The sequence below is a fragment of the Marinifilum fragile JCM 15579 genome (assembly GCF_001310955.1).
Classification (GTDB): domain Bacteria; phylum Bacteroidota; class Bacteroidia; order Bacteroidales; family Marinifilaceae; genus Marinifilum; species Marinifilum fragile.
Genome location: NZ_BAZX01000012.1, coordinates 1 through 115343, shown reverse-complemented (window position 1 = coordinate 115343; position 115343 = coordinate 1). Strand labels below are relative to the sequence as shown.

79 protein-coding genes (1 of these 79 running past the window's edge) are annotated in these 115343 nt (G+C 36.8%); 35 read left to right on the top strand and 44 right to left on the bottom strand.

The genetic code is table 11. From position 1 onward, the window contains the following. The 10 genes from JCM15579_RS10790 to JCM15579_RS10755 all read right to left on the bottom strand — a co-directional run. Positions 1-385: the 5' end (the start) of an alpha-amylase family glycosyl hydrolase gene (locus JCM15579_RS10790; protein ID WP_054719821.1), read on the bottom strand. It extends 992 nt beyond the left edge of the window; only the first 385 of its 1377 coding nucleotides appear in the window; it begins with the start codon at positions 383-385; its stop codon lies beyond the left edge, outside the window. Between the two features lie 34 nt (positions 386-419). Beyond that, positions 420-2072 (bottom strand): alpha-amylase family glycosyl hydrolase, encoded by a 1653-nt coding sequence (locus JCM15579_RS10785; protein WP_218186139.1) that lies wholly within the window; start codon positions 2070-2072, stop codon positions 420-422. After that, positions 2072-4480 (bottom strand): glycoside hydrolase family 31 protein, encoded by a 2409-nt coding sequence (locus JCM15579_RS10780; protein WP_054719884.1) that lies wholly within the window; start codon positions 4478-4480, stop codon positions 2072-2074. Before JCM15579_RS10780 ends, JCM15579_RS10785 begins: the two co-directional genes overlap by 1 nt. 33 nt (positions 4481-4513) lie before the next feature. Beyond that, positions 4514-5284, bottom strand: a complete 771-nt coding sequence (locus tag JCM15579_RS21930) for a cyclomaltodextrinase C-terminal domain-containing protein (RefSeq protein WP_218186138.1) — start codon at positions 5282-5284, stop codon at positions 4514-4516. Beyond that, the gene (locus JCM15579_RS21925; protein WP_218186137.1) at positions 5236-5475 is read right to left on the bottom strand and encodes an alpha-amylase family glycosyl hydrolase; all 240 of its coding nucleotides are present in this window, start codon (positions 5473-5475) and stop codon (positions 5236-5238) included. The genes JCM15579_RS21930 and JCM15579_RS21925 overlap by 49 nt, the downstream gene beginning before the upstream one ends. Beyond that, on the bottom strand, positions 5463-6326 hold the full coding sequence (locus JCM15579_RS21920) for an alpha-amylase family glycosyl hydrolase (protein WP_218186136.1): 864 nt from the start codon (positions 6324-6326) through the stop codon (positions 5463-5465). Before JCM15579_RS21920 ends, JCM15579_RS21925 begins: the two co-directional genes overlap by 13 nt. A 118-nt stretch (positions 6327-6444) precedes the next feature. Next, a complete protein-coding gene (locus tag JCM15579_RS10770; RefSeq protein ID WP_054719818.1) occupies positions 6445-8757 on the bottom strand; it encodes a glycoside hydrolase family 65 protein in 2313 nt (770 codons plus the stop codon). A gap of 74 nt (positions 8758-8831) precedes the next feature. After that, positions 8832-9479, bottom strand: a complete 648-nt coding sequence (pgmB, locus tag JCM15579_RS10765; RefSeq protein WP_054719815.1) for a beta-phosphoglucomutase — start codon at positions 9477-9479, stop codon at positions 8832-8834. A gap of 22 nt (positions 9480-9501) precedes the next feature. Next, a complete protein-coding gene (locus tag JCM15579_RS10760) occupies positions 9502-10845 on the bottom strand; it encodes an MFS transporter (RefSeq protein ID WP_054719811.1) in 1344 nt (447 codons plus the stop codon). A 496-nt stretch (positions 10846-11341) separates the two neighbouring features. After that, on the bottom strand, positions 11342-12358 hold the full coding sequence (locus tag JCM15579_RS10755; protein WP_054719808.1) for a LacI family DNA-binding transcriptional regulator: 1017 nt from the start codon (positions 12356-12358) through the stop codon (positions 11342-11344). 423 nt (positions 12359-12781) lie between these two features. On the opposite strand from JCM15579_RS10755, the gene JCM15579_RS10750 reads away from it, so the two are divergent. The 5 genes from JCM15579_RS10750 to JCM15579_RS10730 all read left to right on the top strand — a co-directional run bounded on the left by JCM15579_RS10750 (position 12782) and on the right by JCM15579_RS10730 (position 23710). Next, positions 12782-15754, top strand: a complete 2973-nt coding sequence (locus JCM15579_RS10750; protein ID WP_054719806.1) for a SusC/RagA family TonB-linked outer membrane protein — start codon at positions 12782-12784, stop codon at positions 15752-15754. A 19-nt stretch (positions 15755-15773) separates the two neighbouring features. Then, positions 15774-17336, top strand: a complete 1563-nt coding sequence (locus JCM15579_RS10745) for a RagB/SusD family nutrient uptake outer membrane protein (RefSeq protein ID WP_054719804.1) — start codon at positions 15774-15776, stop codon at positions 17334-17336. A gap of 18 nt (positions 17337-17354) precedes the next feature. Continuing rightward, the gene (locus JCM15579_RS10740) at positions 17355-18446 is read left to right on the top strand and encodes a SusF/SusE family carbohydrate-binding protein (RefSeq protein ID WP_054719801.1); all 1092 of its coding nucleotides are present in this window, start codon (positions 17355-17357) and stop codon (positions 18444-18446) included. Between the two features lie 2 nt (positions 18447-18448). Further along, entirely contained in the window at positions 18449-20188 is a 1740-nt protein-coding gene (locus JCM15579_RS10735) for a SusF/SusE family carbohydrate-binding protein (RefSeq protein WP_054719798.1), read from the top strand. A 138-nt stretch (positions 20189-20326) separates the two neighbouring features. Then, on the top strand, positions 20327-23710 hold the full coding sequence (locus JCM15579_RS10730) for an alpha-amylase family glycosyl hydrolase (protein ID WP_083464642.1): 3384 nt from the start codon (positions 20327-20329) through the stop codon (positions 23708-23710). Positions 23711-23832: 122 nt separating this feature from the next. Here JCM15579_RS10730 and JCM15579_RS10725 read toward each other — a convergent pair whose 3' ends face one another. From JCM15579_RS10725 to JCM15579_RS10715, 3 genes are all read right to left on the bottom strand, one after another. Further along, positions 23833-25272 (bottom strand): hypothetical protein, encoded by a 1440-nt coding sequence (locus tag JCM15579_RS10725; RefSeq protein ID WP_054719793.1) that lies wholly within the window; start codon positions 25270-25272, stop codon positions 23833-23835. A gap of 201 nt (positions 25273-25473) precedes the next feature. Beyond that, the gene (locus tag JCM15579_RS10720) at positions 25474-26811 is read right to left on the bottom strand and encodes a sensor histidine kinase (RefSeq protein WP_054719790.1); all 1338 of its coding nucleotides are present in this window, start codon (positions 26809-26811) and stop codon (positions 25474-25476) included. Beyond that, a complete protein-coding gene (locus JCM15579_RS10715) occupies positions 26801-28159 on the bottom strand; it encodes a sigma-54-dependent transcriptional regulator (RefSeq protein ID WP_245625874.1) in 1359 nt (452 codons plus the stop codon). The genes JCM15579_RS10720 and JCM15579_RS10715 overlap by 11 nt, the downstream gene beginning before the upstream one ends. Before the next feature lie 267 nt (positions 28160-28426). On the opposite strand from JCM15579_RS10715, the gene JCM15579_RS10705 reads away from it, so the two are divergent. Genes JCM15579_RS10705 through JCM15579_RS10695 form a run of 3 tightly spaced genes read left to right on the top strand, consistent with a single transcriptional unit; the run spans position 28427 to position 31567 of the window. Continuing rightward, on the top strand, positions 28427-29125 hold the full coding sequence (locus JCM15579_RS10705) for an ABC transporter ATP-binding protein (RefSeq protein ID WP_054719782.1): 699 nt from the start codon (positions 28427-28429) through the stop codon (positions 29123-29125). Positions 29126-29135: 10 nt separating this feature from the next. Continuing rightward, positions 29136-31130 (top strand): ABC transporter permease, encoded by a 1995-nt coding sequence (locus tag JCM15579_RS10700; RefSeq protein ID WP_157471437.1) that lies wholly within the window; start codon positions 29136-29138, stop codon positions 31128-31130. After that, complete coding sequence (locus JCM15579_RS10695) at positions 31100-31567, top strand: ABC transporter permease (protein WP_083464641.1); 468 nt, start codon at positions 31100-31102, stop codon at positions 31565-31567. The genes JCM15579_RS10700 and JCM15579_RS10695 overlap by 31 nt, the downstream gene beginning before the upstream one ends. Positions 31568-32019: 452 nt before the next feature. Here JCM15579_RS10695 and JCM15579_RS20790 read toward each other — a convergent pair whose 3' ends face one another. Next, entirely contained in the window at positions 32020-35457 is a 3438-nt protein-coding gene (locus JCM15579_RS20790) for a hydroxymethylglutaryl-CoA lyase-like TIM-barrel protein (RefSeq protein WP_218186135.1), read from the bottom strand. A gap of 600 nt (positions 35458-36057) precedes the next feature. Between JCM15579_RS20790 and JCM15579_RS10685 the strand changes: the two genes are divergently transcribed. Together JCM15579_RS10685 and JCM15579_RS10680 are read left to right on the top strand one after the other, a co-directional pair. Then, positions 36058-36894 carry a CvfB family protein gene (locus JCM15579_RS10685; protein ID WP_054719773.1) on the top strand — a complete coding sequence of 279 codons (837 nt, stop codon included), beginning with the start codon at positions 36058-36060 and terminating at the stop codon, positions 36892-36894. 44 nt (positions 36895-36938) lie between these two features. Continuing rightward, the gene (locus JCM15579_RS10680) at positions 36939-38525 is read left to right on the top strand and encodes a dipeptidase (RefSeq protein ID WP_054719882.1); all 1587 of its coding nucleotides are present in this window, start codon (positions 36939-36941) and stop codon (positions 38523-38525) included. A 194-nt stretch (positions 38526-38719) separates the two neighbouring features. Here the strand turns inward: JCM15579_RS10680 and JCM15579_RS10675 are convergent, their stop codons facing one another. The 5 genes from JCM15579_RS10675 to JCM15579_RS10655 all read right to left on the bottom strand — a co-directional run bounded on the left by JCM15579_RS10675 (position 38720) and on the right by JCM15579_RS10655 (position 45776). Further along, a complete protein-coding gene (locus JCM15579_RS10675; RefSeq protein WP_054719770.1) occupies positions 38720-40357 on the bottom strand; it encodes an ABC-F family ATP-binding cassette domain-containing protein in 1638 nt (545 codons plus the stop codon). Positions 40358-40515: 158 nt separating this feature from the next. Further along, a complete protein-coding gene (locus JCM15579_RS10670; protein WP_054719767.1) occupies positions 40516-41814 on the bottom strand; it encodes a citrate (Si)-synthase in 1299 nt (432 codons plus the stop codon). A 587-nt stretch (positions 41815-42401) separates the two neighbouring features. Then, positions 42402-43271, bottom strand: coding sequence for a Cbp1 family collagen-binding glycoprotein adhesin (locus JCM15579_RS10665; RefSeq protein ID WP_054719765.1), 870 nt, complete (start codon positions 43269-43271; stop codon positions 42402-42404). A 297-nt stretch (positions 43272-43568) separates the two neighbouring features. After that, positions 43569-44519 (bottom strand): ROK family protein, encoded by a 951-nt coding sequence (locus tag JCM15579_RS10660; protein WP_054719762.1) that lies wholly within the window; start codon positions 44517-44519, stop codon positions 43569-43571. A gap of 30 nt (positions 44520-44549) precedes the next feature. Next, the gene (locus tag JCM15579_RS10655; protein ID WP_054719759.1) at positions 44550-45776 is read right to left on the bottom strand and encodes a sugar MFS transporter; all 1227 of its coding nucleotides are present in this window, start codon (positions 45774-45776) and stop codon (positions 44550-44552) included. Positions 45777-46023: 247 nt separating this feature from the next. On the opposite strand from JCM15579_RS10655, the gene JCM15579_RS10650 reads away from it, so the two are divergent. Then, positions 46024-46887, top strand: coding sequence for an AraC family transcriptional regulator (locus tag JCM15579_RS10650; protein ID WP_054719755.1), 864 nt, complete (start codon positions 46024-46026; stop codon positions 46885-46887). Positions 46888-46943: 56 nt separating this feature from the next. Here the strand turns inward: JCM15579_RS10650 and JCM15579_RS10645 are convergent, their stop codons facing one another. After that, positions 46944-47501 (bottom strand): helix-turn-helix transcriptional regulator, encoded by a 558-nt coding sequence (locus JCM15579_RS10645; RefSeq protein WP_157471436.1) that lies wholly within the window; start codon positions 47499-47501, stop codon positions 46944-46946. Then, a complete protein-coding gene (locus JCM15579_RS10640) occupies positions 47453-49825 on the bottom strand; it encodes a triple tyrosine motif-containing protein (protein WP_054719749.1) in 2373 nt (790 codons plus the stop codon). Before JCM15579_RS10640 ends, JCM15579_RS10645 begins: the two co-directional genes overlap by 49 nt. A gap of 394 nt (positions 49826-50219) precedes the next feature. Between JCM15579_RS10640 and JCM15579_RS10635 the strand changes: the two genes are divergently transcribed. From JCM15579_RS10635 to JCM15579_RS10605, 7 genes are all read left to right on the top strand, one after another. Then, on the top strand, positions 50220-51086 hold the full coding sequence (locus tag JCM15579_RS10635) for a hypothetical protein (protein ID WP_054719746.1): 867 nt from the start codon (positions 50220-50222) through the stop codon (positions 51084-51086). 50 nt (positions 51087-51136) lie between these two features. Next, positions 51137-54103: a SusC/RagA family TonB-linked outer membrane protein gene (locus tag JCM15579_RS10630; protein ID WP_054719743.1), complete on the top strand. Its 2967-nt coding sequence runs from the start codon at positions 51137-51139 to the stop codon at positions 54101-54103. Positions 54104-54141: 38 nt separating this feature from the next. Then, positions 54142-55614, top strand: a complete 1473-nt coding sequence (locus JCM15579_RS10625; protein WP_054719879.1) for a RagB/SusD family nutrient uptake outer membrane protein — start codon at positions 54142-54144, stop codon at positions 55612-55614. 69 nt (positions 55615-55683) lie between these two features. Further along, positions 55684-57012, top strand: a complete 1329-nt coding sequence (locus JCM15579_RS10620; RefSeq protein ID WP_083464639.1) for a glucoamylase family protein — start codon at positions 55684-55686, stop codon at positions 57010-57012. A 95-nt stretch (positions 57013-57107) separates the two neighbouring features. Continuing rightward, positions 57108-58178, top strand: a complete 1071-nt coding sequence (locus tag JCM15579_RS10615) for a hypothetical protein (RefSeq protein WP_054719740.1) — start codon at positions 57108-57110, stop codon at positions 58176-58178. Between the two features lie 88 nt (positions 58179-58266). Next, positions 58267-60537 (top strand): glycoside hydrolase family 3 N-terminal domain-containing protein, encoded by a 2271-nt coding sequence (locus JCM15579_RS10610; protein WP_054719737.1) that lies wholly within the window; start codon positions 58267-58269, stop codon positions 60535-60537. A gap of 55 nt (positions 60538-60592) precedes the next feature. Further along, complete coding sequence (locus JCM15579_RS10605) at positions 60593-62602, top strand: glycoside hydrolase family 97 protein (RefSeq protein WP_083464638.1); 2010 nt, start codon at positions 60593-60595, stop codon at positions 62600-62602. Positions 62603-62668: 66 nt separating this feature from the next. Here the strand turns inward: JCM15579_RS10605 and JCM15579_RS10600 are convergent, their stop codons facing one another. Then, positions 62669-63541 (bottom strand): metallophosphoesterase family protein, encoded by an 873-nt coding sequence (locus tag JCM15579_RS10600; RefSeq protein WP_054719734.1) that lies wholly within the window; start codon positions 63539-63541, stop codon positions 62669-62671. Between the two features lie 104 nt (positions 63542-63645). Between JCM15579_RS10600 and JCM15579_RS10595 the strand changes: the two genes are divergently transcribed. From JCM15579_RS10595 to murB, 4 genes are all read left to right on the top strand, one after another. Continuing rightward, positions 63646-63975 (top strand): hypothetical protein, encoded by a 330-nt coding sequence (locus JCM15579_RS10595; protein ID WP_054719732.1) that lies wholly within the window; start codon positions 63646-63648, stop codon positions 63973-63975. 63 nt (positions 63976-64038) lie between these two features. After that, complete coding sequence (locus JCM15579_RS10590) at positions 64039-64542, top strand: hypothetical protein (protein WP_172677417.1); 504 nt, start codon at positions 64039-64041, stop codon at positions 64540-64542. Between the two features lie 110 nt (positions 64543-64652). Further along, entirely contained in the window at positions 64653-65681 is a 1029-nt protein-coding gene (locus tag JCM15579_RS10585; protein ID WP_054719727.1) for a threonine aldolase family protein, read from the top strand. A 96-nt stretch (positions 65682-65777) separates the two neighbouring features. Continuing rightward, positions 65778-66791 carry a UDP-N-acetylmuramate dehydrogenase gene (gene murB, locus JCM15579_RS10580; RefSeq protein WP_054719725.1) on the top strand — a complete coding sequence of 338 codons (1014 nt, stop codon included), beginning with the start codon at positions 65778-65780 and terminating at the stop codon, positions 66789-66791. A gap of 126 nt (positions 66792-66917) precedes the next feature. On the opposite strand, the gene mltG is transcribed toward murB, so the two are convergent. Then, on the bottom strand, positions 66918-67988 hold the full coding sequence (mltG, locus tag JCM15579_RS10575) for an endolytic transglycosylase MltG (protein ID WP_054719722.1): 1071 nt from the start codon (positions 67986-67988) through the stop codon (positions 66918-66920). Between the two features lie 330 nt (positions 67989-68318). On the opposite strand from mltG, the gene JCM15579_RS10570 reads away from it, so the two are divergent. Together JCM15579_RS10570 and JCM15579_RS10565 are read left to right on the top strand one after the other, a co-directional pair. Further along, positions 68319-69446, top strand: coding sequence for a M14 family metallopeptidase (locus JCM15579_RS10570; protein ID WP_054719719.1), 1128 nt, complete (start codon positions 68319-68321; stop codon positions 69444-69446). Positions 69447-69958: 512 nt separating this feature from the next. Further along, entirely contained in the window at positions 69959-70936 is a 978-nt protein-coding gene (locus JCM15579_RS10565; protein ID WP_054719716.1) for a transglutaminase domain-containing protein, read from the top strand. A gap of 696 nt (positions 70937-71632) precedes the next feature. On the opposite strand, the gene JCM15579_RS10560 is transcribed toward JCM15579_RS10565, so the two are convergent. The 6 genes from JCM15579_RS10560 to JCM15579_RS10535 all read right to left on the bottom strand — a co-directional run bounded on the left by JCM15579_RS10560 (position 71633) and on the right by JCM15579_RS10535 (position 82099). Next, complete coding sequence (locus tag JCM15579_RS10560) at positions 71633-72679, bottom strand: nucleoid-associated protein (RefSeq protein WP_054719714.1); 1047 nt, start codon at positions 72677-72679, stop codon at positions 71633-71635. Positions 72680-73068: 389 nt separating this feature from the next. Next, complete coding sequence (locus JCM15579_RS10555; RefSeq protein WP_054719711.1) at positions 73069-76773, bottom strand: ABC transporter permease/M1 family aminopeptidase; 3705 nt, start codon at positions 76771-76773, stop codon at positions 73069-73071. Between the two features lie 2 nt (positions 76774-76775). After that, positions 76776-77651, bottom strand: coding sequence for an ABC transporter ATP-binding protein (locus JCM15579_RS10550; protein ID WP_054719708.1), 876 nt, complete (start codon positions 77649-77651; stop codon positions 76776-76778). Positions 77652-78124: 473 nt separating this feature from the next. Beyond that, entirely contained in the window at positions 78125-79654 is a 1530-nt protein-coding gene (locus tag JCM15579_RS10545) for a PepSY domain-containing protein (RefSeq protein ID WP_083464637.1), read from the bottom strand. A 177-nt stretch (positions 79655-79831) separates the two neighbouring features. After that, entirely contained in the window at positions 79832-81478 is a 1647-nt protein-coding gene (gene hcp, locus JCM15579_RS10540) for a hydroxylamine reductase (RefSeq protein WP_054719702.1), read from the bottom strand. A 258-nt stretch (positions 81479-81736) separates the two neighbouring features. Beyond that, positions 81737-82099: a hypothetical protein gene (locus JCM15579_RS10535; RefSeq protein WP_054719700.1), complete on the bottom strand. Its 363-nt coding sequence runs from the start codon at positions 82097-82099 to the stop codon at positions 81737-81739. 320 nt (positions 82100-82419) lie between these two features. Here JCM15579_RS10535 and JCM15579_RS10530 point away from each other — a divergent pair, with 320 nt between their 5' ends. From JCM15579_RS10530 to uvrB, 3 genes are all read left to right on the top strand, one after another. Beyond that, complete coding sequence (locus JCM15579_RS10530) at positions 82420-83004, top strand: HAD family hydrolase (RefSeq protein ID WP_054719870.1); 585 nt, start codon at positions 82420-82422, stop codon at positions 83002-83004. 108 nt (positions 83005-83112) lie between these two features. Then, positions 83113-84033 carry an endonuclease/exonuclease/phosphatase family protein gene (locus JCM15579_RS10525; RefSeq protein WP_054719698.1) on the top strand — a complete coding sequence of 307 codons (921 nt, stop codon included), beginning with the start codon at positions 83113-83115 and terminating at the stop codon, positions 84031-84033. Positions 84034-84391: 358 nt separating this feature from the next. After that, positions 84392-86407 carry an excinuclease ABC subunit UvrB gene (uvrB, locus tag JCM15579_RS10520; protein WP_054719695.1) on the top strand — a complete coding sequence of 672 codons (2016 nt, stop codon included), beginning with the start codon at positions 84392-84394 and terminating at the stop codon, positions 86405-86407. Positions 86408-86462: 55 nt separating this feature from the next. Here uvrB and JCM15579_RS10515 read toward each other — a convergent pair whose 3' ends face one another. Next, entirely contained in the window at positions 86463-87323 is an 861-nt protein-coding gene (locus tag JCM15579_RS10515; RefSeq protein ID WP_054719691.1) for a sigma-70 family RNA polymerase sigma factor, read from the bottom strand. A 106-nt stretch (positions 87324-87429) separates the two neighbouring features. Then, positions 87430-88881, bottom strand: a complete 1452-nt coding sequence (locus JCM15579_RS10510; RefSeq protein ID WP_054719688.1) for a S1C family serine protease — start codon at positions 88879-88881, stop codon at positions 87430-87432. Positions 88882-89156: 275 nt separating this feature from the next. Between JCM15579_RS10510 and dapF the strand changes: the two genes are divergently transcribed. Together dapF and JCM15579_RS10500 are read left to right on the top strand one after the other, a co-directional pair. After that, the gene (gene dapF / locus JCM15579_RS10505; RefSeq protein WP_054719683.1) at positions 89157-89942 is read left to right on the top strand and encodes a diaminopimelate epimerase; all 786 of its coding nucleotides are present in this window, start codon (positions 89157-89159) and stop codon (positions 89940-89942) included. Positions 89943-89960: 18 nt separating this feature from the next. After that, a complete protein-coding gene (locus tag JCM15579_RS10500; protein ID WP_054719680.1) occupies positions 89961-92768 on the top strand; it encodes a cache domain-containing protein in 2808 nt (935 codons plus the stop codon). On the opposite strand, the gene JCM15579_RS10495 is transcribed toward JCM15579_RS10500, so the two are convergent. The 5 genes from JCM15579_RS10495 to JCM15579_RS10475 form a co-directional block, all read right to left on the bottom strand. Then, on the bottom strand, positions 92765-93331 hold the full coding sequence (locus JCM15579_RS10495; protein ID WP_054719677.1) for an LOG family protein: 567 nt from the start codon (positions 93329-93331) through the stop codon (positions 92765-92767). The two genes, JCM15579_RS10500 and JCM15579_RS10495, sit on opposite strands and share 4 nt — an antisense overlap. A gap of 83 nt (positions 93332-93414) precedes the next feature. Further along, the gene (gene gyrB / locus JCM15579_RS10490; protein WP_054719674.1) at positions 93415-95376 is read right to left on the bottom strand and encodes a DNA topoisomerase (ATP-hydrolyzing) subunit B; all 1962 of its coding nucleotides are present in this window, start codon (positions 95374-95376) and stop codon (positions 93415-93417) included. Between the two features lie 362 nt (positions 95377-95738). Beyond that, on the bottom strand, positions 95739-96239 hold the full coding sequence (locus JCM15579_RS10485; protein ID WP_054719671.1) for a hypothetical protein: 501 nt from the start codon (positions 96237-96239) through the stop codon (positions 95739-95741). A gap of 126 nt (positions 96240-96365) precedes the next feature. Beyond that, positions 96366-98108 carry a TonB-dependent receptor gene (locus JCM15579_RS10480; protein ID WP_054719668.1) on the bottom strand — a complete coding sequence of 581 codons (1743 nt, stop codon included), beginning with the start codon at positions 98106-98108 and terminating at the stop codon, positions 96366-96368. 1 nt (position 98109) lies between these two features. Then, complete coding sequence (locus tag JCM15579_RS10475; RefSeq protein WP_054719666.1) at positions 98110-101298, bottom strand: tetratricopeptide repeat protein; 3189 nt, start codon at positions 101296-101298, stop codon at positions 98110-98112. A gap of 250 nt (positions 101299-101548) precedes the next feature. Between JCM15579_RS10475 and JCM15579_RS10470 the strand changes: the two genes are divergently transcribed. Both JCM15579_RS10470 and JCM15579_RS10465 read left to right on the top strand, forming a co-directional pair. Next, entirely contained in the window at positions 101549-102274 is a 726-nt protein-coding gene (locus tag JCM15579_RS10470; protein ID WP_054719664.1) for a cell division ATP-binding protein FtsE, read from the top strand. Between the two features lie 5 nt (positions 102275-102279). After that, positions 102280-102960, top strand: a complete 681-nt coding sequence (locus JCM15579_RS10465; protein ID WP_083464636.1) for a rhomboid family intramembrane serine protease — start codon at positions 102280-102282, stop codon at positions 102958-102960. 140 nt (positions 102961-103100) lie between these two features. On the opposite strand, the gene JCM15579_RS10460 is transcribed toward JCM15579_RS10465, so the two are convergent. The 5 genes from JCM15579_RS10460 to hypD all read right to left on the bottom strand — a co-directional run bounded on the left by JCM15579_RS10460 (position 103101) and on the right by hypD (position 109503). Continuing rightward, on the bottom strand, positions 103101-103907 hold the full coding sequence (locus tag JCM15579_RS10460; protein WP_054719662.1) for a M48 family metallopeptidase: 807 nt from the start codon (positions 103905-103907) through the stop codon (positions 103101-103103). Positions 103908-103925: 18 nt separating this feature from the next. Beyond that, the gene (locus JCM15579_RS10455; protein ID WP_218186134.1) at positions 103926-106025 is read right to left on the bottom strand and encodes a thioredoxin domain-containing protein; all 2100 of its coding nucleotides are present in this window, start codon (positions 106023-106025) and stop codon (positions 103926-103928) included. A 130-nt stretch (positions 106026-106155) separates the two neighbouring features. Continuing rightward, on the bottom strand, positions 106156-106704 hold the full coding sequence (locus tag JCM15579_RS20785; RefSeq protein ID WP_262493511.1) for a radical SAM protein: 549 nt from the start codon (positions 106702-106704) through the stop codon (positions 106156-106158). 25 nt (positions 106705-106729) lie between these two features. After that, entirely contained in the window at positions 106730-107062 is a 333-nt protein-coding gene (locus JCM15579_RS20780) for a 4Fe-4S binding protein (protein ID WP_218186132.1), read from the bottom strand. After that, positions 107062-109503 carry a trans-4-hydroxy-L-proline dehydratase gene (hypD, locus tag JCM15579_RS10445; protein ID WP_245625872.1) on the bottom strand — a complete coding sequence of 814 codons (2442 nt, stop codon included), beginning with the start codon at positions 109501-109503 and terminating at the stop codon, positions 107062-107064. The genes JCM15579_RS20780 and hypD overlap by 1 nt, the downstream gene beginning before the upstream one ends. 502 nt (positions 109504-110005) lie before the next feature. Here hypD and JCM15579_RS10440 point away from each other — a divergent pair. Next, entirely contained in the window at positions 110006-110704 is a 699-nt protein-coding gene (locus tag JCM15579_RS10440) for a hypothetical protein (protein WP_172677416.1), read from the top strand. 58 nt (positions 110705-110762) lie between these two features. Further along, positions 110763-111293, top strand: coding sequence for a CIA30 family protein (locus JCM15579_RS10435; RefSeq protein WP_218186131.1), 531 nt, complete (start codon positions 110763-110765; stop codon positions 111291-111293). Between the two features lie 3 nt (positions 111294-111296). Here the strand turns inward: JCM15579_RS10435 and JCM15579_RS10430 are convergent, their stop codons facing one another. Next, a complete protein-coding gene (locus JCM15579_RS10430; RefSeq protein ID WP_054719657.1) occupies positions 111297-111722 on the bottom strand; it encodes a BLUF domain-containing protein in 426 nt (141 codons plus the stop codon). 137 nt (positions 111723-111859) lie between these two features. Here JCM15579_RS10430 and JCM15579_RS10425 point away from each other — a divergent pair, with 137 nt between their 5' ends. Then, positions 111860-112225, top strand: a complete 366-nt coding sequence (locus JCM15579_RS10425) for a cupin domain-containing protein (protein WP_054719653.1) — start codon at positions 111860-111862, stop codon at positions 112223-112225. Positions 112226-112298: 73 nt separating this feature from the next. Next, positions 112299-113045 (top strand): DMT family transporter, encoded by a 747-nt coding sequence (locus tag JCM15579_RS10420; RefSeq protein WP_054719651.1) that lies wholly within the window; start codon positions 112299-112301, stop codon positions 113043-113045. Between the two features lie 397 nt (positions 113046-113442). On the opposite strand, the gene JCM15579_RS10415 is transcribed toward JCM15579_RS10420, so the two are convergent. Then, positions 113443-114063: a CPBP family intramembrane glutamic endopeptidase gene (locus JCM15579_RS10415; protein WP_054719649.1), complete on the bottom strand. Its 621-nt coding sequence runs from the start codon at positions 114061-114063 to the stop codon at positions 113443-113445. A 260-nt stretch (positions 114064-114323) separates the two neighbouring features. Next, the gene (locus JCM15579_RS10410; RefSeq protein WP_054719648.1) at positions 114324-114686 is read right to left on the bottom strand and encodes a hypothetical protein; all 363 of its coding nucleotides are present in this window, start codon (positions 114684-114686) and stop codon (positions 114324-114326) included. Between the last annotated feature and the right edge of the window lie 657 nt (positions 114687-115343).

The window sequence follows — 115343 nt, the reverse complement described above, 5'->3', positions numbered from 1 at the left end:
TATCATGAGCTTTTTTCACAAGGTTCTGTAGGTCTTCCATTGTACCAAACTCAGGATTAACAGCACGATAATCTTTCACGGCATAATAGCTCCCCATACTTCCCTTTCGATTCTTTTCTGAAATAGGATAAACAGGCATTAACCAAAGAATATCAACGCCCATTTCTTTTAATCGTGGCATGTGCTCAGCAAAAGCATTAATGGTTCCTTCTGGAGTGTACTGACGAATGTTTACCTCGTAAATATTAGCATTTCTACTCCACTCTACAGGCTTTTCCGCCTTCTTTTCCTCTGCTACTTTATTTGATGTAGGTTTATTCTGGCATGAAGCCAAAGTTCCTGCAACCAACAATAGACTTAAAACTGTTTGAAATACTCTTCTCATTTCAATAATTTGATTAGTTAGTATGATGTTTTTTCTAAATCAACTCTAATAATAAAATATCAAACTCAGTATCAATGCTTACTTTTCCATTCTTAACCTCTGTTTCCTTACCTGAGTATGCATCTCTTAACTTTGTTCCATCTTCCAATTCAGCAATCGAAATTTCTTTTAATCCCTTATCCAAATCCAAAGCAACAAACACCTGATCTTGATATTCTCCTTTTTCGAATAATCTGCGGAACACATATGGGTTTTCTGAAATCATTTTATGAACACCAGCTCCAACAGCAGGATGATTCGCACGGAACTGTCCTAACTTTTGCCAGTGATTTAAAATCGCTTGCGTTTCAGCATTATTTTCGATTTCATCCCAATTCATCAACGATCTCAAATTGGCATCACCCACTGCTCCGTCAACCAACAATGGTCTGGCTGATTCATCACCATAATAAACTTGGGATGTACCAGGAGATAATAATAGTTTAGTTGCAGATTCGAAAGTTCTTTCTCTTTTCTGATCAAATGGAGAACCATCATCGTGCGATGTCAAATAGTTCAATACTCCATACCCTTTTAAATCACCATTAAGGATATCAGAATACATGGAGAATAATTCTTCGTAGGTTGATTGAGCATTGTACTTGAACTCAAAATTGATCAAATCAGTAAAACCATTGGCAAAATAGTTCACTTTCTTATCACCAAAATCAAAAGCAAACTTATGACTGATATTGTAATTGTAAACCTCTCCTACAGTATAGAATCCATTATCATCTAACACCTTTTCAGGATTGTTTTTCTTATAAAGCTCGAATGCATATTCACACTCTTTGCGAAAATCAGCCCAAACCGATTCTTCGGTATGTTTTACTGTATCCACACGATAACCATCAATCCCAAATTCTACGATGTAATCGCACAACCATTTGATGATATAGTTCTTTGGCGTACGCGGATATCCTGTACGAGCAAAAAACTCATCCAACTCCTTTACTTCTTGTTCATATCTTCCTTCAGCTTTCCATTTTTGAGCCAAAGTTTCGGGAATGCGTACTTCTTTATTACTTTCCGTTTTTACATCAGGAAGATTTTTTACCAATGTACACTCAATGGTATTTTTGTAGCTATCGTAAGTACATTGCGGACTTGTTCTTACCCAATCGCTTTCCCAAACAGGATCTTTCTCGGTAACTGGACCTGTATGATTGATCACAGCATCCATAACCACGCGAATTCCATTGGCATGAGCCGTTTCAACCAATTCTTTTAGATCTTCCATATTTCCAAAGTTTGGATCCAAAGCTGTCCAGTCTTTGGCCCAATAGCCATGAAAACCATATGTATTTCCTGTTCCTTCATCAACGGCTCCGTGAATTTGCTCAGTTACCGGAGTAAACCAAATGGCGTTGATTCCTAAATCGGTAAAATATCCTTCTTTAATTTTTTGAGTGATTCCCTTAAGGTCACCACCTTCAAAGCCACGTAGTTTTCCAGTTGGCAAATTTCTTTCAAAATTCACATCGTTCTCTGTAGTTCCATTGTTAAAACGATCGGTCAACAAGAAATAAAGATTAGCTCCCTCCCATACAAATGGTGTATCTTTCTTTTCTACTTTCTTATCAACTTTAGCACAGGCTGATAACAATACTAGCACACTTGCAAAAATGCTGAATAGTTTCATCTTCATTATTTAGCTAATTTTATTGTAATGGTTTGATTTTTTTCTGCTTTAAGCACTCCTGAAAAGCCAAGTGTATTTGATTTCTCATCCCAAGTGAAATCAACTCTTTTGCCATTAATGCTTACTTTCTTCGGTTGTTTCTCAATATTGTGAATGAAATGAGAAATCTTTTTATCAATGGCTTTATAATGATCTCCTGTTTCACTAATCAAATTAATGCTTAGTTTGCCCGATTTGTAAGTTGAATTAAATCTTAACATTTCATATTCACCTTTTTCGTAAGCAGCTGGAGTTTCTCCATCATCGTTGTACAATTTGCCTTCACTTTCATTAACCGATGCAGCGTGATAATAGTGCAAATCCATATTTTTAAGAGAGTAGCCAATGGTATTCTTCATGCCTTGAACCATAGGAACAAATGATCCTCCACGAACAAAAACAGGAATGCTTTCTTTTTGGGTTTTGATGGTATAAGCTTTACCTCCATCGTACTTTTTATCGGTAACAAAATCGAACCAAACCGAATTTTTAGGCATATACACCTCTTTATTTTTCAGTCCAGGATCTGTTACTGTTGATACCAAAAATGCATCACCCCACAAATAGGTATCTGAAATGTGTAGCAAATCCTGATTGTCTTCTTCCTCGAAGAACAATGGTCGCATTAATGGCAAACCTGTTTGATGATTTTCAAAAGCCATGGTATAAATGTATGGCATCAATTTGTATCTTAACTCAATCGATTTTTTCGCCAATGCTTTGGTCGCTGGCTCTCTAAATACTGGTTCCGAAGCCACATCTTCTTGAGCATGTGGACGGAATATTGGCTGAAATACACCATATTGCAACCAACGGGTGTACAATTCATCATCAAGATTAGCTCCTGCAAATCCTCCCAAATCAGAGTGCATGTATGAAATACCCTGCAAACCCATTTGCAACGAAATTTCGGTTTGTGGTTTTAAGCCATCCCAGCTTCGGCTAACATCTCCAGTCCATGGAATCATTCCATATCGTTGTGAACCTACCGCACCGGCACGCATTAAAATGAATGGTCTCTGCTCCGGAAAATCTTTTTTATATCCTTCATAAACCAATTTGGCCCAATAATGTCCATAGATATTGTGAACCTCATCAGCTGTACCATTTACGTGTAGCAATTCGGATGGATGGACTTCTGGCTCTCCAAGGTCTCCCCACCAACCGGCAACACCTTTATTGGCCAATCCTTTGTAGATATTCCAGAACCAATCGATTGCTTTTGGTTTGAATACATCAACCAATCCTGTATTTCCAAAGAAGAAATCATATTTGTATGGATTTCCCAATGAATCCAAACCTAAAACTCCTTCACGAACTGCTTCATCCCAACGGTCCGAAGTAGTCAAAATAAATGGCTCGGTAATCAAAATTGTTTTAACACCTCTATCATTCAAATCAGAAATCATTTTCTCAGGGTTTGGAAATGAATCTCTATCAAATGCAAGATTTCCCATCTCATCCTTAACGGTTTTTCCAAACCAATACAAATCCAAAATAATGGCATCAACCGGAATCGAATCTTTCAAGAAATGATCAATGGTTTCCACTGTTTCTCTTTGTGAGTGATATCCAAATCGACTCGAAAAGTTCCCAAATGCCCAACGTGGCAACATTGGCTGACGACCGGTAAGTTCTGTGAACTGGTAAGTAAAATCTTCCCATGTATCAGTAGCAACAACTTGATATACCTTTCTACCGCTAATGGTTTCGTAACGAAGTGTATTGTTCTTTTGACTATCCAAATCCAAAAAGCCAATTGGAGCATTGTCGAAATGAATTGCATATTTCTTGGATGAAATAACCACTGGCATGGTATAATTCATCAATTCTGAATGCGTACCATATCCATAATGCGCTCGGTTGTATAACTGAAGACGATTTCCTCTACGGTTCATACCCAAAACACGAGCTCCACCTCCAAACAAAACTTCCTCTTTTTCTAGATTAAAGTCAATATTCTCTGTACTGTCAGTTTTGGTATATCCTTCTTTTTCTGATATCAGATTCTTCCCTTTATACAAATATTGAATTGAAAATGGTGACTTTGATACCTCCACCACAAGTCCTTTTGACATGTATGTAATAATCCCATTTTTCTGTACAAGGCTTAGATCATCCACTTTAGGATTCATCACAACAGCATGTGAAATACCTTTCTTTTCACCACTCGGTATAAATGCAGTTTCTACAATGTTCTCATTGTAAAATTGAATTTCATATCTACCATCATTGGTTTTTATTTCTAAAACCTTTCCCCTTAATTGAGATGAAAGAAATTCTCTCGCACTATTTTGCGCAAAAACAGTTGTTGATATTGCAATTAATGCAATAAAAACGAATAATCTCAATCTTAAACCTTGTAATAATCTCATACTCTTTCTCAAAATGCCCTCAAGCTATTTTCTCTATTTTAATTCCAATACCATTGATGTGTTGCCGTTCAATCTTAATTTTCCATTTGAAAATTGAATGGTTTGTTCACTCAAAATATCATATCCTTTTGTAAAGTCTTTTATATTCTCTGAAAAACGATCCAAACTCAATTCCTGTTTTTCACTACCATTATTTAGCACTATCATAACAGTTTTCTCATTATTAAATCGAAAATAGACATACACATCATTTTCAGGAATATAATGTTTGAGTTTGCCAGTGTGAACTACAGGATTAACTTTTCTCCATTGAAGCAGTTTTTGTAAAAAATTGAATGCATCATTTTCCTTATTGGTTCTTCCATCGGTTGTAAAAGCATTTCTTCCATCTTCTTCCCAACCACCAGGGAAATCGATTCTCATTTTCCCATCTCCATCACTCTTCTTTCCTTCCATCAAAATTTCGATCCCAGCATAAATTTGAGGAATTCCCCTAGTAGTCATCAAAAAAGTGTTCATCAGTTTAAACTTATCAAGATCACCATCTAATGTAGACATAATTCTGTCGGTATCATGATTTTCTGTAAAAATCAGAATATTGTTCAAATCCTTGTATAGATAATCCGCCGCAAGGCTATTGTACAATCGAACCACTCCATTTTCCCATTGCTGAGGTTCCAGAAAAGCCTTTTCCATTACGAAAAACAATTGAAAATCCATAACACATGGCAAATAGGAATTGTAACCATCGGCATTTAATGCACCTTTTTGCCAATAGCTATGTTCGCCGCATTCTTGTACCAAGTCTCACCGACAATATTCAAATGAGGATACTCTTTCAATAGAGCCTTTCCCCATTTGGACATTTCCTGTGGATCGTTGTAGGGATGCGTGTCCATTCTAATTCCATCCAAATCGGCATATTCCACCCACCAAATACTATTCTGAATCAAGTAGGTCATCAACAGTTCATTCTGTTGATTTAAATCCGGCATGCTTTTATCGAACCAGCCATCCGAAAATTTGATTTTATCCACTTGAGAAGCATGTGGATCCAATAAGGTTGATTTACGGTGATTGGAGTTTGTGTATTCATCATGAAGATGAACCAATCTTTCTGGGGAAGATCTTTCATCCACCAGTGCGCACTTGCACAGTGATTAAAAACCATGTCTTTGATCAGCTTAATCCCCCTTTTCTTGCACTCTTTCGACAATTTAAGATAAGCCTCATTACCTCCGTATCTCGCATCAACATTGTAGTAATCGGAAATTGCATAGCTATGGTATGAGCCTCTTTTTTCATTATCTTCCAATAAAGGAGTACTCCACAATGTAGTAATTCCCAAATCTTGTAAATAGTCAAGTTTATTAATGATCCCTTGAATATCACCACCATGGCGGCCATCAAAATTGGCTCGATCTGCCTTTTCGGTCAATCCATCAACTGAATCGTTTTCGGGATTTCCATTGGCAAAACGATCTGGCATCAATAAATAAATTACATCCGAAGAATTAAAACCTTTGCGGTTTGAAGAATTCTTTCTTCTCTCCTTCAGTTCATATTGATATTTTAGTTCCTTTCCTTTGGAATTGGTTAATGTAATATCAAATTTTCCTGCTTTCGCAGATTTGTCAATTTGCAAATTAACAAAAAGGTAATTCACATTCTCAACATTTTGCACCGATTGTATAGTAACACCGGGATAATCCAATGCTGCCTTGTAATCTCCAATTTCTTGACCATAAATTAACAATTGAAGATTGGGATTCTCCATGCCAATCCACCAGAATTCTGGTTCAAGCCTTTCGATTTTTGTTTTCGCTGCTAAAGAAGTCAGACTCAAAAAAGAAAAAAATAAAATTGGGAAAAGTATTCTTTTTACAATGCTCATCATGAGAATTACTAATATTAAAATTCAGGACAGTAGATCAACTTCTATCCTGAATTGCCATAACTATTAATTAAGCGTTCTCTACTACTAGACTGCTTTCTTTTTCAACTTTGTATTCATCATCTTTAATGAAGATATTGATAGCTTCTCCTTCTTCATTAATAACTCCTACTCCCTCTTCCGAAACTCTTACATTTAACAAGTTACCTCTAAAACGCACTTTAAATGAGTAAGATTTCCAAACTTTAGGAAGCATTGGGTTAAATACCAAACTTCCATTTACAACTCTCATACCACCGAAACCTTCTACAACAGACATCCATGTTCCTGCCATACTTGTAATGTGAAGTCCTTCGTGTACCTCTTTGTTGTAATCATCCAAATCAAGTCGAGAAGTTCTTAAGTACAAATTGTAAGCTCTTTCTTCATCACCAATTTTTGCTGCCAAAATAGAGTGAATACATGGCGACAATGATGATTCATGAACTGTTCTTGGCTCATAGAAATCGTAGTTTTTACGAATTGTTTCCAAATCATATTGATCTTCGAACAAGTAGATTCCTTGCAATACATCTGCTTGTTTAATGAAACAAGAACGTAAAATTCTATCCCAAGACCAGTGTTGGTTAATCGGACGAATTGCTGGATCTAGATCTGCAGCTAAAATCTGCTCTTTGTCCATATACCCATCTTGCTGTAAGAAAACACCAGTTTCTTCATCAACAGGATAGTACATATTTTCAATAATATCATTCCACTTTGCAGTTTCAGTCTCAAAATCAAAGTTTAAATTCTTCATGATTTCTTCGAAACGAGCAGAATTGGTTTCTTTCACATGAGCCATTGCCTCTTGTGTATATTTCATACACCAGTTTGCAATAGTACTTGTATACCAGTTGTTGTTGATATTATTTTCGTATTCGTTAGGACCTGTAACTCCTAACATTACGTATTTCTTTTTCGCTTGAGAATAGGATACACGCTGACTCCAGAATCTTGAAATTCCGATCAACACATCTAATCCATATTCTTCTAAATATTTTTTATCGCCCGTGTGGCGGATATAGTTATAAATGGCAAAAGCGATTGCTCCATTACGGTGGATTTCTTCGAAAGTAATCTCCCACTCATTGTGACACTCTTCACCATTCATTGTTACCATTGGGTACAGTGCAGCACCGTTTGTGAAACCAAGTTTCTCTGCATTTTCAATGGCTTTTTGTAATTGCTTATGACGATAGATCAATAGATTTCGAGTTACTTCAGGTTTAGAAGTACTCAAATAGAAAGGAACACAGTAAGCTTCAGTATCCCAGTAGGTAGATCCACCATATTTTTCACCGGTAAAACCTTTAGGACCAATATTTAGTCTTTCATCTTCACCAGTATAAGTTTGATTCATTTGGAAAATATTGAATCGAATAGCTTGCTGAGCAGCAATATCACCTTCAATAACAATATCACTATGATCCCATTTATCAGCCCATGCATTAACATGTTCTTCCAATAAAGCACCATAGCCTTTAGCTTGAGCAGCCTCTACTACAGAAAGTGCATCTGATGCAATATCAGTTTTGCTGTGATTTAATGAGCTTAATACAGCCGCATATTTATAGATTGAAATCTCTTGATCTTGCTCAGCATCAACTTCTACTGTATTGGCAACATATTTGGCATTCTCAGTTAAAGCAGGATTTAAATCCACTTTCTGACCATCCTTTAATACCTCATATTTCATGCTCATACAAACATGAAAGTCAAGTTTTTTAGTTGCTGCAGTAATGTATGCTTCACCTCTCATTGACTTAGTCTGTAGAACATTCCAGAATTGTTCGTCGTAGTTTGAATCTTCGTTTGTAACATCTGCATCCACATATGAAGTGAAACTAATCTTCCCATCAAAATTTAATGGCGTTACAGAGTAACGAATGGCACCAACTTCAGAAGTTACGATACTTAGAAATCTTTTGGCTTCAACTTTCACCTTGTTTCCGTTAGAAAGTGTAGCTACAAAACTACGCTCTAAAACTCCTTCTTTCATGTTCAAAGTGCGCACAAAATCACTCACTTCACATTTGGCAAGGTCAAGCATTTCACCATTAATTTTCACATCGATACCAATCCAATTTGGCGCATTTAATACCTTTGCAAAATATTCAGGGTAACCGTTTTTCCACCATCCTACTCTGGTTTTATCCGGATAGTAGACTCCAGCTACATAAGTTCCTTGTAAAGTTTCGCCTGAATAATGTTCTTCGAACATGGCTCTTTGTCCCATGTTACCATTACCCAAACTAAATATACTTTCTGATGCACGGTGGTTTTCAGGATTAAAGCCTTCCTCAATTATACACCACTCATCATGCTTTAAATACTCATTCATGTTTGATTTTCTTTTAATTAGCTATTAGCAGTTAACTTTTTAAACAATTACTGCTAAACGTTAATTGTTTACCGTTAAAAGTTTAATTGAGTCATTGAAAAACCCACAAATCCAGGAACAACAATATTTGCTTTTCCCAATACATCAGGCGATCCGATACCTACGCAATTCATATTACCATTTATAGCAGCCTCAACTCCAGCTTCTGCATCTTCAAAAACAACACATTCAGATGGAGAAACACCCAACAACTCAGCACCCTTTAAGAATACTTCAGGATCTGGTTTCGCATTGCTAACATGTGTTCCATCAACAACTGCATCGAAATAATCAGTAAGTTCTAACTGATTTAAAATGGTCATAGCGTTTTTACTAGCTGAACCTAAAGCAATTTTGATTTCCTTAGCTTTAAGTTCATTAAAGAAATCCTTTACACCAGGAAGTATTTCATCTGGAGTCATTTTTAATATGTACTCCACATAGTTTTTATTCTTCTTATCAGCCAGTTCCAGTTTTGTTTGTTCATCCAATTCAACTCCCCCTATTTCCAAAAGGATATCTAATGATCTCATGCGGCTCACGCCTTTCAATCTTTCATTATCCTCCTCGGTAAAGTCGAATCCCAATTCATTTGCTAAACTCTTCCATGCGATGTAATGATACTTTGCGGTATCAACAACCACACCATCTAAATCGAAGATGCATGCACTAATCTTTCCCATCAGTTTTTATAAATTGTTTTTGTTATTTATCTGATTCTTTCACAAAGAATACAGATATCGCTCCTAAAATCATGATAATACCAGCTAGAACTAGAATGTAAATTCCATTGCCGCCAAAAAAAGTACGAAGTATTGGTCCTCCAAATACACCACTTAAAATTTGAGGTACAACTACAGTAAGGTTGAACAGCCCCATATAAACTCCCATTCGCTTAGCAGGAAGTGCTCCCGATAGAATGGTATAAGGCATAGCCAAAATACCTGCCCATGCAATACCTACACCTACCATAGAAATCAATAGTAAGTAATGGTTGTTAAACATCATAGTAGATATAAAGCCGATACCTCCCATAACTAAAGATCCTGCATAAACTGTTTTTCTGCTGGTCAAGCTAATTAGCTTAGGCATTAGAATAGAAAATAATGCTGCTACCAAACTGTAAACTGCAAAACAGATACCTACCCAGTTACCAGCTTCATTAAAAGCATCTAAAATTTGCTTATTGGTTTCTGTTTTTGCATTAAAATCGATAGGTACGCCGAAATAATGTTGAGAAATTGCAGTTGTAGAGTAAACCCATAAAAGAAATAGTGGAAACCATGAAAACAATTGCACAATAGATAATTGCTTCATGGTTTTTGGCATATTAACCAATAATTTCCAAAAACTCTCTTTTGTTTCCTTATCTTCTTCTGTAATGTTATTATAAGCCTCAAATTCTTCAGGTGGATATTCCTTTGTTTTAAATACTGTAACTAATACACTAATTAAAAGAAGGGAACCTCCAATATAAAATGACCAAATTACCGAAGGAGCAACACTACCTCCTGCTGATTCATTCGAAATTCCAGCAGCTGTCATAATAAAAGGCAATGCAGAACCAATTACAGCACCTACGTTAATTAAAAAGCTTTGCACTGAATAACCCACATTTCGTTGCTCTTCTGGAGTCATATCTGCTACCAATGCTCTAAATGGCTGGAAAGTAACATTGAAAGATCCATCCATTAATGCAAGCATTACAACACCAAAAACCAAAGCTCCACCCGCTTTTACAAACATTGGAGCGTTAGGCATTAAGAACATTGCCAGCATAGAAACGATTGCACCGAACAAAATATAAGGAGATCTTCTTCCCAAGCGGTTCCACGTTTTATCACTTGCAGCACCAACAACCGGCTGAACTATCAATCCCATAATTGGGGCCACCAACCAGAAAAATGACAATTCATGTGGATCTGCTCCTAAACTTGTTAATATTCTACTGGCATTTGCATTTTGTAATGCAAAACCAAACTGAACACCTAAAAATCCAAAGCTCAGGTTCCAGATTTGCCAAAAGCTTAAACGAGGTTGTTTCTTCATTTGATCGATATTAATTCTTCTTACTTTTTAGAAGTTTGATTTCAATTTAAACTGCCTTTAAAGTAACAGTTTATATCACAACACTAGGATAAAAGAAACAAAAGGAATTAATCATGATCCACGATATTGAAAACACAATACAGCTTAAGACCAACTAACTTTTACATCACAAATAGAAAAAATGGATTTTGATCCTATTCATTTCCTTCGATTATCCAGAAATGAGATCATATTATAAGGAAGTATATTTTATAAAGTCGGAAAAGAGGTTTCCCTCTGGGACAAAAGTAAGGAAAAGTAAGCAATCTGTCAAAAAGTTTTGCGCCTCAACCTGCCTGTAAGCCAGTAAAAACAGGCCTGAAAACCCATTTCAAACGATTGCAACAAATTTTATATTTTTTTACATTTTTTTTATTTATAAGTCGATATTCTAACTTTTAGAAACAAAAAAAGAGTTGAACTTTCTCAACTCCTTGTAATATTATAACATCGATTATCAATTTCTAGTAGATCCCCTAACAATCAAATTGGTCTTTACAACCTTGGTTACAGGCTCATAATCCATATTTCCTTCCTTAATTCTTCCAACAAGCAACTCGCTGGCTCTTAAGCCAACCTCATACCCGTGTTGTTCTAAAGTAGTTAAAGCCGGATCAGAAGTTCGTGAAACAACCCCATCTGTGAATCCTATAATAGAGATATCTTCAGGAACTTTAAACCCCGCTTTTTTAACAACCGATAATGCACCTGCTGCTGTAAGTTCATTAACAGCAAATATAGCATCAGGTGGTTGTGGAAGGCTCAACAAATCCGGAGTTTTATCTAATGCCTCCTCAAAGCTGTCGCATTTAATAATTAATTCTTCATCAATTGGAAGCTTATGTTTCAACAGGGCTTGTCTATATCCTTTCTGGCGATTTTGCCCCAAAAGCATGTGTTGTGGCGCAGATAAATGAGCGATTCTTTTACAACCCGAATTTATTAGATGTTCAACAGCTGTAAAAGCACCCGCAAAGTCATCAACAATTACATTATCAGAAGAAAGCTCATTGCAAACTCTATCAAAAAAAACAACAGGTATGCCATTATCTCTTAATTCCTTAAAATGACTAAAATCTCTTGTTTCCTTAGACATCGACACCAACACTCCATCCACTCTACTCGATAACAAGGCTTGTACATTGGCCAGTTCTCGCTCGTAAGATTCATTCGATTGAAACATCATAACATTATACCCTGCTTCATATGCAATTTTTTCAATCCCACTAATTACAGATGAGAAGAAATGATGAACAATCTCCGGAATAATGACTCCAATAACATTCGATTTACTATGTCTTAAACTAAGAGCAACTGCATTGGGTTTATAATGCCATTTCTTCGCCAATTCATTTACAGCTTCCTTGGTTTTTGCACTGATATCCGGATGATCTTTTAAGGCTCGTGATACAGTAGAGGCTGAAATGCCTAATTCCTTTGCAATATCTTTAATTGTTACTTGTCCGCTTCTCATTGATATTTAATAGAGATTTAATAAATCAAATTGATTGCACAACCCTAATATTATCAAAGCATTAGAATCACTCCAATCAAAATTGCTGTAGCATCCGTAAATATAGGAAATTTTAAACAAACCAATTGACTTATTACTTATAATTCAACTCCCAAATTCAAATATAGACATAATTACATATCAAACGTTTGCGGTAACGATTGCGATGATTTATTTACACTTAAATATCAATGGTTTAAAAACTTGATTTTGCCATTTCGTATCTTTGGTAATAGAAAAAATTAAGACTAACTTAAGATTTAGATAATTTTGAATGCTAAAAGAGGAAGCTAAAGAGTCGGAAACTTGAGTTCATATTTCTTTTAGTATTTAAAACATGTCTAATCTATTAACTAAATTCTAATTTATCTTAAATTTCTATTTATGGAACTTAACATTAGTATGCTAAGAAAACTGCTTCTCATGCTTGTTACGGTTTTTTCATTTACCGTTTTACAGGCACAAGAAAAGGCAGTTAGTGGTACTGTTACCGATGCAAACGATGGCATGGGTATACCTGGTGTTTCCGTTGTAGTAAAAGGTACCACCATTGGTACAACTACGGACATCGACGGAAATTATACGCTGAAAGTTGATGCTAATTCTACACTTGTATTTTCATTTGTAGGATACAAAACACAAGAGATTTTGGTCGGTGATCAAACTCAAATAAATGTCATTTTAAGTGTTGAAACCGAAAACCTTTCCGAAGTTGTTGTTATTGGTTATGGTCAGGTTAGAAAAGATGATGCAACAGGGGCTGTTTTTTCAGTAAACTCTGATGATTTTAATCAAGGTTCAACAAGTTCTCCACAAGACTTAATCGTAGGTAAAGTTGCTGGTGTGCAAATTGTAAGTGATGGAGGTGCTCCTGGTTCTGCTTCTACAATTCGTATTCGTGGGGGTTCTTCTATGTCTGCTAGTAACGATCCGTTAATTGTAATTGATGGTATTCCTTTGGACAACAGAGCTATTGATGGTATGAGCAATGTTTTAAGTTCATTAAACCCAAATGATATTGAAACATTTACAGTTTTAAAAGATGCTTCTGCTACAGCAATTTACGGTTCCAGAGCATCCAATGGTGTAATCCTTATCACTACCAAAAAAGGAAAAGCCGGACAAGATATTCAAGTAACTTACGATGCGAAATTTTCTTTTGGTAAGATTAAAGAAACAATTGATGTTTTAAGTGCTGATGAATTTAGAGCTTTAGTAAATGAAAGAGCGAAGACAAATTCTTCTGTAAATCCTAATTTACTTGGTAACGCTTCAACAGATTGGCAAGACGAAATTTATCGTGATGCTTCTGGTCATGAGCACAATGTAGGTATTACAGGAGCTATTAAAAACATTCCTTACCGTGCATCTATTGGTTACACTGATCAAAAAGGTATTTTGCAGACTTCAGAAATGCAAAGAACTACAGGAACTTTAAATGTAAACCCAAGCTTCTTCGATGATCATTTAAAACTTAATATGGGTCTTAAGTATATGATGATTGAAAATCAGTTTGCAGACAAAGGTGCTATCGGAAGTGCATTACGTTATGATCCAACTCAATCTGTTTTCAATAAAACAGGTATTTATGGAGGATATACAACTTGGTTGATGAGCGATGGTTCTAGAAACGTAAACGGAACACGTAACCCTGTTGCTCAATTACAACAAAAAGCAGATAAGTCAGAAGTGTCGAGAGTTATTGCTGATTTTCAAGCTGATTATAAATTACACTTCTTCCCTGATTTAAAAGCTAGTGTTAAACTTGGATATGATTATTCTGATAGTGATGGAGATATCATTACTGATTTGGATGCATCATGGGTAAGAGCTTCATCTACTGGCGTAAAAAGAGATTATACTCAGGAAAAAAAGAACGAATTATTAGATTTCTTCCTTACATACGATAAAGATCTGCCATCTTTGGATAGTAAAATTAGCGTTATGGGAGGTTACGAGTGGCAACACTTCTGGTCTAAATCTTCAGCTTTCGAAGTGGACAGAAACAATGCAACCATTGAAGATTCAAGAAATGAAACCGAGAACTATTTAGTTTCTTTCTTCGGTCGTGCCAACTATACATTTAAAAACAAGTATATCTTAACTGCTACTCTTCGTAGAGATGGCTCTTCAAGATTTCACAAAGACAACCGTTGGGGTACATTCCCTTCTGCTGCATTTGCTTGGAGAATGAGTGAAGAAGAATTCATGAAAAGTATTGATGCCATTAGTAGTGTTAAAGTTCGTTTAGGATATGGTGTGACAGGTCAGCAAGAATTAAATAGTGGTGACTACCCATATTTAGGTACTTATCGATTAAGTGACACCAGAACAAGATATCAATTTGGTGGTAATTACTACACCTTAATCAGACCTGACGGTTATGACGAAGGCTTGCAATGGGAAAAGACTACAACTTACAACGCAGGTATCGATTTTGGATTCTTCAACAACAGACTTAATGGTACAATAGATGTATACAAGCGTAAAACCGAAGACCTATTAAATACAATTCCAGTTCCAGCTGGAACCAACTTCACCGATAGACTTCTTACGAATGTAGGTGATCTTGAAAATAATGGTTTCGAATTCTCGATTAATGCCATCGCAATAGATAAAGAAGATTTGTTCTGGGAAGTAGGATTTAACCTTTCTTACAATAAGAATGAAGTTACTCGTTTGACTAACTATGACGATCCTGATTACCGAGGAGTTGAAGTTGGAGGTATTAGTGGTGTTGGTGTTGGTAATACCATTCAAATTCACTCTGTAGGTCATGCTCTAAATACTTTCTATGTATACGAGCAAGTTTATGATGCAAACGGAAAGCCAATTGAAGGACTTTATGTAGACCGAAATAATGATGGTCAAATTACAACTGCAGATAGATATTATGCAGATGATCCTGCTCAGGATGTTAATATGGGATTCTCATCTTATTTGAAATATAAAGATTTTGATTTTGGATTTAACGGTAGAATTGGACTTGGTGGACAAATTTACAACAATGTTATCGTAGGTGGTAGATACCAAGAGATGACAGTAAATGAGTATTTAACCAATATGCCTTCTGAGATTAACAAATCTCAATTTGAGACTGCACAACAATATTCTGACTATTTCCTTGAAGATGCTTCTTTCTTAAGAATTGATAATATCACTCTTGGCTATAACTTCACTAAATTGTTAAAACCTCTATTAGGTTTTGATTTTAATGCAAGAGCATATGCTTCTGTACAAAATGCATTCGTGATAACAGATTATAGCGGTTTAGATCCTGAAGTTAACGGAGGAATCGATAATGATGTATATCCAAGACCAAGAACATTCTTGTTTGGATTAAATGTTAAGTTTTAATTAGCAAATAACATTGACAATGAATAAGAAATATTATAAAACAAATTACATCCTGATAGCATTTGCATTAATATTTGCATTGGTATCATGTACGGATGATTTGGACACGACACCTCTTGATGAGGATATTAAAACTGGTGATAATGTTTTAACTGATGCTGAATCATATAAGCAACTGTTAGCAAAATGCTATGCAGGGCTTATATTAGGAGGTCAAACAGCAGTTGATAGCGATCAGGATATCAGTAGTATCAATGGTGGTTTTTCATCCTATTTAAGATTACTATGGAATCACCAGGAGCTTCCAACTGATGAAGCTATCTGTGCTTGGAATGACGGTAACTTAAGAGACCTTCATGACCAGGATTGGAACAGTTCAAATGAGTTTGTGACAGCAATGTACTACCGTATTAACCTACAAATTGCATACTGTAACAACTTAATTAAACTTACTACAGACAAACCTGAATATTCTGATTTTAGAAATGAAGCAAGAGTATTAAGAGCTCTAAGTTACTATCACATGTTGGACATGTTTGGTCGTGGGCCATTCGTAACAGAAGAAGATGAAGTGGGTTCATTTTTCTTCCCGGAAATGGCAACGCAAAAACAACTTTTTGATTATGTAGAAACTGAACTTACTACTATTGAAAATGACCTAATGGATCCAGGAACCAATGAGTATGGTAGAGCGGATAAAGGTTTAGCGTGGGCAATTCTAGCAAAAATGTATTTGAATGCAGAAGTTTACATTAATACTCCTAAGTATACTGAAGCAATTACCTATAGTAATAAAATTATAGATAGCTATTCATTAGAAGCTGATTATGAGAATTTATTCTTAGCTGATAATCACCTAAGAACCAATGAAATCATTTTCCCTATTACATCAGATGGTAATAGCACTCAAACTTGGGGAGGTATGACTTTCATCATTCACTCTACCGTTGGAGGCGACATGCCTGCAAGTGAGTCTGGTATCGATGGTGGTTGGGGTGGTAACCGAACTACATCATCTTTCGTTAGCCTTTTCCCTGATGTTGATGGAACAGATAAAAGAGGTTTAATTTGGACAGAAGGTCAAAACCTTGAAATTGCTGATATTTTCAACTTTAGAGATGGGTATGCATTACGTAAATTTAAAAACGTTACATCAACTGGTGCTGTAGGTTCAAATTTATCATTCCCTGATACCGACTTCCCATTGTACCGACTGGCAGACTTCTATCTGGTATATGCTGAAGCTGTACTTCTTGGAGGTACGGGTGGTACTAAAACTGCTGCAGTAGATTATATCAACGAACTTAGAGTAAGAGCATATGGTAATACCTCAGCAAATATTACAGAAGCTGATCTTACATTAGATTTTATTCTTGATGAAAGAGCTCGTGAACTTTATTGGGAGTGTCACCGAAGAACTGACCTTATTCGATTTGGAAAACTAACAGGCGGAACATACAATTGGCCATGGAAAGGTGCTGTTGCAGAAGGAAAATCAACTGATGCAAAATATAATGTATTTCCAATTCCATCGTCAGATATCAACGCGAATCCAAATCTGTCAAATATCTCAGGTTATTAATAGATTTAAAAATACGTTATGAAGAATATAAAATACATACTAATATTACTTCTCGCAGTAAGCTTTTTTTCTTGCGATGACGATGATATTACCAAATTAAATGATTCAAATTATGAGCCTGCTAGTAACATTACAGGTTTCGGTTCAACTTTGAACATTTCTAAGGCTATTAAAGCTGAATCAATTAAAATAACATATACTCCTGCCTCATATGGTGTGGATATTGTTACAACTCATCAGCTTCAATTTGCTGCATCAAGCGATTTTGCAAATCCTGTTACTTTTGATATTGACGCTGCAGACGATTCTTTTACTTTCACAGTAGGAGCATTAAATGAGCTTCTTACAGAATCTCTTTTATTGCCAGTAGATGTAGAAGCAAATGTTTCTGCAAGAGTTATGACTTATTCTTTATCAGGAGTTGATACTCTTTATTCTGAACCAGTTAGCTTTGCAACTACTCCATATTTGGATATTCTTTTTGCTCCTGAAACATTCTATCTATTTGGTGATGGTGTTGGACGTGTTGCACAAAACAACAAGCTTAAATTCAATAAAGTTCATAGTGAACCAGATGATTCTTGGACTATTGTTTGGATGGAAGCTAATGGTACATTCAAACTTTGCTCTGATGAAAACTACAAAGGAGTAATCGGTAAAATTGGAGATGCTGACCCAGCTACTGGAGAGTACACATTAGGTACTACTGACAATAGAGGTGAAGATATTCCTGTTCCGGGAACTGCTGGCTATTATACCGTTGGTGTTAATTTAGCAACAAACAAATTACTAATAGAACCTGCTAACATATACATTACAGGTCCTACCATTGGTAATGTATGGCCTACTAGTTCTGTTGTAGATGATAACAAGTTTAAGTTAGATGCTGAGAACAAGAAAATGTTCTTGACAAAATCTTTACAAGCTGGAGAACTTAGATTACACGTTACCCACCCATATATTGGAGACTGGTGGCATGCTGAATTCTTATTCTTTGATGGTAAGATTGTTTACAGAGAAGCTGGTGATGATCAGGAAAGAGTTAATGTTAACGGAGGAGAACAGACCATAGAGCTTGACTTTATTAATCAAACTGGTAAAATCAAATAAACATGAAAAATATAAAATATTTATTTATATCACTTTTAGCGGTTCTATTCGTTGCCTGCGACGATGATTTTGACACGCCAAATGTAACAGAACCAGTTCAAGGGACAGCACCGGTACTTAATGAACTAACGGAAGAGGTTGACCTGGTTCTTATGAAAAAGAACGAAGATGAAACCATTGTTGAACTTACTTGGTCTGAATCTACTTTCGCAGATCCTATTGGAGTGAGATATTACGTTCAGATTGATACTGTAGGTAATGAATTTGCAGATCCATTAGAATTTGATAGAATTGCAGAAACAACAACTGCAATTAAAGTAGGAGCTCTTAATGAGTTGATTTCAGGAAGATATCCTCCTGCAAAGAAAGTAGAGTTGGAAGCAAGAATTAGAGCTTTTGCAAATGAAGATCTAAATAGCTTGTACTCGAATGCAGTTTCTATGAAAGTAACTCCATACCTTGATGTACCAATTCCATCAGAATTCTACATCTACGGAACTGCTACTTCTGAATCAGATGTAACAAAAGCATTAAAAGCTTATGGTGCTAATGACGTTTTCACTAAGTATTTGAAACTAACCAAAGATGGCTTATTCAAATTTGCTGAAAAACAAGCTAGCGATGGATATGATTACAACTTTGGTAAATTCGCAACAAAATCTGATAATATCGAAGCTGCTGGAGACAATGCTGGAAACTTCAAGTTCACTGGTGAAACAGGATGGTATAAAGTTGAAGCTGATTTTGTATCAAGTGCACTTACTATTACTTCACATGTTGTAGAGTCAACTACTTATGGATTTGACTATGACAATCTTTACTTGGTAGGAGGTTACAACTCTACAGATCCTGAATGGGATCCTGCAAATGCTGTTGCAATGACTAAAGTAAGTGAAGGTGTTTTCACTATTGAAAAATCAATCAAAGATGGTGCTTTATTCAAATTTATTGGCCAACAAAGCTGGGGTGACCTGGATTGGGGTAATTTATACGGGAAAGGCAATTCTGGAATTTTAGGTCCTAAAACTGCTAATGACAATATTACTTTTGATGGTGGTGATGCTGTTTATAACATTACAGTCGATCTAAATGCTGGTACTTATACTATCGAAGCAAAGCCTGTTTTCCCAACAGAACTATACATGACTGGTAGTGGTGTTGGTCCGGATGATGAAAACTGGGATTGGATAAATAAACTTCAATTTGTACCTGTTCACAGTCATCCTGAATTGTTCTGGAAAATTGTTTGGATGAAAGGTTCAGGAGAATTCAAATGTGCACCACAACCAGAATGGGCAGGTAATGATTTTGGTAGAGAAGGTGATGCAACCAATGGAGTTTACGCAAAAGGTGGTACTAATATTCCTGTTCCTGCAACAGCTGGATATTACATGGTTGTTGTTGATTTAGCAAATAACACGATCGAAATTGCAGAGCCTAAGGTTTACGGCATGGGTAATGTATTTGGTGGATGGGAAGGTGGAGATCCTGCCGATCTTTTCACTGTTGACAATACCAATAAAGTAATTAAATTTGATGGGGTTCCTAACGATGGAGAATTAAGAATGTATGTTGATGCACCAACATTGAACTGTGATTGGTGGCAAGCTGAATTTATCGTTCTTAATGACAAAATTGAATTCAGAGGAACTGGTGGTGACCAGGAAAGAGTAAATGTTACTGCAGGTGACAATATCTCTCTTAACTTCTTAACTGGAGCTGGTTCAATCACAACTCCTTAATAAAACTATAAGCACGTAGGGTAGTCATGAGACTACCCTGCTTCAAATAATTAAATGCAATTGGTAACTATTCTGGTTGCTGATTGCATTTTTTTATACTGAAACCAAACGGAATTCAATCAATAGAAAGTTCTGATTATGAAGAAACTTTACACATATCTTACCTTTATATTCCTGCTAATGTCATTCATTAGTCAGGCACAAATCATAACTACCTCCCCTGCCTTTCCTACCGAAAGTGATGAAGTGACCATTACTTTTGACGCTACTTTAGGAACTGGAGGATTAAAGGATTACACCGGAGATGTTTATGCTCACACAGGTGTAATCACTGATAAAAGTACATCAGATACCGACTGGAAATATGCTCCTACCTGGGGAGATAATAGTGCCAAGTACAAATTGACCTCACTTGGAAGCAACAAGTGGGAATTGAAGATTACTCCAAGCATTCGTGAATACTACGGTGTTGTAGATGGAGAAAAAATATTAAAAATGGCTTTCGTATTCCGTTCTTCTGACAATTCAAAAGAAGGGAAAGACGATGGTGGCAAAGACATTTTTGCAGATATAAGTGAAGGTGGCTTAAATGTTAGCTTCTCAGCCCCTATTAACAACAAAGTCATTCAAAAAAATGAGGATTTACAGGTTACAATACAATCAAATGCGAGCACAAGTCTTACACTATATCTTGATGGAGTTGAAAATGAAACTACCACAGCAGCTGAAATTAGTAAAATCATAAATACTGATATTGCTGGTAATCATGAATTGGTAGCTGTTGCCTCAGATGGTTCAGAAGAGGTGAGAGATACAGTTAATTTCTTCGTTCGCGAAGATGTTGTGAATGAAAGTATGCCAGCCAATGTTGTTACTGGTATCAATTATATTGATGATACTTCAGTAACACTTGTTCTGTATGCTCCCAACAAGGAATATGTATATGCCATTGGAGATTTTTCGGATTGGAAACTCGATAACATGTACCAAATGAAGAAGGATGGTGACAACTTTTGGGTGACCATTAACAATCTTCAAGCTGGCAAAGAGTACATTTTCCAATATCTTATTGATGGAGACATTAAGATTGCAGATCCATATGCCGATAAAATATCAGATCCTTGGAATGACAAGTATATTACTGATGAAACCTATCTAAATCTGATTGATTATCCGGAAGGAAAAACAACAGAAATAGCCAGTGTATTCCAAACAGCACAAACTGCATTTAGCTGGACCGATAATGGATTTACCATGCCTAAAAAGGAAGATTTGGTAGTTTATGAGCTTCATGTTAGAGATTTTACTGCAGCAGGTAACATCAAAACAGTAACAGATACTCTGGATTATTTGGAAAGATTAGGTGTGAATGCAATTGAGCTGATGCCATTCAACGAATTTGAAGGAAATGATTCATGGGGTTACAATCCATCGTTCTATTTTGCGCCCGACAAAGCTTATGGAACAAAAGATGATTACAAAACTTTTATCAATGAATGCCACAAAAGAGGAATTGCCGTATTAATGGATATGGTATTGAATCACACCTACGGACAATCACCATTCTTGCGAATGTATTTCGATGGCAGTAAGCCAAGCGCTGAAAATCCTTGGTACAATCAAGAGCATAATTTCGAGAACCCCGATGCACATTGGGGCTATGATTTGAACCACGAGAGTCAAGCAACAAAAGATTTGGTAGATAGAATCAACTCATACTGGATGGAAGAATACCACATTGATGGTTTCCGTTTCGATTTTACCAAAGGATTCTCGAACACAACTCATAGTGCCTCTTCTGACCCATGGGGTAGTCAGTACGATGCAGCCAGAATTGCCAACCTAAAGCGAATGGCAACAGAAATCTGGAATGTAAAATCTGATGCTGTAGTAATCTTCGAGCATCTATCCGATAATCAAGAAGAAAAAGAACTTGCTGCTCACGGTATCCTTCTTTGGGGCAATGCTAATTATGACTATCGTGCAGCCACTATTGGTAATAGCTCTGATTTTAATTGGACTTCATGGAAAAACAGAGGTTGGGATGGACCTAAACTTGTAAGTTATATGGAAAGCCACGATGAAGAACGAATGATGTATAGTAACCTTACTGAAGGTAAATCTTTAGATGGTTACAATGTAAGAAGTTTGAATACTGGCCTTTCAAGAATAGAAACTGCGGCAGCCTTCTTCCTAACCATTCCCGGACCAAAAATGATCTGGCAATTTGGCGAACTAGGCTATGATATCTCTATCAATTACAATGATAGAACTGGAAAAAAACCAGTAAAATGGGAATATCAGGATGATCCCTATCGTAAAAAAGTATATCAGGTATTTTCTGCCTTGGCAAAGATTAAAAAGGAAGAGCCTGCTTTTGAATCAGACAATTTTAATTTAATCACTTCACAGGCCTTAAAGCGAATAGAAATCAATCATGCTGATATGGATGTTCGTATCATTGGTAATTTTGATATCAAGGAAGGTAGTATATCTGCTAATTTTAGCAAAACAGGAACATGGTACGATTATTTCTCTGGGCAAGAAGTTAATGTAACTGCTATCGATGCTAGCATTACACTTCAACCAGGAGAATATCATATCTACACCACAAAACAATTGACTCAGCCGAATGTTATCGCAGCACCTGTTGCTAGTAATGTTAGCATTGCAGGAACAGCTAAAGAAGACGAAACTCTTACTGCATCTTATTCCTACGCTGATGTAAATGGAGATACAGAAGGAGCTTCTGTTTACAGATGGTACAGAGCTGAAGATACCAATGGTAGGAATGAAATGAGTATAAGTGGTGCCACAAGTACAACTTATCAGCTTACTGGCGACGATCGCAACAAATACATTCGATTCTCAGTGACTCCTGTTGCGCAAACCGGTGAACTACTTGAGGGTAAAACAGTTTATTCTACTTATACAGAACAGGTGGTATCATTGGTAAATGCTCCTGTAGCAAGCAATGTTGAAATTACTGGAACTCTTACAGAAGGTGAAACTCTAACTGCAAGTTATGTATATAGCGACCCTGAAAATGATGCTGAAGGCTCTTCAATTTTCCAGTGGTACAGGTCAGATAATAAACAAGGTACGAATGAAAGTGAGATTTCGGGTGCAACAAGCTTAAATTACACCTTGCTTAATGCTGATGGTGGAAAATACATCCGATTTTCAGTTACACCTGTTGCCGAAACTGGAGAACTACTTACAGGAAATAAGGCATATAGCAATTATACTGATATCATAGCTTTTACGACAGGAATAGATGACATATTGGAAAAAGAGCTTAAAATGTATCCTAATCCTGTTAAAGATATTCTACACCTATCTAACTTAAAAGGCGTTAATCAGATTAAGATTTATGGTTTAAGTGGTCGCATGGTAAGAACAATTGGTAGTCCAAATAATTCGGAAGAAGTAAATCTTAGCAAGCTAGCAAGTGGCATGTATTTATTCATTTTCGAAATGGAAGATGGATCGAAACTGACAAAAAAAGTGATGAAACAATAATTAATACCAACGCAATCGCAGAATTAAAATAAAACAAGTTTTCTTTATAGTTTATAGATCAAGTAAAACTCCCGCTTTGCTACAGTGCCAAGCGGGAGTTTTTATATAATAAGATTGTGACCTTATTTAATCGTCAACTCCAATCGATATTTTATTTCCGAATCACCTGGTTGCACAATTAACTTGTATTCGCCAGGAATTAATGGTTCATCTGGCATAGACACTTTAAACACAAAAGGAGAATCAGTATAATACCCAATCTGTTCACGAACCAGTTGATCTTCTGCATTAAATATTTTCAGATTCAATTCACTATTGACAAATTGCTTTAAATGAAACTGGACAAATATATTCTCCGACTCTGAATAATAATGCTCTTGATCAGCTCCCATAAACTCTTCTCTCTCCTGCTTATTGTTTTCATTCAAATCAATAAAACCAGTAAAAAAGAAGAATCCTTCCTGACCTTTGGTGAACTCTGGAGCCAAATTCTCAACATTCTCACTAATATTCATTGCCATAACAGGAGTTTCTGGAATCTTTTCGGTTACCTCTTCCAATTCTGGTGTTTCATCAGTTTGAGCTGTCACAGCCTCATCGGTTTTAACAATATTGGCAGTAGAATCGCCAATTTGTACTAATATTCGATATTGTATTGGATCCTTCATATCCAAAGAGGCCGTAATCATATACTCTCCCTCAGGGACATTTCTTAAAACTCGTAAGAATTGATTGCCAGGATGAATCGTGTCTTCTTTCATGGTATAGTGTTGCAAACTATCCAAGCTGGAAATATTCATTGCAATCATATCATAGGTAGAATTCCAAATCTGATAAACCACTTGCTTATTATTCATTGGAAGGTTAAGTCCAACTTGAAAATCAACTTTTCCAAGCTCAAACTGCCTCTGATTCAAACCAATTACCTCTGCACTATCCATTTTCATATCTCCATCCTCATCAATCCATTCCTTAAACAGGTGAAAACTCTCGGGAAGCAGTTTCTTCCTGATTTTTGCGAAAGCATTGCCATTAGGTTCCTTTATTAAAAAGTTAATCTGATATGTTTTCCCCGATTCTGCCGGATTGATTGTCAAGATATACTCTCCCACTGGCAAAAAAGCATCGAAGTTTGAGTAGGTAAATAAAGGTTTTGAGGTATAGTTTTTACGTACTGTTCGAATTAGGTTACCACTCGTATCCCAAATTCTAAGCTTCAAGTTCGTCCCTTCTTTTATTGCCGGATCGTACAAAGAAGCACTAATAGACTCCCCCTTGGCATAAGATTGTTTCCCCAGTCCAAAAAACTCATTCTTCTCAACGATTTCATTTTCGTTTAAATCCACCCATTTGTTGTAGGCAAATAAGCCAATGGGAATGCCGTCCTTATTCTGTTTTTCTTGATTCTGAATTTGATCTGATTCATCAGCACGTACATCATCATATGGGATAGAATCTTGTATAAATTGTTCCTGTGCACTTGTAAATGTGGCCGTGCCAACCAATATGGCAAGTATCAAATAACACCTACCAATAATACATTTCATTTTTTTGTATAACATGGTATTTGGTTTAAAGCTGAATAAAAGGAATTGCTGTCTATTTAAATACGGTTTAAATAGCGTATATGTTTTAGTTTCAAACCAATAGTTTGACGAAATAAAGTATAAAATTGGTTAAAAATCCTTAATGGATCTTAATTCTAAAAGGGCATACCGATTGCTTGTAAGTTTTCCTTCTTTTTTCCTTTTATCTCAACTACTTTATTGGAAAAACAATTTGACCGTTGTTCCTTCCCCTTCCTCCGATTCTATTGAAACGTGCCCGTTGTGTAGACGCATAATTTGGCGAGTAAGACTTAATCCAATACCAGATCCTTCCTCCTTGGTAGTAAAAAATGGTATGAATATATTTTTCATATCCTCGGCAGAAATTCCACAACCATTATCAGTAATACTGATTTCGACACAAGCCTCATTTTTTCCCTCTGCTTTCAAGTGTATTTCTCCTTTGCCATAAATGGCCTGACAAGCATTCTTCACCAGATTAATTAAAACCTGTTTCACAAGAGCTTCGTCGGCATAGAAATGTAAGTCTTTTGGACGAATACTGAAATGATATTGTACTTGCTCGTTGGAATACATGTGCAACAAATCTTGCAGATGGATAAACAGTTGAGATACAACAATGTATTGCGGATTAGGCTTTGGTATTCTCGAGAGTTCACGATAAGCCTCTACAAAATACATGAGTCCCTGCCCTTGCTCCTTTATCACCTGAAGTCCGTTGCGTGTTTTTGTAAGAACTGATTCGGTAAGAACGGTTCCCACTTCTATTTGCTGATAGTTGTTCTCTAATTTTTCCGACAAACAGGTTAGCGGAGAAACTGAGTTCATAATTTCATGGGTAAGCACATTAATCAACTTCTGCCAGGATTCCAACTCATGTGCATCCATCTCATTTTTGATATTCGTAAAGGATAACAGCTTTAACTCCTTGCTTTCTTGTTTAATCGTAGTGCAATAAATTAACAGATATTTACTAACATTCTTTACCTGCAAATGATAAACGCGGGTATCGCCAGCTTTAATTTTCTCAAATAGATTAAACAAGTCTGCATCGTTTTTTTGCAAAGCCTTAATGTTATAAAGATTATGCACATCCAATAGTTCACGCCCCTTATGGTTTATGCACTCCACTACCCCATTCTCATTAAAGGAAAGCAAGCCTACTGCTGCATGCTCAATAATGGCATCACTTATCATCTCAGTTTTCTGTGCTTTTAAGCGTAAATCTCTAATGGTATGGTTCACCTCCTGCATTCCCCTGCGCAACTCATCAAAGGATTTACCAGATATATTTTTAGGAAAACTTAATGCTGAATCCTCATTCTTAACCGATAGAAAAAATTGCGATAACAAACGATTGGTTGTATTCAAATAATAAATCAATCGATAACTTAACCAAAGAATGAGCATTAACACCAATAAAGCCATATAAGGATAAGCCGTAGCCCAAAAGATCCATCCCATAAGAAAACTCAACAACAGAATACTACTGAGGCGAATTAGAACCTGAATAAAGAGGCTTTTATAAATCATACTTCCTGATTTTGTGATAAAGAGTTGGGCGGGTAACGCCAAGCTCTCGAGCCATATGTGTTAGATTTCCTTCGTGACGTTCCATAGCAGTAAGAATCATTTGTTTTTCCATATCCATAAAGCTTTGAGGTGGCAAATTGCTTGCTCTGACTCCATTCTGCTTTAATAGAAAATCTTCACATGTAATTTTATCTCCTTCCGAGAGTATTACCGCCTTTTCGACAGCATGTTGCAACTCGCGAACATTTCCCGGCCATGGGTAATTCTGCAGCTTATCAATAGCCTCATCAGTATAAGTCAACCTTCTTTTATCGTATTTCGTTGCATATTTCATTAGGAAATACTCTGCCAACAGTGCAACATCGCTAATGCGATCACGCAAAGAAGGCACCTCTATTTGAATGGTGTTGATGCGATAAAGTAAATCTTCACGAAATGTTCCTTCGGCAACCATTTCCTGAAGGTTTTTATTGGTAGCACATACCAAACGAATATCAATGCTCCTGGTTTGATGATCGCCAAGGCGAATTACCTGCCTATTTTGTAATACGGACAACAATTTGGCCTGCATGGCCAATGATAGGTTTCCAATCTCATCCAGAAAGATGGTACCGCCCGAAGCCAACTCAAACCTTCCCTGCCTGTCTTCCCGGGCATCGGTAAAAGCTCCCTTCGCATGACCAAATAATTCGCTTTCGAAAAGCGATTCGCTCATGGCTCCCATATCAACCGAAACCATAGGTTTCATGCTTCTTTGGGATTGCTGATGTATTTCTCGTGCAATCAACTCCTTTCCTGTACCATGCTCACCCAAAACCAAAACATTTGCATCGGTAACCGCTACTTTTTGCATCAGCTTTCGCAGATTCATCATCGCAGTTGATCGACCAATCATTTCGGACTTGTTCTGATTCAACTCCCGGGTTAAGTCTTGTTTATCGGTTTCCAGCTTTTGAATCTTCTTTTTCGATAGTCTCAAGCTTAAAGCCGATTTCAAAGTAGAGATCAACTTGTTGTTGTCCCATGGCTTCAATACAAAGTCAGTGGCTCCCTTTTTAACGGCTGTTACTGCCAATTCTACATCTCCGTAGGCCGTTAGTAATACAACTGCCAAATCAGGATCATATTTTAGGATTTCATTCATCCAAAACAAGCCTTCGTTTCCTGTATTCACCCCAGCAGAAAAGTTCATATCCAAAAGAACAATGTCATAAGAATTCACCTGCAACTCGCGAAGTAAACTTTTGGGATTTGAAAGTACATTAACCGTATCGAACTCATCTTGTAATAACATTTGAAGAGAAATTCTTACGCGTTTATGATCGTCTACAATTAAAATATTTCCCATTGACATATTTTCTCGGATTAGGTCTTCCAAATGTAGAGAAATGGAATCAACAACTCAACAGAATGTAAAGAAACTATACAGTAAGAATAAAGAATTTTTACAACTAGAATATCCTACTCAAACCACTATTATAACACAACTACCTCTAAACACAGCAATTAGAATCAATGGCACAACTATAGTAAGACTGTTACAGTATGAAGAACTACTATTCTTTTATGCATGACAATAATAATTATATAACTTACGAATCTTTAATAAAACAAAATGATCAAAATAGAAAACCTAAGCAAAGTATTTCGAACCGAAGAGGTTGAAACCACTGCCTTAAATAAAGTTAACCTGGAAATAAAAGAAGGAGAATTTGTAGCCATTATGGGCCCTTCGGGTTGTGGAAAATCTACCCTATTAAATATTCTAGGCATGTTAGATAGTCCTACCAGTGGCAAGTATCATTTCTACAACAATGAGGTTAGTAAACTTAAAGAAAAGCAGCGCAATAAATTTCGCAAAGGGAATATCAATTTTGTTTTTCAATCATTCAACTTGATTGATGAATTAAGTGTATACAAAAATGTGGAATTGCCATTAAAGTATTTACGATACGATTTTGGCAAGAAGAAAAAGCGTGTTCTGGAAATGCTTGACAGGATGAAGATAGGCCATAGAAAAAACCATTATCCGCAACAATTATCGGGTGGACAACAGCAAAGAGTTGCCATTGCACGTGCCATTGCACCCAACCCAAAACTTTTACTTGCCGATGAGCCAACAGGTAATTTGGATTCAAAAACCGGCCTTGAAGTAATGAATTTATTAAGTGAGCTGAATGCTGAAGGAACCACCATTGTAATGGTAACTCACTCGGAACGTGATGCTGAATTCGCACATCGAGTAATCAGATTATTTGATGGTGAAGTTACTATAGAAAATACAAAGAAAGAGTTTGCACAAATTGAATATTAATAAGGAAGCTATGAATATTTTGTCAAGAAAAAACAAATGGGCTGCAATTAATATCATTGGAATTGCAATTGCTTTTGCAAGTGTATTTTTTGCTTCATCCTACATAAAACATGAGTTGTCGTTCGACAAGTTTCATACAAAAGCAGAACAGATTTACCGCCTTAACATAGACAAGCCTGGAAAAGTTGGCTTTATGCAAACTACTGACAATGTAAACACTGCTAGTTTAAATGCCCATTACATAAAGGACTTATACGATAAATTTCCTGGAGTAGAGCAGATAGTTTTAATGGTAAAACCGTTCAATTATACCCTAAAAATAAAAGATCAGATATATCCATTGGAAAATGCATACTATACCGATCATTCCTTCTTTACATTGTTTGATTTTAAACTAATACAAGGCAATAAGGAAGGTCTATTCCAGCAACTATATGAAGTCGTAATCAGCAAAGAATCTGCACTAAAATATTTTGGCAGCACTGATGTAATAGGAAAAGAATTAACTCTTAAAGGAGAATTTGATAGTAATGGAGGAACAATTTATACAGTGAAAGGGGTATTTGATGAATTTCCATCCAATTCGCACATGAAACCAGATGTATTGCTCTCAAGCAATCTGGAAACACTCCGCAATCCCTATGGACATGCCTTCACATACTTGTTATTACACCCTGATGTAAAACCAGATCAATTGGAGGTTTCTTTAAATAAACATTGGAAAGAAAATGTTGCTGAAGCAGAGGTATCTCCGACATTTAAATTAATGAATCTTCGGGAAATTCATCTAAAAAGTCATAAAAAGGATGAGCTAGGATCAAATGGCACCATAAAAACCATTTGGGTAATAATGTCAGGTGCTATTATAATTCTTTTAATTGCAATGATTAACTATTTTAATCTGAACACAGTTCAATTGAATAGTGACTTAAACAATCTCAAAATTAAAATTATCAACGGTGCAAACCTGTTAGACCTTTCCCTTTCTCAAATTAAGAAATCATCCATCCAGATTTCACTATCCATTATTATAGGTACCATACTCACTTTTATCTTTGATCGTTTTATAGAGTTTAACTTTATGATTAAAGATGAAGGAGTATTGTTTATTTTTCTTGTTTTGTTCTTTATTGTTTTGTTTGGAGCAATTTCACTGCTTCCTTTACAAACCAAGAAGATTTCTTCAAATTTAAGCAATCAGAAAGAAGAAGGTTCTAAAAAATTCATCATCTCTTTGGTTTGCCAATTCACGCTATCCATCGTAGCTTTGGTTTTAACCATTGTTTTACATCAACAAATTTCAAAGATCCAGAATTTTCACCCTGGAAAAGATAAAGAATCCATTATTACAATTACTGAATTCCCTTATGCAGCCATCAGTAAATTTGATCTTTTCAAAGAGAAAGCTTTAAAATATCCTGAAATACAAATGATTTCGTCAACCATGATGCCTCCGGGTACAACCCCTGATTTTGTTTACCCATTTGAAATGGAAGGAATGGATAAAAGTGAAAACAATACCATCTCAATTAATTCTATCGATCATGAGTTTTTTAAGTTGTTTGATATTAAAGCATTGGCGGGCGATTTAAATCTAAAAAGCGGCTCAAGCTACATGTGGGAAAGTGCAGCCATTTCACCCAATGAAGAATCTGCTACCAAAAACATCAATAATCTTGATCCATCCTATCGTAATTTTAAGGAACAATATATCTTAAATGAATCCGCCTCCAAAAAACTGGGGTTTAAAAATCCTCAAGATGCGATAGGGAAACAATTCAAGTACAATTTCATATCTCCAACCTATTTTAAACAAGGTGAGATTGTTGCCGTAATCAAGGACTTGCATTATGCAGACATGTTCTCAGAAGAAAAAGCGGAAGTTATCGGTCTAAAACGAATTTTCAACAGTACTTTTCTAGTAAAAATTGACAAAAACAACACCTCTAAGGCGCTTCAGAATTTGCAAGAAACATGGAGTCAATTGTTTCCAGATCAACCATGAAATATGAATTTCTGAGTGATAGTTATTTCAAAATTTACCGAAACCAGTACAATGAAATGAAAGCATTGACCTTGTTTGCCATTCTTTCCATCCTATTATCAATACTTGGAATGTATGCTTTGTCTTCCTACAGTATTCAACACAAAACAAAAGAAATAGGAATTCGAAAAGCCAATGGAGCAAGTTCCTTGGAAATCATGCTGCAATTAATCACCGAGTATGTTGTATGGGTAGCTATGGCTTTCGTTATTGCATCCCCAATTGCTTTTTACGCTGCAGATGACTGGTTAAAAAGTTTTGCTTATCGAATTGATCTAAGCTGGTGGATATTTGCCTTAGCTGGTGTAATTGCTATCATTATTGCAATCATCACCGTTAGCTGGCAAACCTACAATGCCGCAAGGAAAGATCCTGTTTATGCATTGAAATATGAATAGCCAAACAATACAAACTTGATTATATTACAAAAGACTGTATCCAAACAAGGTGCAGTCTTTTTTCGTTTTCTAACTCATTATAAGATGTGAGATAAGCGCAGCCTAATCATCATTCAAGACATAGCAGGCTACATCTTTCACCTTCCTTATAAGAGTCTTTAGCGTTTCAAGCACTTGATCCGTATCGTATCAAGCCTATGAAACACACCGTATGAAGCACTTGATACGGTTCGTATCAAGCCTATGAAACGCAGCGTATCAAGTGCTTGAAACGGTATAACCCCTTAGAAGTATTGTTCGAATTACATTAGGCTTGTATCCACATAATACCGAAACAACAAGGGTGATAACAATTTAACTATCTTTTAGGCTATACATTAAAATTCAAAAAGTGCTACCCCATTCGGAATAGCACTTTTAGTTTGTGTGTTAAAAATATATTAGAAAAAACTTTATCCTAACTTTCTCTTTGGCTTTTGCTCTTGAAGCATCTTAATTGTTTTCAGGTCAAGCTTGGATTCTTTCTCTTCCGGTTGAGTAATATCCGCAGTAGCCTGTTCGGAATCACCTGCCAAGCTGTACAATCCTCGAAGTAACATTTTATATTTCTCTTCGATTGGAATTGCTGCATAAGCAGCTTTCTTCTCCTCAATGATTCTTTGCTTTTCATTCTCTTCTGCAGCTACTTTTTCGTAGTAGGCATCCGCTTTTCTGTTTTTCAGGAATGGAGTCGCTACAGTTGGGAACAATTCCAACAGCAACATTTCTTTCTCATTTTCGGCAAGCTTCACACCGCCAAACTCATCCAATACCGGATTCTCAGGAGCCTGATACTTGTTTACATCATAATCAGTAGCTTCCATCTGTCCACAGATTTTCATTCTGAATTCAGGATCGATATCAATTGGCGTTTCGCCATACTCTCCTTTTACCAGATTAAAAAATTGGTTATTTACGTTTGTATATGGAGCTTTACCGCTATTCACATCCAATACGTAGTTTACTGCCTGTACACCCACAATTTGTGAAGATGGGGTTACCAACGGAGGACAACCTGCTGCCACACGAACCTCTGGAACTTTCTCCAATACGGTTGGCAATAAATCTTCCAAACCAAGTGCTTTTAACTGAGCTAACATGTTGGTATACATACCTCCTGGAATCTCAGCAGCTTTCACCTTCTCGTTTGGTTCAGGGAAGTTAAAGTACTTCTCGATTGCGTGACAGGTTGCCAACAACTCTTCTTCTTTATCGGCTTTAGCCAATTCAATTGCTCTATCGAATAATGCATCAATCTCTTTAGGAAGATAATCAGCAGTAATATCAAACTCTAATGGGAACATTTTATAAGAATCGAACTCAGCAATTCTTTCTCGGATTCCCTTCAATTCCTTGTTAATGGCAACAACAGAATCCAAATTCACTCCCGTATCCAAACCTAATTTATCCGCGAAAAGCTGAATAATTTCGAATGATGGAGCAGCAGGACCTCCTGCAAAGTTCAGCATACAGGTATCCACCACATCTACACCATTTACAATGGCCATTAACACAGCTCCCAAACCATAACCTGGAGTACAGTGCGTATGGAAATCAATCGGAACTTTAAGTTCTTGTTTCAATCGCTTCACAATCTTACCCGATAATGATGGAGGAATCAATCCTGCCATATCCTTCACAGTAATCATATCAGCACCAAGCGATTCCATTTGCTTGGCCTTGTTCACGAAATAATCTACATCGAAAATCTTCTTCGGTAATTTCTTACCAGATAAAAGCGCATTCCATCTTTGTTTTCTGGTGAATTTTGGATCTACCGTATAACAAACCGCACAGTCGGCAATCCCTCCTGCCTCTTTCATATACTTGATGGTAGTTTCCATGTTCTTCACATCATTCAGACAGTCGAAGATACGCATGATACCTAATCCTGATTTCACAGCATTTTTGTTGAAACCTTCGATTACTGACTCAGGATAAGGAGAGTATCCAAACAGGTTTCTACCGCGTGACAATGCAGTTAAGTGCGATACATCACCAATCACTTCTTTAATCGATTCCAATCGATGCCATGGATCTTCGTTCAGGTAACGCATTACCGAATCGGGAATTGCACCGCCCCAAACCTCTAATGCGTAGAAGTTTGCATCTTTATAGAAAGGAAGAACCTTTTCAATTTCGTGTTGTGGCACACGAGTTGCGAACAGCGATTGCTGACCATCACGTAAAGTTAAGTCACGAATCTTCAGTTTTCGAGTTCTTTTGATTGCAGCTCTTTCCGCAGCAATTTTCTTACGATTTTCTACTCTTTTGGTTTCGAATTCAGCCTTACGCTTTCCTTCCAAATATCCTTTTGCTACCAATGGGAACAGTTCCAAAAGCATGTACTCTTTATCATCTACAGCCAATTTCACATTTCCGTATTGTGGTAATTTTGGATTTTCAGGAGCTTGATAATTGCTCACATCGTAATCTTCACTATCTGGCTTACCAGTGATTTTCTCACGGAATTCAGGAGCAATTTCAATTGGAGTAGTACCGTACTCTCCTTTCACAAGGCTAAAGAACTGGTTCGAAACATTTGTATAGAACGGACGACCTGAGTTTTCATCGATAACACAATTTACCGCCTGTACCCCTACAATTTGTGAAGAAGGGGTTACCAATGGCGGACATCCTGCATCCAAACGAACCACTGGCACCACTTCCAACACTCTCTCAAGCAGGGTTTCCAAACCTAAAGCCTTCAACTGGTTTAGCATGTTGGTGTACATACCACCAGGAATTTCCGCCTTCTTAACCATTTCGTTAGGAGCCGGGAAATTAAAATATTTTTCAATAGCATGACAAGCATCCAGCAACTCAGCCTCTTTATCAGCTTTAGCGTATTCTATTGCCTCATCAAATAATTTATCGATTTCAGCAGGAAGATTATCTTTCGTAATATCAAATTCAATCGGGAATTGCTTGTAGCTATCCACTTCAGCCAAAGCATTCGCACGAATCTCTTTCAAAATTTTGTTGATTTCAACCACTACCTCAGGATTTCCATCCAATTCAATGCCCAACCTCTGACAGAACAGGTAGATCAACTCGTATGCAGGAGCTGCAGATCCACCCGCAAAGTTCATGATATTGGTATCGATAATATCCACACCATTAATAATGGCAGTTAAAGCCGAAGCCAAACCATAGCCAGGTGTTGAGTGTGAGTGAAAATCAACAGGAATACTTAACTCTTCTTTAAATCGACGAATAATTTGACCTGCACGAGAAGGTGAAGCCAAACCAGCCATATCCTTCAAGGAAATCATATCAGCTCCCAGAGCTTCCAATTTCTTAGCCAGATTCACAAAGTAATCCAAGTCGAAAATCTGATCAGGAAGGTTCTTTACACTTAGTCGCTTGCGGTCTTCTTCTTTCTCAGGAAACTTAGAATCTACAGTATAGCACACTGCACAATCGGCCATACCACCAGCAGCTTTCACATACTTAATGGTCGACTTCATATTCTCGATATCGTTCAAACAATCGAAAATACGCATAATACCTAAACCTGATTTTACAGCTTGTGTATTAAACTTTTCAATTACCGATTCAGGATAAGGACTGTATCCAAAAAGATTACGTCCACGAGATAAGGCTGTAAGTTTGGAAACATCTCCAATCTCTTTTTTAATGGACTCTAAGCGATACCAAGGATCCTCATTCAAATAACGCATCACGGAATCAGGTACTGCTCCACCCCATACTTCCATCGCATAAAAGTTTGCCTTCTTATACAAGTGCAAAACTTTTTCTATCTCTGCCTGTGGCATTCTGGTCGCAAAAAGAGATTGCTGACCATCTCTTAACGTTAGATCTCTAACCAATAATTTCCTCTTGTTCATACCCTGACTTATTGAATTTTTATATCAAATTAACTCGAGAGAGAGTTATTTACTAATCTCAAAATCCATGATTTCTTGATCTCTGCATCAAAAATAAAAACTAATCTTAAATAGGGAAATTTTTCTCTATTACATAGGGTATGTTCTACAATATCAGATTTTATGGGTGTAAACACTCATGTTTAATACTGATAATTTTCCTTAATAATATCAGCGAAAATTCGAAATCGATAACGAAAATTACAATCTTGACTTTTCACTTTTGATAAAACTCAATAAAAATGCATTTCACAGGAAATTCAAGCACTAGACATATCCATTTAACTACTCACATTTACTGTTAATTAAATTAGGTAGAAAAACACCCACTCTCATTTTATGAGTTTTAACAAACATGCTCTACAACATGAATAATCTTTGAATTTGAATTAAAAACAAGAATTACATCCAGTTCAAACCAAGCATGGCATTTTTAAATTTCGGTCAATCTTCTCTTTTCAATATTGTCACGGTAAATTCATAAAAAGTTGCTTACTTTTACGCTGTTAATTATCAATTCATGATTCTATTATAGCTTGGAATCAATTAAAAATATACCTCGTGAGTATTATTGGACAATATGCAGAATTAAAAGTTGCCAAATTGGTTGACTTTGGAGTGTTTTTAGAGGGTGAAGATGAAGCTTTGATCTTGCTACCGAATCAATATGTTCCGCCAAAAACACAACTTGACGACAAAATTAAAGTATTTATATATAGAGATTCGGAAGACCGAATTATAGCCACTACTCTAAAACCAAAAGCAATTGTTGGGGAGTTTGCTGTTCTTAAAGTAAAATCGGTAACCAATGTAGGCGCATTTTTAGATTGGGGTTTGGCTAAAGATTTGCTTGTTCCGTTTAGCGAACAAAGGGATAAAATGCAAGTAGATCTTTCATACCTGGTATACATCTATTTGGATAATGCTACAGGAAGAATTGTGGCTACAGCTAAAATCGAAAGAATTCTAAGAGACAATGAAGTCTCATACACTGAAGGAGATGAAGTAGACATTTTAGTTGGAAAAAGAAGTGAATTGGGTTTTCAGGTATTGATTAATGATGATGCCTTAGGTATGATATACAAGAACGAAGTTTTTGGGCACCTAAAAATCGGAGATAAAAGAAAAGCATACATAAAAAAAGTACGTCGTGATGGAAAAATTGACGTTAGCCTTCAACAACAAGGATATGTTAACGAGGTTCCAAAATCAGGACAGCAAATACTTGATTTATTAAAAGAAGAAGAAGGATTCCTTCCTTTGAATGATAAAAGCTCACCTGAAGACATTTATTATACTCTTAAAATGAGTAAGAAAAACTTTAAGAAAGCAATTGGTCTTCTTTACAAACAAAAATTAATTACCATTGAGGATACTGGAATTTATTTGGTTCAGTAATGGGTTATCCAAAATATTCAACTAACCAACACAAATACTTAAACATGAACAGATTTTTAAATTATTACTTATTCGGACTTTGCGTTCTTATAATGGGTAGTGCAAATGCACAAGACAAATCGGATTGGCAAAATGGAGTGCCAGAAGGATGTACAACAATAACTGTAGGAAAACTGGCTACAATTGACGGATCAGTTATCACTTCACACACTGATGATAGCCACAGAACACGTGCATGGATGGATGTTACACCTTCTAAGAAACACAATAAAGGCAGCAAGTTCTCCTTATATGAAAGATCAGCTTACGACAGCCTTAGCATGCCAACTTATCAGCATGTGAAAATTGGAGAAATTGATCAGATTGAAAAGACATTCCAGTATGTAAATACAGCTTACCCTTGTATGAACGAAAAGCAGCTGGCCATTGGGGAATCCACCTTTGGAGGTCGTGAAGAATTGTTCTCAAAAGAGTGTTTAATCGATTGTCAACGCTTACAACAATTGATGCTAGAGAGATGTACAACTGCAAGAGAAGCAATTCAATTGGCTGATGAACTTTTAATGAAATATGGTTGGAGAGATTTTGGAGAATGTTTGACCATTGCTGATAAAAAAGAAGTTTGGCATTTTGAAGTTGTTGGTCCTGGAAAAGGAAAAGTTGGTGCGGTTTGGGTTGCCCAGCGTGTTCCAGACAATCACATTTCGGTTAATGCAAATGCAAGTACCATTAAAGAAATCAACCTAAAAGATAAAGAGCACTTTATGGCATCGAAAAACATTTATTCGGTTGCCAAAGAAAATGGCTGGTGGAAAGAAGGTGAAGTTTTTAAGTGGAACTACGCTTATGCTCCTAAAAGCAGACTATCATTGGCTTCTCGCAGAAGAGAGTGGAGAGTTCTTTCAATGGCTGCTCCTTCTTTAAAACTAGATGCCAATGATAAAGATTATCCATTCTCGGTTCAACCTGATGAAAAAATCACAATGGACAAGTTGGTTGAAATCTTTAAAGATTACTATGAGGGAACTCCATATAACTTCGTTAAAAACATTAAACAAGCAGATAAGGATGGTAAAGAAGAACTTTCTCCATTTGCGAATCCTTTTATGCCTTATGATATGAACCGTTTGTTCAGAGTTAACGGTGGTTGGGGCGAACTTGGCGAAAGAACCATTGCTCGTTGGTACACCATGTATGCTACTATTATTCAGTGTAGAGATTGGTTACCTGATGAAGTAGGTGGAATTGTTTGGCTGGCACAAGACAATGTTGCAACATCCATTTATATCCCAGTTTATGCTGGAACTACCGATTTGGCCGAATCCTACAAAGTAAAAGCTCGCAGAATTGGTTACACTCGTAAATCCGCATGGTGGGCATTCAATCGTTTGGGTACCTTAACCGCACAACGTTGGGGAGATATGCGACATGATGTGGATGCTGTTTTTGTTCCTTTGCAGAAACAATATTTCGACGAACAAGCTGCCATCGATCAAGAGGCATCTAAAATGAGCAAGAAAAAACGCACAGAATTGTTAACCAAGAGAACTATTCAATTGGGCAACGAAGTGGTAGAGAAAGCTTGGGAAATTGGTGATGGACTTTGGACCAAATACGATGAAAAATTTTAAGTTTCCCCATCATTAAAAATAACAAAGGCCTTGATAGTAATCTACCAAGGCCTTTGCTTTTAAATTATTTTATTGTATTCACTTATGAAGAAGGAGACAATTATGGGTTTGCTGATACACCGAAAACTGAAGATCTGTAACTATCAACCAACACGCCTTACCTTGAAGTCAATAATCCTATCAAGGGAATTGTATTAATTCTTACGCTCCAACTCTCTTAAATTCTCCATTTTCTTTGCCGACAGATAGGAGTTGATATCTCCCAAATGTTCTTTCACTCTTTGGTTTCCAAATTCATATACCTTATCCACCAAACCATCCAGGAAATCACGATCGTGAGACACTACAATTAAAGTTCCATCAAAATCTTTCAATGCAGATTTTAGAATATCTTTGGTCTTCATATCCAAATGGTTGGTAGGCTCATCCAGAATTAACAGGTTCACTGGTTCAAGCAGCAATTTAATCATCGCCAAACGAGTTTTTTCTCCTCCCGAAAGTACTTTTACCTTCTTGGTTGAATTATCGCCTCCAAACATGAAAGCGCCCAAAATATCTTTGATTTTGGTTCTAATGTCACCCTTTGCAACATGATCGATGGTTTGGAATACCGTCAATTCCTCATCCATTAGGGAAGCCTGGTTTTGTGCAAAATAACCAATCATGGCATTGTGTCCCAAAGTTAAGGTTCCTCCATGATCAATCTCCTGCATAATGGCTTTAACCAGAGTTGATTTCCCTTCACCATTTCTACCTACAAAAGCAACCTTCTCACCTCTTTCCAATGTAAAATTCACATTCTCAAACACCAAATGCTCATCGTATGATTTATTTACTTCTTCCATAATTACAGGATAGTTCCCAGAACGAGGCGAAGGTGGAAATTTCAATCTCAATGCAGAAGTATCTTCCTCATCCACTTCTACAATCTCAAGCTTTTCCAACATTTTAACTCGCGATTGCACCTGCAAGGTTTTAGAGTAAGTTCCCTTAAATCGTTCAATAAAAGCTTTGTTCTCAGCAATCATTTTCTGTTGCTCATCGTAAGCCTTTTGTTGATGTGCTCTTCTGTCCTTTCTCAATTCCAGGTACTCCGAATAAGATGCCTTGTAATCGTAAATGCGGCCCATTGTAATTTCAATGGTTCTGGATGTAATTCGATCAACAAAAGCACGGTCGTGAGAAATTACCATTACCGCTTTTCCTGAATTAATCAGAAAATCTTCCAACCACTGAATCGATTCAATATCCAGGTGGTTGGTAGGCTCATCCAAAAGAATTAAATCAGGCTTTTGCAAAAGAATCTTTGCCAATTCAATTCTCATTCTCCAACCGCCACTAAACTCACTGGTTGGACGAGTAAAATCCTCTCTTTCAAAACCTAATCCGATAAGTGTTTTTTCTACCTCCGAGTCAAAATTGGTTTCCTCAATGGAATAGAATTTCTCACTTAAAGTAGATACATCTTCAATCAGCTTGTAATAACTCTCCGATTCGAAATCGGTTCTTGAAGCCAGCTCCGTATTCATCGCCTCAATTTGCTTCTCCATTTCGAAAATGTGAGCAAAAGCCTGAGCTGTTTCTTCAAAAACAGTTCTGGTATTCGATGTCATTAAGTGCTGAGGAAGGTAAGCAATGGTCTTATCTTTTGGTGTTGAAATACGACCACGAGTTGGTGTATCAACTCCTGCAATAATTTTAAGAAGAGTAGATTTTCCTGCCCCGTTTTTTCCCATAAGAGCAATTCTATCCTTCTCATTAATTACAAATGAAATATCTTTGAACAAGCTTGTTCCGCCAAACTCAACAGCTATTGAATCTACAGTAATCATCTTTTCGGTTTAATTATAGAAACTATTTCTAGCCCGCAAAGATAATTATACCATTTACATATCAAAACATCATCAATTTGAGCATGCTCATGCTCTCGATAAGAGCACACCCCTGCTGTCTGTAGAAGCATGCTCCTGCTCAAATCAATAAACCAAAATCAAGTATTCACCTTATTTTCCATTAGTTTTTCAGCCACCCATTTGTTGGTAACACTTTTGGGACGAATAATTGGTTGTCCCAGACCTTGGGCCAGAATATTCTGCGCACAAAAACCTAAAACTCTCGAAACACCAAATAAAACAGTGTAATAATCGAACTGATTTAAACCATATTTATACAATAACGATCCAGAAGCTGCATCCACATTTGGCCAAGGATTAGCAACCTTTCCTCCTTTGTAGGTCTTTAAAATATCAGGAACTACAAGGAACAATTTTTCTGCTATTTGGTAACAAACATCATCTGCACAATACTGCTTTCCAAAACTCATGAACTCCTTAAATCTAGGATCGGTTACCCTCAAAACTGCATGACCATAACCAGGAATTACCTTTCCTCCATCCAAAGTATCCAACACGAATTGTTTTACCTGATTTTCATCAACATCATTGCCATACTTTTCTTTTATTTCTAATATGAATCTTAAGCATTCCTGATTGGCCAAGCCATGTAGCGGTCCTGCCAAGCCATTTAAACCAGCTGAAATCGCATAGTATAAATCAGAGAGTGCCGAATTCACAACTCTTGACGTAAAGGCACTCACATTACCACCTTCATGATCGCAATGCAAAACCAAATAGAGTCTCATCAAATTCGCAAACTCTTTACCCGAATCCGGTAGACCTAGCATCAATGCCAAGTTCGCAGCCCAATCCAATTCTGGATTTCGTTCAATCAGTTTTCCATCACAAAACCTAATTCTATAAATACCTGCTGCCAATTCGGGTAATTTGGCAATTACATTTAAAGCATCCTCTAAAGTAAATTTCCAATAATCTGACTTAGCAATGCCTTTTAAATAGTTCTTTTTGAAAATCGATTCCTGTTCCATCGATAAAATCCCCAAACTTAGCATACTCATGGGATGAGTATCCTTAGGCAGTACTCTTAACATGTCCCAGGTATATTGAGGGACACCTGATCTTTCATTCAATTCCTTTCGAAATTCCGATAAAAAATCTGGTCCAGGTAATTTTCCTGTACACAACAAAAAGAATATCTCTTCAGGAAACTTATCGGCAAGTTCCTCAACAGTATATTTACCAATATGAAGACCTGAGTAAGGATCAACAAAGGAAGTATTGCAAACCAATGCTGTTAATCCTCTCATTCCACCATACACTTGTCCTACCGTAACTTCGGAAAGAACAGTATCTCTTCCTCCTGCAAAAATCTGATCTATTTCATCCTTTAATTGAGTGAGGTTATTCTTAATTTCATTTCTTAAAATGGACATATCCAACAACTTTAAACCATAACAAAATCCAAAACAGAAGTATGCATTACTGCATTTTTAATAGATAAAGGGAGTCTCTTTAATTTACGAAAAATCAGACAGATTCGCTATTAAATAGCTCACTTGCTTGTCATCAAATAGGATATATCTACCAAAAATAAATGTCGGTAAGTTTACACTTTTACCATTTTAATAAGTGATTTGCAATTCAAGTAAATCGGATTATAAATCCTATACTCCAAACTTATGAATTACAAATTCACAGGAACCAAAGAATATAAGATGAAAAAGTATTTCTCTAAAGCATTTGCTCAAACACATTGAGCAGTATTACTCAAACACATTGAGCAGTATTACTCAAACACATTGAGCAGTATTACTCAAACACATTGAGCAGCATTACTCAAACGCCTTGAGCAGCATTACTCAAACGCCTTGAGCAGCTTGCTCAAACAACTTGGGAAGTACTCCTCAAGATATTGGATCAGTATTTCCAAAATAACTTGAGGAATATAGCACAAAACTATGCATAACAAAAAAGCATCCCTAATTGGGATGCTTTTGAATACAAGCTCTGTTTGTATATATTATTTCACTGCAACAACTAAGTATTTTGAAGCTTTCCAGAATTCTTCAGGATTTAAGATTGTAATTGCTTCAATCTCTTTATCTGTTCCTTCTAGTCTGTAAGAATCACTTGGGTGTGAAGTTACCAGGCTAACTTTTTTACCTGATACTGGAATGGTTGTAGTCTTTGTAATATCAATTTCATTAAAGTTTTCTGGATTGATTTTTTGGTTCAATTTGTTTGTTGCACCAATTCCCAATAATCCACCTTCGCTAGTAACCACTTGTTTCATTTTCAATTCCTTGATATCGCCAATCACATAGTGTGCTGTATTCAAGTCAGTAGTTTGCTCTTCAATAATTTTCGCCTTGTTTTCGTTCTCGGTGTTCAATGCTACGACTGTACCATTCAACTCAGTTACTTGTCCATTCAAGTTTTCAACTTCAACGTTCAATTGAGCAACTTGATCAGATAATGCTGCGATAGAAGCATCTTTCTCTTCAACTTGTGATTTTAAACCAGCAACTAATTTCTTTAATTTTGAGTTTTGGTACCAGCTGTTCTTCAACTTCTTGTCCAAGCTTTCGATTTTAGCTCTGTTTTCTTCCAACAACTCACGAACCAAGTTCAAATCATTTACCATTTGTTCTTTCTGTCCAACTGAAGGATTCTCATTGGCATTAACAGAAATGATCTGTTCTTTTTCCTTAATGATATTCAGGTTTGCTGCAATAACATCAAACGACTCAACAAACTCATCGATAGTAGAATCTTTCTCTTGTGCCATTACAGTCAACTGCTGATTCTGCTCACGAAGTTGTTTTAATTCTTTTTGGTTACAAGCTGTAAAAAATGGTAACACTAATAATGCAAATACTAACTTTCTCATAATTCTTAATTTTTTAAACAGGTTTACATCAATTCAAATTCACAAATACTATATGAGAATACTGTGCCGTAAATATTTTTCATGCCAAAAGAAAAATTCGAAAATCACTTAAACACTGATAATCTGACCTTTTAGCTATTTTTTATTTTTTGGCACATCAAAATATTGAAGATGGTATGCACAAAAATCTGTGGTAAAGATTCCACACTTTGTAGAAATGGATTCTACAAAAAAAGCCTGCACAAGGCAGGCTGGAGGGTGTACCTTCGAAAAACTCCGAAGGCAATCGATTATCTTTTAATTCTTATTCCATATTAAGGCAGCAGCTCCCAATACGGCAGCATTATCCTTAATTCCTGAAGGCAGAACTTGAATTTTTCCTTTATATATAGGCATTAAATTATTCTCTAGAATTTCTCTTACTGGTTCAAACAAGATATCTCCAGCTTTGGCAAGACCACCAAATAAGAAGATTGCTTTTGGACTGGTAACCGCTACCACATTCGCCAAAACCTCACCCAGCATTTGAGCAGTATATGCAAAAGTTTCGTTTGCTACAAGATCACCTCTACCAGCTGATTCTGCAACCATTTTAGCAGTTAATTCACTAAAAGGAATATCTCTAAGCTCACTATCCCCTAAATGTCTTGCCAATAATTTGTAAACAGTTCGTTTTACGCCTGTAGCCGAAACATAGGTTTCCAAGCACCCCTTTCTTCCACATCCACACTCACGTCCACTCTTGCGAACAATCATATGACCAACTTCTCCTGCAAAACCATCATGACCGTATAATAAATCTCCATTTACCACGATACCACTTCCCAATCCAGTACCAAGTGTTATTACCATGAAGTTGTTCATGTCTTTTGCTGCACCAAATACTTTTTCTCCCATTGCAGCAGCATTGGCATCATTGGTAATCATTACCGGAACATCCAAACGCTCTTTAACCAAATCAACCAAAGGAACACTTCCCTTCCACTTTAAATTCGGAGCATTTTCAATCGTGCCTGTGTAATAACTTGCATTGGGTGCACCAATTCCAACCCCAATAATATTTAAAACTCCCTCGTACTCCTTCAACTTTATCTGAACAAGCTCAAATAAATCATCAAGGTATTTATTAATATCATCATGCTTTTGTGTTGGTATACTACCTGAAACCAGACAATTCCCTTCACTATCAATACAACCAAAAACAGTATTGGTTCCTCCTATATCTATACCTAAAGCAACTTCCTTCATTTCAATACTCCTCTTCTATTAATAAATATCCTAATGTTTGTGTCCTTTTAACGCGTAATATAAAATATAAGCATAGCACAAAATTGCTACTACAAAAGAATTAGCTAGACCAAAGCTATCAGCCAACATACCCATAATCATTGGAACAACTGCTCCACCTACTATGGCAAGACACAAAATCCCTGATCCCTGACTGGTATGTTTTCCTAGTCCGTCAATTGCTAGGGTAAATATGGTTGGGAACATGATTGAGTTAAATAATCCAACCAATACAATACTCCATAGTGCAACATATCCACTTGTCATCATACTAATTAAAATTAAAGCAACAACCATAACTGAATTAAATGCCAACACTTTGGCTGCTGATATTTTTTGCATTACTGCTGAACCAATAAATCGGCCCACCATGGCACCTCCCCAAAATACGGAAACATATGTGGCTGCTTCGGCTTCACCAAATAAATGTAAGCCCTCATCACCAAAGTACATCACCAAAGCACTACCGATTGCAACTTCGGCTCCAACATATGTGAATATTCCTATTGCTCCCAGAACCAAATGGCGAAACTTCCAAGCCGATCCTTCAGCTTTTTCTTCTTCCGCATCCTGAATTTTAGGAAGCTTTACAAATGCAAAAATTACTGCAATTAAGACTAAAGCCAATGCCAAGCCTGCATAAGGCATCTGAACTGCTTCGGCCTTTCCAACATTGTCGGTTGCAGTGTTATCAAGAATTAGCCATGCACCAAAAATTGGAGCTACAGTTGTTCCCAGCGAGTTAAATCCCTGAGTAAGATTCAATCTACTTGATGCAGTTTCAGGCGTACCCAATTCTGCTACATACGGATTTGCAGCTACCTGCAATACAACAATTCCTGATGCAAGAACAAATAATGCAAACAAAAAGAATCCGTAGGATAAGAAATTGGCCGCAGGGAAAAACATTGCTGCACCAATACCTGCTATTGTTAATCCTGTTACAATTCCCATTTTGTAGCCAATCTTTCCAATGATCCAACCTGCTGGTAACGACATTAAAAAATAGGCACCAAAAAATGTAAATTGTACAAGCATTGCCTGCGTAATCGATAAATCAAATAATCCTTTTAAATGAGGGATTAGAATGTCATTCATACATGTTAAAAATCCCCACATGAAAAATAATGAAGTTAGCAATGCCAATGCACCCTTATAATTCATTCCACCTTTAGCACCGGTTTTTTCCGAGCTAATATTTGTACTTATTGATACCATATCTTATTATTTCAATCGTTTGAGTTATTGCAAGACAAATCTCTTTGATTTTCCAGTAAAGCCATTTTACTATTTTACCATTTAATTGTACTATATTTGCATCGCTACTATACTACACTACATCATAAGCTAATACATTACTATCATTGAGAAAATAAGTATCAATTGGGAATTAAACAGTCTAATTAAAACTATATTAGCAGATTTTAGTAGGATAATTGTCCATAACTGATAAAATAATACAAGCATGTCATTGGTTTTAGAAGAAATTTCGGTCAAAAGGGAACATTCATTCCGGTCAAAAATTGATGTCCTACCACACATAGAGGTACCATGGCATCACCATCCAGAATATGAGCTGATCTTTATTGAAAAAAGCCATGGAACCCTAGTGGTCGGCGATTGTATTGATCATTTCAAAGATGGTGATATGATCTTTATTGGTCCCAATACTCCCCATATCATGAAAAATGATGATTTGTTTTATAGCAAAGAATCAGAAGAAAGGGTAATTGCTTGGGTAGTTCATTTCAAAGAAGATAGCTTTGGCAAAGAATTCTTTCAATTGCCTGAAATGAGAAGAATCAAAGAAATGTTGATTAACTCATTTAAAGGAATTAGAATTGAAGGAAGTACCAAATACAAAATCATTCAACACTTAAAGAATCTTCATTCTTCGGATTACTCGCAAAGGATAATTGTACTATTACAAATCTTGCAACTTATTGCCCAATCTGAAGATTTGGAATACCTGGCATCCGATAGTTTTGTTGAATCATTTAGACAAAGCAGCAATCAAAAGCTATATAAAATATACGAATACGTTAGTGAGAACTTTCAACAAAAGATTGACCTAGATGAAGCAGCCAAAGTAGCCAACATGAGTAAAACAGCCTTTTGTAGGTTTTTTAAAAGCAAAACACAAAAAACATTCTCTGAATTTCTGAATGAGATGCGTATCAATTATGCACAAAAACTTCTTGCTGAAGGCAAGCTTACAGTAGCACAAATTGCCTATGAATGTGGATTTAACAGTCCATCTTATTTTAATAAGCAGTTTAAGGCAAATACAGGTAAAACTCCTTTGCAGAAAAAGGAAAATTCATACTAATACCCAATTAAAAAGAAATTTCGAATTATTTACGAATAGGTAATCAATTGCATAAATCAATTTTGCTCATTTACTTCCATTAAAAACTCCACTAGATTCTTCTCATGCTCCAAATTTAATTTTTTTCGAAGACGGTATCGCTTCACCTCCACACTACGAGGTGAAATATTAAGCAATGATGCAATTTCTTTTGAAGTCATATTCATGCGTAAAAGAGCACAAAAACGAAGATCGTTCGGTGTTAAATCGATATATCTCTTTCTTAAATTCTGTAGAAATGTTTCGTTGGCCTTATCAAAATTTTCATTAAACAGCTTCCAGTCTTCTTCATTGCTAATTCCCGATTGAATCAATTTATTTATTTCTTTCAATCTCTTCTTGGCTGTTGCAGCAATTACATGTATTTCTAACTTCTCTAGCTGTTCTTTAAGTTGGTTTAATAGATCATTCTTTTTAGTAACCATCATGGTATAATTGGCCAACTCTTTCGATTTATTCTCAATTTCCTCTCTTAAATGCTCATTCTTCAGTTTAATAATTTTCTCTTCATTCTCTTCCTGAAGTTTTAAATAGTACTTTCTTTTTTGCCTATCAAGTTTATAGTGATAAACCACACGAAATACTCCAATAAGACAAAAAACAAAATCCAATATATTGTTTTAGCCAATCTGGATAAATACCATGGGGGCAATATTGCGAAAGAATAGGAGGCAATTTTCGACAAACTTCCATAATTATCTGTCGCTCTCACCTTAAATGTATAATCACCATGAGGTAATTTTGAGTAGTTTACTCGATTTCGATCAGAAGGATCAGACCAGAACACATCATAACCTTCCAATTTCCATTGGTATTTTAATTTTCCAAAACGGTACACCGGAAGAGAAAATTCAAAGTTCATGTTATTTTTTACATTTGCTATCTCTCCGGAATTTTCCAAATGTAATGCTTGATGCAATTTGGAGGTTTGCGAATTACAAGAAATTTCACGTAAAATCACTTGATGATTATGTAGCGATAATGAATTATCTATTTGATGCGATGAGAAAATAGAGAAACCTGCATCCTGGCAGATCAAGTAGTCCCCCCTTCCCAAAGCTATAATATTTTCATACCCATCGAGAGTACTTCCTCTTAGCAACTGAAAAGACAAGGCATCTATACTTTCTATCTCTCCATGATTCATTAAGACACGAGCACACTTACCTTTTTTAAAAAACCAATAATTTCCACTATCAATAGAGATAATTTTATAAGCATCTTTAAAATCTTTCAGTCCGGTGTTTAACTTCTTAAATGGTGCCAGGCTTTCTTGATTATAGTCATATGAAAACAATCCCTCCTTTGTAGTAAAAACCACTTGCTGATCAACTTTAAAAACATTCACATTTGAATCATCGGGAAGCCCATTCTCTTTGGTATAGAACTCACTTTTTAATACCGAACTAAAATCTGAATTCAATTTCAGTTTATACAATCCTCTATAAGCGTGACTGGTCCAAAGATTTCCCTTATAATCAAACTCAAGAAACTCAGTTGGCTCATGATAGCTTCTTACCATATGAGACATTCTCCATTGCCCTTCACTCTTCTTATAAATAACCAAACCTATATACGTTCCCTGAATTAACATTTTTGGATTTCCTGGAACTTCTTTCAGAATCCAACCTCCCGAAACATTTGAAATGCGTTCGATGCCTTTTGCAGAAATTAGAAATGTTCCATTATTGTGACCACAAAAAAGTACATCATCTACTACTTTCAAATTCCAAACCTGTCCTTGTGTATTCCTAACAAGAGTAAAGTCAGTCTTTAGTTGCAATGAATTTGTATCCCATACGGCACTATATAAACCATGATTTGTCCCCAAATACAATTTCCCATTAAATATAGCTGCACTATACACGGTACCTAACTCTCCGCTTCTATCTTGGTAGTAACGAAAAGAAGAATTCAAGTTGATAAAATCTATTCCATTATCTAAACTCAGCCATAAATTATTATACTGGTCTACCTTAATTCCAAGAATTGTATTATTCTGCAAGCCATTCCCTTTAGTGATATGACTATAAATTCTACCATTCTTATCAAGAACAACCAAGCCCTGAGTTATGGTCCCCAAAAGATAATACTCCTTATTATTTATAGAAACCGTTGCGGCTTTATTGAGTTGAAAATTCTTCAAGAATTCATCTGCATCATTTTGCCATGGGGTTATGTGTTCATCTTCGTATTTATACAGACCGCCAAGCTCAGTCCCCAAAAGAATTCCTTTTTCTCCATATGGGATAGCAATATTAATTGTTTTAGGTGCTAACTGATTTGTTCCTTTTAAGGCAACCAATGAATCTTGCTTAAATTCATATAAGCCCATATGCTGGATACTAACCAATAAACGATCCCTAATTTTAAAAAGCGAAAAGACATTAGCAGGAGTATGAATGGAGGTTATTTTTTCACCATCGTAAACAAATATTTCAGCAAATGATTGAAAATACACCTTGCCATTCCAAACACATATCCTCCAAATATCCTGATTTTTAATTCGATGCCCCTCCACTAACTCAATTAAAGAAAAATACTCAAGCTGTCCTTTTTTGTTTTTCTCCCAATACCCAAACTCTTCATGCGCTCCAACATAAACTCGTCCGGCAGTATCTACTGCAACAGATCTGACAATTTGCTCTGCGGGTAAAGGATATAACTTCCAGCTTGCACCATCATACTCTAACAATCCATCTGAATTGGCAAAATACATTACTCCATTAACTCCTTGGCAAACATCCCAATTCTGATTGGCTCCGTGATATTCTAATTTGGAGAAATTCTTCACAAAAGGCATAAGCAATTGCTTGGTTCTTGCCTGCCCAATGTGTACACAAAAAAAACTTGTAAAAAATAGTAATGATATAATAATTTGATGAGTGCGAATTTTCATATACATATGCTTAAGTTGGAGAACTAAGAGTAACTCATGTGTTTTTTCATTATCACTTTTAATATTGATATATCTTTCTTCGTAAACTGAATATCCAGTTTCTCCTTTTTATCACTGTCAAATATACTCTGAAAAGGTTTTCAATCGCAAAAATACACTACAACATTACCACAACACTAATGATTTCAAATGCTTTTTTTAAAATCCGTCCCAACACTCAACAATACTGATTAACTAACACTTAACAACCACAACATACCCCACTTAAAAGTTGTTTGGCTCAAGTTTGGGTCTTTTTTTTTTTCACCTTCTATTCCTCCAATATTTGTTGCGGTAAAAACAAAGAAACGAATCGAATTAACCCATTATTCATTTCAACTAAAATTTTTCATTTATGCAAACCTTACCGCAAACCCGTTTATTAATAGCAAGTCTTTTTACAGCTTCTATTTTATTATTCTCGTCTTGCTCGGAGCATGACATCACAGAAGAAAGTGAAACAGGAACATTACAAATTACTCCTCAAATTTCTATAGATGTTATTCCAGAATCTAATGCTACAAAAGCTAGTACTGTGTATGGAATGGAAACCAATGATTTTGGAGTCTTTATTACAGGTACTGACTACAACAACAGCTCGTATAAACTAGGAACTTTTCCTGCTGAAGGAATTTTAATGCCAGCGGGAGAGAACTTTAATCTTAACATTGACTCTGGTTGGATTGGTGTAATCGATGGAGAAGGAAACTCGGACTACAGAGGTGCCGGATGGGATACTCCCTTCTATAAAGGTGTTTACAATCCTTTCTCAGTTACACAAAACAGTGTAACAACTCTATCTTTTGCTATTCTTCAGACAACTGTATTGATTGACATTGATTTTATTCAATCAGGTGATGCCGGAATTCCTGCAGGTTATGAAACAATTGAAGCTGAAGTAACAGCATCATGGGCTGACAAACACTTGAAATATACTCCAGCAGAAACCCGTACAGGACATTTTATTGCTGATCTGAAAATGACAACTCCTCCGGCAACTACCATCGCGGATTATGGAACTGACACTTACACAGTAGTTGTCAATTTGGTTGATGCAGAAGGCGTACTACCTACGATCAATAAAACCTTTACAACAGCTGAACTGACAGCCAATCACAAATACACTTTCGAAATTAAAATGGATATAACAAAAACCAAGTTAGATGTAAATGTGATTGATGTGGCTGCTCAAGTTGAAAGCCCAATTACCTTATACATTTAAAACAAAAACGAATCAGTAAGAGTATAACCAAACTATAATAACAATTCCTAATGAAAAAAAATCTTCTCATTATCCTTATGACGCTTTTTTCTAGCGCCATTTGGGCACAAAATCTTACAGTAACAGGAAAAGTAACATCCCAAGATTATGAAATGGGAATACCTGGTGTAAGTATTGTCGTAAAAGGTACTACAACAGGAACAACAACCGATATTGATGGAAACTATACCATTTCTGTTGCTCCTAATGCAAACTTAATTTTCAGCTTCGTTGGTATGATCAGCAAAGAGGTTGCTGTAAACAACCAGACCAAGCTAGACGTGATATTGGAAGCTTCAACAACAGGACTCGAAGAAGTCATGGTTGTTGGTTACGGGGTACAGACCAAAAAGGACATCACCGGATCTATCGTTGGAATAAAAGGAGATGAACTAAAAAACGTTAGCTCTCTTTCACCTATGCAATCGATACAGGGGAAATTAGCCGGGGTACAGATTGTCAACTCAAGCGCTCCTGGTTCAGCTCCAATGGTTCGTATTCGAGGAATTGGTAGTATGAAGGCCGGGGTAGATCCACTATACGTGGTTGACGGAATTGTAACCGGTGATGTGCGAAACATTAATCAAGAAGACATTGTTTCAGTAGATATTCTTAAAGATGCTTCTTCGGCTGCTATTTATGGTGTAAGAGCCGCAAATGGTGTAATTCTTATCACTACAAAATCTGGTTCTAAAGGTAAAATGGAAGTGAACTTTAGCTCTAAAGTTGGGGTACACAAAATCATTAACGAAGTTGAAATGGCTGACAGCAAACTGTTCGCGAAATATTCAAACGAAGCTGCAGCTTACGACAACCAGGAAGCTCCTTACGATTTGTCGAAAATCAAATACAACACAAACTGGTTGGATGCCATCACTCGCGAGGCATTCACTCAAGAGCACAACCTGTCGGTTAACGGAGGAGGTGAAAAAAACACTTACTTCTTCTCTTTAGGATATATGGAGGATCAGGGAATCCTGAAAACCAATGATTACAGCAGGCTCTCAATACGATTGAATAATACTTACCAGGTTACCGATAAAATCAAACTGGGAAACAACCTTAGCATTAGCCGATACAAATCAAACAATGCTCCTTTTGGAACATTTACCGATGCTTATCGTCAGTCTCCAACAGTTCCTGTTAAAGATGAAAATGGTGACTTTGGATACACAATCAAAAACAATGTAGCCAATCCGGCAGCCACACTGCATTACAACAATAGTCGCAACTGGGGAACCCGTATTCAAGGATCCTTATTTGCAGAACTGGAACTAATGAAAAACTTAAGCTTCAAATCAACATTTAGTGTTGATGCATCTTACTCTAAGGATAGAAGCTATACTCCTAAATACGAAGTATCTCCTAACCAAAAAAGTGAGCATTCATCACTTTCTGCTGGTCGAGGCGAATATTCAACCTGGATTTGGGATAATATCCTTACCTATGAATTCAAATTGGGTGACAAGCACGATTTTAAACTGATGGCAGGAACCACTGCAGAAAAAACCGAGACCAGTTGGTTAGGTGGATCTAGACAAGATGTTCCGGAACAAACTCAATACTGGTACCTGGATGCAGGAGATGTTACCTCTGCAACCAACGGAAACGGAGGTGATAAGTATACCCGAAACTCATACATTGGTCGTTTCAACTATGCCTATGACAATAAATATTTACTGACGGCTACTATGCGTCGTGATGGTTCTTCAAAAATCTCTAAAAAGCAACGTTGGGGAAATTCTCCTTCTGTAGGTTTAGGTTGGAGAATTTCAGAAGAGAATTTCATGCAGGACATTAACTGGTTGGATAATTTAAAGCTAAGAGCCAGCTGGGGTAGACTTGGAAATGACAACATTGGATCCAATGCATTTCTTTACACAATGGCTACCAAGCAGTATGTTTTCGGATCAAATCAGACCGTAGTTAATGGTACCACCATAGAAGGAATCAAAGACCTTGGATTAAAATGGGAGGTTACCACTGAATATGACCTTGGATTGGAGTTCTCATTCTTCAATAAGATTACTGGCGAGTTGGATTACTACAACAAATTAACTTCGGATGCTTTAATCGATGCTCCTTTGGATCAGATTTTCGGAGCTAACAGCTACTTGACTAATATGGCTGACATTCGTAACGAAGGTTTCGAATTATCAGTAAACTGGAGAGAAAAAGTAAATGAAGATCTTACCTTCACTTTTGGTGTAAACCTTACACACAACAAAAATACAATTGAAAATGTTGCCAGCGGACTTCCTATTGTTGCTGGAGGCTTAGGAAACGGACAGGTAACAACCAGAACCGAAGAAGGTGAAGAAATCGGTAGCTTCTGGGTGTACCAAACCGATGGAATATTCCAGTCACAAAGCGATGTTGATTCATACGTAAACAAAGATGGTGGTAAAATTCAACCTGATGCAAAACCAGGAGATTTCCGATACAGAGACACTAATAACGATGGAGTTTTAAATGATGATGACCGTGTTTACATGGGATCATATCAGCCTAAACTATATTATGGTTTCAATGCTGGAATCAACTATAAGAACTTTGATTTCCAAATCGACTTCTATGGAAATTCAGGTAACAAGGTTTACAATGGTAAAAAAGCCCAAAGGTGGGGGAACGAAAATATAGAAGCATCCTTGGCTGACAGATGGACTGTTGATAATCCAACCAACACAACTCCGCGAGCTTCCAATGGGGTTCCTATTGCCTCATCTTACTATGTTGAGTCTGGTTCATATTTCAAAATCAACAATATCACACTAGGTTACACCTTACCTAAATCATGGGTTAACTCGGTAGGAATTAAAAACGCGAGATGTTACATGAGTGCAACAAATCCGGTTATCTGGCAAAAATACAGTGGTTACACACCTGAATTGCCGGGAGGAGCTCTTGATGCTGGTATCGAGCTAAATGCTTATCCAACTGCAGCTACTTACCTGTTTGGAGTTAATGTTACTTTTTAATGCTACACAAAGGTCAAACCATTGAAAAACGAAAAAAAATGAACAACAAAATTTTAGATATAACTATTGCATGCCTACTGAGCATTTTGTTACTAATGACCGCAGCATGCAGCGATGAATTTCTTGAGGTAGATCCACAGGTGAATCAAACTCCTGAAGATTATTTCTCAAGCTCTGAAAATACAGCTACAGAACTTGTAAATGCAGTATACAGCAATTTACAAAATTGGGACCAACACACATTTTCGTGGATTGGAGTATCAAGCATTACTTCTGATGATGCCGATAAAGGGAGTGATCCAGGCGATACTGGTGCAGACAAACTTGAATTGGACGATTTTAATTTCACAGCTTCCAGTATCTCATTTAATGAAATTTGGGGAGCCAATTATAGAGGAATCTCTTTTGCAAACCAAGCGCTTAATGTAATTCCAAATCTGGAAATCGATGAAAGCTTAAGAAATCGTCTGGAAGGGGAAGTAAGATTTTTAAGAGCCTATTACTATTGGACTTTGGTTAAATGTTTTGGTGGTGTTCCGAAGATTGACAAATTACCTGATGCTGGCAATCCTGAGGATCTTGCCAATGGAAGAACCAGAGCAAGCAAAGAAGAAATTTATGAGCTGATTATTTCCGATTTGCAATTTGGAGTAACACATCTTCAGGAAAGAAGCCAAATGAGTATGGACGATTTAGGACGTGCTACCAAAGGAGCTTCAAAAACCTTCCTTGCAAAAGTGTACATGTATCAAAAAAACTGGAGTGAAGCATTACGCTTAACCAATGAAGTGATGCAATCAGGAGAATATGCTTTGGTAAGCGATTATGCAACCATCTGGAGAGAGTCTGGCGAAAACAGTTCAGAGTCGATTTTTGAAGTGCAAGCTTCTGGTACAACCCCAAACAAAGGAATTCAGGGCTATGCAGTATGTCAGGGTGTTCGAGGTCAACTTGGATGGGGATTCAACACTCCTTCTGAATCATTGGAAAAAGCGTATGAAAACGGTGATCCTAGAAAAGAAGCGACCATTATTTTCCCTGGTGAAACCATGTGGGATGGAGTTGTTATCAATTCTGATACGCCAAACCCTCGTTACAATGAAAAAGCTTACTTCAGTAAAACTCAGGAAACATTCAATGGGAATGATTGGGAAACCAGTAAAAACCTTCGAATTTTCCGCTACGCCGAAGTTCTTCTAATTAATGCTGAAGCCGCTAACGAATTGGGACAAGCAAGTCAGGCTTTACAGTCTTTGAACAAAGTTCGTTCAAGAGTGGGATTACCTAATGCAACTGGTGATGATCTAAAAAATAAAATCTGGCACGAGCGAAGAGTGGAATTAGGGATGGAACACGATCGTTTCTTCGATTTGGTTCGCCAAGGAAGAGCTGGTGAAGTCCTACGTGCCCACGGTAAAAACTTTGTAGATGGGAAACACGAAGTGTTCCCAATTCCTCAACGTCAGATAGAATTAAGTGAAGGAATGCTAAAGCAAAACAACGGTTACTAAATTTTATGGTCAAATTCTGTGGGAGCCTTTAAGCTCCCGCAGACAACTATCTATTAAAACAAATAAGCAATGTCACATTTAATAAAAATATATCTATCTCTCTCACTTTGCCTGATCATTGGTTGTTCGAGCAGTAGCTCAGATGAAATTGTTCCTGAAAAAGAAGTTGAACCAGAAGCAAAACTTACCGATGCCGAACTTATCGACATCGTTCAAGAGAAAACCTTTGCCTACTTCTGGGATTTCGGACATCCAGTTTCAGGATTGGCTCGTGAGCGTAGTAACGAGAAACCTGACACGGTGACAACTGGAGGAAGCGGCTTCGGCATCATGGCCATTGTTGCTGGTGTGGAACGCAACTATATCACTCGTCAGCAAGCTGTAGATCGCCTAATCAAAATGACAGACTTCCTGGAGAATAAAACGACTCGTTATCATGGAGCATGGTCTCATTGGCTAAGTGGTACAACAGGAAAGACAATCCCATTCTCTCCAAGAGATAATGGTGCTGACATTGTAGAAACAGCCTTTCTGGTACAGGGAATGCTAACTGCCAGAGAATATTTTGATGCAGAAACAGAAAAGGAACAAAAGCTTAGAGCGACCATTACCCGATTGTGGGAAGAAGTTGAGTGGGATTGGTTTGCCCAATCGGGAGAATACTTGCTATGGCATTGGTCTCCTAACTATCATTTTGAAATGAACCTGCCTTTGCGTTCATTTAATGAAACTCACATTGCTTATATTCTAGCTTTAGCATCACCTACTCATCCAATAGACAAAAGTGTTTACGAAAAAGGATGGGTTGGAAACAACTACCTTAGAGAATTAGATCCAACAAAACGTAATGATTATGGAGGACCTTTATTCTTTACACATTATTCATATTTGGGATTAACTCCTCACATCACGGATCAACACATGTCATTAGCCGGCTATTCATCTTATTTTGACAGAAATAAAAAGCAGACACTTTTGAACCGTCAGTGGTGTATCAGTAATCACAACACTTACAGTTATTATGGAGAGAATTGCTGGGGATTAACCGCAAGTGACACTCCGGGTGGTTATATGGCACATGCTCCAAATAATGATAATGGAACCATCACCCCTACTGCAGCCATCTCGTCTATTGTTTATACACCTGAATATACTCTGGATGCCATGAGGTTCTTCTATGAAAAAATGGATGAATACAATCTTTTTGGTCAGTATGGTTTCAAAGACGCATTCAACATTAGTAAAGGATGGGTGGCCAAATCACACCTGGCCATTGATCAGGGACCAATTGTTGTAATGATAGAAAATTACCGTTCCGGTATCATATGGGATACTTTTATGAAAACCCCTGAAATAAGTATAGCCTTGGATAAAGCAGGCCTTAGCCTAACAAAATAACACAATTCAATTAGTTAGTATATTCCTTAGGACAAGAGCTTAATGCTCTTGTCCAGGGATTCCCTAACCCAATTCAAAACCTAAAATTTTGACTTATGATTTTAAAAACGAGACAATTAAGCTTAATTATTGCAATATTTTCCACATTTACAATAGCATGCAGTTCTTCTAATGAAGAGGAAATAATTGAACCTGTTGAACCTTGTGCAGACATAGTAAAAGACGAGAGTATTATTTCTGATTTCGAATGTCAGCAAAACTTTTTTATAGGTGCAGATGCAACAAAGGAGACTCAGGCTCCTGCTATTGACAACACCAACAAATCTGGCATCAACAATTCTGATAAGGTTGGTAAATTCATAGATGATGGAAGCCAGGCATGGGACAACCTCTTAGTAGACTTTGGTACTGCATACAACCTTACAGAACGAAGCCAACTTAAAATAAAAGTTTTTGCTCCCAAAGCAGGAAACCTGATTGCCAAATTGGAAGGCGGTAGTTCAGCGGTAGAACAAGACTTTCAGATTGAAAAAATCAATGAGTGGGTAGAGTGTTCCTTTAACTTTAGAGAAGCCATTGACATGGGCAACACCAAACTGGTTCTTTTCTTTAACGCAGGCTCTGATAATGGTGCTAGCGAAGAAATCTATCTAATTGATGACATTCGATTTGTTGAAAATGACTTCCCTATAGTTGTGGACCCATGTGAAGGTGTAGAAAAAGACATGAGCATCATCTCTGATTTTGAATGTCAGCACAACTATACGTTCACAGGAAAACTGGAGGCTGGAATAGACAACCTATACAAATCAGGAATCAACCAAAGCGAGAAAATTGGTGAGTTTAACGATGACGGAACAAATGCCTGGGATTTCCTTTTGGTTGACTATGGAAAAGCCATTGACCTTTCTACCAAGAACAAATTGAAACTGATGATTCACTCCGACAAGGCAGTTCAATTCCTTGCCAAACTGGAAGGTGGAACCTCTGCTGCCCATGAAATCTGGATGGATATTACCACAACCGGAGAATGGGTTGAGTATACCGTTGATTTTAGCTCTCAGGCAAATGAAAACCATAACAAAGTGGTTCTCTTCTTCAATGCAGGGAAAAATGACGGAGGTGCAACAGACAAGTATTACCTGGACAACATCCGTTGGGAATAACAAGCGAAAAACAACTTTAAAACTAAGTAAACGGGGCGGCTTGCCCCGCTTATTCAAACATGAAATAATTTATAAAACTATTAATTAAATGCGACTAAAATCTTTATTACTTCTAGTAGGATTAGTGATGAGTGGAGCCTTGACCCTTTCAGCGAAGGTCAACAAAAAACCGGCTCCCTGGGAGAGAGAGACTAAAATGGAAGCCTTTGTGGATTCTCTTTTACAAAAGATGACACTAGAGGAAAAACTGGGACAGCTTACCCTGTTCTCAAGTAGCTGGGACATAACAGGACCAATCACCAACAACAATTACGTTGAAGATGTGAAAAAAGGAAAAGTAGGTGCCATCTTTAATGCCTATAGCGCGGATTTTACCTACCGTTTGCAAAAGGAAAACATGGAGAATACCCGTTTAAGTATTCCATTGCTTTTCGGTTACGACGTGATTCACGGTCACTGGACAACCTTTCCTATCCCATTGGCTGAAGCCTGTTCATGGGATCTTGAATGGATCGAAAAAAGTGCTCGTATTGCAGCGATCGAGGCAACTTCGGAAGGTTTACACTGGACTTTTGCTCCAATGGTAGACATCGCACGTGACCCTCGTTGGGGACGAATTGCTGAAGGTGCCGGGGAAGATATCTTTCTGGGATGTGAAATAGCCAAAGCACGTGTTCACGGTTTCCAGGGCGATGACCTGAGCAAAACCAACACCATGCTGGCCTGTGCCAAGCATTATGCTGCTTATGGTGTAGCGCAGGCAGGACGCGACTATCACACTGTGGACATTTCAAACCGTGAGCTTTGGAGCACTTACATGCCTCCTTTCAAGGCCGCTGTGAATGCCGGTGTAGCCACTTTCATGACCTCTTTCAATGAGTTGGATGGAACGCCTTGTACGGGTAACGAATACCTTCTTGATGATGTATTAAGAAAAAAATGGCATTTCGACGGATTCGTTGTAACAGATTACACATCTATCATGGAAATGACTGAACATGGTAATGTGAAAGATGAAAAAGAAGCTGGTGAAGTTGCCATTAACGCTGGTGTTGATATGGATATGCAAAGTGGTATTTTCAACGACTTCCTGCCAACTTCCGTTGAAGAGGGTAAAGTTCTGACTTCTCGTATCGACGAAGCGGTTCGTCAGATCCTGAAAATGAAATATCGCCTTGGATTATTTGAAGATCCTTATAAGTACAGCGATGTAAAAAGAGCAAAGAAAACATTAATGAAACCTGAATTCATTAAGGCATCTCGTGAATTGGCAAAGAGAAGTATCGTTCTGTTGAAAAACGAAGATCAAATTCTTCCACTTAACAAGAACATCAAGAAACTGGCTCTTATTGGACCTTACGTTAAGAACAGACGTGATTTGGTAGGAACCTGGTCAGGTGCCGGAAAATGGGAAAAAGCGGTTACTGTAATGGAAGGTGTTGAAAAAGCGGTTTCCAGAAAAACTGAAATTCTTTATGCCGAAGGATGTAAACTGTTTGGTGACGATCGCAGCGGATTCGACAATGCGGTAGCTACTGCCAAGGAAGCTGATGCTGTTGTTCTGATGGTAGGTGAACCTCATGATTGGAGTGGTGAAGCTGCCAGTCGTACCGACCTTGAATTACCTGGTGTTCAACCTGAATTGGTAAAGGAAATCGTGAAAACCGGTAAACCTGTTGTGATGGTGATGATGAATGGTCGTCCTTTAACCATCGACTGGGAAGCTGCTAATGTTCCGGCAATTGTGGAAGCATGGCATCTTGGTGTTCAGGCTGGTCCTGCTGTAGCTGATGTTTTGTTCGGAGATTACAATCCTTCAGCAAAATTAACGGTTACTTTCCCAAGAAACGTGGGTCAGATTCCAATCTATTACAATATGAAGCACACGGGTCGTCCTATGGATCCTAACCAGAAGTTTACTTCCAAATATCTTGATTGTCCGAACTCTCCTCTTTATCCATTTGGTTACGGATTGAGTTATACCACATTTGACTATTCAGCTGTGGAGCTTGACAAAACAACAATGGGAGCCAACGATCAGATTATTGCCAAGGTGAAAGTAAGCAACACTGGCAAATATGACGGTGAAGAGGTTGTTCAGCTATACATCCAGGATTTGGTTGGTAGTGTAACTCGCCCTGTGAAAGAATTGAAAGGGTTCAAAAAAGTATTTATCCCGAAAGGAGAAAGTGTAGAAGTAGAATTCACCATTACTGCTGAAGATCTGGCTTTCTACAGAAAAGACATGTCCTATGGGGTGGAAAAAGGCGATTTTAAAGTATTCATTGGGACCAGCTCTCAAGAGGTACAAGAATCACAATTCACGTTAACCCAAACTGCTCCCATCGCGGAGAAATAAATATCGATAAAGGGGGGAAGCAATTCCCCCTGTTTTATTTCAAACAGAATCGTTCATGAAAAGCCCGAAGCTACAACAACTACTCACCTCCCTGATCTTACTTGCATTTCTAGGATATGGATGTCATCCCAAACAGGAAGTACTCCTCACTTCACCTAATCAAAAACTAATTGTAAGTGCAGGGCAGCACGAAGGCCAGCCCTTCTACAACCTGATCGCCAATGGCGATACACTGATCCGCAACTCGCACCTGGGTCTGATCTTTCAAAACATTCTCAAGCAAACCAACAACTACACCCTTGAAGCTGTTGAAACCAGTACAACCGACACCCTATGGGAAACGGTATGGGGAGAAGATCAATTCATTAAGGAGCAATCAAACAATGTGTGCCTGAGCTTTAGACAAACTCAGCCTCCTCATCTGCAAATGAAAATCCAGTTCCGTTTGTTTGATGATGGCCTGGGATTCCGCTATCAAATTCCTCCTCAGGAAGGAATAGACAGCCTTTTGCTTGTAGATGAAATTACAGAGTTCAACCTTACCAGTAACAATCAATCCTGGTGGACTCCGGTGGATTACGACAGCTACGAGAAAGCTTACCAAACTTCACAGCTTAGTGAAGTGGACTCGGTACAGACCCCTTTCACCATGAAAACAGACAAGGGCCAATACCTGAGCATTCATGAAGCAGGCTTAGTTGACTATGCATCCATGACTTTAAAACGCAGGGAAGACAAAACGCTCTCACTGGAGTGTAATTTGGTTCCCTGGCCCGACGGCATAAAAGTAAAAGCCAACAAAACCATGCAATCGCCTTGGCGAAGCATTCAGGTTGGTGAAAAAGCAGTAGACCTGATCAATTCACACCTCATTGTCAACCTGAATGAACCCAACAAATTAGAAAATACAAGCTGGATCAAACCCATGAAATACATGGGCATCTGGTGGGGCATGCACCTGGGCCAGCAAACCTGGTTCACAGGTCCAAAACATGGAGCCACTAACAAAAACACCAAAGAACTTATCGACTTTGCTGCGGCCAACCAGTTTGAAGGAGTATTGGTGGAAGGCTGGAATCCTGATTGGAAAAAATTTGGTGAATGGACCTATACCCAGACATATCCCGATTTTGATCTGCCACAGCTTTCTCAATATGGAAAATCGAAAAAGGTACAGATCATTGGTCATCACGAAACCTCGGGACATGTGGAAAACTATGAATCTCAACTCGATTCAGCCCTGCAATTCTACAGCAAGTACAATGTGAATAATATTAAAACCGGTTATGTGGGCCCAATCAAAAACGGGCAGTATCACCAGGGACAATGGATGGTGAACCATTACCAGAAAGTAGTGGAAAAAGCTGCCGAGCATGAGATCTGCATCATCGCACACGAGCCAGTGAAACCAACAGGATTGCGCCGTACCTATCCAAACTTTTTATCGAGAGAGGGTGCCCTGGGCCAGGAGTTCAATGCTCCATGGTCAGCGGCAAACAACAGTCCGGCACACACTACCATACTCCCTTTCACCCGATTGCTGGCCGGTCCCATGGACTTTACCCCGGGTATTTTTGGCCTAACCTACGAGAAGTATGGCATTACCGATAAAAGAGTAAATACCACGCTGGCTAAACAGCTGGCCTTGTATGTGGTAATCTACAGCCCGGTGCAAATGGCTGCCGATTTGGTAGAAAATTACAAAAATCAACCTGCTTTTCAATTCATAAAAGACGTTCCTGTGGACTGGGAAAGATCCATTGCCCTGGAGGGAGATCCTGGTGAATTCATTTCCATAGCACGAAAGGACCGACATAGCAGCGATTGGTTTTTGGGTAGCATCAGCAATGAAACCGCAAGAGAGGTATCCATTCCGCTAAGCTTTCTGGAAGCAGGTAAAAAATATCTGGCAGTAAGCTACCAGGATGGAAAAAATGCCGATTGGAAAACAAATCCTTACTCCATAAAAATATCTGAAAAAGAAGTTACAAGTAAAGATAAATTAACTGCTTGGCTAGCAGCCGGTGGAGGACTTGCAATCCACTTTATTGCAAAAGGTGAATAATACCAAATCGAAAGGTAGACAACTCACCACTGAAATCCCCGCCTCTTTTGAGATGGGGATTTTCTTTTAAAACAAATCGAAGCATCGATTCAAAAGAGCTTCCGAATCGCTATACTCCTTATCAGCTGAGATCAATAGGATTTTTTTCTCCAGATCGCGCAAGCAACCTGCGCTTGAACAAATCCTCAACTGTTTCTCCCCAACCATTTCAGCTCCATAATCCACACCGATATGACCCGCCACCAGGCTTTTCAAGGGATTCTCTTTTCTATCCTCACTCAGTAAATCGAGCATTTGAGACACCATTACATCATACTCCTCCTTGTACTGTTTCTCATTTCCATTCATTAAGATATCCCATAAATAATCTCCTTTTTCGGTGTACATAAATTCCGAACCAATTTGAGGATCGTACTTTTTAATGTTCTCAATATGCTTCGTAAATTCATTTCGATGATTGAAATTCTTCAAGTAATCCAAATCGAATTTCTCATCTGCTCCATAACGATTCGAAGCTCCCGTATGGTTGATTAAAACTCCCCCCTTTGTTCGCAACATCAGCGGCATATTCATAAAGAATTCAATCACCACCTCTCTGCATTTCTGAATTCGATATTCGAACCAGGACGTAAACTCCAAAGGACCTTTCGCCAAAGGAATGTGGTAAATGTGAACGAACTCATGGTTCCCAAGCAGGCATATCACATCACTATCTGGTTGATTGGCTTTTAAGTCCATCAACTCTTCGATCATTTCAAGCGATTCATCTTTCTGTTTGCCAGGATAAGCATGTATCAAATCTCCCAGAAAAACCAGATAATCAGCCTTCCCTTTCATCTTTAGTTGCTGATAGGTCTTCAAAACTTGTCTAAAATCATAGCCATTACCATGCAAATCAGACACAATCATTAGCTTCCCGCTTGAAATATCTCGAATCATTTATTGAAAAATTAAATATCAATTGAGGGGCAAAAGTTCTATAATTTTTATAAATTAAAAAAGTCTCAACTATTTTTATGTAGAATCTCTTAAAACTTTTATTTATGCTTGAAAAATTACTTAAAAATACCAAAGATTACTTTTGGAGACTAAATCGTGATGGGGATGTTGTTCTTGGTAGTTCTGATATCGAACCAAAAGCAAAAGTTACTTTTACAATTACTAAAAAATGGGTCAACATTGCTCCTATCGTAGAAGATAGTCCTGGGAATTACATTGGAAAACCCGAGAATTTTATGAAGAAAAGTAGGGAATATGATTTAATAGTAGATCTGGTTAAGACAGTAAAAACATATTTGAAAGATGATCCTAAAATAGATCATGAAAAATGTCTCGAAAAAACCATGAGACTATTACAAGATTATTATAGCTAAAACGATTTTATGCTAAAATTCACATTATCAACTTTATTCTTCTTTGTTTTTTTGTACTCAAACATGAGTGCTCAAACGGTAAAGAAACTTGAAATTGGAGATAAATTCCCTACCATGAATGGAGAATTGCTTTCATCTAAGGAAATCAGTTTACCAGATCATTGCAAGGGAAAAGTTTCTTTACTGATTGTTGCTTTTAAAAGAGGAACTCAGCCACAAATCGACAGTTGGACCAAACCTGTACTGAAGGAGTTCAGTATGTACGATGAATTCCGATTCATTGAAATCCCAATGATTAGCAACTTTTATTCCTGGATATCCAATTACATTAACACTGGAATGAGAAAGGGAATTGTTCCATCCATGCACAAAAATGTGATGACCTATTACGGACCTCTTTCACATTATTACTCCTACTTTGGAGTAAAAGACAAGAAATTGTGCTATGTTTTCTTATTAGACAAGGAAGGCAAAATCCAATTTATGGATCATGGAGAAAGCCAATCTGACAAGAGCAAGCTACTCATAGATAAAATTAAAACACTACTGATTGATTATACCAACTAAATTTCAGTCATTAGAATTTCAATTGGTATTGGTCCCACTTTTTATCTTTTTTGAATGATGTTTTTGATAAGAAAACTTACTTTTACGTTTTCAATCAAAAGACAAACAAAATGAACAAGAGAGGATTTGCAAGCGATAACTTTTCTGGTGTTCTGCCTGAAGTTTTAGAAGCGATAAACGAAGCGAACCAAGGACATGTAATGGCATATGGTGGCGATCACTATACTGCATCGGCCATTGAGAAATTCAAACACTTATTCGGCGAGAATATTGATGTTTATTTTGCATTTAATGGCACAGGAGCCAATGTAATTGGTTTATCGGTTTTAACGCAATCCTACCACTCTATTCTTTGTCCCGCAACTGCACATATTCAAGTTGATGAATGCGGTGCTCCTGATAAATTCACAGGTTGCAAAGTAATTCCAATCGATACGCCAAACGGAAAACTTACTCCTGAATTAATCAAACCTCAATTGCATGGTTTTGGTTTTGAACACCATTCTCAACCAAAAGTAATTTCAATTACTCAGTGCACCGAGTTGGGAACTGTTTACACCCCTGAAGAGGTTAAAGCCATTTGCGATTTGGCCCACGAGCATGATATGTATGTACATATGGATGGTGCTCGCTTGGCAAATGCCGTGGTTAGTTTAGATGTTGATGTAAAAGAAATTACCACCAATGCTGGAATTGATGTTCTAAGTTTTGGAGGAACCAAAAACGGAATGATGCTTGGTGAAGCTGTGATCTTCTTCAATCCTGAGTTATCGAAGAATGCCAAATACATTCGCAAGCAAAGCATGCAACTTTGCTCAAAAATGAGATACATTGGAGCACAGTTCGATGCAATGCTTACCAATGAACTTTGGTTAAAGACTGCCCGTCATGCCAATGCAATGGCTAAACTTCTTAAAGATGAAGTGGAAAAAATTCCACAGGTTACCATCACGCAAGAAGCACAGACCAATGGAATTTGGGCCTTGTTACCTAAGGATAAAATTGAAAAACTTCAGGAAGAATATTTCTTCTGGATTTGGGATGAACATGCAGGGGAAGTTCGTTGGCTATGTTCTTTCGATACCACCAAAGAAGATATTCTAGGCTTTGTGGATCTTTTGAAAAAAGAATTGGCATAAACCACCATTCTTACCCAAGAAAAACATCAAGCGATAATATAATTTACAAATCTGCCCATTGTTAATTATTACTTACTAATTATTAATTGCTTTTAAATGGCACAACTATTAGAAAATTACTCTTTAAAAAAACACAATACATTCGGCATTGAGGCCAAAGCCAAATATTTCTTTGAGTTCGATACTGAAGAAGAAATACATGATTTCCTGAAGAAGAATAACATCATTGATACCCAATACATCATTTTAGGAGGTGGTAGCAACCTTCTCTTTACCGAAGATTTTAATGGACTGGTACTTCATCCCAATATCAAAGGCATTGAGCTTCTTGATGAAGATGAAGAATCTGTGCTATTACGCGTTGGTTGCAACGAAGAGTGGGATGAATTTGTTGAATGGGCAGTTGAGAATGACCTTTATGGTATCGAAAATCTATCCTTGATTCCAGGTACAGTTGGTGCTTCTCCGGTACAAAACATCGGAGCTTATGGTGTTGAGGTAAGAGAAGTAATCGAGAATGTGGAAGCCATTTCAATCGAAACCAAAGAGGAGGTTATTTTTAGCAACATGCACTGTGAATTCGCTTACCGAAATTCAGTTTTCAAGAAAGAATACAAGAACCTTTTCATCATTACTCATGTACAGTTTCGATTGAAAAAGAAGGCTGAGCTAAAACTTCAATACGGTGCCATCAGCAAAGAGCTGGAAGCATATGATGAAATCAACCTGAAGAACATTCGCAAGGCAATCATTAAAATCCGCGAAAGCAAATTGCCCGATCCTGAGGAGTTGGGGAATGCGGGTAGTTTCTTCAAAAATCCAATTGTGGATAAGGAGAAAGCCGACAAACTAAAAGCACAATACGAAAACTTACCTACCTATGCCGTTAATGATATGGAAACCAAACTGGCTGCTGGTTGGTTAATTGAACAATGCGACTGGAAAGGCAAACGCTTTGGCGATGCTGGAGTTCACAAAGATCAGGCTTTGGTATTGGTAAACTATGGCAATGCCAGTGGCAACGACATCTTGAAACTAGCCAATGATATTCGAAAGTCGGTAATGTTTAAATTTGGTGTGAAGTTGGAAATGGAAGTGAATGCGATATAAAGGATTCACGCAAAGATCGCTAAGATATTTTATAACAAGAACGCAAAGTACTACATCATTAGTCCTTTGCGTTTTTTATTTATTCTTTCTCTGCGTACTCTGCGTGAAACGTAATAGGTGTTTCTTCTACTTCATAATCCTTCTTCGATTCAACTCATTCTGATATTTTCGGGCGTTGCGATTGTGTTCGCGAAGTGTACGTGCAAAGATGTGATAACCTGAAAAATCAGGGTTAGCACAGAAATAAATGTACTTGTGTTTTTCGTAGTCCAACACAGCATTTAATCCCGAAATGGAAGCTTGACGGATTGGCCCTGGAGGCAAACCGCGATACTTGTAGGTATTGTATGGAGAATCTATTTTTTTGTGCTTGTTCAGTACTCTTGTGATGCTAAAATCGCCCAAAGCAAATTTTAAAGTCGGATCAGCATCCAGTTTTATTTTACGATTCAATCGGTTCATGTAAACACCTGCAACGCGAGCCTTTTCATCGTTCTTAATGGTTTCCTCATCAACAATGGAAGCCAAAGTGCTAACTTCAACAGGTGACAATCCAATCTTCTCAGCCTTCCTCATTCTATCGGCATCCCAAAATCTTGAATACTCTTTATACATCCTATCCATAAATTCATTCGTATTGGTGTTCCAATACAGTTGATAGGTATTTGGTATAAACATGCCAATCACGGTTTCTGGCTTAAAACCATATTTTGCAATCAGTTTCTCATCGCGCAAAGCAGTCAACAAGCTAATGGAATCCGCTTCTATCTGTTTGGCAATTTTCCCGGCAAAATCCTCAAGGGTTCTTGTGTTGTTAAAGGTCAGTTGAATCGGACTCTGTACTCCCGATCTTAACAAATTTACCAGGTCGTTATTGTTCATGCCATCCTTAATCAAATAGCGACCTGCATAAATGTGATTTGAGAAATTCTTTTTGTTCATCACCCACTCTAAAGACTTAGAATTTTTCAACCATTCCTGTCCTTCCAATAGTGCAATTACCTCTTCCTGGTTTGCAGAACTAGGGATATACAAATAAGCACTTGTCTCACCTTTTAGGTCAATATTTTTTGAAAAGATTCTGGTGTAAAGATTGAAGAGAATGACTCCTGCTACAATCAAGATCAACATCACAGAAATCAGGAATATTCTTAATGTTTTAGAACGAATGTTTTTTAATCGCAAAAAGTTTATCATTGCTTTGGGTTTGATTATACATGCTAAGTTCGCAAAAATAAAAGAAAAATAAATCATTTGTAATAGTTTCTATTATTACATCTTTTTATAACATTTTGCAAAGACAGCATTAATGCTGTCTCTACACCAATTACATACAATATTGGAAAATATTAAGCATTTCCTTGTATCCACAAGAATGTGTTATCAACAATTTTAAAGGAATGAATTGCCCCAACTTTTTTTTTTACTGATTACTGTTTACTCTTCTCTGTTAATTGTTCACTGATAACTGTTCACTGCTAATTGATAATTGTTATATTTGAATCACACAATTTTAAACTTACACACATGAACATTTCATCGAATTTCGATAGTGGTAAAATAGAGGTAATTGAAGCTCTTGATCCACAAAACATTCAATTGCGAATTCCAAACGATACGAACTCAGAACATTTCCAGTGGTTCCATTTCCGCTTAACAGGAATGCAGGAACAAGCTGTAAAAATGACCATTCAGAATGCAGGCGAAGCTTCTTATCCTGAAGGATACCAGGAATATTATGCAGTTGCTTCTTACGATCGTGAGTACTGGTTTAGAGTTCCAACCTTTTTCGATGGCAAAGAGTTAAGCATTGAGCATACACCAGAATTCAACTCGGTTTACTATGCTTACTTCGCTCCTTTCACCTATGAGCAACATTTGGATTTGGTTCACAATGCACAAATGTCGCAGGAATGTGAATTGGTATCAATTGGTAAAACCGTTGAAGGCAAAGACATCGATATGCTAATTGTTGGTGAGCCAGATGAGAACAAAAAGAAAATTTGGGTAATTGCTCGTCAGCATCCTGGTGAAAGTATGGCAGAATGGTTCATGCAAGGCTTATTGGGCAAATTGTTGGATGAAGACGATCCTGTTGCCAGAACATTGCTAAGCAAAGCGGTTTTCTACATTGTTCCGAACATGAATATCGACGGTAGTATTGCGGGTAACCTTCGCGTAAACACCAAAGGATTCAACTACAACCGCGAGTGGGCAGAACCTAGCGAAGAAAACAGTCCGGAAGTATTCCACGTTCGCAACTTGATGGATGAGTATGGTTGTGATTTGAACCTGGATATCCATGGCGATGAAGCATTGCCTTACAACTTTATTTCTGGTATTGAAGGAATTCCATCCTTCGATGAGAGATTAAAAAATTTAACAGAAAATTTCATTAATACATGGATCGCTACATGTCCTGATTTTCAAGACACTCACGGCTATCCGAAAAACGAACCTGGCAAAGGAAACCTGGCAATCTGCTCAAAACACATTGGGGAACGATTTAAATGTTTATCTTTGACAATCGAAATGCCATTTAAGGACAATAATGATTTACCAGAACCTGAATGTGGTTGGTCACCAGACCGTAGTATTTTACTAGGAGAATCAGTTCTTCAGCCAATTATGAAGGTAGTAGATCACTTAAGATAAGATATTAAAGATTATACTTCTAAGTATATTACTCGAAAGGCCCATACTCAAGCTTCCGTGAGCGTGGGCTTTTTTTATTTTTTAACTTTTCAAAAACTATTCAGCTCTCTATAATTTATAATAGTCAATTCTTTAAAATTATCAGTACCAACCTTTACTTTGTTCCAGTGACCAAAGTGGGCATTGGAAGGTCAAGCTGATTAGACGCAGAAAAATTTTTAGTAAGACGGGGAAGCTGAGAACTTGTTCGAAGATCACCCCGCCGCACTTAAATTTTTCAAGTATAGGCAGTTTTGAACTTACACGCCCTAGATTCTTTGTTTACTTTCTCATCAATGGAGAAAGTAAAAGCCATGCGGCTTGAGCAAATAAAAACTTAGATAATGAGGCACAATACCATTCATTTCATTTGAAATTGAATTGGTTACCCACAGTATTCCATGAAAAACCAACATTTTTAGGCTCGATTCTTGTAAACTTTTTTCATATTTTTAAACAGAAAGCAGAAAAATATGAGATCATACAAATACATACTGAGCCTAGTCCTATTCTTTTCCCTTGCTTCGGCAAATGCGAAAGACTTAAGCAGAGTCGATCAGCTTGTTGGAGGATATCCTGCCAACTTTTCTTCCACCGAAGAGCTTGCTCTTAAAATCACTCGTGATTTTTCAACGGATTTGGAGAAAGTAAGAGCTGCCTATACCTGGATTGCATTACATGTTGCCTACGATACCAAAGCTTTGGGAAAGTCTCAAAGAGTACGCTTTTCCTATCGCTCACAAGCAGAGTTGGAAGCCAAAAAGAGACAGTTCCGAAAGAATTTGGCCCTAAAAACATTAAGCAAACGCAAGGCTTTGTGCGAGGGCTACTCTACCCTAATGCAGGACTTGTGCCACCAAATGAATATCGAATGTGAAATCGTTTCGGGTACTGCTCGTAGAATGATTTCCGAGATAGGCCAGGAAAACTTGCCGTCGAATCACGCATGGAATGCGGTGAAAATAAATGGTTCCTGGCAATTGATCGATGTAACCTGGGCTGCAGGATGGGTGGATTATTCAAAAATGAAATTTAACAAGGAATTTTCATCGGCTTACTTTGCTTCTGATCCCGATGAGTTTGCCATGAAACATTTGCCTGATGATAAAAAATGGCTTCTTGCCAGTAAAATTAAAAACACCACCGACTTTGCGGCGCAGCCCATGCCTTTTAAAGCCTTTTTGGGCAAAAATATAAAGCTGATTGCTCCGCAAAATGGAACTTTGAACATTGTAAAATCCTCAGGCATGCAATTTCTTCTGCAAAATGTACCACCCAATACCGAAATAGCCTACCATTTTAAGAAAGAGAAGTTCGGACAAAAAGTACAGTCATATTCTAAAGGAGATATGCTTGGCTTTACCATTTATCCGAATGTAAAAGGAAGAGATGAGTTGGTAATCTATTTTAATGAAGTGCCAGCACTTGGATACCAAGTAAATGTGAAGTAAATATTCCGTTTTCTATCTCTTGTTGCCCTTAGCCAATAACTTGTCGGTTTTAGCCAATGTCATTCCGACCTTAGCCAATAACTTGCCGGCTTTAGCCAATGTCATTCCGGCCTTAGCAATAACTTGTTGGCCTTAGCCAATGACTTGTCGGCCTTAGCCAAAGGCTTGTCGCCGCTTCCCCATGACTTGTCGGCATTCCTTTATGGTTGCGCGCCATTGGAATGCTATAAAATAGCAACAACATAGCTTAAATCTATAGTTACAATAGGTAAAGGAGTTCGATAAGATCAAAAACTTAGATCGACGAACTTTAGAATTCCAACAACAAATGCAAAAGTTAGGATGCTCAGCACCTCCCAAGTCTTTTAAACGATCAACCTACAAAGCTTAAGCAGCTCTGCTGTTTTACCCATAAATAGAATTGATCATTACAAAGGTACGAAGTACCGTAATATTTCTAGGTTCTTTGATAATGACAAAAATGTAGAAGTACAGCATACCCTTACCTATCCGATTAGGTGTTTTATTTCATATGGAAAGAAAAAAGCTTTCCCCCTTAGGAGAAAGCTTCTAATTTATCTAATTAAATTGTTATTTCATTTTCTAAGTACTCCGAACACCCCTCTGCCTGTCGGCATCTCCCCTAAAGGAGAATTCTAAAAAATGAGGTTTGGACATTGGAATTTGCGTCTTTACTTAGTTTTCTTCGCGGAAGAACAGTTTATAGTAGCTCAAATCGCGAGCTGCATCGTAGCCTTTCTCAATAAACTTGCGCTGTCCGTGGATGTAAACATGGAAGTTCTTGTCCAGCTTTAGTACATGTTTAAAGTAGCGCTGTTCTCCTTTTACGGCGTCGTTGCTAATATCAAATTCCGATTCTACAGTAGTTCCACGCTCGTTCTGATAATATTCCTTGTATTCATCGAAAGCAGAAGCTACCTCAGGTTCTTCGATTACTTCTTGCTTAAACAGGTCTTCGTTAAACTCTTTCTTGTCCTTAAAAAAGTTGATCGACTTGTTCATCAAATCAATCTGATCGGCCTTGGCAACCTCATTCTCATCGTTGTACACTTCGCCAATAAAGCCCTTACACATATCAAGGTAATTCTGAGTATGGTAAAAGTTATCCTCACGAAGTTTCAAATCCAGAAAATCTTCTTTCCAGTACAAAGCATCTTTGTTCGGGTTGGTTTTATCGACAATACAAACCTTAAAGCCTTTTTCCTTTTCGGTATTAAAAATCAGGCAACCTTTATCCAATTTCTTGATATTGATTCCACTCTCGCAGCCCAACTCAAAATTCTCCTGTTTCTGGTATACCTTTAGGAAAGTGTCTTTGTTTTCCGATTTGAAAATCCCCAATGCATTGCAGACCTCACCATCCACCACACATCCAGAAAAGGCAACCAGGTAAAACTCACCTCCTTTAATATTTGGGTGGTTCGATTTTTCGTACAAATGAACCGCAATATTGGTGGATTGATCGTAAAAGCTTTCGTTGTTCTCAAAAAATTCAGAAGCATAGCAGTATACTTCGTTCATGTTTATACCGGCCTCATTTTGGAAATGGTAGAATTCCTCCTTGTTAAAGGCTGTAAGAAAATACTTTAGCAGTACATCTCTAACATCATCATCCTCAATTACGATTTCCGATTTAGAAAGCTTTAGATCCTCCTCAAGGTGTTTATTTCCAACATTGTGCACTACAATGCGGTCCAGATTTATCTCTTCAAAATTAAACATATGTTACTATTTTAAGAACCTGACAAAGATACGCACTTTCGTTAAATATTGAATGTTTTCTTAAAGCAGAGCCTTTAGAAATTGATTACTACAATCAATTCTAGCTATAACGCCCCGTAAATTGCCAACAAAATGAGAGTTACGGTGCTCTGCACCTGTGTATTCACTTACATGATAAAACTATAAATATTAGGCAGCTCTGCTGCCATATTCATGCATCAAAATTGACCATTAACTACGGTGCGGAGCACCAGAATATTTATAGATCCAATGATTAAATGAAAGTAAAGGTAAAGGTACAGAGTACCGTTACTTACTTTTAGAATGACTTTTTTTAATAAAAGCTATCCCTTTACGGAATAGCTTTTAAGTACTTTATTTTTTACAGCCTATGATACCGACTTGTCTTTGGTAGTAGAATTCTCTTTCTTCTCCTTGATCTTCTCCGTATTATCGGCTGTTTTTCTGTCGATTAATTTGTGATAAGGATCAATACCAACACTATGTGGCTTTTTATCCACAATAAACGAGAACTTGTTTTCTTTCGCTGTAATGTGAACTTTCTTGAATAGAATCTCTTGCTCTTCCTTGTTTTCGTCTTCAACAAAAATGGCAAGGTCTATCCAATCATTCATATCGATGTATTGCTTATCATCCTCTTTTTCTTTCAGATTTACCGAGATGCTAACCGATGAATCGTCACTCGAAAGCTCTTTATTTTCTTCGCTCTTGGCATTAATTACCCTGTACTTTTGAGCCTCAACAACAAAATCAACCTTATACTTGCCATCTTCGGTTTTCGATACGTAAGCACTATCCACCTTATTATCGAAAAGGGTGATGGTTTCAAGCATATCGGTAATCACATAGTCTATACTATCAGGCATGTGTTGCTTCATTAAATCAACAAACTCTAAAGATGTGGTGTATGGAGGCTCCTGGAAAGCAACATCGCTAACATACTCGCTAAGGGCTTGATTCAAGTTATTTTCTCCCATATAATCGGCAATGGCATACATGGCAATTGCACCCTTATTGTAGTGAATGTATTGTTGATTTTCGTTATACATTAAAGGCTGCTCTTTCACCTGCTCAGAACCTCTTCCTCTTAAATAACCATTCAGTTCCTCTTTCATGAACTTGCGGATTTTATTCTTAGGATATTTCTTCTCTAACACCTTAATTGCCGAGTATTCAGACAAACTTTCCGACATTAAAGTTGCTCCCTTAACATTCGCTCCAATAACCTGGTGTGCCCACCACTGATGTGCCATTTCGTGAGCGGTAACATGGTATGCATAGTTCACGGCTCCCTCTTTCGACTTATCCTCTTTTGCAATAAAACCAATGGCTTCAGAGAATGGAATTGTATTTGGGAACGACTGAGCAAATGTTCCGTAAGTTCTAGGGAATTCGATAATACGAACCTGTTTATGTTGGTAAGGAGAATAGTTATCGCCATAATATTTAAGCGAAGCTTTCACCGCTTCAACCATATCGGCAATATTGTAATCATGGCCTTTGTGATAATAGATTTCAATATTGATATCCTCATACTTATCGGTATAAACCTCATATTTTCCTGATACCCATGAGTAGAAATTCAGAATGGGAGCATCCATTTTGTAATGGTAATAAGCTCTATCGCCTTCCACTCTTTTCTCTTGCAAATATCCTGGCGCAATCGCAATCTGATCCGCAGAGGTGCTTACTGTGGTTTCAAAATTTACCCAATCGGCACATTCCGAAATATAAGTATTTCCTAATGCGGTAGTATCGGTTGGAGCTGCCATTCTATCACGTTTTGGCAAACCATATTGCTTTCGTACAGTATTATCGATTAACTCTCCTGAACGTGAATAACCAAAACTTGGAAGACCACCATTATTAAAGAAGCTTCCATTGGCTATCACAGGAGAATTGTATTGTAAGAAATGATTCTTCTGATTGCTCAATGTAAAGTGCATTTGCATAGAATCTCCTGGCATTAATGGCTTCTCTAACTTGTAGATATTGTATTGAAATACGGTATCATTACTCACCAATTCTGCCTTTCTTGAAAAGTTAACTGCAGTATTCTTATATCGGTAATTGATATGAACAGAGTCAATAGGCTCATTGCTCTTATTCTTCACAATATAATCCCCCTTCACTTTTAAATCGCTGGTTTCCGGAAAGATGTCAACATCAATCTTGGCATCCACAATACGAGGCTGAGGAATATTATAGTATTTCGAATAAGTTTTCTCAAACTCTACTCTATCCAACTCGCTTTGTTTGGCCGATTTGTATTCGTTTAAAACATTATCGAACCAGTAAATGTATGACCCAACGGCGATAAATCCGATCAGACAAACTGCCAGTGAGACATACAGCGCACGACTTAAGTTTTCCTTTGCTCTTCGGAAACGAATCTTAACGGTTTCTCTAACACCTCTTCGCCAAATGGCCAAACCTAAAATCAATAAAGATGAAGAGAACAATAGCCAGTAAAGTCGATAAAACATAAAGGCCGCTACTCCCCTGCCATATCCATCCATATCAGAATATTGGATTGCTGGTCCTGCATTGAATTTGAATATGTTTTGCTCAATTCCAATTTTCGAAGCAAAAGGACTGATAATCGAAAAGATAAATAGAATAAAAAAGCCAATGTAAAAGTTTGCAAACAGAGACTGAACAAATAAGGATAATCCTGCCCAAACAATGTAAGATGGAAGCATAAACAGGAAGAGCTCAGTAAGATAATGTATCGGCTCGATGTCGTAGTACCCCTCAGAAAGCTGAATTACAATACATGTTGCCATCACTACAAATAGCAGCACCACCTGCATCTTGATTAAGGCAATGAACTTAGAGAAATACTGCACCCAGTTTGGTGTATGTGTAACATCTACCAGTTCAAACATCTTTGCTCTGCGCTCGCGCTGCACCAACATTCCTGAATACAAAAAGGTAATCAATAGAATAAACAATTTGAACATTGAGCTTGGAATCATCAACATTTTCCAGGTGGTAGAATAGGTGGTTGTACCGAATAGATTCATGGTGGTATTGTGACCTATTACCATAAACAGTACTCCTACTGCCACCATAACCATAAATGGAACTGATTTAATGATGAATTTAAAATTCAATTTTGAAATGCTCCACATCAGCTTGATGTTCCAATTGAAACTATTGTCAATATTTACCTTTGGAAGATTGATATCCCTTAGATTGTTGAAATTATCTTTTGTAACTACTGCACTCTTTTTAGAGAACCAACGGAAACTCAAGGCATTCTGAGTAAACTGAAACTTGTAGTAGGTAAGCGAAAAAATCAACAATGATACCGATATCCAAATGATTCTGTTGATCAGAACCAACCCATCCATGGGTAGCAGGTTGGTATTACGCTCTGCTACATTCCAATATTCAGTTGCATTCTGAATGGCCGATGCTCCGAAAGGATCCAGAAGTGCAGCCAATGTTTTACTATCCAACTGGCTCATGTAATTGTCTGAAATACCCTGTATAAAAAACAGTACAATCATGGTAATAAAACCTGCACCTAAGTTTCTTGTGAAAGTAATTACACTAAACACGATGGCTCCAAACAGAAGTATATTAGGCAAAATTACCAAACCATATATCTGTAAAAATGCCAATGGTCTGAATGGCCCAAGTAATTCCGGATTAACCCCTGGCAGTAAAGGTGCTATAATAAAACCCAAGCCAAATATTAAGAATATGGCCAAAGTAACTACAATAGAACTTAGAAACTTGGCAGGAATGTATTCCGATTTCTTAAATGGATAGGAATATAAAATAGAGTGCATTTCAGAACTGAAATCCCTATTCACAGAACCTCCAACAATGGAAGGCAATAGAAAATATCCCAAAGTCAGGATGCCAAAACTATTGAATAAAGCAATAGGTGAATTGGCCAATCGAACCGATGCTACAGTAGCTGTACTTGAGTCGAACACCCCTAAGCTACCAGCCATAATCAAAGTTGATATCACCAAAAGTACCGCTGAATAGATGTATGTAGCTGGGTTTTTGAGCCAGTATTTTAACTCAAACTTAAATAATGTATTAAACTTGCCCATGATTAATTCGATGCTTTAAGTGTAACAAAATATACATCTTCAAGATCTGCTTCCTTTGGTGTAAACAATTCGTCGGGCTGCGTTTCTGAATATACATTTATATTCATGCTGTTGTCATCGTTGAATCGACTGGAAAGAATATCATATTTCTCCTTGTGCTCATTTAAAGCAGAACGCTCGATACATTTGGTCCACATTTTACCTCGCAACTCCTCTACTGATTGCTTTGGAGTTTTATGGGTTAGAATGCTTCCGCCATTCATTATGGCCATGTCGGTACATAATTCCTTTACATCCTCTACAATATGGGTTGAGAAAATAACAATATGGTTGGTACCAATCTCACGCAATACATTCAAGAATCGACTGCGCTCAGCCGGGTCCAAACCAGCTGTTGGCTCATCTACAATAATCAGTTTTGGGTTGTTCAGCAAAAGTTGAGCAATACCAAAACGTTGTTTCATACCTCCTGAATAACCAGCAACATTTTTCTTTCTTGCTTCTGTCAAATTGGTTTGTTCAAGCACAGCATCAACAATTTCTTTACGCTCCTGCTTGTTTGAAATCCCTTTTAATTCAGCAAAGTGCATTAATAAATCTTCGGCTGACATTTTAGGATAAACGCCAAAACTTTGTGGCAAATATCCCAGTGAATTACGCAAGGCCATTTTGTTTTCCATGATATCCGTACCATCAAACACAATACGACCGCTATCACCTTCTTGCAGAGTTGCAATTGTACGCATCAATGTTGACTTTCCCGCTCCGTTTGGTCCTAGTAGACCGAACATTCCAGCCCCTATTTTAATATTAACATCATTTAATGCCTTAACACCATTGTTGTAAGTCTTTGTTAAATTCTCAATTATTAATTCCATTCATTAAAATTTAAGTAATTGTATTATGATATCATTTGAGTAAAGACAAATATATATAATGTTAAGCGAGATCAATCTTCTTCTATCTAATGATTCATAAAAATTCGACAAAGACCTTTTTTCTGCGATAAAATTGAGTTTTTACACTTTATATGTTGTTTATAAAAGATGAGATAATCGATAAATCAATACAACAGGCAAGTGAATTATACAATACTTTTATGGTTCTTTATATAATAGAGTGGGTTATTAAAGCAATTACAAATAAAATGAATAATACTATAATTCTTTACATTAGCTCAAGCCGCATGGCTCATCTTTTCCATTGATGAAAAAGGATGCAAAAAATCTAGGGCGTGTAAGCCCACTATGGCCGCACGAACAAAGTAGAGGTAATATTAAAAGCTTACCCCACTATAAACCATACCGAACCACTTTTATTATTAATAATTAAACTATCAAGCACTTAAAGTCTATTTATTTATGGAAGTTTGAACTTTTCTTTGCTTTCTGTACAACAAGTATCCCACAAATAGAATCCACAAAATTGTAAGTCCTGCAATTGGGATAAAAAGGATGTACATTTTCCCAAAAATGTATTGATAGATGCGGCCGGTATGTACCTCCAAGCAAAGATTCCATAATGACATGGGGCTCTCCTGAATTTCCGATGGCATACTGGTAAATCCCGTATCGTCACTTATATTTCCTGCTCCCAAATTGTAATCGAAAAGAATCTCTCTTCCTTCTTTATCTTTTAAATAGCCTGCAATAGGATGCGCCGCAATGGGTGGTCCCATTCTACGAACTGGTACATGTGGTCGTTTGGTAATGTAATCGAAGATCAAATTTCTTTCAGGCATCCAATAAAAAATACCACTAAACGAACCGACCAAATACTGGTCTTCACCTGCCTTTTCGAATACATTAACCCCCATTACCGAAACCGGAGGTTGATGCTCAAATCTTTCGGGAGCTGTTTCAAACAGGTTATCGCTATAATAAATCCCTTCGTTGGTGGCCAGAACAACTCTGTTCAAGTCCTCATCGTAAAGAACTCTTCGCAATTGATCATACCAAGGGTTTGGATTATCGAGGTGAGTAAAAGGGATCTTATCTACACGACTATTGGCAATGGCAATCAACAATGGAGGGCGAAGAAACATCCCTGTAAGGGTGGTTAAAATGAGAAATACAATTAACCAATTCCCAAAATGATTGTGCCACTTCAAATTGAATTTTAGAAAGCTGATTTTCCTTTTGACAATTCCTCCTCTTTTCTTGATTCTTTTGATCCAATCGGGAAAAAAGAAATAAACCAAACCACTAAAGCTCAGGAATAGAAATATGAAGCCAACAAAATCCACAAACAGCTTCCCTATTGTACCAAAGGCTTCGCCACTGTGAATTTCCCAAAGGGTTTTAAACAGGCTTGTTTTTCCATCGTAATCTGTACTGGCTGGAATATTTACAATTTCGAAAGTATCATCAACTTTCTTAAGCAGATGGCTTCGGGTTAAGATGTATAGATCCTCTTCGATCTCCATAAAATCGACAACTCTCTCCTCCTGTACAGGAAATTCAAGTTTATTCCATTCATTATCCTTGTGCTGATAAAGGCCAAAAAGCGTTCCTGCCAAAAGTTCTCCTGATTTTGTTTGAATGACTTTCTCAATCTTCCAGTTATCAATCCCTTTTGGAAAACCGTAATTAAAATCAGAGAAGGATTTAAAATTGTCAGAACTTTTCCAAACACCAATATTTCCATATATCAAGGATGACTCATCGTTTAAATGTAGTGCTGATTTCACAGCAGCTTTGTTCCAGTTTTTATACTGATATTCCGAACCCAAATACTTGCGGTTTACATCGCAAGAAGAAAACAAAGCACGGTGGTTCATGATAATCCCTGAGATGGAAAACAGGATAATAAACAGAGTAAGCAGCAATGATGGCCACTTGTGGTATTTTTTTAGAAACTGTATTGTTTTGCTTTTAGCCATATCATAAAGATAACATCATAAAAAAACTGCCTGAAAGAACGGCAAGTGTTTCTATCAGACAGTTGTTTTTCTTTTAACCCTAAAATTAAACTAAACCTTTATACCTAAGTGAAATTGCACCCTGTACAAACTCCCTCTCATCATACTTCAATCAGGCGCAATTTTATCAGTTATATACTAGTTCAAGAACATTTTCATGTCTTCGTCTACAGTACCAATTCCGCCAATTCCGAATGTTTCTACCAACACGTTTGCTACGTTTGGAGATAGGAAGGCTGGCAATGTAGGTCCTAAGTGGATGTTTTTAACACCTAGGTGAAGAAGAGCTAGCAATACGATAACCGCTTTTTGTTCGTACCATGCAATGTTGTAAGCAATTGGAAGGTCGTTGATATCGTTCAATTCAAATACTTCTTTCAATTTTAATGCAATTACTGCCAATGAGTAAGAGTCATTACACTGACCAGCATCCAATACACGTGGAATACCTCCGATATCACCTAACTCCAATTTGTTGTAACGATACTTGGCACAACCTGCAGTTAAAATTACAGTATCTTGTGGCAACTTAGCAGCAAACTCTGTGTAGTAATCACGACCTTTCATTCTACCGTCGCAACCAGCCATTACGAAGAACTTACGTATAGCACCTGATTTTACAGCATCAACAACTTTATCAGCAACCTGCATTACCTGGTTATGAGCGAATCCACCAACAATCTTACCTTTTTCAATCTCAGTTGGAGCAGCACAAGTCTTCGCTAATTCTATAATTTCTGAGAAATCTTTCTTTCCATTTTCATCAGCAGCAATGTGCTTGAATCCTGGGAAACCTGATGCACCAGTAGTGTATACTTTATCCTTATACGTTGAAGTCGCTTTAGGAGGAACAATACAGTTGGTAGTGAACAAGATTGGTCCGTTGAAAGTTTCGAACTCTTCGTTCTGCTTCCACCATGCATTACCGTAGTTACCTACAAAGTGCTCGTACTTTTTAAATGCTGGATAATAGTTTGCTGGCAACATTTCAGAGTGCGTGTAAACATCGACACCGGTTCCTTCAGTTTGTTTCAACAACTCTTCCATATCTTTCAAGTCGTGACCTGAAATCAGGATACCTGGCTTGTCGCTAACCCCAATGTTAACCTCTGTTACTTCTGGATTACCGTAAGCAGATGTATTTGCCTCATCCAAAGTAGCCATTGCAGTTACACCATTAGCACCACACTTCATTACCATAGCTACCAAATCATCAGCAGAAAGAGTATCATCAGTAGTTGCTACCAAAGCTTCTTGCATAAAAGCGTACAATTCAGCTTTTTCGAAGCCTAAGTTGTAAGCGTGCTCTGTGTAAGCTGCCAAACCTTTCAATCCATAAGTTAACAACTCACGCAATGAACGTACATCTTCGTTTTCTGTAGCCAGAATACCAACTACACGAGCTTTTGCATCAAAATCATTTTCTGTATCAGCAAACCAAGTTGCAGAGTGATGACGATCGCCGAAAGAAACACCAGCTTCTTCAGCTTGCTTTTTAATTTCTTCTCTTAATTTTAATCCTTCGCGAATTGCTTCAACGAATTTTACTTTATCGAAGTTTGCGTTAGTGATCGTCATAAACAATCCAGTCATAATGAAATTGTTTACTTTCTCATTTTCAACACCAGCTTCGCGAGCTTTTACACTGTACAATGAAATTCCTTTCATTACATACATTAGTAGATCCTGAATGTTTGCAACCTCATCGGTCTTACCACAAACTCCTTTAATTGTACAACCAGTCCCTTTAGCTGCTTCCTGACATTGATAACAAAACATGCTCATAATAGTATTTTTTTAGTGTTATTTATTTTCGGTTTATTCAATTTACAAAATCAAAAGGAAGTGATATAATTTATTTTCGCCATACTCTATCGCCTTTTGACATTACAAATATCCGACTTTGAGTATGTAAAAAGTGTAACGGATGTTACAAACGCTAAAATATTTCAGATTTTTTTATCTTTTTTTCTCTTACATGAGTTTTGAGCCAAAAAAACCCAACCGAAATTCGATTGGGATTGGGAGTATATTATATATACATTAAAGTCTTTTAAACATTTTTTTGAGCTTCTCTTTTAGCTCGCACTTCGATTTCTTATAACTGGCTAGTTGGGTAACTGTTAAAATCTCTTTGAAATTAACTTCTTTTTGAAGCAAACTATCGCGCACAGCTTGCATACAGGAAAAACCATCCTTTTCGTTAGTAAGACGATCTATTTCCTTCTCACATTCCAAATTTAAAACCTGAATTTTTAATACCTGATCGGAACTTAATTCCAGTTTTTTGGTCATCCACCTAGTAATAACATCAGCTCGCTTTTCTGCTTCCGACATTTTTTTGGCGCTTACTGAAACGCTAAATAGAACAAATAATAGAATCAAACTTCTCTGTACAAACTTCATAAACCTCTCTTTTAATTCTAAAATATACACACTACTTCCAACGTATGCCTTTGAAAAATGTTTTACAAATCGATAGAAAAATATAAAAAAATAAAGAATTCAACAAACAGATAATCAATATTATTCGCTTTTTGATCAAGCCACATGGAATTCTATAGAACATCTATAACTTATAAAGTTAAGCATACCATTAATTAAGAAATAATTCATAATTTGCGCTTTCTTTTATATCGGATCTGAACTAATATTGTTAATCATTAACATCAGAAGATATAATAAATCGAATAACTTGTGAAGTTGAAACTATTAAGAGAATGAATATGAAATCGATAAATATACATGCCGATACAAAAGCCTTAATTTTTGATTTAGATGGAACCTTAGCGGATACAATGCCATTGCATTTTGAAGCTTGGAAAAAGGCCGCAGAAATAATGGGAGTAGAATACTCTTTTGAATGGTTATCTGCTTGTGCAGGAATGCCATCATCTAAAATTATTGAAAAACTAAATAGAGAATACAACCATTCTATTGATCCGCAGGAATTCTCCACTATTAAAGAAGAATTTTTTGCAAAGGAGATGCATAAGATAACTGAAATTAAACCTGTAACGGACTTGGTTTATAAATACCATAACCAGATTCCAATGGCAGTAGGCACAGGAGGTAAGAGGGATATTGCTCAAGAAACTATGGAGATTCTTGGACTGGATAAATACATTCCAATTTTGGTGAGTGCTGATGATGTAAAGAATCACAAGCCAGAGCCAGAAACCTTTTTGAAATGTGCCGAGTTGATGGGAATAGAACCTCAATTCTGCCAGGTATTTGAAGATGGACTGTTAGGAATACAAGCAGCAGAAAAAGCAGGTATGATGGTTACTGATGTTACTCCATATTACTAAATCAATAAGAACATATCATGTTAAAAAAATTACTTTTACTAATTTCCGTTGCACTCGTAATAGCATCTTGTAGCAAGGAAACAAGGGAATATACTATTGCATTCTATAATGTCGAAAATTTATTCGACACGATTAATCACCCAGAAAAATGATGATGATTTCACTCCTGAAGGCAAATTAAAGTTCAATAGTGAACGATATGAGGATAAACTGGAAAAATTAGCCCAAGTTCTTTCTTCAATTGACACATTACGTTTACCTAGCATTATCGGTTTGTGTGAGATTGAAAACCAAAAAGTAATTGAAGATCTTTGCAGACAAGAGACTTTAATTAAAGGAAATTATGGAATTGCGCATAGTGAAAGTCCAGATAAAAGAGGTATTGATTGTGCTCTAATCTACAAAAAGGAGGATTTTAAATACCTAAAGCATGAAGCAATTGGCATTCAATTTCCTTGGGAACCGAATTACAAAACTCGTGATATTTTATATGTAGAAGGTATTATTGGCACAGATACGGTTCATGTTTTTGTTAACCATTGGCCTTCGAGACGTGGCGGTTTGGAAAAATCGGAAAAGAACAGAGTATTTGTTGCCGAACAATTGAAAAGTGCTGTTGATGGGATTCAAACTAAAAATCCTGCTGCAAACATCATCATCATGGGTGACTTTAACGATGAGCCAAACAACAAATCGATTAGCCAAACATTAAATGCAGGTAACAATCAAAACTCATCAAATCCTTCATATTTGTACAACCTTGTTTATAATATGGATGCCGAAGGACAAGGAACTTACAACTATCGAGGCGATTGGAACATGCTTGATAATTTGATTGTTTCAAACTCATTGTTGAATGAGAAAAACGGTCTTCATACTTCTTACGATGCAGGTAAGGTATTTAAGAAAGATTGGATTTGTTACAAAAACAAGCAAGGTGTTCTTGTTCCTAGCAGAACCTATGGTGGACCTAATTACTTTGGAGGATACAGTGATCATTTTCCGGTTTACTTTAAAATTTCCAAGTAAGTTTACACAACATAAAGCATTGCCGGCTATTTAAAATAGTCGGCATTTTTTGTACCAAAACAATTTCAAGTTCATCTGTTAATATTTTATAAACTTATAAATATTAAAATGCGTTGGTATAATGCCGATACATATTCAACGTGCTTTTATAAGTGAAACACAATAAAGGCGCTCCCTAATGCTTGGAGAATTGAATAGTAATCGGTATTACATGATTTTGCCATCCCGATGATTATCGGGAGGAAGCCGAAAGATTTAAATAATTATAACATTTTGTATTTAATAATTATTTAAATCATGCTCGTTTCACAATGTTTCTCTATTTTAGCATTGCTTTGTAGGATAGAAAAAGAGGGTTATGGATTTTAAAATTGTATCGAAATTTAAACCAACAGGCGATCAGCCTGAGGCGATTGAAGAACTTTGTAATGGATTGAATGATGGTTCCCCATTTCAAACTCTTCTTGGGGTTACAGGTTCGGGTAAAACATTTACTGTAGCGAATGTAATTCAGGAAGTTCAAAGGCCGACTTTGGTTTTAAGTCATAACAAAACCCTTGCTGCACAGCTTTATGGCGAGTTCAAAAATTTCTTTCCAAATAATGCTGTTGAATATTTTGTTTCGTATTACGATTATTATCAACCAGAAGCCTATCTTCCAGTAACCGATACATATATCGAGAAAGATCTTTCCATTAATGATGAGATCGAAAAGTTAAGACTTAGCGCAACTTCAGCCCTACTTTCCGGAAGAAAAGATGTCATTGTAGTTTCATCAGTTTCATGCTTGTACGGTATTGGTAATCCCGAAGATTTCCACAATAATGTTACGGTTTTGGAAAAAGGTCAGGTTATTTCACGCAATAAGCTTCTGTTTGCATTTGTTGATGCTCTATATTCCAGAAACGAAGTTGAATTTGAACGGGGACATTTCCGTGTAAAAGGTGACACTGTGGATATCTATCCCGCTTACGCTGATTTTGCCTACAGAATTATTTTTTGGGATGATGAAATTGATGAAATCTATTCTTTCGATCCAATCAATGGGTTAAAAATTGAAGATTACGATCGAATTACCATTTATCCAGCCAATATATTTGTTACCAGTAAAGATCGAGTTAAATCGGCCATTCATCAAATACAAGATGATATGGTTGCTCATGTTGCTTTCTTAAAAGAAATCGGGAAACATTTGGAAGCAAAACGATTGGAAGAAAAAGTAAGTTTCGATTTGGAAATGATCAGAGAACTTGGTCACTGTTCTGGTATCGAGAATTATTCAAGATATTTTGATGGAAGACCTGCAGGAACACGTCCTTTCTGCTTAATCGACTATTTCCCGGATGATTTCCTAATGGTAATCGATGAAAGTCATGTTACCATACCACAAATTCGTGCCATGTATGGTGGCGATCATTCCAGGAAAATTAATTTGGTAGAATATGGTTTCCGTTTGCCTGCTGCGCTAGATAACAGACCTTTAAAATTTGAAGAATTCGAAGAAGTAACCAATCAGACCATATATGTTAGTGCTACTCCTGCTGATTACGAACTGGAAAAGTGTGAAGGAGTTGTAGTTGAACAGGTAATTCGCCCTACAGGACTGCTAGATCCTCAAATTGATGTTCGCCCAAGTTTAAATCAGATTGATGATTTAATTGCAGAAATCAATGAACGAACTGAAAAAGATGAACGAACACTAGTCACCACTCTTACCAAACGAATGGCAGAAGAATTATCGGAATACTTTGCCAATTTAAGCATACGATGTCGTTACATTCACTCTGATGTGGATACATTGGATCGCATAAAAATAATGGAAGATCTTAGAAATGGTGAGTTCGATGTTTTGATTGGTGTTAACTTACTTCGCGAAGGTTTGGATTTGCCAGAAGTATCGTTGGTTGCAATTCTTGATGCCGATAAGGAAGGTTTCCTGCGCTCTACCCGATCATTGATTCAGACTTCAGGTAGAGCAGCACGTAATGTAAATGGTAAGGTAATCATGTATGCCGATAAGATTACCAAATCGATGAAAGAGACAATTGATTCTACCAATCATCGTCGTGAGAAACAATTGGCCTACAATCAGAAACATGGCATTACTCCACAGCAGATTGTGAAATCAAAGAAAAGCATTATCGAACAAACTCAAAAAGCCGAACCAAATGCATATGCAGGGCCTGAAACGGTCGAAATTGCAGCAGATCCTGTGGTACAATACATGAGCAAAGAAAGTTTGGAAAAGAGTATTGAGAAAACGAAGAAATTAATGCAAAAAGCTGCAAAAGATATGGATTTCCTACAAGCTGCTCAATATCGAGATGAGATGTACAAATTGCACGAACAATTAAAAGAGAAAAACTCAAAGTAAGGAAAATAAAAAAGCAGTTTCTTTCGAAACTGCTTTAGTTATCTCACGGGAACTGTTATCCCAAATATGATTTCAATAATTTGCTTCGGGAAGTATGACGCAAACGACGAATCGCTTTTTCTTTAATCTGACGAACACGTTCACGTGTCAATCCAAATTTTTCGCCAATTTCTTCCAAGGTCATTTCTTGAATTCCAATACCGAAGAATAACTTAATAATATCACTTTCTCTCTCGGTTAGAGTAGCTAAAGCTCTATCAATTTCTCTGGTTAAGGACTCATTCAAGAGACTTCTGTCTGCGATTGGAGAATCATCATTCACCAATACATCCAACAAACTGTTGTCCTCTCCGTCAACAAACGGAGCATCGACAGAAATGTGACGACCTGAAACACGTAGGGTATCTGCAACTTTATCTGCAGGTAACTCCAAGGACTCTGCTAATTCTTCAGGAGATGGCTTTCTTTCATGTTCTTGCTCGAATTTCGAAAATGCTTTGTTGATCTTGTTCAACGAACCAACCTGGTTCAATGGTAATCGAACGATTCGAGACTGCTCTGCCAAAGCCTGAAGGATAGACTGACGAATCCACCATACAGCGTAAGAAATGAATTTAAAACCACGAGTTTCATCAAACTTTTCTGCTGCTTTAATCAATCCCAAATTTCCTTCATTGATCAAGTCAGGTAGACTTAACCCTTGATTCTGGTATTGCTTAGCTACAGAAACAACGAAACGCAAATTTGCTCTGGTTAACTTTTCCAAAGCTCTTTGGTCGCCTTTTTTGATTCGCTGCGCCAATTCAACCTCTTCCTCAACTGTAATAAGATCTTCTTTACCAATCTCTTGCAAGTACTTATCTAACGACGCACTCTCACGATTGGTAATTGATTTAGTTATCTTTAATTGTCTCATAGTCCCTTTTCATCGAAAATATTTCGCAAAATTAGACTTTTTAATAAAAAAAAGTCAAAATTAATTGCCATTTTATTCGAATATTTATATTTTTCTCGTTTGATTTCTATTCATCATTCTTAAGAGAAAAGGCATAGTATTTTACGCTGCCATTAGGATAGATACCAGAAATAAATACTCCTCCATCCTTAACGCTCTGTAACGCCTCTTCAATATCATTTACTCTATAAATTGGTGTATTGTTAATCTTGTAGATGATAAAACCTTCTTTAATATTCTCCTCTCTTAATTTCCCACTACGCAGATTCTTCACTTTAACTCCCCTATTGATTTGAAGTCGGTACTTCTCTTTAGCAGAAATTGGCTCGAATTCAGCACCCAGGAAAGCTAAACCACTCGATTTTATCACCTCGGTATTTCCTAACCTGTTACGTAAAACAACATCAAATTGTTTCTTTTTACCATCTCTTTTTACTAAAACTTCTATCTCATCACCAGGACGATACTTGCTCACCTGCTCTTGTAACTCAGAACTTGAATTTACCGTTATACCATTAATCTCGAGTATAACATCTCCTTTTTTGATCCCTACTTCACCTGCAGCACCCTCTTCTGTTAGATCTGCAACGTAAACACCTTCAATTTTTTCCAACCCATAAGCTTCAGCCAATGCAGCATCAACTGTTTGAATGGAAACTCCTATAATAGCTCTTTGCACCTTACCAAATTCTTTTAAATCAGCGATTACCTTCTTCACTATCGTAACTGGTATAGCAAATGAATATCCTGAGTATGAGCCTGTTCTTGATTCAATTGCAGTATTGATACCTACTAACCTTCCTTTTGTGTCAACCAAAGCTCCACCACTATTTCCAGGATTTACAGCAGCATCTGTTTGCAAAAATGATTCAATACTCAAACTGCGATCGCGCATTATTCCCAGATTTCTGGCTTTAGCACTAATAATACCAGCCGTAACCGTAGAAGTTAGATTAAATGGATTTCCTACTGCCAATACCCACTCTCCTAGTTTTAATTCATCAGAATTACCAAAACTCATGGCAGGTAAATCTTCTTCTTCAATTTTAATCAATGCCAAGTCAGTGTATGGATCCTGTCCTACCAACTTCGCCTCATAGGATCTTTTATCTTGTAGAACTACATTTATTAAATTAGAACCTTTCACTACATGATTGTTTGTCACGATGTAACCATCTTCTGATATAATTACACCAGACCCAGATCCTAAACTTGGTTGCGGTTGATAATCTCTTCTACTATTACCAAAAAGAAAATCATAGAATGGATTGGACTGATACTCTTCGTTCGTATATAAAGTTTTTACATGTACTACCGATTTTACCGATGATTCTGCGGCCAGTGTTAAATCCACCTGCCCCGTTACATTTTGCGGAAGACTTGTTAATTGTATCGCATTTGGCTCCTTTACAGTGATAATTTTCTGTTCTTTATCAAAAAATAACACAAATAAAATAATGGCAATACCCCCACCAAATACTGCAGTTAAAACTCTTCCAAAAAACATTTTAGCTTTCATAATGCAATAAAAATTTTAAGAGTGAAACTTAGGATCCATCTCATCGGCAATTTACACATCCTGTTTCGAACATAAAAAGTTACGAAAACAGATTCATATAATCAATAGTTATTTATCATTGAATTAACATTCATCAAATTCTTGCACTTTTCACTTTTGGAAATAAGGGTAAAACCAATAAGATTCGTACTTTTATGCTACAATTTTAACGATATAAGTTTAGAAGTGTTTTGAATTTTAACGTATTTAACACTTATTAACAGGATTACACAAGAATGCAGATTAAATTTTGGAAATATCAGGGTACTGGAAATGATTTTGTTTTAATAGATAACCGCAATAATATTATATCTCCAAATAACAAAAAGTTGATTGAGCACTTATGCCATAGAAGATTTGGAATTGGTGCTGATGGTTTAATGTTACTGGAGAATGTTGAAGGTTACGATTTTCGAATGAGATACTTTAATTCGGATGGTGGAGAAGCTAGCATGTGCGGAAATGGTGGCAGATGCATTGTTGCGTTTGCATATCATCTGGGGATTATCAAGGATAAGACATTATTTATTGCCGTAGATGGAGAACATGAGGCCTTGGTAAAAGATGAAAAAGATTTCGTGCAGGTTAGTCTAAAAATGATCAATGTGTCTGGTATCGAAAAGGGAGAAAATCATTACTATATGAATACTGGCTCACCGCATTACGTTCAATTCATCAATTCCCATGTAAACTTTGACACCTACAAAAATGGAAAAGCCATTCGATACAATGAAAGATTTGAAAAAGAAGGCACAAATGTAAATTTTGTTTCTTTCAATGATGAAGGAATACAGGTAAGCACTTACGAACGAGGAGTAGAAGATGAAACCTATTCTTGTGGCACTGGTGTAGTTGCATCTGCAATTGGTTCTGGATTTGAAAAAAACAAGGAGCATTTCAAAATAACAACTAAAGGCGGAAAGCTGGAAGTTCGATTTGAAAAATTAGACACACAAAATATTAGTAATGTTTGGCTGATTGGGCCTGCAACAAAAGTATTTTCAGGCACTGTAAATATTTAAAATCGCTGTTTCGATTGTATGAAGTTCATTCTCACTAAACTCTTTAACAACAAAAGCATTTCGAAAGTTTTTCTATTTTCATTACTTTCCATTTCAATAGGATTAATTCTAGTGTTTGGTTTGTTTGTCATTCATCAAGAAAAACAAAAGTTTCAACGTGAGTCGCTTCAAATAAGGCAAGATTTCTTAAAAAACCAGAAGAAAACCTTGCAACAGGAAACGCAAACTCTCATCAATTACATTGAGAATGAAAGACTTCAAACCAGAAATCTTTTAAAAAAAGATATAAGTACTACTGTTTACGAAGCACATAGTATCGCCACCAACCTATATAAAAGCTACAAAGACAAGCTAAACAAAAAAGAGCTTCAAGAATTAATAATCAATGCTTTAAATTCTGTTCGTTTTAATAATGGCAAAGGTTATTTCTACATCAATAAGTTGAATGGAACCGTGGTTATGGATCCTGAAAATCCTAAATGGATTGGACGAAACAAACTTCAGGTAAAAGATGTATATGGTGTTCCGATTATCCAAAATGAAATTGAAACTGTAAAATCAATAGGAGAAGGTTATACAGACTATTCCTGGCAGGCAGAAAACAGTCAGAAAATTCATCCAAAGATTTCTTTTGTTAAAATATTTAAAGAGTTCGATTGGTATATTGGCTGCACCCAATATGTAAACAATTATAAACTTGAAATTCAAGAGAAAATATTAGAAAAAATTACCGATTTACGATTTGATGATAATTTCACTATTACAGTCATAAGCTTTGATGGAACATGTCTTGCCCACACAAATAAAACACTGGTTGGAAGAAATTTATGGAACATCGCTGATGAAAATGGAAACAAGATTGTAAAAGAATTCATTTCGAGAGGAACTGATTCTGAAGGCGGATTTATAGAATATCTTGATCCTTTTGCAAACTCAAATGAACGCCCCTTACCAAAATTAACTTATGCAAAATCATACAAAGACTGGCAATGGATTATTGGTTCTGGCATTCATTTAGACGAATTGAACCAAACCATTAAAAATAGAAATGATGAATTGCAAGCAAATGTAAACAACTATATTTTTAATGGAGTAATTCTTGTAATTCTGGTTGTCTTTTGTATTGTCATTTTCTCTAGATATGTGGTTCGAATTACAAAAACTGGCCTATATGTATTCACTCGATTTTTTGAAAAAGCAGCATCCGAATCGCTAAGAATAAACATCTCATCATTACAATTCAAGGAATACAAGGAATTGGGTGAGCTAGCAAATCAAATGATTTCAAAACGCGACAAGATCGAGCGGCAGTTAAATATCGAAACTGCATATTTTGAACAACTATTTGAAAATTCACCAGAAGCAATTGCCATTACTGACAATGAAAGCAAGGGAATTAAAATCAATAAAAAATTTACTGAACTTTTTGGCTACACATTGGAAGATATAAAAGGAGTAGGTATTGACAATTTACTTGCCGATGAAGAAAGACAAGGAGAGGCTAATAAATTAAACACCTTAACTGCCAATGGGCAGCTTGTTGAAATAGAAACGAAACGAAAATGCAAAACAGGAGAACTGATTGATGTATCTATTGTAGGAAATCCAATAATAATTGATGATAAACCTATCGCAATTTTCGGAATTTACCGTGATATCACACAACGAAAACTATATGAGCAACACTTAACCGAAGCCAAAAACAAAGCCGAAGAATCAGACCTTTTAAAGTCAGCATTTTTGGCAAACATGTCTCATGAAATTCGAACTCCAATGAATCATATTATCGGATTTACCGATATTATGACATCTCAAAATATCAACGAAAATGAAAGACTTGAGTATGGAGAACTAATAAAACAAAGTAGTAACAACCTACTACAACTAATCAATAACATTATCGATTTGTCAAAAATTGAATCGAGACAAATCAAATTGAACTGGGCAAATTACAATTTAAATGGTATTCTTACCGTTCTATTCGAAAAGTTTTACGACCTAAAAAACAATATCAATAAATCTCATATTACATTACAGGTACAAAAAGCTTTAAGCGATAAAGATGCTCTTTTGTTTACCGATGCAAAACGATTAGAACAACTTTTATCCAATGTACTCGATAATGCAATAAAATTTACAAATGAAGGTTCAGTAGAATTTGGATATCAGACCATTGAAAATGAATCTATAATTGAAATATATGTAAAAGACACTGGTATTGGCATTCCTGAAAGTGCATTAAAGGATATCTTTATGTCGTTCAGACAAATTGATGGATCAGACACCAGACAGTATGGTGGAACCGGATTAGGACTTACAATTACCCACAGACTAACAGAGGTTCTTGGTGGTAAAATAAGAGTCGAATCAAAGGAAAATGAAGGAACTTGCTTCTATATTCAATTCCCTTTTAGTTTGGAAAAAGAAGATAAATTATACAAGGAAAACCTTTACAATTGGAGTGGAAAAAAAATTCTGATTGTGGATGATCAAAGAAATAACTTCACTTATTTTAAAACAGCGCTAGAGCACACTCACGCTCAAATATTTTGGGCTAAAAATGGTGTTGAAGCTATTTCCTTGTGCGAATCGGTTAAAGTTGATATTGTTTTAATGGACATTCAAATGCCAGTTATGAATGGATACGAGGCTACCAAAAGAATAAAACATCGAAATGCAAGAATTCCAATTATTGGACAGACGGCATTTGTTGAAAAAGATAACAAAACCAAAGCCATTGCTGCAGGTTGCGATGATTACATCGTGAAACCAGTTAAAACAAAGACTTTATTGGATTCAATCAATAAGCAATTCTCAATTAATTAATCCCATTTTATCTCCCTAACTTCTTGTTTGTAGTTCTCGATATAGGATATTGCATCTTTGTAGTTAGCAGCAAAATAGAATAATTTGCTGTATTCAGGTTTGGCAAACTTTTCTTGATAAGATAGTTCGAATTGAGCTTTTAAATTCCCGTAAAAGTCATTAGTATTGATAAATACAATAGGTTTGTTGTGATAACCCAGTTGCTTTAATGTAATTACCTCTAATATTTCCTCTAATGTTCCAAAACCACCAGGAAGAGCAATAAAAGCATCCGATTTATCTCGTAATAATTTTTTCCTTTCAGCCATATCTGGCGTAATAATTAATTCATCCAAAAAGTCAGCAGAAATTCCATAATCATTAATCAACTTTGGAATTACACCCAGTACTTTTCCTCCAGATATTTTCACGGATTGAGCCACCTCATTCATTAAACCGACATTGGTTCCTCCATAAACCAATCCATGGTGATTTGTACCAATTAATCTTCCTAGTTCAGTAGCTTCGTTAAAATACGCTTTATCCAATGAATTGCTTGAAGAACAAAATACGCAGATATTCATTACTCTTAATTTAAGTAAGACAATAATATTATTCAAAAAAGCCCCTGAGAATTTCTCAAGGGCTTCTGTTTTGTATTTAAAACTTATGCATCAATATTTGCGTAAGTTGCATTTTTCTCGATAAACTCTCTACGTGGTGGAACCTCATCTCCCATCAACATTGAGAATACATGATCAGCTTCAGCTGCATTTTCAATGGTTACCTGACGAAGTGTACGGTATTCAGGATTCATAGTAGTTTCCCACAATTGCTCCGCGCTCATCTCTCCAAGACCTTTGTATCGCTGAATGTGCATAGAACTTTCTTTTCCTCCACCCCACTCTTCAATCAAGCGAAGTCTTTGATCCTCATTCCAGCAATACTGTGCATTCTTTCCTTTTTTCACCAAATACAATGGAGGCGTTGCAATGTATAAGTATCCATTCTCGATAAGCGGCTTCATATAACGGAAGAAGAATGTCATAATCAAAGTTGCAATGTGGCTACCGTCGACGTCGGCATCACACATGATTACAATCTTGTGATAACGTAACTTTTCCATATTAACAGCCTTGCTATCATCTTCGGTACCAAAAGTAATTCCTAAAGCTGTAAAGATATTTTTAATCTCATCACTTTCGAATACCTTATGCTGCATCGCTTTTTCAACATTCAAAATCTTACCCTTCAAAGGAAGAATTGCCTGGAATTTACGATCACGACCTTGTTTAGCAGTACCACCTGCCGAATCTCCCTCGACAAGGAAAATCTCACAGTTTGCAGGATCCTTATCAGAACAGTCTGATAATTTACCAGGAAGACCTGAACCTCCAAGGACTGTTTTTCTTTGTACCAACTCTCTTGCTTTACGAGCTGCGTGACGAGCCGTTGCTGCCATAATCACCTTCTGAACAATGGTTTTTGCATCTTTAGGATGTTCTTCCAAATAGTTCGAAAGAGAAGCACTAACAGCTTGATCAACTGCCGCAGAAACTTCAGAGTTTCCTAGTTTGGTCTTTGTTTGTCCTTCGAATTGAGGCTCTGCAACTTTTACGGAAACAACCGCAGTTAAACCTTCACGGAAGTCATCACCACTAATATCGAATTTCAGCTTAGCCAACATTCCTGACTTTTCCGCAAAGTTCTTTAGTGTACGTGTTAAACCTCTGCGGAAACCAGTTAGGTGAGTACCACCTTCTATGGTGTTAATATTATTAACGTACGAGTGAATGTTTTCAGAGAAAGAAGTATTGTATTGAAGTGCAATCTCAACAGGAACATCATTTTTTTCTGTTGATACGTGAATTGTATCTTCAATTAAACGCTCACGAGTTGTATCAAGATATTCAACAAATTCTTTCAAACCTTCTTCAGAATAGAAAGTATCATGACGGTATTCTCCTTCTTCATTCTTTTCTCGCTTGTCGGTTATGTTCAAACAAATATTTTTATTCAAGAAAGCCAATTCTCTCATTCTTGCCGCTAAAATATCATACTTGTATTCTGTGGTTAAGAAAATTGAATCGTCGGGCTTGAACGATATAGTAGTTCCGGTAACATCTGTTTCTCCAATAACTTTAATATCATCGTAAGGTTTTCCTTGCGAATACTCTTGCAAAAACACCTTACCTTCACGATGAATTTCAGCACGCAAATGAGTTGACAAGGCATTTACACAAGAAACACCAACACCATGCAAACCACCAGAAACTTTGTATGAATCTTTGTTAAACTTACCACCGGCATGCAGTACTGTCATTACTACCTCAAGTGCTGATTTTTTCTCTTTCTGATGAATTTCAGTTGGAATACCACGTCCATCATCCTTAACTGTAATAGAATTGTCCTCGTTGATAAAAACTTCAATATTCTTACAGTAACCTGCAAGAGCCTCATCAATAGAGTTATCTACCACCTCATACACCAAATGGTGTAAACCTTTAACATTAACATCTCCAATGTACATGGAAGGGCGTTTACGAACCGCTTCCAAACCTTCTAATACCTGAATACTATCCGCAGAATATTCAGAATTTCCATTTGGTTTATTCTCTAAATCACTCATCTAACAGATCTTTAGTTTTTCGAAATAGAATTTAGATGACAATCAAAAACAGGCTCTGATTATCGATGCCAAATTCTAATATTTTTTGTGCAAATTTCAGAAAGTCTAATGGCTTGGATTTTAATTCTTAAAAATTGGAAAATGAATCGTTAACACACAAGCTCAAAACTCTTAAATATCAACACATTACCAATCACCTAAAGCCAAGAAACAAAAGTTAAACAAAGATAATAAAAATGATGAATTTAAAGGCAGGAAAATCATTAAAAATAATGCACAATCGAGGTTTTTGACGAAGGCAATTTAAACACAAAATTTCGCAAAACTCGAAATGAGTTTATGTTTATTTGAAAATCACTACTTTAAAAGGATATTGATTGTCCGCTTCTCGGACGTTTCATTTTAAATTTAATAATGAAATTATCAACTTTTCTACCTGATTCGGTAACGCCATATTCACGCAATTCAAAAAGGGTTGTTACGTTTTTAAATCCTTTAGGCATGGCCTTCCACATTCTATAAAACACTACCTGAACATTTTCCAGGTCTGCATCATCCAACTTTAATTTTAAAACTTCTTTGCCTTTGGGCATAGCATATACACTTACACCATGATGCTTCCAAACAAGTGCTTCTTCTGCCGCAAACGACATGTTTAAAGTATCCCTTGTGATATCAAACAAGTAGGTAATTCCAAGATCATCTTCCCCAATATCCATTAAAATCTCTAAAGGTTTCCGGTCATTGTTAACAGACAATTTCCAGCGTTCAGTCTTCTGAGCAAATACCGAACCCGATATCAATAACAATATAACAAATACGGTAATAGGGTTCCAATATCGTGAAGTACAGTTCAAATTCATGTGGTTAAGAATGTTTTATCAAAATAAAGCTAGTAAAAACTATTCAATCTACAATATATTATCGTAAGTAATGACAAAGGGGATGCCTGGTATGACATCCCCAATATATTTCCTTTTTTTTAATTCTTATAAGTTAACTCTTATTCCAAGCAAGAAATTAAGGCCTTGTGAAGGATATCCATCCCACTGGTAATACTTATCGGCAAATAGGTTATTAACTTGAGCAAAGACAGAAAAATGCTCGTTTACACTATAGTTGGCACCTATGTTTAAATCATAAACCGCTTCTAATTTTTCTACTTTGGTTAAATCATATCTTACAAGAAGAGTAGAGCGCTCTCCAATCATATTAACACCTGCGTTAAATGTTAAATCATCAGTAAAAGAATATACTGCATTGATTTGCATTTCAAATTCTGGCATATGCCATGCTTCTCCTAATTCATCCATTGAATAGTTATTGTACCAAACAGATGAGTTTAATTCTAACTTCTCAGTCCATCCAATCGTTAATTCTGCTCCCAAACGCAATACATTGACATCATCATAAACAACACCAAATTTATTTGAATATGGCACACCAGAAATGGTCATTCCCTGAGGGATTAAGATATTATTTTGAATGAAGAAATATTGATTCTCGATAGCTGAATACTCTGCTTTTAAGGTAAACGATGAGTTGGAAGACATACTTCCTCTAATTCCTCCAAATAATTTATACTTTACATTGCTCGGCAATACATTCAATCCTGAATAAATGAATCTATTTTCTTCTACAATATCTTTGTAACGATTCATTTTTAAATCTCCATTCAGACCTGCAAACAAACTCATTATTCCATCAATTGCTTCAAAATCTACTTTTACATCCGGATATAGTTTGGTTTCTGAATCATCTCCTGTTGCTAAAACTACATTCACTCCCAATTGAAGGTTAAAGTTCCCGGTTTGCAACAGATATTGAGGATTTAAACTCCACTTTAAAGTCTTTCTTTCGGAAACCCAGTTTGAATCTTCCCAATGGTTTAAGCCATCAGTGGCAAAATAATCCAACTCTGACCTTAAGCTCCAAAAAGCATCTCCTCTTCTAATTCTGGCATTTCCTGAGATTAAAATATCATTTTCTTTTGCATCAATATCATCAGAAAAGTGTTCATACTGTAATCCCAATCCGAAATTCAATTGCTCTTCATCTTTAAAGTTAGATTGATACAAAGCATCCAAACCAAAGTTGTTTAGTTTCTGCTTATCGTATGGGAATAAATTGGTAGTGGTTCCCTCAATATCTCCCAATTGCGGAAAACCAAAATAATTGAATCCTGAATGCTTGTAAAATAATTTTCCCGACAGCTTTCCTTCATCAAGGTATGCGGTTCCATATACTTCGGCCAACTGTTCAGTATAATCAGGTTTAACTTTATCATCATCCTCCAGTTTCAATTTTCCATTGCTCGAGTAATGTCTTAAATGAACTCCTATGTCTGCAGTTTTCGATCGTTGATTGTTAAATCGATAATCTCCCAAAAGAGTAGAATAATTTCCTCCTGCCAAAGTTAAAGTGTGGGAATTCAATTTTTTTAGTGGTTCTCCTACAATTTTAGCGGCTGGAATCTCGGCAGGCGAAAAGCCTACATTTAAAGGTTTTGCCTGAATAAAATAATCGAAACTTGGTGTAAATGTGCTTGTATCCTTAATTACAGGAAGTTTCCCTAATCTCAAAGCCTTATTTATTTTGGGCTGGTAAGTAGTTCTAACTTTTACCTCTTTATCTAATTCTCTTTGTTCTTGTGACAAGGCAATTGAGTAGGAAAAACCGAAAACTACAATTGCTAATAAAATCTTTTTCAACATTGTTTCTCTAATTATCATGCTACTCAATTTCTTTTTCTTCTTCTAACATTTCTTTCAACATCAATCGCTCTTCATCCAATCCTAAAGAATCTCTTTTTGCAGACTTTTCTTCGAATAGTTTTTTATTCTGAATGCTATCTGTTCCTTCAAACTGAAGTTCTACCGATTTGCTGGCAACTTCCTTCTCTTTCTGCTGCTCAGCTTCCAATAAAACATTCAGTTTCTTCTGAGCCCGTTCAAAAATACCATCCTCTTTCGAGCCGTAATTGTCAACAATACTTTGCAGTGTATATTTGGCTTGGAATTCATCATTCTTTTTTAGGAACACATCCGAAAGCAACAAGAAACTTTCCGCCAACCAATAATGATGCGGCGAGTTCATTTCAATAAAGTTGTTGATCTCTTTCTCGGCTTCATCCCATTTGTTTTGCGCATAATATACTTCAGCAATTCTGAATTTAGCCTCGGCTCCTTCCACACTTTGAACTTCCTTTGATAATATCTTCAAATCCTTTAAAGCATCTGTTTTCTTATCTAAACTCAAATAGGCTTTTGCTCTTTTAAATGTAGCCTCGCGAATCATTTCCTCTTGCACTTTTGGCATTTCAAGAACATCTTTAGCAGCCAAAATCACTTGATCAAATTCACTCAAACCATATACCGATCGCAAATAGCCAACCTTGGCAACATTTACATTTTCTGGAATCTCTGCAATATTAATCAATCTTTGATACTGACTTTTACTCTTCGAATAGTTCTGATTTCTAAAATTCAATTGCGAAGCCGCCAACAAAGCTTTTTCTGTAAACAGGTTATCTGGCTGATTCACTACCTGCTCAAAACCTTCCAATGCCTCCTCATACTTTTGTTGATTCAATGCAGCATCGGCCTTATAATATTGTGCATTCAGACGGAACATTCCCGATGGATAATCAGACAAGTAATTCTCCAAGGCTTTTATTCCTTGCTCTGTTTTTCCCGACATGTACAACCTCTCTGCAGAAATGTAAGTCAACGAATCTTTTTCTGAACTTCTTACAGCCGAACCGTTTCCAACTGATTCTGCAAATGCAAAATATTCATTCACTTTATTTAAATCTACATACACATTTTTCAATCCAATAAACGCACTTTGCTTCTCTGCACTTTGCGGATATTTTGTAATTACTTGTTTGTAGTAACGAATGGCATCATCGTATTCTTTCAGGTTGTAATTCATCAATCCTAACTGAACCAAAGACTTTGAAGCATAACTACTTTCCGGATGATTCTCTGCTAACTCTTTATACAGAGCAGCTGCTTCGCGCTGGCGATTCATTTTTACTTTGGCTTTAGCCAATTCAAACAAAGCATCATCAGAATATTGAGATTTTGGGAATTTCATTTTCACCTGCTCAAGCAATCTGGCTTTTTCGTTCGGTTGATTTAATAATCCCATACAAAAAGCTTGTTGATACAAGGCATAATCTGCATCCCAACCTGTTGTAGCAGCTGCTTTTGCATAAAATTCAGCTGCTTTATTGTATTCTCTATTCAAAAAGAAACAATCACCAATACGATTGTATGCATCCGAAACAAACTCGTTCTTTTCGTTGGCCTGATTTACAAACTTTCTAAACCAATCCGATGCTTCATCATATTGATTCAAATCGAAATTGGCATATGCAATATTGTAATAAGCTTGTCCAAAATATTCAGAAGTTCCCGATCCTGGCGAAACCAAGAAAGTTTTGAACTGCGTAATTGCCTCTTTCAAATTGCCCAAACGATAATTCGCTTCTGCCTTCCAGTATAATCTCTCTGCTGAGATATTTGAATTGTACATGCGATATTTCCAGGACAAATCGAAAGCTTGAATGGCTTCTTCATACTTTAACTGCTTCATTAACTCCAAACCACGAAGGAAAGATACACGCTGATATGCCTTCTCAATCTCAGGCGTTTTATTCCTGATTTTATCCATCGAAGCAATGGCATCCGAATAATTTTTGGTGGTCATATACACCTTCACCAAATAATCGTAAGCCTCATCATTTCGGTCCGAATCAGGATATTTTTGCAAATATTCATCGAAGGCCTTAATGGTTTCGTTAAAAGGAGAATAAGACAACTCGTAAGTTAGTTTGGCATAATTGAACAAGGCATCTTGCTGCATATTCTTATCGAAATCCATTCTTGCAGCACTAGCAAATGCCGCCTTGGCTCCATTTTTATTTCCAGATTTTAGATAAGAATCTGCCAAACAAAAAGTAGTCACCTGAAGCATTTCATCATCTTCGCCTCCCACTTTTTCGAACTGTGGAATGGCCTCTTCATATCTTTTCTGCTTGTAAAGACAATATCCATAAGCAAATTTTTCTTCGCGAACCAAACTCTTCTTCCCTTTTTCAAGATATGGTATGGCTTTGGCATATTCCTTTTCCTGATAATAAGCCAAACCAATCATCTTGGCAATTTCATCCTGACGCTTCACACTAGCATCTTCCAAATATTTAGGCGCATAGTTTAAAAGATCCTGATATCGCTCCTGCAAAAAGTAAATCTGGCAAATGTAATAAGGTACAATTGGAGCAAAAGTTTTATTGGACTCCAATTTTTCAAATCCGCTTAAAGCGGTTTGGTAATTCTGATTTAAATAGGCAATGTGCGAGTAGTAGTAATTTGCCGGAGCATTGTAATCTCCTACAACTTCAATAATCTCGTAAAAATTCTTTCTTGCATTCTCATAATCCTCTTGTTGAAAATATGAGTAAGCGATTTTAAATCGATATTCCGTTAAATCATCATCATTTAACAAATAAGGATCAACCTGCTTGAACCACAACAAAGCTGCTTTATATTTTTTATTTCGATATTGTTGGCGTCCCAATTGAAAATATGCAGATTGAATTTTATTGCTTTCAGGGTAATTCCTGATAAATGCTTTCATCTCCTCTTCGGCACCAGGACGAAATAATTCTATCGAGCAAAGTGCCATATAAAACTCTGACTGAGATTTTTTATCGGAAAACTCGGTGCTATTTCTATTTACAAACTCTTGGAATTCTTTACGAGCAGCTCCAAAATTCTTATTTTGAAACTTTTCATTCGCCGATTGCCAAATTTGAGAATCGGAATAATGGTTTAAAGATTTTTGAGCTTGCGTTAGATTGCCGGTACTTATCAAAAGTAGTGACAAAAATATCCATAATAAATATCTGCTTCTCATGCTATTGTGTGTAGGTATTATTGAGTGAATTAATGATTCCGAAAGTGCTAAATTTGCAGTATTTCGTAATTTTTAAAACCAGCCTTAAAGGTAAAAATAATATACTTCTTTACAGTACTTTCAAACGAAGCTTCTTCAGAAAAATTGTCTCTTTTGTTAAGAATTAATGATGAAGAAAAAAGTGTTACGAGAAATAATTTTTTAGATTTGTATTTCGACGTATTTATTACAACTCGCAAAACGAACGCACATGTCAGAATCTGCAATAATAGAATTAAAAAATGCTACTATCCGTCAAGCGGATAACATTATTCTTACCGATGTAAATCTGAAAATCGAAAAAAACGAATTTGTCTATTTAATTGGTAAAGTGGGAAGTGGAAAATCGAGTCTACTGAAAACTTTATATGCAGATTTACCTCTAACTGAAGGTGGTGGATCGGTAGCTGGGTACTATCTTCCTATTATCAAACGCAAGCAGGTTCCATTCTTACGTAGAAAAATTGGAATTGTCTTTCAGGATTTTCAATTGCTAACCGACCGATCGGTGAAAGAAAATCTGGAGTTTGTATTAAAGGCGACTGGTTGGAAAAACAAAAAAGAAATTGAAAACAGAATTGTAGAGGTTCTTGAAAAAGTGCACATGGGCAACAAAGGTTACAAAATGCCACACGAACTATCAGGTGGTGAACAACAGCGTGTTGTAATTGCTCGTGCTCTACTAAATTCTCCTGATATTATTCTTGCTGACGAGCCTACAGGTAATTTAGATCCGGAAACTTCGGATGAACTGGCGCAATTGATGATGGACATTAGTAAAAACGGACGAACTGTAATCATGGCCACACACCAACATGATTTGCTAAAAAAATTCCCTGCCAGAACCGTGGAGTGTATCGATGGCAAACTGGTGGACAAATCGGCACCTGAATTTATTCCGGAAATTGCAAACAATGAAAGTGAAATCAACCAGTAATCTATTTGAGAAAATCTGAACCATACAACAAAGAATTTGAACAATTAAAACTGAAACACAGTTTAATTTTTCCACTCGCTTTTTTGATTCTAATCTGGGCGATTAAAATTTTTGAATGGGGATTGGGTTTAAACTTTACACATCTGGGAGTTTTTCCATTACATGTAAAAGGATTATTGGGAATTGTAACAAGTCCTTTAATTCATGGAGATTTTCAACACCTTATGGCTAACTCAGTACCTTTTCTTGTGTTGAGTTGGGGAATCTTTTATTTCTATCGACCTTTGTCATACCAAATTTTTATTCTTTGTTACCTAACTACCAACATTCTGGTTTGGATAGGAGCTCGGGAGGCCTATCATATTGGAGCCAGTGGATTGGTGTATTCATTCGCTTCTTTCCTTTTTTTTAGTGGTATTTTCCGCAATTACTATAGATTAATAGCCATTTCCTTTGTTGTCGTGTTTTTATATGGCGGCCTGTTTTGGGGAGTATTTCCCATATTGAATGATGTATCATGGGAAGGACATCTATTTGGAGCAATTTCCGGATTAACTTATGCTTTGGCTTATCGCAATAAAGGCCCGCAAAAACCCCGAAATATTATTCCTGAAGATGACGAAAGCATTCCAGAAGAAATTTGGAATTCCGAAAACCTGGAAAACAAGGAAGAATTACGTAAGTGATTCTAAATTAATCATTCCGATCTACAACAAAGATTCCAAGTACACTCAAAGAAAGTTTAGAAAATAAAAAACGCAAAGGCATTTAATCCTCTGCGTTTATTCACTAAACATCTTTATGTCCTTTTAGAGACACATAAAAATTATCTCTTTTTATAATATTTCATTGCCTCTGGAAGAAACTCCTGCAGATTCTTTACTCGAGTATCATCTGCCGGGTGAGTAGAAAGGAACTCAGGTGGCTTTTGTCCACCACTTTCGCCCATTCTTTTCCAGAATTCAACTGCTTCCGATGGATCGTAACCTGCCATTGCCATAAAAATCAATCCCATTTTATCAGCTTCATTTTCGTGTGAACGAGAGAAAGGCAGCATTACACCAACATTGGCCCCAACGCCAAATGCTGTCATCCAAATCTTTTGTGTTTCAGCAGGTTTTTCATTTAAAGCAATCGCCAAACCTTGTCCTAAAGCTTGAATTCCCATTTGCTGGCTCATACGTTCATTACCGTGACGTGCCACTGCATGCGCAATTTCATGTCCCATAACAACTGCCAATCCGGTTTCAGTTTGAGTATATGGTAAAATTCCAGTATAGAAAACTACTTTTCCTCCAGGCATACACCAGGCATTTGGCGTATCGTCTTCTACCAGATTAAATTCCCATTGGAAATTGGCAACTCTATCTCCCATTCCATTGGCATTCATAAATTCTTCAACAGCCTTTGCAATTCGATCTCCACATGATTTTACCATGTCTACCTTTGCTTTATCTTTTGAAAGTTTATTTTCCTTCAAAAAGGCATCATATTGTGTTAAACTTGTTGCAATCATTTCACTCTCAGGCAAAAGATTCATTTGTTTACGTCCTGTAATTGGCACAGTAGCACAGGCTGCCAATACAAATACCAAGCCTGCTAATAGTACATTACGAATTGTTTTGCTTGTCATTATTATTTGGTTTTTGGTTTATTCTGAAATTTCTTCTTCTAACTGATCCAATAATTCCTCTACACTTGTAACAGGAATTTTACAGCTTCTATCTTTACAAAGATAAAAACTTGTTTGATTTGGAACATAACGATTTTTCAACAAGGGCAAATCACTCTCCGTTAAACTTCCTGCAATAAGCACATTAGGCAAAAAAAGTGATTCTATATTTTGTTTCTCACTTACGGCTAAATCACCTATTATTACCAATTCGTAGGTAGAATTAGCCAAGCAAAAAAACAATTGTCCCCAATTAAAATGATAGGATGGTACTTTTAAAAGTCGTTCATAAACATTGGCTAACATTTGTTTCGATCTTTCAAGGTAAGTTTCCTTCTCCAGGTAAGTTCCCAACGTAAAAAGAGATTTTGCTATCGAAGAATTTGATGATGGAATTACATTATCCAGCAATTCCATTTTCCTTGCTATCAAATCAGGATCCTCACCGGATGTATAAAAAAACATCCCCGATTTCTCATCTGAAAAATGTTCCATTACAACTTTAATCAATCGATCAGCTTTTATTAAATAATCTTCTTTAAAACTGGCCTGATACAAGGCAATATAAGCTTCAATCGTAAAAGAATAATCGTCTAAAAAAGCATTGATTTTCGAAACTCCATTCTTATAATTACGATGCAAATGACTTTCTCCTTTCACCAAATTTGTCTCAATAAAATGCATTGCTTTCTCAGCTCTTTCCAGATATTCTTGTTTTCCCAGAGCCCTGTAGGCATCCACAAATCCTTTAATCATTAAAGCATTCCAACTGGTTAAAGTTTTATCATCCAAACCAGGGCGGACTCTTTCTTCACGCTTCAACAGTAATTTATCCGAAGTTTTCTTTATTTTCTCATCAAATCGTTCTGTGCTAATTCCCAATTTTGTAGCAAGTTCCTTTTTATTGGCCGAAATCATTAAAATGTTACCTTCTTCCCAATTCGCTTTCTCACCTACACCAAAATACTCACAAAACCATTCTGCATCTTCTTTTAAAACACTTTCAATTTCTGATTTTTCCCAAACATAGAATTTACCTTCAAAACCTTCACTATCGGCATCCAAAGAAGAATAAAATCCTCCATTGGGTAAACTCAATTCCCGATCAACAAAAGCCAAAGTTTCTTCAATTACCCTTTTGTAATCTGGAATTTTCGTCAGACTATAAGCCTCTGCATACAAACTTACCAATTGAGCATTATCGTATAGCATCTTTTCAAAATGTGGAACTTTCCAGATTTTATCCACCGAATACCTGGAAAAACCTCCACCTATCTGATCGTAGATTCCTCCTGCCGCCATTTTATCAAGCGTAAGCACTACATGATCCAAAGCCGATTGATCTTTACTGGCATGATAATATCGAAGTAAAAACTGAAGAGAGCCTGGCAATGGAAATTTAGGTGCATGATTATTGCCACCTTCCAGTTTATCAAACTCTTTTTGCCAATTTTCACAACCCGATTTCAAATCATCAACATCAAATAGTTTTGGGTCCGATTTTACTTCAATTAACTCATTACTCCTCACTCCTTCTGAAATCTGAGCAGCCACATTTTCAACTTTATTTTTCTCGCTTAGCCAAGCATTTTGAATTCCCCGCAAAACTCCTACCCAATCATTAGGTCGAAAATAGGTTCCTCCAAAAAATGGTCTTCCATCGGGCATGGCAAAGCAATTGAGTGGCCAACCACCACTACCTGTCATCAACTGCACAGCATCCATGTAGATTCTATCAATGTCTGGTCGCTCCTCTCTGTCTACTTTAATACAAACGAAAAATTCATTCATAATTTTGGCAATCTCTTCATTTTCGAAACTCTCGCGTTCCATTACATGACACCAATGACAGGCAGCATAACCAATACTAACCAGTATTACTTTATTCTCATTCTTTGCCTTTTGCAAGGCTTCTTCTCCCCAAGGATACCAATCAACTGGATTATGTGCATGTTGCAACAAGTATGGACTATTCTCCTGAGCCAATCGGTTTGTATGTTGAACTTTCATTGCTTTCTTATTATTCTGAGAGTAAGATTCGATTGGAAACATGCCAATCAGTACGATCAATGCTACCATAAACCTATATCTCTCATTAAGGTGTAACATTCATTAAAGATAGAATTTATTTTAAATGATTCTAAATAAAAAAAGCAGCAATACCATAATGGTACCACTGCTCTCCAAACCAATATTATTTTATTACTTCCTAGCCACCAACACTTGCTGAAATTCCATACTCGGCAAATATTTCTTGTGCTCTTGCCAATTCATCCTCACTTGGAACCTCCATATTTTCCACCAAATACTCCGATCCCAATTTTGTATGTTTGTGTTTTCCCACATCGTGATAAGGCAACAAGTTAACTTCCTTGCGCTTCCAGGGAATTGTAGACAAGAAGTCCGCCATTCTCTCAACTGTTTCCTCATCAGCATTCACACCTTTTATAAAGGGAACCCTGATAATGAAGTCAGCATTATTTTCTGCCAACAACTGGATATTCTTTAATATCAATTCATTATTTACCCCTGTATATTTCCTGTGTACTTCCGACTCGAAAGCTTTAAAGTCAACCAGGAATAAATTGGTTCGTTTGGCCACTTCCAACACAACTTCCGATTTGGCAAACAAAGTGGTATCCACAACTCTGTGAATGTCTTTTTCTGCACATTTGTCCAAAATTTCAATCAAGCTCTTGTGATGCATTAAAGGTTCGCCTCCCGAGAAAGTTACGCCACCTTCCGAATGATCAAAAATATGGTTTCCCTTTCAATGATCTTCATCAATCATCGCTCGAGTATACTTTCCCAGACATCTCGATGGCCTTGGTAGGACAAACCATAGCACACTTGCCACACAAAGTGCATTTTTCAACATCGGTTACAATGCCTTGCTTTGTAAGTTGTAATGCAGATTCCGGACAAATTTCTACACACTTTACCGAACCAATGCATTTCGATTCGGTATACATTTTTTGTGCATAGGGCGATATGCTTTCAGGATTATGACACCAAACACAGGACAAAGGACAACCTTTGAAAAAGATTGTCACTCTAATTCCCGGCCCGTCATTGATTGCATATCTTTTGATATCAAAAATTAATGCTTTACTCATTAAAACGATTCATTTTCTGTTCTGTCGATTACTTCCTGCTGCAAATCTGCATTCATATCATTGAAGTAATCGCTATACCCTGCCATTCTTACCAATAAATCCTTATAATCTTCAGGTGTTTTTTGTGCAGCCAACAAAGTTGCTGTATCCACAATATTAAACTGAATGTGATGTCCTCCCAATGAAAAATAAGATCTGATCAATTTCGATAATTTGGCAATATCTTCATCACGCTTTAACAAACTTGGCAAGAAACGCTGATTCAACAATGTTCCTCCTGATTTGGTATGATCCAATTTGGTAAGCGATCGGATTACCGCTGAAGGTCCGTGCGTATCGCATCCGTGCGATGGAGAAGTTCCATCAGAAATGGATTTTCCTGCCAATCGTCCATTTGGAGTGGCTCCCATTACTTTGCCAAAGTAAACATGACAAGTAGTTGAAAGCATATTCAGATGGAAAGTCTCTCCTTTGGTATTTGGTTTTCCATCAATTGCTGCAAACAAATCATTGTATACCTTCAAGGCGATATCATCAGCATAATCGTCATCATTTCCAAAGAATGGCGTATTGTTCAGAATGGTTTGACGCAATACTTCCTCTCCCTCAAAATTGGTTGCTACAGCATCCAATATGGTATCAATATTGAAATTCTTATCCTCGAAAACATGTTTCTTTAAAGTGGATAAACTATCGGTTACCGTTCCCAATCCGGTACACTGAATGTAGTTGGTATTGTAACGCGGACCAGCATTGTAATAATCTCTGCCTCGAGCAATACAATCATCTGTAAGAACAGATAACAAAGGAGCTGGAGCATATTTGGCAAACATTCTATCAATGTAATTGCTTACTCTTATTTTCTGATCGACAACAAAATTCACCTGCTTCAAAAACGCCTTGTACAACTCATCGTAAGAAGTAAATGTTCTTGGATCTCCTGTTTCGATTCCCGCTTTCTTTCCAGTTACCGGATCGATTCCATTGTTTAAGGTTACCTCAAGAATTTTTGGTACGTTCAAGTACCCTGTCAACACGTATGCTTCCTTACCAAAGGCTCCAACCTCAATACATCCACTGCATCCTCCTTCGCGAGCATCTTCAATGCTTTTTCCATGTCCCAACATCTCCATGATGTAAACATCCGGATTAAATACCGAAGGATAACCATGTCCCTGGCGGATTACATTACATCCTGCTTTTAAAAATCTTTCAGGAGTTCGCGAGCTAATATGAATGGAACTTCCTGGCTGTAAAATGTGCAGGTCTTCAATAATGTCAAGCATGATATAGGAAACCTCGCTTACCCCGTCAGATCCATCTTTTCTTACACCACCAATATTAATGTTGGTAAAGTCGTTGTAAGTTCCACTTTCGCGAGCTGTGATTCCAACCTTTGGAGGTGCCGGCTGATTGTTCACCTTAATCCAGAAACAAGAAAGCAGTTCTTTGGCCTCATCTCTGCTTAATTTTCCTTCAGCCGATTCTTTATTGTAAAAAGGTTCAAGATGCTGATCAAAATGACCTGGATTCATGGCATCCCAACCATTCAATTCCGTAATGGTTCCCAAGTGCATCCACCAGTACATCTGAATGGCTTCCCAAAATGTTCTTGGTGCATTGGCAGGAACCCAACGACAAACCTCTGCAATTTTCAATAATTCTGCTTTTCTGGTTTCGTCTTCTTCTTTCGCTGCCAATTCTTCAGCCATATCTGCATGACGCTCCGATAACAGAATTGCCGCATCACAAGAGATGGCCATTGCCTGTAGCTCCTCTAATTTATCGGTAGCCTCATCATCGTTCATGTAATCCAAACGATTGATATGATCCTGAATGTCTTTCTTAAATTCCAGCAGACCTTTCTTGTAAATCTTACCATCTAAAGTAGTGTGGCCTGGTGCACGCTGTTCCATGAATTCTGTGAACAAACCCGCTTCGTAAGCGGCCTTCCATTCTTCTGGCACATGATTAAAAATTCTTTCTCTTTGGGTACGACCTTCCCAATAAGGAATTACTTCCCTGGCATAAGTATCAATCTCTTCCTGCGAAATGGTGTATCGCTGCAACTCACGAGTGTTTAAAACATTTAAGTCATCAACACTATGGCAAGTCAACTCAGGAAAAGTTGGAACCGATTTTGGAGAAGGTCCACGTTCACCTACAATCAATTCTCCATCGCCAATGTAAATGGTTTTGTGCTTACATATTTCGTAGAAAGTTTTGGCACGTAATACTGGTATTGAGTATTTGCCATAATTTTCCTTGTAAAACTCAGTTTCAATTAAAGCACGCTCAATGGAAAGCGATGGTTCAGTATCAACACTCACTTTTCTAAGTTGCTTAATTCTTTCATTCATGCCTGGACCTTGTCCGTTGTTTTTATCGAAGTTACTTCCCGACTTTGCTTCTCTCTGCGGAATGGTTTTATCTATTGTCATTGTTTTTCAATTAATCTATCCGAAACGATGTTCTTGGGTACTGCATATGAATTCCATAATAGGAATCTCAGTACTTAAAAATAAAATGTAGTTTGTGACAGCAAAATGTATTAACACCTTGCCATTGGAAGGACAATTGTTTAAGAATAGATCATTAAACAACTAAAAAGTCTACGGTAACTGTATGTTAAGGTATGATTCAAACACATAAATAACACTTTTTTACTGAACCAAATTTACGAAATATTATTATCGGAGATACAAATCACAAGTAAATTCTTGTAATCTATAAATGATCTTAACAAATACATGACATGACCTTACATATCAATGCTTTTTCATTAACTTACAGCTGCTTTTCATCTACTCCCAATAAAACATGAAATCACTCCAGCTTTTTCTCGTTGTAATTATTACCTCCTTTTTATTCTTAAAATGCACTGAACAAAAAGAACAAATCCAATATGAAGAATTGAAATTAACTGAACTGTTCAATTATTTCATGAATACTACTGATAGCATTGAAGAACAAAAGCTCATTCATTTTTTGAATGATTCGATTGTAAAGCATCCTTATGGAATGTTTTATCCTTATGAGTTTATTGATACATTATCACACAATATAGAATTTAAACTTTGTTTTGATTACGACTCATACTTGGATTATGAATGGGTCAAAATTAAACACAGGAACGTGTTCTTTGTGAACATTGATCGTAACAATCAATTAAGATCAAGAATAGGAGATAAACTACGGCTTGATTCAATAAAACCTCTCTTTAAGCATTTCATTCTAAACAAACATGAGAGTGAAGATCTTCCTGAAAAAAGAATCATGATTATTCCACTTCTAGATACCGTTCAGGTTAGTAAAGGAGCATTATATGTAAAAACACAATTAATTCCAGATTCAACACTAAACAGAACAGATTGGCGATTAGTAAAAAGGGTGATTAACATCGCAAGCTCATCCATCGTAGAATTAAGAAACGAAAGTGCTCAATTCTACTTTGACAAAACTTACATTGAAGCTTCCTTAAAAGAAAAAGAGGCTTTAATAGAATATCTTCCAATTAGAATTTGGTTTTTCCCAAATGGATATAAACCGAAACCTCCAGCTCCAATATTATCAAAAGAGCTTCTTGAAATTCTTAGGTTAATAGATGAAGGAGAGGAAGAGTTAGAATTACTCGAAGATTAATTTTCCTTGAATAATATCTTCTCCAAAAACATTTCGGCACCATACTTGTTTTTAGTGCATGAAAACACTATTCATTTTATTACAAATGTTAACGAATGTAGATACAAAAGTTTTGTCCGATTTCACCAACGGTTCGAACCTAATGGATTGGTACATTGTAAATGATGTGGTTATGGGTGGTAGATCAGATTCGGGAATTTTCCTGAACCTTGATAGTTGTGCCGTGTTTAAGGGTTATGTTTCCCTTGAAAACAATGGCGGTTTTGCCATGGTAAAGCATGTTTTTGATCCCATTAAAATTGATTCTCATTCCAAAATAGTGATGAAGATTAAGGGCGATGGCAAGCGATATCAAATCCGATTAAAATCACAGGCTTCCCAAGCTCATTCACACATTAATTACTTTACAACCACAGGTGATTGGCAAGTTATTGAAATCCCGTTCAAAGATTTTTATGCCAGTTTTCGTGGCAGGCGATTGAGTTATCCGAATTTTAATGCCGATCAGTTGTCGGAGGTAGCTTTTTTAATCGGCAATAAAAAAGCTGAAGAGTTTCAGTTGAAAATTAAATGGATTGCTTTGAAGTAAGCCTCAGGTATACTTCATAAACTTCACAATTAAATCAACAATGGCTTGTGAACTTTGCTTTAAGGATTCTCGTATATCATTTGTTGTCATTAAATCAGTAAATCCAGGTAAAACCTTCGACTCTTCCTTGCTTAGTTTCTGATATCCCATACTCCAATTCGGGAAAGATCTTTGATCTATTCTCTCCTCTAATATCTTTACGATATTGGTGTGGCGTTTATCTTTCTGCAAGCGATCGTAAAGGTCATGAATCGTATCCGATTTCCCCTCTATCACCTGAATAAAAATCTCATCATTGTAAAGAAGTAAACCGGTTACTCCTTGCTTCAAATTCTTTGGCCTGATTTCAGATAATAACTCATCCAGTTCCAACTCCGAAAGCTGGTTCTTTGAAAAGCTTACATATACGATATGAATTAGATTAGGCATAGATTAAAGTTACAAAAGATCTCTAATCTTTTAATATTGATGACTTAGGGAACAAATCCTTTTTCGAATCTCCTAAAAAAGCTAAAGCAATCACCAATCTTTAATTATCTTAGGTTCCAATATTTAAACCCGATAGCATGAAGATCAATTTAAAAGAGAATTTTGAAAATATTAAGGATTATTTTTCACCCAAAGTGCTTGGCGAAGTAAACGATGTATATGTAAAAATTGCCAAAATTAAAGGTGACGAACTGCCATGGCACGACCACAAAAATGAAGATGAAATGTTTTTAATTATTGAAGGCAGCCTGCTAATGGAAGTCGAAGGAACAGAACCTTTTGTTATGAATGAAGGTGAATTGTTTATTGTTAAAAAAGGAATCCAACATCGAGTTTCATCTCCATCTGAATGCAAAATCATGTTAATTGAAAACAAATCTACGGCTCACACAGGTGACGTTAAATCTGATATCACAAAAGATATCAAAGATCAATTAAAATAATATTTTTAAACATTTTGCTAGTATCCGCCATAAAAGCATCTACCTTTGTCTCGAATTTAACACAACATATTAAATGAAACGTGAAGGAAGTTCTTATGGCATTTTCCTGATGATATTGTCGGTAATTGCCTTTGGCATTATGACTACACTGGTGCGAAGCATGTCTCATGTAAGTACTTACATAACAGTTTTTGTACGATTTGCTATTGGTGTAGGCGTTATTGGAATACTAGCCATGATGCGAAAAATAGATCTTAAGTTTGTTCGCAGTCCATTACTCCTTTTAAGAGGAATTACCGGTACAGCATCGGTTGCCTTGTTCTATTTGGCCATCATAAAAATAGGAATGGGAAAAGCCTCGGTTTACTCATACTCCTACCCTTTGTTTGCTTCCTTGCTAAGTGCCATAGTCCTGAAAGAAAAAATTCAAACTGCAAAATGGTTGATGATGCTATTGGCACTAATTGGCATTGTTATGGTTTCATTTCAGTTTACCGAATCTGGCAAATCATGGAGTTTTGGGTGGTTCGATTTTTTAGCCATGCTAAGCGCCATAACCAATGCAGTATCCATATTAATTGTGAAAAAATTGCATGGCACTGATAATTCTTACGCCATCTTTTTTGCCCAATCCATTGTTGGATTCTGGATATTTCTCGTTCCGGCCAACCTTCCCGAACTAACTGGTCCGATTACCAGTAGCTATATATTAATATTTATAGGTTTGGCATCTGCATGTGCGCAATTGTTGAACACGGAAGCTACCGCCATGTATCCATTGCCACCGGCTCACCGTTTCACATGCTCATTCCAATTGTAAATGTGATAATAGGAGTGTTGGTTTTCAATGAGGTATTTACCATGCAAGAAATCATTGGATCCTCATTGGTAGTAATGGCTTGTCTTGGAATTTTACGATTAAATAGCCGAATGCAAATCCAAACAAAGCACATTTAAATAAACTTACTCATGCGAATCAAGGGTTGAAAATATAATTTTAAAAGCAATAGAAATGTTTATTTAGGAATTCTTCCTTTTAGGGAAGATGGCTACAGCCAGAAGGGTGTATTTTTGATTATACTGTTTTTATTTCACCTTTTCCCTGTAGGGATTTTCCCTAGGAGGGAAAAACTCAACTTGAAAAAGTGATAAAATTCATTATTGTCTAATCAATACAGCTATTTTAACCCTTAATTTCACCCACTCATGCCGTAATATTACGATGGCAAGTAAAAATAAATGCCCAAGCCATTGGTAAATAAAATATTCCCATAAAGCGAATGCTCAAGAAATACAGCATTTAGCGATTTATTACGCAAATATGTATAAGAGAATATGATACTGCCAATAAAAGTAAAAATTAATGCCATCCAATTGCGAAATATGATGTGAGCCATTGAAAAACAAATCGCATTTACCAATAGCATTACAACAGGATTGGTAAATAATATCTTATATCGATGATAATAGAAAGCTCGAAAAATAAACTCCTGTGTGTAAGCCGACCATACCGGATAACTCACAATTACAGCAAGCCAAATCCAGAAGTTATTTCGTGGCAAATGAAAAAATACATCGGCCCTGAATATATATACCCAAATGGAGGTAAGGATTAAAAGAATCGATCCTTTCAGTAAAAAATCCTGCCAAGGATAGTCCCGTTTAATTCTAAATATTTCACGATCGAAGTTCTTGTCTTTAATAACAATGAAAAGGCAGTATAAAAAGACCAAAACAAGCGGAATGGCTTTATGAACTGGAATCATCTCATAATAATATAGCATTGGCAAGCCAATAAACATGAATAACATTTCCGTCCACAAATACAATCTCCTCATAACACCCCAATTTTAAAAGAAACAACAAGAACATTAACGACAATAAGAAAGACTTTCCTTATTAAGATTCGTTCTATATAAGTTACAAAAAAAGAGGCAAATTTGTTTTATAAATGCCTCTGAAATTTAGGAATGTTCTGATTTAAGTGACAAACGTAATTTTGCCATAGAATTACCTGTGTTTTTATAGATTAACTAGTCTTAAATGATGATCAGAAATCACCAGTTCAAGACTAATTCTCATAATTACCTGATGCGAATTATGAAATCTTCTTCTGTGCTCTTCTTGCTGCCACAATCATTAAGTATCCAGCGATAACTGGTCCGTAAGCTAAGAATTGATAACCTTTAAGATCGAACCACTTTAGATACAAGCCCAAAGTAGCGATACCTCCAATTATCATTAGTGCCCAACCTATCATTCTTAACTGTCTTGCATCAAGTTTTCCAGGCTTCTTTACATCTCCTGCAAGAATTTTATTGTCAATTTCTCTAACAACACTTTTAACGGTATTCTCATCAATACCTTTTTCTTTCAATTCTTTTCTTATTTGAGAGAAATCCATCCCCTCAATCTTCTTTGCGTGATAAAAATCGACTAAGTCCTTAAAATCTTGTGTCATAATTGTTGTTTTGAATGATGCAAATCTAATCAGAGAGAAATGATTTTCAAAATCTAGCCTATATGATTTGCAAAGACAGAGTAGTGCTGCGTCTCTACAGCATGTATTATTGAAAATATTCCCTTAGTCATTAGCAATGTCATACTCATAGTTAATATTGGTCAGCTCCTAATCCCCAATGACAAAGTCAATTCTATCATTGGTACACTGCGAGTTGGCATCTGAATGCTCCTACCTGCCAATGTGAGCCTCTTTCCTATCATCTGCATCGAGAGACCTGATAAATACAGCCTTACACCTACCAATTGCATTGCACTTATTAACAATGAGCGTGCGGATATCAACATTGAGGGTGCAGATGGAAGGTAGGAGCGTGCAGTTGGCAGGTCTCTCGATGCAGATGGCAGGTATGAGCGTGCGGCTGGCAGGTCTCTCGATACAGATGGCAGGTGGGAGCGTGCGGTTGGCAGGACGTACGGTGCATTTATTAACAAAGAGGGAAACATTGGCTGGTCGAACGGCTCCAATGGCAGGACGAACGGTGCAGATGGTGATCGGAACGATGCAGATGGCAGGTAGAACGAGTCCATTGGTAGAACGAACGGCTCCAACGGGAGGTCGAACGGTTCTGATGATAACCCGAATGATGCTGATGGC

Excerpts from the sequence above, each read along its gene's own strand:
- JCM15579_RS10785 (WP_218186139.1), bottom strand. The coding sequence starts at position 2,072 with ATGAAGATGAAACTATTCAGCATTTTTGCAAGTGTGCTAGTATTGTTA.
- JCM15579_RS10780 (WP_054719884.1), bottom strand. The coding sequence starts at position 4,480 with ATGAGATTATTACAAGGTTTAAGATTGAGATTATTCGTTTTTATTGCA.
- JCM15579_RS21925 (WP_218186137.1), bottom strand. The coding sequence starts at position 5,475 with ATGCCGGATTTAAATCAACAGAATGAACTGTTGATGACCTACTTGATT.
- JCM15579_RS10770 (WP_054719818.1), bottom strand. The coding sequence starts at position 8,757 with ATGAATGAGTATTTAAAGCATGATGAGTGGTGTATAATTGAGGAAGGC.
- pgmB (WP_054719815.1), bottom strand. The coding sequence starts at position 9,479 with ATGGGAAAGATTAGTGCATGCATCTTCGATTTAGATGGTGTGGTTGTT.
- JCM15579_RS10760 (WP_054719811.1), bottom strand. The coding sequence starts at position 10,845 with ATGAAGAAACAACCTCGTTTAAGCTTTTGGCAAATCTGGAACCTGAGC.
- JCM15579_RS10755 (WP_054719808.1), bottom strand. The coding sequence starts at position 12,358 with ATGAGAAGCGGACAAGTAACAATTAAAGATATTGCAAAGGAATTAGGC.
- JCM15579_RS10750 (WP_054719806.1), top strand. The coding sequence starts at position 12,782 with ATGGAACTTAACATTAGTATGCTAAGAAAACTGCTTCTCATGCTTGTT.
- JCM15579_RS10745 (WP_054719804.1), top strand. The coding sequence starts at position 15,774 with ATGAATAAGAAATATTATAAAACAAATTACATCCTGATAGCATTTGCA.
- JCM15579_RS10740 (WP_054719801.1), top strand. The coding sequence starts at position 17,355 with ATGAAGAATATAAAATACATACTAATATTACTTCTCGCAGTAAGCTTT.
- JCM15579_RS10735 (WP_054719798.1), top strand. The coding sequence starts at position 18,449 with ATGAAAAATATAAAATATTTATTTATATCACTTTTAGCGGTTCTATTC.
- JCM15579_RS10730 (WP_083464642.1), top strand. The coding sequence starts at position 20,327 with ATGAAGAAACTTTACACATATCTTACCTTTATATTCCTGCTAATGTCA.
- JCM15579_RS10725 (WP_054719793.1), bottom strand. The coding sequence starts at position 25,272 with ATGTTATACAAAAAAATGAAATGTATTATTGGTAGGTGTTATTTGATA.
- JCM15579_RS10720 (WP_054719790.1), bottom strand. The coding sequence starts at position 26,811 with ATGATTTATAAAAGCCTCTTTATTCAGGTTCTAATTCGCCTCAGTAGT.
- JCM15579_RS10715 (WP_245625874.1), bottom strand. The coding sequence starts at position 28,159 with ATGGGAAATATTTTAATTGTAGACGATCATAAACGCGTAAGAATTTCT.
- JCM15579_RS10705 (WP_054719782.1), top strand. The coding sequence starts at position 28,427 with ATGATCAAAATAGAAAACCTAAGCAAAGTATTTCGAACCGAAGAGGTT.
- JCM15579_RS10700 (WP_157471437.1), top strand. The coding sequence starts at position 29,136 with ATGAATATTTTGTCAAGAAAAAACAAATGGGCTGCAATTAATATCATT.
- JCM15579_RS10695 (WP_083464641.1), top strand. The coding sequence starts at position 31,100 with ATGGAGTCAATTGTTTCCAGATCAACCATGAAATATGAATTTCTGAGT.
- JCM15579_RS20790 (WP_218186135.1), bottom strand. The coding sequence starts at position 35,457 with ATGAACAAGAGGAAATTATTGGTTAGAGATCTAACGTTAAGAGATGGT.
- JCM15579_RS10680 (WP_054719882.1), top strand. The coding sequence starts at position 36,939 with ATGAACAGATTTTTAAATTATTACTTATTCGGACTTTGCGTTCTTATA.
- JCM15579_RS10675 (WP_054719770.1), bottom strand. The coding sequence starts at position 40,357 with ATGATTACTGTAGATTCAATAGCTGTTGAGTTTGGCGGAACAAGCTTG.
- JCM15579_RS10670 (WP_054719767.1), bottom strand. The coding sequence starts at position 41,814 with ATGTCCATTTTAAGAAATGAAATTAAGAATAACCTCACTCAATTAAAG.
- JCM15579_RS10665 (WP_054719765.1), bottom strand. The coding sequence starts at position 43,271 with ATGAGAAAGTTAGTATTTGCATTATTAGTGTTACCATTTTTTACAGCT.
- JCM15579_RS10660 (WP_054719762.1), bottom strand. The coding sequence starts at position 44,519 with ATGAAGGAAGTTGCTTTAGGTATAGATATAGGAGGAACCAATACTGTT.
- JCM15579_RS10655 (WP_054719759.1), bottom strand. The coding sequence starts at position 45,776 with ATGGTATCAATAAGTACAAATATTAGCTCGGAAAAAACCGGTGCTAAA.
- JCM15579_RS10650 (WP_054719755.1), top strand. The coding sequence starts at position 46,024 with ATGTCATTGGTTTTAGAAGAAATTTCGGTCAAAAGGGAACATTCATTC.
- JCM15579_RS10640 (WP_054719749.1), bottom strand. The coding sequence starts at position 49,825 with ATGAAAATTCGCACTCATCAAATTATTATATCATTACTATTTTTTACA.
- JCM15579_RS10635 (WP_054719746.1), top strand. The coding sequence starts at position 50,220 with ATGCAAACCTTACCGCAAACCCGTTTATTAATAGCAAGTCTTTTTACA.
- JCM15579_RS10630 (WP_054719743.1), top strand. The coding sequence starts at position 51,137 with ATGAAAAAAAATCTTCTCATTATCCTTATGACGCTTTTTTCTAGCGCC.
- JCM15579_RS10625 (WP_054719879.1), top strand. The coding sequence starts at position 54,142 with ATGAACAACAAAATTTTAGATATAACTATTGCATGCCTACTGAGCATT.
- JCM15579_RS10620 (WP_083464639.1), top strand. The coding sequence starts at position 55,684 with ATGTCACATTTAATAAAAATATATCTATCTCTCTCACTTTGCCTGATC.
- JCM15579_RS10615 (WP_054719740.1), top strand. The coding sequence starts at position 57,108 with ATGATTTTAAAAACGAGACAATTAAGCTTAATTATTGCAATATTTTCC.
- JCM15579_RS10610 (WP_054719737.1), top strand. The coding sequence starts at position 58,267 with ATGCGACTAAAATCTTTATTACTTCTAGTAGGATTAGTGATGAGTGGA.
- JCM15579_RS10605 (WP_083464638.1), top strand. The coding sequence starts at position 60,593 with ATGAAAAGCCCGAAGCTACAACAACTACTCACCTCCCTGATCTTACTT.
- JCM15579_RS10600 (WP_054719734.1), bottom strand. The coding sequence starts at position 63,541 with ATGATTCGAGATATTTCAAGCGGGAAGCTAATGATTGTGTCTGATTTG.
- JCM15579_RS10595 (WP_054719732.1), top strand. The coding sequence starts at position 63,646 with ATGCTTGAAAAATTACTTAAAAATACCAAAGATTACTTTTGGAGACTA.
- JCM15579_RS10590 (WP_172677417.1), top strand. The coding sequence starts at position 64,039 with ATGAGTGCTCAAACGGTAAAGAAACTTGAAATTGGAGATAAATTCCCT.
- JCM15579_RS10585 (WP_054719727.1), top strand. The coding sequence starts at position 64,653 with ATGAACAAGAGAGGATTTGCAAGCGATAACTTTTCTGGTGTTCTGCCT.
- murB (WP_054719725.1), top strand. The coding sequence starts at position 65,778 with ATGGCACAACTATTAGAAAATTACTCTTTAAAAAAACACAATACATTC.
- mltG (WP_054719722.1), bottom strand. The coding sequence starts at position 67,988 with ATGATAAACTTTTTGCGATTAAAAAACATTCGTTCTAAAACATTAAGA.
- JCM15579_RS10570 (WP_054719719.1), top strand. The coding sequence starts at position 68,319 with ATGAACATTTCATCGAATTTCGATAGTGGTAAAATAGAGGTAATTGAA.
- JCM15579_RS10565 (WP_054719716.1), top strand. The coding sequence starts at position 69,959 with ATGAGATCATACAAATACATACTGAGCCTAGTCCTATTCTTTTCCCTT.
- JCM15579_RS10560 (WP_054719714.1), bottom strand. The coding sequence starts at position 72,679 with ATGTTTAATTTTGAAGAGATAAATCTGGACCGCATTGTAGTGCACAAT.
- JCM15579_RS10555 (WP_054719711.1), bottom strand. The coding sequence starts at position 76,773 with ATGGGCAAGTTTAATACATTATTTAAGTTTGAGTTAAAATACTGGCTC.
- JCM15579_RS10550 (WP_054719708.1), bottom strand. The coding sequence starts at position 77,651 with ATGGAATTAATAATTGAGAATTTAACAAAGACTTACAACAATGGTGTT.
- JCM15579_RS10545 (WP_083464637.1), bottom strand. The coding sequence starts at position 79,654 with ATGGCTAAAAGCAAAACAATACAGTTTCTAAAAAAATACCACAAGTGG.
- hcp (WP_054719702.1), bottom strand. The coding sequence starts at position 81,478 with ATGAGCATGTTTTGTTATCAATGTCAGGAAGCAGCTAAAGGGACTGGT.
- JCM15579_RS10535 (WP_054719700.1), bottom strand. The coding sequence starts at position 82,099 with ATGAAGTTTGTACAGAGAAGTTTGATTCTATTATTTGTTCTATTTAGC.
- JCM15579_RS10530 (WP_054719870.1), top strand. The coding sequence starts at position 82,420 with ATGAAATCGATAAATATACATGCCGATACAAAAGCCTTAATTTTTGAT.
- JCM15579_RS10525 (WP_054719698.1), top strand. The coding sequence starts at position 83,113 with ATGTCGAAAATTTATTCGACACGATTAATCACCCAGAAAAATGATGAT.
- uvrB (WP_054719695.1), top strand. The coding sequence starts at position 84,392 with ATGGATTTTAAAATTGTATCGAAATTTAAACCAACAGGCGATCAGCCT.
- JCM15579_RS10515 (WP_054719691.1), bottom strand. The coding sequence starts at position 87,323 with ATGAGACAATTAAAGATAACTAAATCAATTACCAATCGTGAGAGTGCG.
- JCM15579_RS10510 (WP_054719688.1), bottom strand. The coding sequence starts at position 88,881 with ATGAAAGCTAAAATGTTTTTTGGAAGAGTTTTAACTGCAGTATTTGGT.
- dapF (WP_054719683.1), top strand. The coding sequence starts at position 89,157 with ATGCAGATTAAATTTTGGAAATATCAGGGTACTGGAAATGATTTTGTT.
- JCM15579_RS10500 (WP_054719680.1), top strand. The coding sequence starts at position 89,961 with ATGAAGTTCATTCTCACTAAACTCTTTAACAACAAAAGCATTTCGAAA.
- JCM15579_RS10495 (WP_054719677.1), bottom strand. The coding sequence starts at position 93,331 with ATGAATATCTGCGTATTTTGTTCTTCAAGCAATTCATTGGATAAAGCG.
- gyrB (WP_054719674.1), bottom strand. The coding sequence starts at position 95,376 with ATGAGTGATTTAGAGAATAAACCAAATGGAAATTCTGAATATTCTGCG.
- JCM15579_RS10485 (WP_054719671.1), bottom strand. The coding sequence starts at position 96,239 with ATGAATTTGAACTGTACTTCACGATATTGGAACCCTATTACCGTATTT.
- JCM15579_RS10480 (WP_054719668.1), bottom strand. The coding sequence starts at position 98,108 with ATGATAATTAGAGAAACAATGTTGAAAAAGATTTTATTAGCAATTGTA.
- JCM15579_RS10475 (WP_054719666.1), bottom strand. The coding sequence starts at position 101,298 with ATGAGAAGCAGATATTTATTATGGATATTTTTGTCACTACTTTTGATA.
- JCM15579_RS10470 (WP_054719664.1), top strand. The coding sequence starts at position 101,549 with ATGTCAGAATCTGCAATAATAGAATTAAAAAATGCTACTATCCGTCAA.
- JCM15579_RS10460 (WP_054719662.1), bottom strand. The coding sequence starts at position 103,907 with ATGACAAGCAAAACAATTCGTAATGTACTATTAGCAGGCTTGGTATTT.
- JCM15579_RS10455 (WP_218186134.1), bottom strand. The coding sequence starts at position 106,025 with ATGGTAGCATTGATCGTACTGATTGGCATGTTTCCAATCGAATCTTAC.
- JCM15579_RS20780 (WP_218186132.1), bottom strand. The coding sequence starts at position 107,062 with ATGAGTAAAGCATTAATTTTTGATATCAAAAGATATGCAATCAATGAC.
- hypD (WP_245625872.1), bottom strand. The coding sequence starts at position 109,503 with ATGACAATAGATAAAACCATTCCGCAGAGAGAAGCAAAGTCGGGAAGT.
- JCM15579_RS10440 (WP_172677416.1), top strand. The coding sequence starts at position 110,006 with ATGAATACTACTGATAGCATTGAAGAACAAAAGCTCATTCATTTTTTG.
- JCM15579_RS10435 (WP_218186131.1), top strand. The coding sequence starts at position 110,763 with ATGAAAACACTATTCATTTTATTACAAATGTTAACGAATGTAGATACA.
- JCM15579_RS10430 (WP_054719657.1), bottom strand. The coding sequence starts at position 111,722 with ATGCCTAATCTAATTCATATCGTATATGTAAGCTTTTCAAAGAACCAG.
- JCM15579_RS10425 (WP_054719653.1), top strand. The coding sequence starts at position 111,860 with ATGAAGATCAATTTAAAAGAGAATTTTGAAAATATTAAGGATTATTTT.
- JCM15579_RS10420 (WP_054719651.1), top strand. The coding sequence starts at position 112,299 with ATGAAACGTGAAGGAAGTTCTTATGGCATTTTCCTGATGATATTGTCG.
- JCM15579_RS10415 (WP_054719649.1), bottom strand. The coding sequence starts at position 114,063 with ATGAGGAGATTGTATTTGTGGACGGAAATGTTATTCATGTTTATTGGC.
- JCM15579_RS10410 (WP_054719648.1), bottom strand. The coding sequence starts at position 114,686 with ATGACACAAGATTTTAAGGACTTAGTCGATTTTTATCACGCAAAGAAG.